Annotated in this window: 61 protein-coding genes; 27 read left to right on the forward strand and 34 right to left on the reverse strand. The window is 68.2% G+C overall.

Going from position 1 to position 80,999, the window contains the following annotated elements; genetic code table 11:
- The first annotated feature begins 193 nt into the window (after window positions 1–193).
- From VBO01S_RS05915 to VBO01S_RS05945, 7 genes are read left to right on the forward strand one after another with little or no spacing between them, the layout of a single operon-like run.
- Entirely contained in the window at window positions 194–1,000 is an 807-nt protein-coding gene (locus tag VBO01S_RS05915; RefSeq protein ID WP_062472023.1) for an ABC transporter ATP-binding protein, read from the forward strand.
- Window positions 997–1,710, forward strand: a complete 714-nt coding sequence (locus VBO01S_RS05920) for an ABC transporter ATP-binding protein (RefSeq protein ID WP_062471871.1) — start codon at window positions 997–999, stop codon at window positions 1,708–1,710. The genes VBO01S_RS05915 and VBO01S_RS05920 overlap by 4 nt, the downstream gene beginning before the upstream one ends.
- A gap of 2 nt (window positions 1,711–1,712) precedes the next feature.
- Complete coding sequence (locus VBO01S_RS05925) at window positions 1,713–2,591, forward strand: branched-chain amino acid ABC transporter permease (protein WP_062471874.1); 879 nt, start codon at window positions 1,713–1,715, stop codon at window positions 2,589–2,591.
- A 44-nt stretch (window positions 2,592–2,635) separates the two neighbouring features.
- Window positions 2,636–3,607, forward strand: coding sequence for a branched-chain amino acid ABC transporter permease (locus VBO01S_RS05930; RefSeq protein WP_255221053.1), 972 nt, complete (start codon window positions 2,636–2,638; stop codon window positions 3,605–3,607).
- The gene (locus VBO01S_RS05935; protein ID WP_082818000.1) at window positions 3,604–4,833 is read left to right on the forward strand and encodes an ABC transporter substrate-binding protein; all 1,230 of its coding nucleotides are present in this window, start codon (window positions 3,604–3,606) and stop codon (window positions 4,831–4,833) included. Before VBO01S_RS05930 ends, VBO01S_RS05935 begins: the two co-directional genes overlap by 4 nt.
- A 23-nt stretch (window positions 4,834–4,856) precedes the next feature.
- Window positions 4,857–6,329 (forward strand): aldehyde dehydrogenase, encoded by a 1,473-nt coding sequence (locus tag VBO01S_RS05940; protein WP_062471877.1) that lies wholly within the window; start codon window positions 4,857–4,859, stop codon window positions 6,327–6,329.
- Window positions 6,330–6,368: 39 nt separating this feature from the next.
- Complete coding sequence (locus VBO01S_RS05945) at window positions 6,369–7,982, forward strand: GMC family oxidoreductase (protein ID WP_062471880.1); 1,614 nt, start codon at window positions 6,369–6,371, stop codon at window positions 7,980–7,982.
- A 263-nt stretch (window positions 7,983–8,245) separates the two neighbouring features.
- On the opposite strand, the gene ggt is transcribed toward VBO01S_RS05945, so the two are convergent.
- Window positions 8,246–9,877, reverse strand: coding sequence for a gamma-glutamyltransferase (ggt, locus tag VBO01S_RS05950; RefSeq protein ID WP_062471883.1), 1,632 nt, complete (start codon window positions 9,875–9,877; stop codon window positions 8,246–8,248).
- A 90-nt stretch (window positions 9,878–9,967) separates the two neighbouring features.
- Window positions 9,968–10,954 (reverse strand): Bug family tripartite tricarboxylate transporter substrate binding protein, encoded by a 987-nt coding sequence (locus VBO01S_RS05955; protein WP_082818001.1) that lies wholly within the window; start codon window positions 10,952–10,954, stop codon window positions 9,968–9,970.
- A gap of 103 nt (window positions 10,955–11,057) precedes the next feature.
- On the opposite strand from VBO01S_RS05955, the gene VBO01S_RS05960 reads away from it, so the two are divergent.
- Window positions 11,058–12,026, forward strand: a complete 969-nt coding sequence (locus VBO01S_RS05960) for a LysR family transcriptional regulator (protein ID WP_062471886.1) — start codon at window positions 11,058–11,060, stop codon at window positions 12,024–12,026.
- Window positions 12,027–12,047: 21 nt separating this feature from the next.
- Here VBO01S_RS05960 and lhpI read toward each other — a convergent pair whose 3' ends face one another.
- Genes lhpI through VBO01S_RS05975 form a run of 3 tightly spaced genes read right to left on the reverse strand, consistent with a single transcriptional unit; the run spans window position 12,048 to window position 17,995 of the window.
- Complete coding sequence (lhpI, locus tag VBO01S_RS05965; protein WP_062471889.1) at window positions 12,048–12,992, reverse strand: bifunctional Delta(1)-pyrroline-2-carboxylate/Delta(1)-piperideine-2-carboxylate reductase; 945 nt, start codon at window positions 12,990–12,992, stop codon at window positions 12,048–12,050.
- Window positions 12,993–13,032: 40 nt separating this feature from the next.
- A complete protein-coding gene (locus VBO01S_RS05970; protein ID WP_062471892.1) occupies window positions 13,033–16,500 on the reverse strand; it encodes a molybdopterin-dependent oxidoreductase in 3,468 nt (1,155 codons plus the stop codon).
- A gap of 16 nt (window positions 16,501–16,516) precedes the next feature.
- Window positions 16,517–17,995, reverse strand: a complete 1,479-nt coding sequence (locus VBO01S_RS05975; RefSeq protein WP_082818002.1) for a short-chain fatty acid transporter — start codon at window positions 17,993–17,995, stop codon at window positions 16,517–16,519.
- Window positions 17,996–18,131: 136 nt separating this feature from the next.
- On the opposite strand from VBO01S_RS05975, the gene VBO01S_RS05980 reads away from it, so the two are divergent.
- Window positions 18,132–19,073, forward strand: a complete 942-nt coding sequence (locus VBO01S_RS05980; RefSeq protein WP_062471895.1) for a LysR family transcriptional regulator — start codon at window positions 18,132–18,134, stop codon at window positions 19,071–19,073.
- A 91-nt stretch (window positions 19,074–19,164) separates the two neighbouring features.
- Here VBO01S_RS05980 and VBO01S_RS05985 read toward each other — a convergent pair whose 3' ends face one another.
- From VBO01S_RS05985 to VBO01S_RS05995, 3 genes are read right to left on the reverse strand one after another with little or no spacing between them, the layout of a single operon-like run.
- Window positions 19,165–20,391, reverse strand: a complete 1,227-nt coding sequence (locus VBO01S_RS05985; protein WP_062471898.1) for an SAM-dependent methyltransferase — start codon at window positions 20,389–20,391, stop codon at window positions 19,165–19,167.
- Complete coding sequence (locus VBO01S_RS05990) at window positions 20,388–21,176, reverse strand: DUF1365 domain-containing protein (RefSeq protein WP_062471901.1); 789 nt, start codon at window positions 21,174–21,176, stop codon at window positions 20,388–20,390. The genes VBO01S_RS05985 and VBO01S_RS05990 overlap by 4 nt, the downstream gene beginning before the upstream one ends.
- Window positions 21,173–22,558: an NAD(P)/FAD-dependent oxidoreductase gene (locus VBO01S_RS05995; protein ID WP_255221054.1), complete on the reverse strand. Its 1,386-nt coding sequence runs from the start codon at window positions 22,556–22,558 to the stop codon at window positions 21,173–21,175. Before VBO01S_RS05995 ends, VBO01S_RS05990 begins: the two co-directional genes overlap by 4 nt.
- A gap of 186 nt (window positions 22,559–22,744) precedes the next feature.
- On the opposite strand from VBO01S_RS05995, the gene VBO01S_RS06000 reads away from it, so the two are divergent.
- Complete coding sequence (locus VBO01S_RS06000) at window positions 22,745–23,323, forward strand: sigma-70 family RNA polymerase sigma factor (RefSeq protein WP_255221059.1); 579 nt, start codon at window positions 22,745–22,747, stop codon at window positions 23,321–23,323.
- A 2-nt stretch (window positions 23,324–23,325) separates the two neighbouring features.
- Window positions 23,326–23,991: a ChrR family anti-sigma-E factor gene (locus tag VBO01S_RS06005; RefSeq protein ID WP_062471908.1), complete on the forward strand. Its 666-nt coding sequence runs from the start codon at window positions 23,326–23,328 to the stop codon at window positions 23,989–23,991.
- Here the strand turns inward: VBO01S_RS06005 and VBO01S_RS06010 are convergent.
- From VBO01S_RS06010 to VBO01S_RS06035, 6 genes are all read right to left on the reverse strand, one after another.
- Window positions 23,954–24,385 carry a DUF2177 family protein gene (locus tag VBO01S_RS06010; RefSeq protein WP_062471911.1) on the reverse strand — a complete coding sequence of 144 codons (432 nt, stop codon included), beginning with the start codon at window positions 24,383–24,385 and terminating at the stop codon, window positions 23,954–23,956. The genes VBO01S_RS06005 and VBO01S_RS06010 overlap by 38 nt on opposite strands.
- On the reverse strand, window positions 24,382–25,014 hold the full coding sequence (locus tag VBO01S_RS06015; protein WP_062471914.1) for a DUF6134 family protein: 633 nt from the start codon (window positions 25,012–25,014) through the stop codon (window positions 24,382–24,384). Before VBO01S_RS06015 ends, VBO01S_RS06010 begins: the two co-directional genes overlap by 4 nt.
- Window positions 25,011–25,802 carry a DUF1295 domain-containing protein gene (locus VBO01S_RS06020; RefSeq protein ID WP_062471917.1) on the reverse strand — a complete coding sequence of 264 codons (792 nt, stop codon included), beginning with the start codon at window positions 25,800–25,802 and terminating at the stop codon, window positions 25,011–25,013. Before VBO01S_RS06020 ends, VBO01S_RS06015 begins: the two co-directional genes overlap by 4 nt.
- Entirely contained in the window at window positions 25,802–26,851 is a 1,050-nt protein-coding gene (locus VBO01S_RS06025; RefSeq protein WP_062471920.1) for an SAM-dependent methyltransferase, read from the reverse strand. The genes VBO01S_RS06020 and VBO01S_RS06025 overlap by 1 nt, the downstream gene beginning before the upstream one ends.
- Before the next feature lie 365 nt (window positions 26,852–27,216).
- Entirely contained in the window at window positions 27,217–28,179 is a 963-nt protein-coding gene (locus VBO01S_RS06030; RefSeq protein WP_062471923.1) for a homocysteine S-methyltransferase family protein, read from the reverse strand.
- 331 nt (window positions 28,180–28,510) lie between these two features.
- Window positions 28,511–29,107, reverse strand: a complete 597-nt coding sequence (locus VBO01S_RS06035; RefSeq protein WP_062471926.1) for a TetR/AcrR family transcriptional regulator — start codon at window positions 29,105–29,107, stop codon at window positions 28,511–28,513.
- Window positions 29,108–29,243: 136 nt separating this feature from the next.
- Between VBO01S_RS06035 and VBO01S_RS06040 the strand changes: the two genes are divergently transcribed.
- Window positions 29,244–30,185, forward strand: a complete 942-nt coding sequence (locus VBO01S_RS06040; protein ID WP_082818003.1) for a DMT family transporter — start codon at window positions 29,244–29,246, stop codon at window positions 30,183–30,185.
- A 69-nt stretch (window positions 30,186–30,254) separates the two neighbouring features.
- Here the strand turns inward: VBO01S_RS06040 and VBO01S_RS06045 are convergent, their stop codons facing one another.
- The 4 genes from VBO01S_RS06045 to VBO01S_RS06060 are packed head-to-tail and all read right to left on the reverse strand — an operon-like array spanning window position 30,255 to window position 34,174.
- Window positions 30,255–31,388: a glycosyltransferase family protein gene (locus tag VBO01S_RS06045; RefSeq protein WP_062471930.1), complete on the reverse strand. Its 1,134-nt coding sequence runs from the start codon at window positions 31,386–31,388 to the stop codon at window positions 30,255–30,257.
- Between the two features lie 8 nt (window positions 31,389–31,396).
- Window positions 31,397–32,158, reverse strand: a complete 762-nt coding sequence (locus VBO01S_RS06050) for a hypothetical protein (protein WP_062471934.1) — start codon at window positions 32,156–32,158, stop codon at window positions 31,397–31,399.
- Window positions 32,148–33,146, reverse strand: a complete 999-nt coding sequence (locus VBO01S_RS06055) for a hypothetical protein (RefSeq protein WP_062471935.1) — start codon at window positions 33,144–33,146, stop codon at window positions 32,148–32,150. Before VBO01S_RS06055 ends, VBO01S_RS06050 begins: the two co-directional genes overlap by 11 nt.
- The gene (locus VBO01S_RS06060; protein WP_082818004.1) at window positions 33,143–34,174 is read right to left on the reverse strand and encodes a glycosyltransferase family 2 protein; all 1,032 of its coding nucleotides are present in this window, start codon (window positions 34,172–34,174) and stop codon (window positions 33,143–33,145) included. The genes VBO01S_RS06055 and VBO01S_RS06060 overlap by 4 nt, the downstream gene beginning before the upstream one ends.
- A gap of 96 nt (window positions 34,175–34,270) precedes the next feature.
- Between VBO01S_RS06060 and VBO01S_RS06065 the strand changes: the two genes are divergently transcribed.
- Both VBO01S_RS06065 and VBO01S_RS06070 read left to right on the forward strand, forming a co-directional pair.
- Entirely contained in the window at window positions 34,271–35,611 is a 1,341-nt protein-coding gene (locus VBO01S_RS06065) for a UDP-glucose dehydrogenase family protein (RefSeq protein WP_062472042.1), read from the forward strand.
- 61 nt (window positions 35,612–35,672) lie between these two features.
- Window positions 35,673–36,695 (forward strand): hypothetical protein, encoded by a 1,023-nt coding sequence (locus VBO01S_RS06070; protein WP_062471938.1) that lies wholly within the window; start codon window positions 35,673–35,675, stop codon window positions 36,693–36,695.
- Between the two features lie 134 nt (window positions 36,696–36,829).
- Here VBO01S_RS06070 and VBO01S_RS06075 read toward each other — a convergent pair whose 3' ends face one another.
- Window positions 36,830–37,480 (reverse strand): TetR/AcrR family transcriptional regulator, encoded by a 651-nt coding sequence (locus VBO01S_RS06075; protein WP_218005382.1) that lies wholly within the window; start codon window positions 37,478–37,480, stop codon window positions 36,830–36,832.
- 234 nt (window positions 37,481–37,714) lie between these two features.
- Between VBO01S_RS06075 and VBO01S_RS06080 the strand changes: the two genes are divergently transcribed.
- From VBO01S_RS06080 to VBO01S_RS06110, 7 genes are all read left to right on the forward strand, one after another.
- On the forward strand, window positions 37,715–39,478 hold the full coding sequence (locus tag VBO01S_RS06080) for an acyl-CoA dehydrogenase C-terminal domain-containing protein (RefSeq protein ID WP_062471941.1): 1,764 nt from the start codon (window positions 37,715–37,717) through the stop codon (window positions 39,476–39,478).
- A 101-nt stretch (window positions 39,479–39,579) separates the two neighbouring features.
- Window positions 39,580–41,142, forward strand: a complete 1,563-nt coding sequence (locus VBO01S_RS06085; protein ID WP_062471946.1) for a class I adenylate-forming enzyme family protein — start codon at window positions 39,580–39,582, stop codon at window positions 41,140–41,142.
- The gene (locus tag VBO01S_RS06090) at window positions 41,139–41,900 is read left to right on the forward strand and encodes an SDR family NAD(P)-dependent oxidoreductase (RefSeq protein ID WP_062471949.1); all 762 of its coding nucleotides are present in this window, start codon (window positions 41,139–41,141) and stop codon (window positions 41,898–41,900) included. The genes VBO01S_RS06085 and VBO01S_RS06090 overlap by 4 nt, the downstream gene beginning before the upstream one ends.
- A gap of 67 nt (window positions 41,901–41,967) precedes the next feature.
- Window positions 41,968–43,176, forward strand: a complete 1,209-nt coding sequence (locus VBO01S_RS06095; RefSeq protein WP_062472045.1) for a branched-chain amino acid ABC transporter substrate-binding protein — start codon at window positions 41,968–41,970, stop codon at window positions 43,174–43,176.
- A gap of 34 nt (window positions 43,177–43,210) precedes the next feature.
- Window positions 43,211–44,323 carry a DUF3800 domain-containing protein gene (locus VBO01S_RS06100; RefSeq protein ID WP_062471953.1) on the forward strand — a complete coding sequence of 371 codons (1,113 nt, stop codon included), beginning with the start codon at window positions 43,211–43,213 and terminating at the stop codon, window positions 44,321–44,323.
- A 96-nt stretch (window positions 44,324–44,419) separates the two neighbouring features.
- Complete coding sequence (gene mrdA, locus VBO01S_RS06105; protein WP_062471956.1) at window positions 44,420–46,396, forward strand: penicillin-binding protein 2; 1,977 nt, start codon at window positions 44,420–44,422, stop codon at window positions 46,394–46,396.
- 127 nt (window positions 46,397–46,523) lie between these two features.
- Window positions 46,524–48,911 (forward strand): DNA polymerase II, encoded by a 2,388-nt coding sequence (locus VBO01S_RS06110; protein ID WP_062471958.1) that lies wholly within the window; start codon window positions 46,524–46,526, stop codon window positions 48,909–48,911.
- A gap of 13 nt (window positions 48,912–48,924) precedes the next feature.
- Here the strand turns inward: VBO01S_RS06110 and VBO01S_RS06115 are convergent, their stop codons facing one another.
- The 6 genes from VBO01S_RS06115 to VBO01S_RS06140 all read right to left on the reverse strand — a co-directional run bounded on the left by VBO01S_RS06115 (window position 48,925) and on the right by VBO01S_RS06140 (window position 55,832).
- Window positions 48,925–49,488, reverse strand: a complete 564-nt coding sequence (locus VBO01S_RS06115) for a hypothetical protein (RefSeq protein WP_255221056.1) — start codon at window positions 49,486–49,488, stop codon at window positions 48,925–48,927.
- A gap of 73 nt (window positions 49,489–49,561) precedes the next feature.
- Window positions 49,562–51,622, reverse strand: a complete 2,061-nt coding sequence (gene fusA, locus VBO01S_RS06120) for an elongation factor G (RefSeq protein ID WP_062471964.1) — start codon at window positions 51,620–51,622, stop codon at window positions 49,562–49,564.
- A 134-nt stretch (window positions 51,623–51,756) separates the two neighbouring features.
- The gene (locus VBO01S_RS06125) at window positions 51,757–52,221 is read right to left on the reverse strand and encodes a hypothetical protein (protein ID WP_062471967.1); all 465 of its coding nucleotides are present in this window, start codon (window positions 52,219–52,221) and stop codon (window positions 51,757–51,759) included.
- Between the two features lie 292 nt (window positions 52,222–52,513).
- On the reverse strand, window positions 52,514–52,723 hold the full coding sequence (locus tag VBO01S_RS06130) for a hypothetical protein (protein WP_062471970.1): 210 nt from the start codon (window positions 52,721–52,723) through the stop codon (window positions 52,514–52,516).
- A gap of 168 nt (window positions 52,724–52,891) precedes the next feature.
- Window positions 52,892–54,097: a porin gene (locus tag VBO01S_RS06135; protein WP_062471973.1), complete on the reverse strand. Its 1,206-nt coding sequence runs from the start codon at window positions 54,095–54,097 to the stop codon at window positions 52,892–52,894.
- A gap of 157 nt (window positions 54,098–54,254) precedes the next feature.
- Window positions 54,255–55,832, reverse strand: a complete 1,578-nt coding sequence (locus VBO01S_RS06140) for an amidohydrolase family protein (RefSeq protein WP_235926464.1) — start codon at window positions 55,830–55,832, stop codon at window positions 54,255–54,257.
- A gap of 100 nt (window positions 55,833–55,932) precedes the next feature.
- Between VBO01S_RS06140 and VBO01S_RS06145 the strand changes: the two genes are divergently transcribed.
- The 3 genes from VBO01S_RS06145 (at window position 55,933) to VBO01S_RS06155 (ending at window position 59,396) form a co-directional block, all read left to right on the forward strand.
- Entirely contained in the window at window positions 55,933–56,862 is a 930-nt protein-coding gene (locus VBO01S_RS06145) for a LysR family transcriptional regulator (protein ID WP_062471976.1), read from the forward strand.
- A gap of 100 nt (window positions 56,863–56,962) precedes the next feature.
- Window positions 56,963–58,591 (forward strand): amidohydrolase family protein, encoded by a 1,629-nt coding sequence (locus VBO01S_RS06150; protein WP_255221057.1) that lies wholly within the window; start codon window positions 56,963–56,965, stop codon window positions 58,589–58,591.
- Window positions 58,515–59,396 carry a tripartite tricarboxylate transporter substrate binding protein gene (locus VBO01S_RS06155; RefSeq protein ID WP_255221058.1) on the forward strand — a complete coding sequence of 294 codons (882 nt, stop codon included), beginning with the start codon at window positions 58,515–58,517 and terminating at the stop codon, window positions 59,394–59,396. The genes VBO01S_RS06150 and VBO01S_RS06155 overlap by 77 nt, the downstream gene beginning before the upstream one ends.
- A gap of 34 nt (window positions 59,397–59,430) precedes the next feature.
- Here VBO01S_RS06155 and VBO01S_RS06160 read toward each other — a convergent pair whose 3' ends face one another.
- The 7 genes from VBO01S_RS06160 to VBO01S_RS06190 form a co-directional block, all read right to left on the reverse strand.
- On the reverse strand, window positions 59,431–61,206 hold the full coding sequence (locus VBO01S_RS06160; RefSeq protein ID WP_082818007.1) for an amidohydrolase: 1,776 nt from the start codon (window positions 61,204–61,206) through the stop codon (window positions 59,431–59,433).
- A 9-nt stretch (window positions 61,207–61,215) separates the two neighbouring features.
- Window positions 61,216–62,238 carry a porin gene (locus VBO01S_RS06165; protein ID WP_062471983.1) on the reverse strand — a complete coding sequence of 341 codons (1,023 nt, stop codon included), beginning with the start codon at window positions 62,236–62,238 and terminating at the stop codon, window positions 61,216–61,218.
- A 34-nt stretch (window positions 62,239–62,272) separates the two neighbouring features.
- A complete protein-coding gene (locus VBO01S_RS06170; protein ID WP_062471986.1) occupies window positions 62,273–63,259 on the reverse strand; it encodes a Bug family tripartite tricarboxylate transporter substrate binding protein in 987 nt (328 codons plus the stop codon).
- A gap of 85 nt (window positions 63,260–63,344) precedes the next feature.
- Window positions 63,345–64,334: a quinone oxidoreductase family protein gene (locus VBO01S_RS06175; protein WP_062471989.1), complete on the reverse strand. Its 990-nt coding sequence runs from the start codon at window positions 64,332–64,334 to the stop codon at window positions 63,345–63,347.
- A gap of 51 nt (window positions 64,335–64,385) precedes the next feature.
- A complete protein-coding gene (locus tag VBO01S_RS06180; protein WP_062472004.1) occupies window positions 64,386–65,306 on the reverse strand; it encodes a dioxygenase family protein in 921 nt (306 codons plus the stop codon).
- 93 nt (window positions 65,307–65,399) lie between these two features.
- Window positions 65,400–66,434, reverse strand: coding sequence for a tripartite tricarboxylate transporter substrate binding protein (locus tag VBO01S_RS06185; RefSeq protein ID WP_062472007.1), 1,035 nt, complete (start codon window positions 66,432–66,434; stop codon window positions 65,400–65,402).
- A 61-nt stretch (window positions 66,435–66,495) separates the two neighbouring features.
- Window positions 66,496–67,032: a cupin domain-containing protein gene (locus VBO01S_RS06190; protein WP_062472009.1), complete on the reverse strand. Its 537-nt coding sequence runs from the start codon at window positions 67,030–67,032 to the stop codon at window positions 66,496–66,498.
- A gap of 186 nt (window positions 67,033–67,218) precedes the next feature.
- Between VBO01S_RS06190 and VBO01S_RS06195 the strand changes: the two genes are divergently transcribed.
- Together VBO01S_RS06195 and VBO01S_RS06200 are read left to right on the forward strand one after the other, a co-directional pair.
- On the forward strand, window positions 67,219–68,148 hold the full coding sequence (locus tag VBO01S_RS06195; RefSeq protein WP_062472012.1) for a LysR family transcriptional regulator: 930 nt from the start codon (window positions 67,219–67,221) through the stop codon (window positions 68,146–68,148).
- 38 nt (window positions 68,149–68,186) lie between these two features.
- Window positions 68,187–68,591 (forward strand): OsmC family protein, encoded by a 405-nt coding sequence (locus VBO01S_RS06200; protein ID WP_062472014.1) that lies wholly within the window; start codon window positions 68,187–68,189, stop codon window positions 68,589–68,591.
- A gap of 24 nt (window positions 68,592–68,615) precedes the next feature.
- On the opposite strand, the gene VBO01S_RS06205 is transcribed toward VBO01S_RS06200, so the two are convergent.
- Together VBO01S_RS06205 and VBO01S_RS06210 are read right to left on the reverse strand one after the other, a co-directional pair.
- A complete protein-coding gene (locus VBO01S_RS06205; protein ID WP_062472016.1) occupies window positions 68,616–69,296 on the reverse strand; it encodes a GNAT family N-acetyltransferase in 681 nt (226 codons plus the stop codon).
- Between the two features lie 142 nt (window positions 69,297–69,438).
- A complete protein-coding gene (locus VBO01S_RS06210) occupies window positions 69,439–69,837 on the reverse strand; it encodes a hypothetical protein (protein WP_062472018.1) in 399 nt (132 codons plus the stop codon).
- Window positions 69,838–70,919: 1,082 nt separating this feature from the next.
- Here VBO01S_RS06210 and VBO01S_RS06215 point away from each other — a divergent pair.
- A partial coding sequence (locus VBO01S_RS06215; RefSeq protein WP_062472020.1) for a cadherin-like domain-containing protein occupies window positions 70,920–80,999 on the forward strand: 10,080 nt, incomplete at its 3' end.

An 80,999-nucleotide genomic window follows, 5' to 3' on the forward strand; every position in this document is an offset into this window, starting at 1 on the left:
AGGGTCGTTTCAATAGAACTAAAGACAAGGCAGATTATTTGTGCATTGTTCCGGCAGTGCGCGCGGCCTAAAGTTCCCGCACCAAACAACGAAGAGACAAGCTTTCTCTGCAAGGAGGAAGTCAACGCGAATGCAACCGGTGCATGTGGGCTTCCGCCTGCGAAGCCGTGCGCTGCGCGTGTGTGCGAATGCCATGAACCCTTCCCTGGAATCGATCACCCGGCCCGACCCGAACGCACCGCTGCTGCGTGTGCGTGACGTGGTCGTCAGGTTTGGCGGCATCGTCGCGCTTGATCAAGTGAGCTTCGATGTGCCCAAGCAGAAGATCGTTGGACTCATCGGGCCCAACGGCGCGGGAAAGACCACGCTGTTCAACTGCCTGAGCAGACTGTACGAGACCACTTCCGGCGGCATCGAACTCGACGGCCTTTCCATCCTGGACCTGCCGGCCCATGCGATGGCGGCTCGCGGCATCGGACGCACGTTCCAGAACCTCGCGCTGTTCCCGAGTGCGACCGTGTTCGAGAACATCCTCATCGGCTGCCATACGCGCAAACACGGCAATCTCCTGGCCGACATGCTCAGCCTGCGGCGCAGCCGGCAGGTCAACCGCGCGGCGGCTGCCGTGGCGAACGAACTGATCGCCTACTTGCGACTGGGCGACGTCGCGCACCGAAGGGTCGCGGAGTTGCCCTTCGGCACTCAGAAGCGCGTGGAGTTCGCGCGAGCGCTGGCGATGAAGCCCCGGCTGCTGCTGCTCGACGAGCCGGCTTGCGGCCTGAATCATGAAGAAGTCGAAGGGCTGGCCGAGCTCATCCGCGGGACGCAGCGTGACTTCGACCTGACGGTGTTGCTGGTGGAGCACCACATGGGCCTGGTGATGGGCATCTCGGACTGGATCGTTGCACTCAACTTCGGCCGCAGGATCGCCGCCGGGACGCCTGCCCAGGTGCAGGCGAGCCCGGAGGTCATCGCGGCATACCTGGGGGAATCCAAATGACGCCGCTGCTGCAGGTGAAGAAGCTGTCCGCCTCCTACGGGGCCATCACGGTGCTGCACGGCATTGACCTCGACGTGAAGCGCGGCAGCGTCACGGCGCTGCTTGGCGCCAACGGAGCGGGCAAGACGAGCGCGCTGAGAGCCATCTGCGGGCTGTTGACGCGCAAGGGATCCATGGAGCTGGACGGCAAGCCACTGACAGGCATGGGCACGGAGGACATCGCCCGCCTGGGCATCAGCCACGTGCCCGATGGGCGCGGCACCTTCACCCATCTGAGTGTCGAGGACAACCTGCGCCTGGGCGGGATCTTCCAGAAAGACAAGAGGCAACTGGCGTCCGACATCGAGCGGATGTACGAGTACTTCCCGATCCTCAAGGCGCGCCGCCTGCAGCAAGCCGGCCTGCTTTCGGGAGGGGAGCAACAGATGCTTGCCGTGGGCAGGGCCTTGATGTCGCACCCTCGCTTGCTGCTGCTCGACGAGCCGTCGTTTGGCCTGGCGCCCAAGGTTGTCGCGGAGATCTTCGCGATCTTCCGCCAGCTCAACGAGAAGGAGGGGCTGAGCATTCTGCTGGTCGAACAGAACGCAGCCCTGGCCCTCGACATTGCGCAGGAGGCCTACCTGATCGAGACCGGCCGCATCGTCTTCTCGGGTTGCGCCGCCAGCGTGCAGAACAACGAAGACATCCGTCGCGCATACCTGGGAGGCTGAACATGGAACTGCTCGTTCAACAGGTCACCGCCGGTCTTGCGACCGGTGCCATCTACGCCTGCGTCGCGCTGGCGATCGTCATGATCTACCGGGCCATCGGCCACGTGAATTTCGCGCAGGGCGAGATGGCCATGGTCTCGACCTATCTGGCCTGGCAGCTCATCGAGTTCGGACTGCCGTACTGGCTGGCCTTCGTGCTGACGCTGGTGCTGTCCTTCGTGCTGGGCGCCATGGTCCAGCACCTGCTCATCCGCCGGATCCGCAACGCATCGGACATCAACCAGATCATCGTCTTCATCGGCGTGCTGCTGGTGCTCAACAGTGTGGCCGGGTTCATCTGGAGCTACACCGTCAAGCCGTTCCCTTCGCCCTTCGGGACGGCACCTTTCATGGGCAGCCCCCTGGCCAGCGCGCACCAGGTGGGAATGATCGGCGTGATCCTCGTCGTGCTGCTGCTGCTGTTCCTTTTCTTCCGCTTCACCCGCACAGGTCTGGCGATGCGCGCGGCGGTGAGCAATCCGAACTCCGCCCGGCTGCTGGGCATCCGGGTCAAGGCGCTCGAAGCGCTGGGGTGGGGCATGGCCGCCAGCATCGGGGCCATCGCCGGCATCCTGGTGGCGCCCATCGTTTTTCTCGAACCGAACATGATGGCCGGCATCGTCATCTACGGCTTTGCAGGGGCCGTGCTCGGCGGCTTGAACAGCCTGCTCGGCGCGCTGATCGGCGGGCTGCTTCTGGGCGTGCTGGAAAACCTCATCAGCACCTTCGTTCCGGTCGTCGGCGGGGAGCTGAAGTCCACCATCGCACTGATCGCGATCGTGGTCGTGCTTCTGGTCCGTCCGCAGGGCCTCATCGGCAAGCCAACAACGCACAGGGTATGACCGCTTCATCCAATTCCCGCTCCCCAGCCGGCCGGTACGGCCCTGTGATCGCGATCCTCATTGCTGTTCTGGTGCCCGTGCTGGCGAAGGACTTCCTCGTCTTCCAGGCCACGCAACTGATGGTCTATGCCATTGCCATCATGGGCTTGAACATTCTGGTCGGCATCAACGGGCAGCTCTCGCTGGGGCATGGCGCTTTCTATGCATTGGGCGCCTACACCGTCGCCATCCTCATGGACGGCTACGGAATGCCCTATGGGTGGGCGCTACCCGTCGCGGCGTTGGTCACCTTCGCCGCGGGCTTTGCCTTCGGACTGCCGGCGCTTCGCCTGGAAGGCATCTACCTCGCGCTGGCCACTTTCACGCTCGCCATTGCGCTGCCTCAGATCCTGAAGCTGTCGGTGCTCGACCCGTGGACCGGCGGCGTGCAGGGCATCTCCATCGCGAAGCCGGAGGCGCCGGCTTTCCTGCCGCTCAATGCGGACCAGTGGCTGTATGTGCTGACCCTGGCCATCACGTGTCTCGTCTACTGGCTGGCCAGGAACCTGATCGGCAGCAGGACGGGCCGGGCGCTCACGGCCGTGAAGGACAACGCGCTGGCCGCGCGCACGATGGGCATCAACGTCGCGCTCTACAAGACGTTGGCGTTTTCCGTCAGCGCCTGCTTCACCGGCATCGCAGGGGCTCTCAGCGCGATCGTCGTCCAGTACGTCTCGCCGGACAGCTTCAGCTTCTATCTGTCGGTGGCCATCCTGGTCGGGCTGGTGGTCGGCGGCGTCGGCTGGCTGCCGGGCGCTTTTCTCGGTGCCGCCTTCATCCTCTTCGTGCCCAACATCGCCGAGGGCGTGTCCAAGGGCCTGTCGGGCGCCGTCTACGGCGTGCTGCTCATCGCACTCATCGTGCTGCGCCCCGGCGGCTCGGCAGGGTTCGGCGCCGCCTGGCGCGGACTGCTTTCACGCACCGGGCGCACGACGCGCCAGATATCGCTTTCACAAGAAAAGGAGACAGGATCTTGAACACGCACACGCGCTTTTCCAGAAGAACCGGGCTCACGGCCCTGGCCGCACTGCTGATAGGGGGGCCGCTGACCGGATGGGCTCAGAAACGATACGGCCCCGGCGTCACCGACACCGAGATCAAGATCGGCAACACCAGCCCTTACAGCGGCCCGGGGTCGGCCTACGGCGCGATCGCGAAGATGCATGCGGCGTACTTCAGGATGATCAACGAGAAGGGCGGGGTCAACGGCCGCCGGATCAACTACCTTTCCTACGACGATGCATTGAGCCCGCCCAAGACCGTCGAGCAGACGCGCAAGCTGGTCGAACAGGACCAGGTGCTCGCCGTGTTCAATTCGGTCGGCACCGCGGCCAACCTGGCGGTCCAAAAGTACCTGAACAACAAGAAGGTGCCGCAGCTCATGATCGGCGCCGGCTCGACGCGGCTGATCGATCCGAAGACCTTCCCCTGGACCATCGGCTGGCAGCCGACGTACCACAGCGAAGGCGCGATCTACGCGAAATACATCCTGGCCAACATTCCCGATGCGCGGGTCGCCATCCTGTCGCAGAACGACGATTTCGGTCGCGACTATCTCGGCGGCCTCAAGGCGGGATTCGGCGACAAGGCCAAGAACCTGATCGTCTCGGAGACCACCTACGAACCCACGGACGCCACCGTCGACTCGCAGATCCTCAAGATGAAGGCTTCGGGTGCCAACGTCCTGGTGAACATCACCACGCCGAAGTTCGCCGCCCAGACCATCAAGAAGGTGGCCGAGATCGGCTGGAAGCCGACGCACTTCCTGACCAGCATCTCGATCTCGATGGGCGCCGTGATGCGGCCCGCGGGCCTGGAGAACGGGCAGGGGATCATCAGCGCGGCCTACCTGATGGAGGCGACCGACGACCGCTGGAAGGACTACCCCGAGATGCGGGAGTGGAACGCCTTCATGGACAAGTACCTGCCCGACGCCAACAAGGCCGACTGGATGAACGTCTTCGGCTATGTGGCTGCGCAGGCATTGGTGCATGTGCTGCAGCAGTGCGGCGACGACCTCTCGCGCGAGAACCTGATGAAGCAGGCCGCCAGCATGAAGAACGTGCGCTTCAAGCTGATGCTGCCGGGCATCTTCGCCAACAGCAGCGACAAGAACTTTTTCCCGGTGCGGCAGCTGCAGATGGTGCGGCTGAATGGCCAGAAATGGGAGCCGTTCGGCTCCGTCATGGGCAGCGACGAATAGACCACGGAATCCAGGAAAGAACCATGCACGACTACAAGATGCTCATCGACGGCCAATGGCTGGGCGCTCGTTCCGGCCAGACGCTCGACACAGAGAATCCCTACACCGGAAAGCTCTGGGCCCGCATTCCCAAGGCGGCGCTCGAGGACGCGGACGCCGCTGTGCGCGCGGCCCACCGGGCCTTGAAGCAGGGCCCGTGGGGGGCGCTCACCGCCAGCGGACGCGGCGCGCTCCTGCGCCGGCTGGGCGACCTGATCGCCGGCGAGGCCGAGGCGCTGGCGCGCACCGAGGTCCGCGACAACGGCAAGCTCTTCGCCGAGATGCGCGCGCAGCTCAATGCCGTGGCACACATGGCGCACTACTATGCGGGCCTGGCGGACAAGGTGGAAGGCAGCGTGCCGCCGCCCGATCGCAGCGGCATGTTCACCTACACGCGCCGCGAGCCCGTGGGGGTCGTCGTCTGCATCGCGCCGTGGAATTCGCCACTGGCTCTGCTCGCGTCGAAGGCCTTTCCCGCGCTGGCCGCCGGCTGCACGGTCGTTGTCAAGCCGTCCGAGTACACCTCGGCCTCTTCGCTGGAGCTCGGTCGATTGTTCGAGCAGGCCGGCTTCCCGCCGGGTGTCGTGAACATCGTGACCGGCCTGGGTGCCGACCTGGGCGAAGCGCTGGTGACGCATGCAATGACGGCCAAGATCGCCTTCACCGGCGGCGAGGCGGCCGGTCAGCGCGTCAACGAATTGGCCGCGCGCGATTTCAAGAGCGTGACGATGGAGCTGGGTGGAAAGTCGCCCAACATCGTCTTCGACGATGCCAACCTGGATGATGCGGTGAACGGCGCAGTCGCGGGCATCTTCGGGGCCGCGGGCCAGACCTGCATCGCGGGCTCGCGCCTGCTCGTGCAGGAAAGCATCCACGACGCATTCGTCGAGCGGCTGGTGGCGGTCGCCAAGGTCGCGCGCCTGGGCGATCCGAACCTGCCTGACACCCAGATCGGTCCGATCGCGACCCGGCCTCAGTACGACAAGATCCTGAAGTACATCGAGATCGCGAGGAACGAAGGCGGCCACTGCGTGCTGGGCGGACGCCCGAGCGCAGAGCTCGGCGGCCTGTTCGTCGAGCCGACGATCTTCACCCGCATCCACAACGGCATGCGCATCGCGCGCGAGGAGGTCTTCGGGCCCGTGCTGTCGATCCTCACCTTCAAGGACGAGCGCGAGGCGCTGGAGATCGCCAACGACACCTTCTACGGCCTGGCTTCGGGTGTCTGGACCCAGAACATGGGCCGGGCGTTCCGGATGGCCAACGCACTGGAGGCTGGGACGGTCTGGATCAACACCTACCGGGCGCTGGGCGTGCACATGCCGTTTGGCGGCTTCAAGCGCAGCGGGCTGGGGCGCGAGAACGGCCTGGAGGCCATCGAAGGCTACCTGCAGACGAAGAGCGTGTGGCTCAACTACGACGCGCCGACCGCGAATCCGTTCGTGATGCGCATCTAGTGCCAGCCCAGCCCCAAGCCATCAGGAACAACGCCTCTCATGACACAGACAGAACAGTACGACTACATCATCGTCGGCGCGGGATCGGCGGGCTGCGTGCTCGCCAACCGGCTTTCCGAAGACGCTTCGAAAACGGTGCTGCTGCTCGAAGCCGGCCCCGAAGACCGCAGCATGTGGATGAAGATCCCCGCCGGGACGACCAAGGTCTTCCGGCCCAGCGCCGTCAACTGGGGCTACTTCACCGAGCCCGAACCGAACCTGCGCGGCCGGAAGATCTACTGGCCGCGCGGCAGGACACTGGGCGGATCGAGCTCGATCAACGGCATGGTCTATCTGCGCGGCCATCCGGAAGACTACGACCAGTGGGCGCGCCTGGGCAATCCGGGCTGGGGGTGGGATGACGTGGTGCCGTACTTTCGCAAGAGCGAAGATCAGCAGCACGGCGCCAGTGCACTGCATGGTGCCGGCGGCCCGCTGGCCGTGACCGACCCGGTCATCGACGACCCCGCTGGGCGGCTCTTCATCGAGTCGGCGATCAACACCGGCTCGCCCTTGCGCAAGGATTTCAACGACGGCGTGCAGGAAGGCGTTGGGCGGGCGCAGGTCACCGTGCGCGATGGCCGCAGAAGCTCGACCTCCGTCGCCTTCCTGCATCCGGTGCGCGGGCGTGCCAACTTGCACGTCGCCGTCGAAGCGCTCGCCGAAAAAGTGGTGCTCGAAGGCAAGCGCGCCACAGGCGTGAGCTATTCACAGCGCGGCGTCAGCAAGCTTGCCACCGCCCGGTGCGAGGTCATCCTGTGCGGCGGCGTGATCAATTCACCGCAGCTTCTCATGCTCTCGGGCATCGGCCCGGCGGCGCATCTGCGCGAGCACGGCATCGACGTTGCCCTGGACTTGCCGGGCGTGGGCGAGAACCTCCAGGACCACCTCTACGTGTACTACGTGGCGAAGTGCGAGAAGTCCATCTCCCTGAACCACAAGCTCTCGGGACCGAACCTGTACGTCGAGGCGATGAAGTACTTCGCGAACCGCAGCGGCTACCTGAACATCGGCGCGGTCCAGGCGACTGCATTTGCCCGCGTCGGGCCGCAGGCCACCCGACCCGACGTGGAGGTCAGCTTCCGGCCGATGAGCCTGAACATCAGCAAGAAGGGCGACATCGCACTGGACAGCTTCCCGGGCATCAACGCCTCGTGCAGTTTGCTGCGTCCCCGGGCCCGCGGGCGCATTCGCCTGGCCAGCGCCAATCCACGCGATTACCCGCGGATCCACGCCAACTACCTGGACAACGCAGAGGATCTGCAGGTGATGCGCGAGGGACTTCGATGGATACGCAAGACCTTCGAGACCGAGCCGCTCTCGCGTTTCATCCAGACCGAGCACGCGCCGGGAAATGCAGTCCAGTCGGACAGCGAGTGGGAGGATTTCATCCGCGACTCGGCTCAGTCCGTCTACCACCCGGTGGGCACCTGTGCGATGGGCAACGACGGCATGGCTGTACTGGATCACGAACTGCGAGTGCGCGGCATCGACGGCCTGCGCGTCGTGGATGCCTCCGTCATGCCTCGAATCACCTCTTCCAACACGAACGCGCCTGCGATCATGATCGGGGAAAAAGGCGCCGACATGATCCGCGCGACAGAGGGGCGTTGACGCCAGATCCCCAACTGCCGGGAACTGGGTTCTTTCTGGTCCGTCGGTGTCGTCGGTTGGCCGCCTGCACATCGGCGGCGCTGATGTGATCTTCGTCAGGGGGCGTTTGGACAAAGCAGGTGGTTGTACCTCCGAAACCGGCCACTGGATCGGCGAACGAGCCGCTGCAAAGCAGACAAGCGCGGCTGGCTACATGCAAAGAAGGCGGGATGGGAATGAGTTCCTCATAAGCCACACAGTCGATAGCTGAAAACGGTGGCCGATCAGTGCGCAGGTTCCATGCGCAGCCGGTACGCAACGCCATCGCGTCCAGGGTCGGCGCCGCCATGCAGGCCGTCGGCCTGTACCTGCACGCCGTGCACCCAGCCGATGGTGTAGTTGTACGGGTTGCGGCCAATGGCGTAGCCCTGTGCTTCCAGCGCGCGTGTGGTGGAACGCGGAATGCGGTTGCACACGTCGATGGAGTTGCTGGTGGACGAGAAGCGAGGTGCCGACACGGCTGCCTGCATCTCCATACCGTGGTCGATCACGTTGAGCAGCACCTGCAGCACGCCCATGGCGATCTGCGTGCCACCGGGCGCGCCGAGCACCACGTCGAGCTCGCCGTCCTTGAAGGTCATGGTGGGGCAGGACGAGGTGAAGCGGCTCTTGCCCGGCTGGATGCTGCCGGCGCGACCCGGACGCGGGTCGAACACGCCCATGCAGCCGTTGTACAGAAAACCCATGCCCGGGGTGATGATGCCCGAGGGCATGGCCAGCGAGTGGGTCAGGGACACGGCGTTGCCGTCGGCGTCCACCACGCTCAGGTGGGTGGTGTCGCGCGGCACGGGTGCGCCAGGGTTCACGCGCTCCACGTTGAAGCGATGGCCCGCCCGGATCTGCTCGGCCACTTCTCGGGCCATGTCCTTGGACAGCAGCTGATCCAGCGGCACATCGAAGAACTTCGGGTCGCCGATGCAGCGGTCCTTGTCGATCGTCGCCTTCTTCATGGCCTCGCACACCCTCTGCAGGTAGGCGGGGCTGTTGTGCTCCAGACTCGCCAGATCGAAGTGCTCGAGGATGTTGAGCATCTCCAGCAGCATGGCGCCGCCGCCCGGGGGCTGGTTGGTCGTGATGGTGCGGTCGCGGTAGTGGCCCACCAGCGGCGGGTTGCGCTGCACCTGGTACCGGGCCAGGTCGTCGAGCGTGATCAGCGCCCCCAGCGACTGCAGGTGCGTCACCATTTTTAACGCCAGGTCACCCTGGTAGAACGGGCGCGCACCTTCTTCAGCAATTTGGCGCAGCACGGCAGCCATGCCTTCGTTGCGCAGCGGCGCACCGATGGGCTTGGGGCGCCCGTCAGGGCGGCAGTACAGCTGGCGGCTTTCCTCGCAGTACTGCAGCCGCTCCAGGTTGCCGACGCGGCCCATGGTGGGCTCGTCGATCCAGAAGGCGTGCATGCCGGGGCGCACAAAGTAGCCGTCCGCGGCCCAGCGGATGGCGGGCTCCACCACCTGCTGCCACGGCAGGCGGCCGTGCGCCTGATGCATGGCCTCCAGGCCCTTGAGCGTGGCCGGTGTACCGATGGACTGGGGGCCGATGTCGTTGACGCGGCCTTTGAGGATGAAACCGAAGCCGTCCTTGGTCTCGCCCTCGAGCAGGTGCTCCCACATGTTTTCCCTGGCCGCCAGCGGCGCGGGCGAGTGGAAGTCGAAATATTCATGCACCTGGGCGCCCGGCAGGTACACGGCGGCGGTGCCGAAACCTGCGATGCCGCACATCAGCGGATCGACCACGGTCTGGGCCAGCGCGGTGGCCACGGCGGCATCCACCGCGTTACCGCCTGCGCGCAGGATGTCGATGCCGGACTCGGCGGCCTCCGGCTGCGGGCAGACCACCATTGCTTCTTTTTTCATGAGGTGTGATGACGAACCCCTTGCTGCATCGGCGATACGGCAAGGGGTGAAGATGGAAGAAAAGGGGGCGGTGCTTGTGCGGCCGCCGGCTTACTTGGCGCTGAGGTTCAGCGCTCCGAGCGTGGGCCCCCAGGCCTTGGCGTCACGCGCCGCCGTTTCCATGACCAGCGCGGAAGGGCCGGACATGGGGATCACGCCCATGCTTTTGAGCTTGGCCTGCACGTCGGGACTCTGGTGGAAGGCCGTCGTCGCCTTGTTGAGCTTTTCCACAATGTCGGCCGGCGTGCCGGCGCGCGCCACCACGGCACTCCAGCCCATGTTGTCAAAGCCCTTCACGCCCAGCTCGCCCAGGGTGGGCACATCGGGCAGCTCAGGGGTGCGTTGCGGCGACAACACGGCCAGTGGATTGAGCTTGTGGTTCTTGATGTGGGGCAGGGCGGTGCCATACACAGGTGCCATCACCTCGGTTTGCCCGCCAATGGTGGCCAGGATGCCGTCGGCCTCGCCCTTGTAAGGGATGTGGGTCATCGAAATGCCCAGGGCATTGGACACCAGCTCGACCGCCAGGTGGGTGGAGTTGCCCAGGCCGGCGGACGCGAAGTTCAGCTTGCCGGGCGCCGCCTTGGCTTTTTCCGTCAGATCCTTGAGCGTCTTGATGCCCGTGGCCGGGTTGGCCGACAGCACGAACGGCACCGTCGTCAGCATGGTCACGCCAACGAAATCCTTCTCGGGGTTGTAGGGCAGTGGCTTGTAGGTGAACTGATTGAGCACCATCAGCGACACGCTGCCCAGCAGCAGGGTGTAGCCATCGGCGGGCGCATTCAGCGCGTTCTGTGCGGCAATGAGGCCGCCCGCACCGGGCTTGTTCTCCACCACGATGGTGGCGCCAATGGCCTTGCCTGCGTGTTCAGCCCACATGCGCGCGATCGTGTCGCTGCTGCCGCCCGGGGCCTGCGACACGATCAGGCGCACGGGACGACTGGGGTAGGAGGCTTGCGCGAACACGGTGGTGGCCGTGGCGGCTGCGACCGCGACACCCATCAGGATCTTGTAGACGTTCGTGATTGCTTTGGGCACAGGGATTCCTCAGAAGGTCTGTCATGGAAGATGAAGTAATTTTCATGACAACCCCTGCCATCCACCTAGTGAAAATGCAAAATGGATGCATGAAGGTTTACTCATGATCGAGCGTTCGGAAGGCCTGTCCTGGGCACGAGGCATCAAGGTCCGGCATCTGGAATCCTTTCTGGTGCTGGACGAGGCGGGCACGCTGACCGAAGCGGCGGCGCGGCTGCACATGACGCAATCTGCCATGTCGCACTGGCTGGCGGAGCTCGAACGCGTGGCGGGCACGCCGCTGGTGGTGCGCGGGCGCAAGGTGCAGCTGACGCCTGCCGGGCATCTGCTCAAACGCCTGGCCATCACGGTGCTGGGCGATATCGCCCGCACCGGCCTCGAAATGCATGCGGTGGCTGCGGGACGCGTGCCGCGACTGAACGTGGGCAGCGTCTGGGCAGGCATCGCCGGCGGCCTGCCCGAAGCCGTGACCGCGTTCCAGCAGCGCCATGCCGATGTGGCTGTGTCCATCCACGACGGCCTGTTCGACGACCTGCTCAAAGGCCTGGACACGCGTGCCATGGATGCCGTGATCGGCGTTCTGGATGCGCGGGCGCACCAGCCGCAACTGGCGCACCACGTGCTCTTTGACGACCGGGTGAGCATCGTCATCGGCCAGGGCAGCAAGCACTGGGACAGCAACCAGCCGCTGGGCTTTGCCGACGTGCTGCGCGAGCATTGGGTGATGCCCCCCCTTGGCACGCTCACTCGCATCCAGATGGATGCCTATCTCATCGAGCAACAGGCATCGTGGCTGGTGCCCAAGGCAGAAACCGCCTCGTTGGCCATGATGCAGGCGCTGCTGCAAAAGGGTGACTATGTCGGCGTGTGTGCGGAATCCATGGCGGACTACATGGCCTCGCTGGGACTGTTCCGCAAGGTCGCCATCGATTCGAACATCCGCTTCGGCCCCATCACCGTGGTGTGGAACCGCGAGCACGTCTCGGCCACGCTCGTGGACTTCATTGCCTGCCTGAAGGCGCACGCGCGGGGCTTGCCTGCTGCACACGTGCAGGAGGCGCCCAGCGCTTAGCGGCCGGCCAAGGCACGTGTCTCAGATCGAATCGGAAGCTTCGTAGACCACCACTGCCGCGGCCAGGTCCTCCAAGGCGGTGCCCACGGCCTTGAAGACGGTCCGCCCGTCACCATCGGCGCGTCCCTGGATCCGGCCCGCGGCCAGATCGGCCAACTCCCCTGCCACATCGTCGGCGGCGAACACGCCGCGCGACATGGGCCCGAGCAATTCGCCACTCTTTTGCAGCGCTTCTTGCGTATCGACAAACAGACGCGCACCCGCAAAGCAGGCATCGTCGGCTTCGCGCATCTGCGGCGTGAAACTGCCGATCAGGTCAAGGTGGCTGCGAGGCCGCAGCCACGCGCCCTGTACCACCGGCTGCGTGGCGAGCGTGGCACAGCTCACGATGTCGACGTCGTTCACCGCCTTGGCGAGATCCGGCGCAACGGCCGCCTCGATGTTCTGCGCGCACAGCCGCGCAGCGAGCGCCTTCGCCGCAGCTTCGTCACGGTCCCACACCACCACGCGTTCGATGGGGCGCACGGCACGGTAGGCCTCGGGAATCAGACTGCCGACACGCCCGCAGCCGACGACCAGCAGGCTGCGCGCATCGGCAGGCGCGAGATAGGACGCGGCCAGGGCCGAGGCGGCCGCGGTGCGGCGCGACGTGATCTCGTTGCCGTCGATCTGCGCCAGCGGTTCGCCCGTGCTGGCGTCGTACAGCACATAGGTCGAGAACAGTCCGGGCAGGCCGCATTGCGCGTTGTTCGGGAAGATGGTCACGGTCTTGACGCCCAGGTAACGGTCGTGCTGCCACGCCGGCATGACCAGCACGGTGCGGGGCGGGTCGTTCGCCTCGGCCTGGAGCGAATGCGTGTGCCGCAAGGGCACCTCGCAGCCAGCGATGAACATCTCCCGAAGGGCCGGGATCAGGCGGTCGAAGGGCAATGCACGGCGGGTGCTTTCGGTATCGATGATCTTCATGAGGTCGCGAATGGAATCAGGTGAATGAAAGTGCCGGCCGTCATGCCTCGAGCACCACGTCTTCGAGCGGGATGGCCTGGCAGGCAAGGCACACGGCCGGGTCTTCCGGTTCGCTGCCGTGCAGATGGCGCACCTTGCCGCTCAGCACGCGCACCGCACAGCTCTCGCACTGGCCCACACGGCAGCCGCTGGCCATCTGCACGCCGAGCGATTCGCCAAAGGTCAGTAACGTGCCCTGCCGGGGCGTCCACGTTGCGGGGGCGCGGGCCGAGCGCGCGAAGCTGACGGTGAAGCGCTGGGCGCCGTCGGTGGGCGGCGTGGTGGGCGAACGGAAGACCTCGCTGAAGATGTCGAAGCGCGGAACGCCCCGCGCCACGAGGCCGGAGGTCACCGCGTCCATCATGGCCGGCGGTCCGCACAGGTAGAAGCGGGCGCGCTGCGCGATCAACGCGTCGTCCACCACGCTCGCGTCAATGAAACGGTCCGACTGGTAGTCGATGCCCTGACGCTCCTGCGGCTGTGGTGCGTTGTAGTGGTCGACAACCTGCAACTGCGGCAGCCGCGCGCGGTGCTGTGCAATGCGCTCGCGAAACGCGTGGGTCGTGCCGTTCTGGTTGGCGTAGTAGAGCCAGATGGCCGGACCCTGCGCGCCGTCGGGCAGCGATTCGAGCAAGCTGATGAAGGGCGTGATGCCGATGCCGCCCGCGAAAAAGACCAGCGGCTGCGGCGAGTGGCGCGGCAGCACGAAGCCGCCGGACGGCGCCCGCAGCGCGAGGGTGTCACCGACCTTCAACGCGCGGTGCAGATGGCTCGACACGCGCCCCTCGTGCGGCGTGCCGTCGGCCGAGCGGCCGCGCTGGTGGCGCACGGCCACGCTGTAACTGCGCCGGCCCGGCACCTCGGCCGCGCCCGTGAGCGAGTAGGCGCGCGTGACCTGCGTGCCATCGTCCAGATGCAATTGCATCTCGATGTGCTGACCGGGTCGGTAGTCGGGCAGTTCGCCGCCGTCGACCGGCTCGAAGTGGATGCCCAGCACGCCGTCGGCCTCGGGCCGCAGCGCGCTGATGCGGAAGGGGCGGTAGCCGGACCACTTGCGCTGCCGCATCTCTGTGGCCGGGTCGCGTTCGATGTCGCAGAGAAACGAGCGATGCGGCACCGAACCGCTCACCGGGTCGCAACTGTCGGCGGATATCAGCGCGTTGAAGTTGCTGCCCAACGCGCCTTCAATCAGCAGGCCGTCGCGATCGAGCTCGGGGCAGCTCTGCCACCAGCCGAACTCGGCCACGATGACGTCGTCCGCCAGTTGGGGCGTGACGCGGGCGACGAAGCGGGCCTCGCCCACGCGCGTGCGGATGCGCATCCAGTCGCCGTCGACGATGCCCTTGGCGGCCGCGAGCGCGGGGCTCAATTCGGCCACCGGATCGGGCGCGCGCTTGCGCAGCGAGGCCAGACTGCGGTGCTGGCTGTGGCAATAGAAGCCGTTCTTGGCCGAACTCAGCACATAGGGAAAGCGGCCCTGGCGCGTGGCCTTCGCATCGCGCGGCGTGTCTGCCGGTTCGACGAAGGTGGCGACCGGCGGCTGGCCGTGGCGCAGCAGGGTTTCCGAATAGAGCTCGACGCGTCGCGTCGGGGTGTCGAAGCCGCGCACGCCGGTGGGCGTGGCGCGGGCGTACTTCTGCTCGCTCGCGTCGATGGCGCAGACCATGCCTTCGGGCCGGGCACGCAACTGGTCGACCGCGAGGCCGAGCGGCTCGAGCATGTGGTTCCAGCCCGCGTCGAGACTGCCGCCGAAGAAGTCGTCGCCCATGCCCAGGCGAACGGCCAGATCGAACAGCACGTCGTTGTCGGCGCGCGATTCACCGCGCGGCGTGACCATGCGCTGGCGCAACTGCACCCAGCCGGCCGCACGGTCGTCGATCTCGAAGCCGATGCGCAGGCCCTCGCGTTCCCAGGGTGTATTGACCGGCAGCAGGATGTCGGCGTACCGGGCGGCGGGTGTTTCGAACAAGTCGCAGTGCACGTGGAATTCGAGCTGCGACAGCGCCTGGTGCGCGAGCGCGCTGTCGGCCTGCGACACGGGCAGGTTGGTGCCGAAGGCCATCATCGCGCGCACCCTGTAAGGCTCGCCTTCGAGAATCGCGCGGTAGGTGTCGCGCGCCGTCACCCAGCCGTGCGCGGGAGGGCCGATCGGGCGCTGCGCCAGACCGAGGGCCTTGGCGCGCTGCGCGTCGGGCAGCAGTGAGAGCGAGTTGACGGCGTTGACGCGCGGACCGACGCGAACGCGGTTCGCACCGATGCGGTCGAAGCTGCCGCACAGCGCATACAGCGTGGCGACTGCGCGCTCGGCTTGCGTCGCGTTGGTGTGCTGGCCGATGCCGGTCCAGGCGTGATAGGCCACGCGGCGGCACGTGCCGAAAAGATCAGCGACCGCGCGCAACGAAGCCTCGGCAACGCCGGTGATGCGTTCGACATTCGACGGCGGGTAGGCGGCACAGCCCTGGGCCAGCAGTTCGAAGGCTGGCGCACACGACAGGCGATGTGCGCCCACGTCGATCTCGACCGCGCCGCGCAGGCGGAAGTGGGCGGCGTCTTGGGTTTGCGCCGCCTGCTCGGTGTCATAAGGCACCGCGCGGTCCAGTGCGTCGTTCCACGCCATGAAGCGGTTGCCCTGGGCATCGGGCCACAGGTCCTGCTCGCGCAGGAAGTGCCCGTTGTCGCCGCGCACCAGCAACGGGGCATTGGTCCACGCGCGCACGAAACCTTCGTCGAAGCGCGCATCCGCGATCAGCAGGTGGATCAGCCCCAGCGCCAGTGCCGCATCGGTGCCGGGCCGCACGGGCAGCCAGGTGTCAGCCTGCCGCGAGAGCGCCGTGGGGCGCGGATCGATCACCACCATCTTCGCCCCGTTCGCGCGGCCTCGGCCGATCGCGTTGGCCTGTGCCAGCCAGGTGTTCGCGGGGTTGTGACCCCACAGCACGATCAGGTCGGCCTGCGCGTAGTCGGCCGCGGGCATGCCGCAGCCGAAGGTGAAGGCGTGCGCGAAGTCCTTGTGCCAGTTGCAGACCTCGGTCGCGTAGCAGATGTTGGGACTGCCAAAGAGGCGCACGAAGCGCTCGATCCAATCGATGCTGTCCGTCAATGGCGTGCCGCTGGGCGTGGTCACAGCGAACACCACCGACTCGGCACCGCTCTCGGCCTTGATGGCACTCAGGCGCTTGGCGGTCTCGGCCAGTGCCTCGTCCCAGCCGATGCGCACCCAGCCCGGATCCGCTTCGGTCTTGGGCCTCGTGCGACGCATCGGGTAGCGCAGCCGGTGCGGACTGTGCACCAGTTCGGGCGCGGCCTTGCCCTTCATGCACATCGCCTGGCCGGTGGGGTGCGAAGCGTCGGGCCGTACCGACACCAGCATGTCGTCACGCACCTCGTTGAGCGTGCCGCAGCGCGAACGGCAGAGCGTGCAGTAGCCCTGCTTGGTTTGCGTGGGCGCCGTCGTCGTCATCACTTGCATCCGGTATCTGCGTGACTCAAGGCATCACCGGCGCGACATAGCTCAGCGTGCGCCCGAAGGCCCAGAGCATGAAGAGCACCAGCGGCGCATGCACCAGCAATTGCAGGAAGGTAAAGCCCACGATGTCGCGTGCCTTCAGCGACAGCACGCCCAGCAGCGGCAGCATCCAGAACGGGTTGATCAGGTTGGGCAGCGCCTCGGCCGCGTTGTAGACCTGCACGGCCCAGCCCAGGTGGACCTTCAGGTCGTTGGCCGCTTGCATGACGTAGGGCGCTTCGATGATCCACTTGCCGCCACCCGAGGGAATGAAGAAGCCCAGCACGGCGGAATACGCGCCCATCACCACGGCGAAACTGTCGACGCTGGAGATGCTCACGAACAGATGCGCGATGCGGTCCGACAGCGTGATGCCTGCGTCGCCCTTGGCACCGGTCAGCATGGCCGCGATGGCGCCGTACAGCGGGAACTGGATGATCACGCCCGCCGTCGACGGCACCGAGCGCGACACCGCGTCGAGAAAGCTGCGCGGGCGCCAGTGCAGCAGCAGCCCGATCATGAGGAACAGCAGGTTGTAGGTGTTGAGGCCCGAGATCGCGATCAGCGGGCTCTTGGCCATGAACTCCTGCGCCAGCCAGCCGAAGCCCAGCGCGCACAGGAGCAGAGTGAGCAGCGGACTGCGCTCGAACCACTCGCCGGGGCGGCGCTCGGCGGACTCTGGGGAAGCGGGCTTGGCCTCCGTGAGGTCCACGCCCAGGTCCTGCGCCGTGACCGCGTGCTTCGCGTCGGGCGCCGACCACAGCGCGATGGCCACCGACACGACCATCAACACCAGCGCCATGGCGACCGACTGCCACAGGAAGATGGTCTGACTGAACGGGATCACGCCGGTGATGTCGAGAATGCTCTTGGGCAGGCTGCTGGCGTTGGCCTGCAACTGCGCCGCCGACGAACTGAGCCCCAACGCCCAGGTCGCGCCCATGCCGAGGTAGGCCGCCGCGCCGCCCGCGCGGTAGTCCATGCGCAGGTCGAGGCGGCCGGCCAGCGCGCGCACATAGAGCGCGCTGAAGATCAGCGAGATGCCCCAGTTGAAGAGCGACAGGATCATGCTGATCGCCGCCACGTACGCGATGGCCTGGCGCCCCGACACGGGCAGAGCGGCCAGCTTGCGGATGAGTCGCGCCGCCGGCGGCGAGGTCGCCACCACGTAGCCGCCGACGGCCACCAGCGCCATCTGCATCGTGAAGACAATGAGGCTCCAGAAGCCGTCGCCGAAAGACTTGGCCACCGCCTGCGGGCTCGATCCGTTCAGCAGCGCGGCGCCCGCGACCACCACCACGGCGATGGCCGCGAACACGAAGGCGTCGGGAAACCAGCGCTCGGCCCAGGCCGTGAAGCGCAGGCCCAGGCGGCTCAACAGCCCGGCATCGGTCGAAGCCTCCTGGGGTACAGAAGGGTGGGCGCCGTGTCCGGCGGAAGTGTGTGATGTCGATGGCATGGGGGTCTCCTGCTACTGCTGCTGGAACGGTGGGCGTCCTCGTCACACGCCTGACATGGCGTGCTGCCCGGATGTTAGGAATTGCCATCGACAATTCATAATCTCTATTTTCAATAGAGCGATATAGGATGCATCTATGTCGATAACGATCAAGCAGCTGCAGCACTTCGTGGCCGCAGCGCACACGGGGCAGGTGTCCCGCGCAGCCCAGCGCTGCTATGTGAGCCAGCCGTCGCTGACCACTTCGCTCAAGAACCTGGAGTCGACGCTGAAGGTGCAGCTCTTTACGCGGCACTCCGACGGGCTAAGGCTGACCGTGCAGGGCGAGGGCTTCCTTCGGCATGCGGAGCACATGCTGCATACGCTCGATGCGGCGGTAGAGGAGACGCGCAACTCGGTGTCCTCGGTCGAGGGGCGGGTGCAGATCGCCATCACCGACACCGTGTCCGAATACATGCTGCCCAAGATCATCGGCGCGATGCGCAGGCAACTGCCGTTGGTCGAATTCGAGCCCGTGGAGCGCAACCGGCTCGAGATCGAGAACGGCTTGCGCAGCGGCGAATTCGACCTGGCTGTGGTCCTGGTGTCGAACCTCTCGCGCGCGCCGGACATCCGGCGCGAGAACCTGCTGAAGTCGGAGCGTCGTCTGTGGACTTCGTTCGACCATCCGCTGGTGGCGCAGAAGTCGGTGTCGCTGCGCGAGATCGCGCAGATGCCCTTCGTGCTGCTGGACATGGACGAGCACGTGGACACCGTGGGCCGCTACTGGAGCGCGATGAAGCTCAAGCCCAAGGTCGTGTTCCGCACCAAATCGATCGAGGCCGTGCGCAGCCTCGTCGCACAGAACGTGGGTGTGACCATCCTGTCGGACCTGGTGTTTCGCCCCTGGTCGCACGATGGCGGGCGCATCCGCAGGACAGTGGTGTCGAGCGCGGTGCCCTCGATGGACCTGGGACTGGCTTACCGGCGCGGGGCCGTTCTTTCCGAAGCTACGGCAGCCTCTGCAAGCACCTTGCGGTTGCTGGCCAAGACGCTGACGAGAGAGTCACAGCCGCGGATGGATGACGAGCCGCTGTAGCTTTCGAGTGGGCCGCTTCCTGCGACACGCATGGCAGGCGTGGGGTGAGCGACAGCTACCGGCAGTTGTCGCCCAGTCGCCGAAGGCGGGCTTATCGCAAGCCAGATTCAGCCACGCGCAACCGGTAGAGGCCGACGTCGACGAGCCCCGCGTGGAAGCCGGCCTCGCAGTAGGAGAGGTAGTAGGTCCACAAGCGCTTGAACGCGGCATCGAAGCCGAGTGGCTCGATCTGCGGCCAGGCGGCGAGGAACCGGCGACGCCACTCTGCCAGGGTTCGCGCGTAGTCCTTGCCGAAGCAGCGGGAAGCCTCGATCACCAACCCTGCGCGTTGCGCCTGTTCCCGCAGCACGCGCGGGCTGGGCAGCATGCCACCGGGAAAGATGCAGTGCTGGATGAAATCGGTCCCCTGGCGGTAGCTGTCGAACTGCACATCGGCGATCGTGATCGCCTGCAGCACCACGACGCCACCGGGCTTGAGGCGCTCGCGCAAGGTGGCGAAGTAGGTGGGCCAGTAGGCCTCGCCGACGGCTTCGATCATCTCGATGGACACGATGCGGTCGAACCGGCCCTGCACGTCGCGGTAGTCCTGCAGCCGCAGGTCGACCCGGTCGGCCACGCCCCAGTCCTGCGCGCGTTCGCGGGCGAAGGCCAGTTGCTCGCTCGACAGCGTGACGCCGGTGACGCGCGCTTCGTGCCGGCGGGCCAGGCTCGCGGCCAGCGTTCCCCAGCCGCAGCCGATCTCGAGCACGTCGCCCCCTTGCGGGGTGTCGAGCATCTCGGCGATGGCAGCGAGGCGGCGCGCCTGGGCGGCTTCCAGCGTGTCGTCGTCGGCATCGCTGAACATCGCGCTCGAATACAGCATGCTGTCGTCCAGCCAGTGCCGATAGAACGCGTTGCCCAGGTCGTAGTGGAACGCGATGTTGTGCCGGCTTCCGCGCCGGCTGTTGCTGCGGGTCAGGTGCCGCAGCCGCGCCGCCCAGCGCGCCAGCCCGCGCCCCTTGAGCAGCGATCCCCAGGCCGACTCGTTGGCCAGGCCGAATTCGAACAAGGCCAGCAGGTCCGGACTGTCCCACTCGCCGTCGCGAAATGACAGGGCCAGGCCCAGATCGCCTTGCAGCGCCAGGCGCAGCAGCGGGCGCCAGCTCAGCAGGCGCAGGCTCGCGTGCGGCCCGGGTTCGCGGCCGGCCACCTCGATGCACCGGCCGCCCGGAAGGCTCAAGGACAGCCGGCCGAAACGCGTGCGGGCCAGCAGCCGGCGCAGCGGCGAGAAGACCGGTGCGGCATCGAGCGCGGGGGCGGAAGGTGTGGTCAGGCTCATTGGGTCTTGTTCGAAGGAACGATGGTGAGGTCGTGGTCGGGGGCAGCCGGTCGCGGATGCAGCGGCACGCGCTTGATCCACAGACGCAGGGCCTGCCAGTGGATGGCGGCCACCACCTTGAGGGTCAGCAACGGATGCGTGATGAACACGCGCAGCAGCGCCAGGTCGCTCAGGGGGGCGCGTTGGCCGTCGAGCCGCGCGTTGAGCACGGCGCCGGCCGCGTCGTGCACGCTGATGCCGACCGAGACCGCCTCGCCCGGCGGTGCGACGCGGAACCGGTAGTGCAGGTCCATGCCGTTGAAGGGGGAGACGTACATCTGCTTGTCGCAGTGCTGCTCGACGATGGGCGCGCCGTCATCAGCGACCGGGATCAGGTAGCTGTGCCGTTGCCCGAAGGTGTTGTTGACCTCGTACAGCAGCGCCTGCAGCGCGCCGCCGGGTGCATGGCAGAACCAGACGCTGAGCGGGTTGAACACATGGCCGAGCAGCCGCGGCATGGTCAGCAGCCGGATCGCGCCGCCGGTCGGAAGGCCGGCCTCGAGCAGCCGCGCCTCCACCTGGACCCGCAGGTCGCGGCCCGAGCCGTCGCCATGGTCGGCGGCATGAAAGCTGAACAGGTTGAACCGGTCCACCGAGAAGCAGCGCAACCGGGCGTGCAACTGCGGCAGTTCGTCGATGTCGATCAGCAGGTTGTAGACCCGGTAGCTCAGCCGATGCCGCTTCGGCCGCAGCCGCTGGTGCATGACGCGTCCGATGTAGAGCGCCGAGCCTTCGTGCGCGTTCATGAGGCGACGGTCTGCGCGAGGTGCGGCAGGTGGATGCGTCCGGACTCCTGCGCCACGCACCAGGGCCGGCGCACGCCGCCGAGCGCTTCGGCGACGGCCAGGCCGGCCTGCAATCCGTCCTCATGGAAGCCGGCGCCGAAGTAGGCGCCGCAGAACCAGGTGCGGCGCTGGCCCTGCAGCTGCCACAGCTGGCGCTGCGCGGCCATGGCCGCGGCATCGAACAGCGGGTGGTCGTAGACCTCGGTGCGGATCAGGTGCTCGGGCCGCGGGTCGATCGCCGGGTTCAGAGTCAGGAACAGCGGCTCGGCCGCCGCGCCCTGCGGCAGGTGGGGCTGCAGCCGGTTCATCCAGTAGGTCACCGTTGGAGCCGCGCCGCTGCCGCGCGTGCCGAGGTAGTTCCAGCTCGACCACACGGCGCGCCGCGCCGGCATCAGGGCAGGGTCGCGGTGCAGCACGGCCAGGTTGCGGCTGTAGGGAAGGGCACCGAGCAGGGCCCGCTCGGCACCGGTGGGCGCGTCGAGCAGCGCCAGCGAGCGGTCCGCATGGGTGGCCAGGACCACCTGGTCGAAGCGTTCGGGCCACCAGCCGGCGCTGGTGCGAAGCCGCACACCCGCCGGCTCGCGATGCAGTTCGAGCACGGCCCGGTCCAGCTGGATGCGGTCGGCGAAAGGCTGGCTGAGGCGCCGCACGTATTCGCGGCTGCCGCCCACCACCGTGCGCCAGACGGGGCGGCCGCTGATCTGCAGAAGCCCATGGTTCTCGCAGAACCGCACAAAGGCTGCCACCGGATGGCGACCGACCTGCGCCGCCGGCGTGGACCAGATGGCCGCAGCCATGGGGTAGAGGTGGTCGTCGCGAAACGCGCGGCCATAGCCGTGGGCATCCAGGTAGTCGTCGAGCGCCTGGTCGCCTGCGACCTGCGCATCGCGCGGAGCCTCGCGGTAGAACCGCAGCAGGTCGCGCAGCATGGCCCAGAAGCGGGGGCGCGCCAGGTTGCGCTTTTGCGCGAACAAGCCGCGCAGGTCGGTGCCGGCGTATTCGAGCCCGCCGGCGTCCAGGCTCACTGCGAACGACATGTCCGAGGCCGCGGTCGGCACGGCCAGGTGCTGGAACAACGCGGTGAGGTTCGGGTACGCGGGCTCGTTGTAGACGATGAAGCCGGTGTCCACCGGCACCGGGCCTTCCCGGCCTGGCGCGTCCACGGTATGGCTGTGGCCGCCCAGCCGGGGCTCGCTCTCGAACACCGTGACCTCGTGGCGCTGGGACAGCAGCCAGGCACAGGACAGGCCCGAGATGCCGGTGCCGACGACGGCGATGCGCTGGCCGGAGGGCACCGAGGCAGGCATCGGCACGGCGGCAGGCGGGGCGAGAAGAGGCAGCATGGGGAGCCTTTGGCGAGTCTTGCTGCCCTGTACGCAGAAAACGGTCATTTGGATTGCCCGCGTGTCGCTGCGATGATCCGAATGCCGCTCCCTTGCGTATGACAGGACATGGCCGTTGCTCCCGATCCGTCCAACCCCAGTGCGGGCACTCCGGTGCCCCGCAGTCGCCGAGCGTCCATCTTGACCGTGGTCTCCCCCGATTCCCAGCCATCTCCTCGCGCCGACGATCTCTGGGCCCAGGCGATGGTGGCCGTGGCGCAGCGACAGGACCGGGACGCGTTCGCGCAGCTGTTCTCGCATTTCGCGCCGCGCATCAAGCACTACCTGATGCACAGTGGCAGCCCGGCCATCCAGGCCGAAGAACTGGCCCAGGAAGCCCTGGTCACCGTCTGGCGCAAGGCCGCGCTGTTCGATCCGGCCCGGGCGGCTGCCACGACCTGGATCTTCGCCATCGCGCGGAACCTGCGTGTGGACGCGCTGCGGCGGCGCCAGGGTGTGCAGTCGTCTGAAGACGTGTTCGACTTCGACCTGCTCCAGTCGGATGACCCGACCGTCGAAGACCAGCTGCACGACGCGCGCCTGAACGAACGGCTGCGCGGCGCGCTGCGCCAGCTTCCGCCCGAGCAGCAGCAGGTGCTGCACCTTTCCTATTTTGAAGACGCGCCGCATGCCCGCATCGCGGCCCAGCTGTGCATTCCGTTGGGCACGGTGAAGTCGCGCGTGCGCCTGGCGGTCGCCCAACTGCGCCGCCTGCTGGAACATTGACGATGGACATCCGACACCACCCCGACGACGACCTGCTGCTGGCCGGGTCCTCCGGCCACTTGCCGGCTGGCATGCGACTGGTCCTGGCCAGCCACCTGGAACTGTGCCCGCTGTGCCGCGAGCGGGCGCGCGCACTCGATGCCGTGGGCGGCATCCTGCTCGACGGCCTGGAAGCGGTCCCGCTTGCCGATGACGCGCTGTCGCGCACCTGGGCCCGGATCGATGCGCACGAAGGCGCTGAACCCGCTGAACCCGCTCGCGTGCGGGTCAGCGCGCCCCCACCGCTGCCGCCCGGCGCGCGCTGGCCGCGTGCGCTCGCTCACTGCAGTGCCACGCCCTGGCGCTGGATCGGTCCCGGCATGCGCTGGAGCCGTGTGACCGTGCCCGAGGCCCCGGAGGCCAACGTCTTTCTTCTGCGCATCGCGGCTGGCAAGTACCTGCCGCAGCACACGCACCAGGGGCAGGAGTTCACCCAGGTGCTGCACGGCCGCTTCCACGATGGCCGGGCCTTGTTCGGCCCCGGCGATTTCGATGCGGCCGATGCCGAGATCAACCACCAGCCGGTGGTCCAGGACGGCAGCGAGTGCATCTGCCTGGCCTCGCTGGACGGCCGGCTGCACTTCGACGGGGCTATTGCGCGTTTCTTCGGCGCGCTGGTCGGGATGTGATGCGCGCCGCGACCCACGCCGACACGCCGCTCACGGCCGTGCCCCATGCCAGGTCGGCGGCCGTGACGGCCCAGGGCCAGTCGCGCAGCGTGGCTTGGTTCGTCAGGTCATAGGTCGCGTAGGCCACGAGCCCGAGCAGCGCGCCGCGACACAACGCGACGGCGGGCTCGCCGGCCTCCAGTGCCGGCGCGATCGCCAAGACGACCAGGCCGACCAGGTAGAGCGCATAGAACAGCGCCGCCGCCGTCCAGTCGACCTGCGGCGCCATCAGCGGACCGAGCGCAGGCTGGTACAGGCGCGGCCCCATGACCGACAGCCAGACGGCATCCAGCACAAGAAAACACACGAGCGCCCACAGGTAGGCAGCGAGCAAGGTACGCGGGGAGGGCTTCATGGGGTGCTCCGTGCAGGAGAGGTCAGTCGGTAGCTCAGTTGGCGATCGCCCTTGGTGTCAGCGTCGAGCCCGATCCAGCGTCCGCTGTCGGCGGCATACCAGATGCGGATGCGCTGCTGCGCCGCCTGCAGTCGCCAGCCGCGCGCCCGCACGGGCTGACCGCGGACCTCGAGGGTCGCATCGGGCAGCGGCTCGAAGCGGACCGGCTCGACCTTGCCCGTCTGGGGGGCGATCAGGCGCTGTTGTTTCACCAGCCGGGGATTCCAGTAGGCAAAGCTCATCGGGCAGTCGCCGTCGAAGCGCTGCGCGATCTGCTGGCGGGTGCCGTCGTCGTCGGTCTCGGCGCGCAGCTCACGCAGGCAGTCGCCGGCCCAGCGCTCCTCGGCCTGGTGCCGGTAGCGGTACACAGGGATGCCGAGCACGCGCACGGTGAACAGGGCACGACTGTCGACGCTGCGCGTCGCCGCCGTGCCGCCGACGACAAAGCGATGGGTCCCGATCGGCTTGCCATCGAGCATGGCGGTGAAGTGCCATTCGCCCGCTTCCTCGTCAGCTTCCTGTGCCACGGCCAGGCAGGTCGCCTGCGCCAGCATCAGCCCCAGCATCAGCCCCAGGGCGCTGTGCTTCATGGCCGGGCGCCGCGCCGCGGCGGCCAGGGAATGAAGGTGCTGGTGCGTGCCGCGTAGCTGCGGTAGGCGGGCCGGCGCTCGGCAATGTCGTGCTCCAGCAGCGCCACGCCCGACACCTTGAGCAGCAGGACGGTCATCAGCAGCGGAGACACAAGGCTCCACGCCACCGCCCATCCGCCCGCCGACAGCGCTGCCAACCCGAGGCCCCACCAGACGCAGGCCTCGCCGAAGTAGTTGGGGTGGCGCGACCAGGCCCAGAGGCCGCGGTCCATCACCGCATCCTCGCGGCGCGGGTTGCGCAGGAAGCGGGCGAGCTGGGCGTCGGCCACGGCCTCGAAGACCATACCGCCGCCGGCCAGCAGCAGGGCCAGCACGTCCAGCCAGGACAGGGGCGACGGGTGCGCGAACGCGGCCAGCAGCGGCCAACCGACGATCCATGCCAACACCGCCTGGAGCCCGAACACGAGGTAAAGGCTTTTCAGTCCGAAGTGTGGTTCGTTGCGCGCACGCATGGCCTGGTAGCGGCGGTCTTCGCCGTGGCCCCAGTTGCGACGCCCGATGTGCAGCGCCAGCCGGCAAGCCCATATCAGCAGCAGCCCGAGCATCCAGATGCTGCGGGCGTCGAGCGCGCGGGCATGGGCGCCGGCGTAGGCCAGGGCCGGCGCCGCGATCATCAGGGGCCAGATCCGGTCCGCCAAGCTGGCGTCGCGCACCACGACGCTGAACACCCAGACCGGCAACGCCAGGCCGAGCGTGATCGCCAGACCCAGGCAGGCGAGCGACAGCATCACCGTTTCTCGAACAGGTAGTGACCGACCCACCACTGGCCGCCCTCGGCGTAGCCGAACAGCTCTTCCACCGAAATGAAGAAGAGCCGCCAGCGGGTCCACCACACCGGCGCGTCGCGCTCTCCGTAGACGGCGGCCAGCAGGGGCATGAGGGTGACCCGCCGGGCGTCCATGCGCGCCAGCCAGGCGGCCGAGGTCCGCGCGTAGTGGCGGCCATCCCAGCGCCAGCGGTGCAGCAGGCGCAAGTCGTCCTGGCAGCGCAGGGCGAGATCGTCGCTCGGCATCATGCCGCCGGAGAAGAAGTGGCGGCTCATCCAGTCGCTGGCATCGCGCTCCTCGAACGGGTAGGGCGCTTCGCGGTGAACGAAGACGTGCATGAAGAACCGCCCCTGCGGTTTCAACCAGCGGGCCACGTGCGAAAAGGCGCGCGGCCAGTTGCGCAGGTGCTCGAACATCTCCACCGACACCACCCGATCGAAGCGATCGCCGGTCTCGAAATCATTGAAGTCGCAGGTGATCACCTCGAGGTTGCCCAGGCCGCGTGCCGCGGCTTCGGCCGTGATGAACAGCCGCTGCGAGTGCGAATTGGAGACCGCCGTGATGCGGGCGCGCGGGAAGTGTTCGGCCATCCACAGGCTCAGCGAACCCCAACCGCAGCCCAGCTCCAGGATGCGCAGCCCATCCGCCAAGCCGGCACGTGCGCAGGTCTCGGCCAAGGCCGCCGCCTCGGCCTGCTCGAGCGTCTGCACTCCTTCAGGCCACCAGCAGCAGCTGTACTTCCGGTGGGGGCCCAGCACGCCTGTGAAGAACTCGGCGGGCAACTCGTAGTGCTGTTCGTTGGCTTTTTCGGGCAGCAGGGCCAACGGTGCCTCCTGCAGTCCGTCGAAAAATGCCTCCGAACGCAGGGCGACGGCTTCCGGGTCGCCGCTGTCCAGCTCGACCAGGCGCTGGCGCAGCAGCCGCCGCACCCCCACCCGAACGGCGCCGTCGGGCACCAGGCCTTGTTCAACCCAATGGATGGCAGTGGAGGTGCTCGAGGCTTGGGGCATGGCGGTGGGTGCAGGAGGAGAGTCTCTTCTTCCTACGCCAGGCCGGCCGCAATGGATCACTGTTCGTCGGCTTCAGCGCATGGGGACTGAGGCGACGGTGCGAAGTACGGCGGTCGGACACTTGGCGGCGTCGCAGGCCAGGCCCACCATCTCTGGACAAACTGGACATGCACCGCGAGAGCTGCGAAGCGGACGTAGCTGTGCACACGGCTCCCGGCGTCAAGAGGGCTGAGCCCGCGCCTACGTTGATTTCACGAGGCTTGATGCATCGGCGCGTGGCGCGACCGGCCGACGATCCGGATCGCAGACGCAGGGGCCGTCTGAATCGCCGGATGGGCGGGCGGGTGCGAACCCTGGGTGAACGGCTAGACCACGCCCCGGAACAAGGGCAGGCAGGCCATTGCAAGCTGTTTGACGTGGCGGTCGTCGGTGCCGCAGCAACCGCCCATGACATTGAGGCGTTTCAACCGGTGCATCTTGAGCGCGGCATAGGCCTGCCCCAACTCCACCGGGTCGCCCGCATCCAATTCGGGCGCCTCGTTCAACTCGGCATGGCTCATCCTGGAGGCGTTCGCGCGCAGACCGCGAATCCGCCCAGCCCACGGCGCGTCGCCATGCACCACCTGCTGGAAGTGGCTGGGGTGGGCGCAGTTGATCATGAAGTAGGCCGGATAACCCGCGGTGGCGCCGTCCACCTGCTGGATGGCGTCAGCCAGGGACTGCCCCGTCGGCAGCCTGCCATCGGTCTCCACCGTGAAGGAAATGACGACGGGCATGTTCGCCTGCTTCGCGGCCAGCGCGATCCCCGACGCCTCTTCGACGTAGTTCATGGTGATGGCGGTCACCAGGTCGGCCGCGGTGCCGGCGAAGGTCTCGACCTGCGCACGATGGTAGTCCTGCGCTTCGCGCACCGACATGGCACGGTCCGGGACATAGCCGTCGCCGCGAGGTCCAAGGCATCCGCTGATGACGATCGGCGTCCGGCGAGTCTGGTAGGCATCGCGGATGTCCTCCAGCAGACCCACCAGCTGTCGGTTGACCGCCGCAAGCTCCTCGGGGCTGTAGCCCAGCCTGCTCCCCCAGTCTGGATTGGACCGCCAGGTTGCCGTTTCCAGAATCAGCCCGACGTCGAAGCTTCTGGCCAGCGCCGCGTAGGTCCGGAAGTACTTCCGCAGCACTCTTTCGCCTTCCGGCGTTCGGAGCAGGTGAAAGGCGGCAAAGTCGGGAAGTTCCTGCCCCTCCAGAAAGATCAGGGTGGTCTCGATGCCGCCGTCGGTCATGAAGAAATCATCACTGAGCTGCGGCAATGCGCTCCTGTAGGTTGCCATCGCTGACTCCTCTCATTCGGGTGTCCGAATGGCCGCAGCCGCCAAGGCGCCGGGCCCGCGAAGCGGATGATGACAGTGAGCGCCTCGCGGGCCAAGTGCTTGGCCGGCGGCGCGCCTTTTCCCCCTTCAGGCTTCGGCTGTCGTCGGCGGACACGCCGCAGGTGATTCTCGATGTTGCGTTCGGAAAGGCCCATGCTGGATGCAGGCTTCCGCCGGTCGCTTTCCGGCAGCCATCCAGCGCATGACCGTTTGTTCGCGCGGAGTCAGGCGATGCTCGAACCGCTGAGCCTTTCCGGTCGACGCCCGCACCCGGCGGCTCCGTGCAACGGCGTCAGGTCGTTCGGCGCTTCACATTCGGAACCAAGGCCTTGATCACCGCGTCGGCCATCCGATGAAGAGACGGCGCGTTCTGATAAACCCGCTCCATCACTGCCAGGCCTCGGGTGAATGTGATGACAACCTGCGCGGTTTCCTTGGGGGACAGCGACAGCTGTGTCGACATATCCCCCGTCGACATGGCGGCTGAGACGACGCCCTGGAGCTCGTCGAGCAACTGACGCAGCCGCTCCTGGATGCGCGGGCCTGCACCGTCGACCTCCGTTGCCGTCTTCGTGGTGAGACAGCCCCGAGGCGGTACGCCTTGCGTCATGTTGGTGATCGCGACCTTGAAGAAGGCGCGCAACGCCGTCTCTGCACGGGGTTTGTCGAGGGCTGTGCGCGCGTTGTCCAGAAACCTGGTGGCGTACGCCTCGAAGGCCAGCAAGAACAGTTCCTCCTTGCCGCCATAGGCGTGATAGAGCGAACCGCGCTGCACATCGGCGGCCTCTGCCAGATCGGCCATGGACGTGGCCCGCCAGCCTTTTTGCCAGAACACGTCCAGCACGGCGTCCAGCACCTTGGCCTCATCGAACTGCCTGACTCCTGCCATGAGAAATCCTCGCGCTTTCTATCTTTGACAACGACGTCAAACTTGACAATACTGTCAATGATAATCCGTCCGCCATGCAGGCGATGCCCGCGGCGCCAGGCAAGACACTGGCATCGTTCTGAAGGAACCCCACTCGATGACTCGGCTTTCTGCCTCACCGCCAATTTCCCAACTCGGCATCGATCGTCGATGGGTGGGTGTGCTGTTCGGACTCGCTTCGGCCCTGATCTGGGGCGCCTTTCCGGTCGTGACTCGCTTCGGGCTGACCCACACGGCATTGGACGTCTACGACATCACCTGCATCCGGTACACGGTCTCGGGCGTGATGCTGCTGCCGTTTCTCGTACGACGAGGTCTCATGGGGCTGCGCTGGACAGCCATCGCGCTCATGACCGCCGGCATTGGCGCGCCCTACATGCTGGTGGTCGCCTTCGGCCTGGGCATGGCGCCGGTGGAGCAGTTCGCCGTGGTCACGCCTGGCAGCATGATCCTGTTCTCGGCGCTCATCAGCGCCTGGGGACTCGGCGCCAGGCTCTCGCGCAGGGAGACGGCGGGCATTGCGCTGATCATCCTCGGGGTCGCGCTGGTCGGCTTCCACAATTTCAGCGCCGTCCGCTCCTCGCCGTGGGCCTACCTGATCTTCCTGCTGGGCGGGCTGCTGTGGGCCATTTACACAGTCTCGTCCAAGCAGTTCTCTGCATCGGCGCTGCACGCCACCGCCATCGTTTCGGTGTTCTCGATGATCATCTACCTGCCCGCCTACCTCGCGACGCGCGGGCTGCACCTGTTGCAAGCGCCGCTGGGTGACATCGGCGTGCAGGCGTTCTATCAGGGGGTGATGGTCTCCACGGTGGCCTTGTTCTTTTTCAGCAAGTCGGTACAGATTCTTGGCGCAGCCGTCGGTGCCACGTTCGCTGCACTCGTTCCCGGCGCAGCGACGCTGCTGGCCCTGCTGGTCCTTGACGAGCGGCCCAGCGCCACAGCCATTGCCGGGCTGGTCATCGTCACAGGCGGCATGACGGCGATGCTGATACAGCAACGTCGATCCTCGTCCCCCGTTGAATCCAGAGGACATTGAGTCCCTGAATCCGGCAATTTCCGTCGAGGCGTTTCTGCATTGAAGGGCGCAGCTTCCTCGGTGGTTCATTCATCGAACAGGCGGCGCAGCCGCGAGGCCGTGGAGCAGCACCGTCCAGTGCTGCAGTCGGGCCATGGCGGTCTCGCGGCCTTTCTGCGTCGCTTGTGGACCGCTGCCGTCGTCGGCCAGCGCGATCAGTTCATGGGCAGCCGTCGTCACGGCCCGCGCGAAGTCCTCGGTGCGGCCCTGCCACACCACGATGCGATGGTGCAGGCCCATTTGCGCGGCGCGCTGCGCATTGATCGCCTGCTCGGGCTGGTCGGTCAGCAGCAGCAAGATCGGCTTGCGGTACACCGCCGCGACCGACAGCGCCGCCATGCCGGGCGCGGAGACGATGAAGGCGCTGCGCGCAGCCCTCTCGATCCAGTGCTCGTCCTGCGCGTGCCAGCCCGCGCGCTGCGCATAGCCTTCGCCGACGAGGTGCGCCGGCGCGCGCGCCTCGGCCAGCCCGCGCTCCAGGCCGTCGGCCAGTGCGGCTTCCTTGAAATGCGGGTTGAGGTACACGGCGGCCTGCGGTGCGAGGTCGTCGTGCGCTTCCGTGTCGACGCCCACCACGGCCACCGGCGTGGCGAGCCGGTGGCCGCCGCGTCCGTCGGCCTGCGGCTCGCCGTAGGCGAAATCGTGCGCGATGCGCGCGCGGCTGCGGTCGATCTGCCACGCGACGATGCGGCCGAAGATGTTCGCCATCCACGCCGGCATGCGCCCGCTGAAGTTGGTCTGCAGCGCGTGCCGCAGGCTCGCGCCGTACACATGCACCACCTTGCGCCGCCAGACCGGCATCCAGCCCATGAACAGCAGCGCGGGGTGAAAGGAATCGTTCACCACCAGGTCCGCATCGCGAAACCACGCGCGCAGCCGAAGGATGTCGCGCAGCATGCGCTCCGGGCGGAACACGTAGTGCGCCACGTTGCGGTCGGTTTCGCGGCGCAGCATGTTCTGCTCGCGGTCGAACTGCACCGCGTAGTGGCGCGAGAGCACCGGCGCCTCGATGCCGAAGCCGGCAAGAAAACGCGCGCCTTCATCGGAGGTGGTGAGCACCTGCACGCTGGTGCCCGCGGCGCGCAGCGAATGGGTGAGCAACTGCGCGCGCATCAGGTGGCCGCGCGCGTCCGCAGTCGCGAGGTAGACGATGCGCGGCGGCATCGACGGACTCAGGCCGCCACCGGCCGCGCACGGCCGGGGCGCAGGCGCAAGGCCACGCCCGCGAGGTACATGCCCAGCGCGCCGGTGATGCCGAAGCCGCGCTCGGTGTCGCGCACCTCGCGCATCAGCTGTGCGAGCCGTGCCTCTTCGTGCGGCGCCACGCAGCGCTGCAGCGTGTGGCTGCACAGGCGGATGTGGCGGTCTTCGTCGGCCAGCACGCGCGTGAGCAACGGATGCAGCGCATGCCGCGGGCCGATCAGCGCGCAGTGGCGCTGCAGGATGCGCGAGGCCATCTGCTCGGCGGCGAGGCCGATCGCATAGGCCGGCACGAGGCCGCCGTGCGCGAAGTGCGGTGCATGGCGCTGGATCAGGCGCTGCCAGCGCGCGAGCTTGCGCTGGCTCAGCCAGTCGGGCTTCGGCGCTGCTTCCGGCGATGCAGCCGCCTGCGCCGTGCCGCCGCGCGCGACGATGGCGTCGGCAAAAAGCCGCGCATGCAGTTGCTCGTCGGCCAGGTGCTGGTCGAGCTGGCGTGTGAGCCACTCGGGCGCGCTGGTGCGCAGCTCGCGCTGCAGCGCCTGCTCGGACGATTCCTCGCCGATCAGATAAAGGCGCAGCAGCATCACTTCGCCGGCGCGGCTCGCATGCATCTGGCGCAATGCGGCGCGCTTGATGTGATGCACCAGCCGGGCCTGCAGCGCCGGCCAGCCACGCAGTTGCGGCGGCGAGAGGCAGTCGAATGCCGCGTTCGCCGGGGCGGTGTCAGCGTCCATCGGCTTTTTTTGCCACCGGGGTCTGTGGCTGCTGTTGCTGCCAACCGAGCACGAGGCCGATGAAGCTGCCTTGAAGAAAGGCGCGCGCCGATGCATCGGCACCGGCGAACTCGCGCTGCTGACCGTCGTAGCGCACGTAGCCCTTGCCGCCCGCGGCACCGAGCACCAGCTTCTCGTTTTTGTGGAAGCCGCGCTGCATCAGCGGCAGCAGCAGCGACTGCGATTCGAGGCCATAGAGGAACAGGTCGCGCTGCACCACCTGGCGCGGAATCTGTCCGCTCAGCGCCTGCAGCTCGAGCGACCAGTCGCCCTGACGCATCGCTTCGGACAGCTCGCTGCCCTTGGCCCCCGGCGCGTGGAAATGCGCGCGCGCCACCGACTTGGAGGCGCGGCCCAACCCCAGGCCGACGGTGATGTCCGCATCGGTGGCGCCGCCTTTGCGGTTGTCCCGCACCTGCACGAATTCGTTGGCGAGCCGCGCGGCGATCGAGGGCCTGGAGAGCGTCTCGGCGATTTGCGTCGGCGTGAACACCACGCGCTCGGCGCCGCCTTCGACCACCACGACCTGGTACGGGTCGATGCGGATGTCGCTGAACTCGCCGCCGACGGGCGAGTGCGCATGGCTGCTCACCGACCAGTCGTTGCCCGAGCGGCTCAGCAGCGCATGGAAGGTCAGCGGCACGCGCTGGCCACTGTGGCGCGACTGGCCGGAGCCTTGCAGCAGCACGTCGCCCACGACGGTCTTGCGGCCGTAGGTGCGCGGGTTCGCAAAGCGCAGGGTGTGCGCCGCGCTGTCGAGTGCGGCGCGCGTGTTGGCATCGTCGAGCGCGAGGCGGTTGCACTCGTTCGCAGGGCCTGCGAGCGCGGAGAAGGGGCAGCCGCTGTCGGACTTGAAGTTGAAGACGCCGCGCCCGGTGAAGTCGGCGGCGCCCGCCGCGGCGCATGCACCGGCCAGCACCAGAAGGCCGAGGATGTCTTTCTTGTTCATGTCGGGCGATGGTACGAAAGCGCCTGCGCGTCCGCGTTCGTGCGGCCCGTCGTGTGCAGGCCGATGCCGCGCGCGAAGGCGCCGAGCATGTCGATGGCCGAGAAACCCACGATCAGCGCCACGCCCGCGAGCCAGCGCAGGCCGCGCAGGGGCGGCAGGTCCTGGTGGTTGAGAGCGCGCACGCTGAAGCCCAGCCGCGTGAACAGCACGCACAGCGGCCCGATCGGCCCGCTCTTCGCAAGCCACTGCCAGCGCGCCGACACGTAGCTGCGCAGCAGATGCGGCGTGAGCGAATAGGTGTCCTGCCCGCGCATCCAGCGCAGCTTGAGCGCTTCGGCGCGCGTGTCGGGCAGGCGGTGCTCGGTGTGGGCCGCGGCCGCGTAGTGAATGGGGACGTTGGCCGCCTTCAGCCGCATGCCCAGCACCTGGCAGTGCGCGCGGTAGACGCCGTCGAGCGCCTGGTAGCTGTGCTGCTCGAACACGTCGCGGCGAAAGGCCACGTTGTTCGCGTAGAAGTTGCTCGTCGCGCCCGCGTGGTCGGCGTTGGGAAAATACATGAAGTCGATGGTCGTGAGCGCGGTGCCCACGATGCTGGCCGCGTAGCTCGTGCGGCCGGCGACCACCGCGGGCGCATCGGCGCCGCGCGTGAAGGGCGTGAGCATCTGCAGCAGCCAGTCGTCGTCGGGCAGGCAATCGGCATCGGCGAACACCACATGGTCGCAGCGCGCCGCATCGGTGGCCGCAAAGCCGACGTTCTTGGCGTCGTAGTAGCCGGTGGCGGCGTCGATGCGCACGAAATCGATGGGGCGGCCCGCCAGCGCCGTGACGGCTTCGCACGATGCGGCGCTCAGGCCGTCGTGCGTGATGACCACCTGGGCCAGGGCCGTGAGCGGCAGCTTCTGCTTGGCCAACAGGGCGACCAGGCGCTGCAGGCTGGTGCTTGCGGCGGCTTCGGCATCCGCTCCGCCGCGCAGGTTGTTGGTCTCCAGGACCAGCGCGCAACGCGCGGCAACGTGATCGGGCATCATCGAATTTTCCTGTCGGGACATTGTTTTGAAGGCTTGCATCCTGCTTTTATCTCACAACCGCCGCGGCTGCCAGTGCCTTGAGGGAGGGGCTTGCGCATGAGGCTCGCCATCTTCGGCGCCGGTTATGTGGGCCTCAGCTTCGCCGCCTGCATGGCCGAAGCGGGGCACGAGGTGCTGTGCGCGGATGCCGATGTCGGCCGCATCGAGGGGCTGCAGCAGGGCCGGATGCCGCTGCACGAGCCGGGGCTGGAGGCGCTGGTGTCCGCAGGCCTCTCGACGGGAAAGCTGCGCTTCACGGCCGACGAGCGCGCGGCGAGCCTGCATGGCGACGTGCTCTTCATCGTGGTCAACACGCCGGCAGACGCGCAAGGCGATGTCGACCTGCGGCATGTGATGGCCGTGGCTCGCAGCATCGGGCAGCACCGGGACCGCGATGCGGTGGTCGCCTGCAAGTCCACCGCGCCGGTCGGCACCGCGGAGCAGGTCGAGGCCGTGCTGCGCGCAGCGCTTTCGCAGCGCGGTGCGGCCCATCGGATCACGGTGGCCGTGAACCCCGAGTTCCTGCGCGAGGGCTCGGCCGTGCGCGATTGCCGCCAGCCTGACCGCGTGGTGATCGGTGCGACCGACCCCGCGGCCATCGACCTGCTGACACGGCTCTACGAACCCTTCGTGCGCGACCCGACGAAGCAGCTGCTGGTGATGGACCGGCGCTCCGCTGAGCTCACCAAGTACGCCGCCAACGCGATGCTCGCGACCCGCATCAGCTTCATGAACGAGATGGCGCGCGTGGCCGAGCATGCGGGCGCCGACATCGAGATGGTGCGCCGCGGCATCGGTTCGGACCGGCGCATCGGCCCCGACTTCCTGCAAGCGGGCGTGGGCTATGGTGGTTCGTGCCTGGCGAAGGATGTGCGGGCGCTGCGGCATGCGGCCGATCGCGAAGGGCAGCCGCTGCGCCTCCTCGCGGCCGTCGAGACCGCGAACCACGAGCAGAAGGGGCGCCTCTTCGACCTGATGACGCATCACTTCGAAGGCCGCATCGCGAACAAGACCATCGCGCTTTGGGGCCTGGCCTTCAAGCCCGACACCGACGACATGCGCGATGCGCCGAGCTTCGTGTTGCTGGAGCGCCTGTGGGCGGCGGGCGCGCATGTGCAGGTGCACGACCCGGCGGCGATGCCGAATGCGCGCGCCATCGTCGGCGAGCGCGGCGACGTGCGCTGGTGCGACACGCCCGAAGACGCATTGCAGGGTGCCGACGTGCTGGCGCTCGTGACCGAATGGCCCGTGTTCCGCCGCCCCGACCTGGCGCGCATCGCCCGCACATTGAAGGCGCCCGCGATCTTCGACGGCCGCAACCTCTACGACGCCGCCGAAGTCGAAGCCGCCGGCATCGCGTACTACGGCATCGGGCGCGGCCGGTCAGTGCGGCGCTGAATCGTCGTCAGCAGCATGCCGGTCATTCGCCGGCTTTTGATCCATTGAAAACGTCAACCCCATGTCGGAACGCATCGAACTGAAGCTTGATTGGACAAGAAAACAGGTCCGGCAACTGGCCGCAAACGGCGAGCTGTCCATCCTGCAATTTGCCGCCGCACAGGAGGTACCGCCTTCGCTGCTGGAAATCCTGAACGAAGATCTCTTCAGGCATCGGCCGGACATCACATGGCGGATGTATGGAAGCTACGCACGCGTGTGCGATCTTTCTTGTCTGAGGCTCATGCCCCATGTCGAAAGGTTGAGCCTTGACTGCCTCACCCGGGTCAGCAATGCGCATGCCGTAGAGGCCTTGCCGAAGCTGAAGGAGTTCGTCTTTGATGTGTACGAAGCAGATTCACTGAATGTGCTGAACGCAGTGCCCACGGACCTGCAAAGACTCAGAATCGGCAAGACGAAAACGAAGAAGACCGACCTTTTCGGGCTGGAGCGCTTTTCCCATCTGAGACAACTCGTTGTTGCTGGCCACACGCGAGGCCTCGAGGTGATTGGAAAGCTGTCGACCTTGAATGAGGTGTCCCTCATGGGGATGCCTCTGTCGAACCTGGTCTTTCTACGGCATCTGCCCCACCTGCATACGCTTCAACTGGGATTCGGAAGCGCGCAGAACCTGGACACGCTTGCGGGCCTGAACGCCCTGAGACACCTGGCACTGTTGCGGATCAAGGATTTGTCGGACCTGTCGGTCGTCAGCCAACTGGAGACGCTGCAAAGGTTGACCGCGCAAGATCAGTCACACCTTGCCAGCTTGCCCTCGTTGGCTGCGCTCAAGGGTCTGGCGCTGATCGTCCTCAACAACGTGGGGCTGAAGGACCTGAGGTGGGTGGCCTCTGCACCGGCGCTCGAAAGCCTGGCCATGTTTCAGATGCCAGCGCTGGCGCACGGTGACATCCAGAGTCTCCTGAGTCAGCCCGGCCCTCTGAGGCGCCTGATGGTGGGGTTGAAAAGCGCCCGCGAGCACAAGCTCGCGCGACAGGCGATCGAGGATTCAGGCCTGTGGGACGATGGCGGATGGTGGCGGTGACATCGCGACCCTTGGCGTCGTCGTCGCATTGAACTGCGAGGTGATGTCTGTACTCGTCAATTCGGAAATGACCTGCATGAGCAGGGCCGCACTGACCGGCTTGGGCATCCCCACTCGCATATTCGGGCCTGCGCTCATTCTCGGCGCGCGTTGCTTTGGCGCACGGCGTGCAGGTACCCGTCCAACGCCAGCAGCACCTCCTCCACCATGACATCCGCGCTCGGCAGGGCGGCACTCACCAGCAGCGTCTGCTTCACCAGCGCATCGACGACGGTGTAGGCGCCGAAGGCCACGCGGGCATCGTGCAGCCCTTCGGGCCAGTCCACCGCGCTCGTCAGCGCCTTGCCGAAGAGGTTGACGTTGTGCTGGTACAGGCGGTTGTAGACGAGCTGCGGCGAGACACGGCGCTCGATGGAGCTCAGCACCCGCCAGCGCCCGCCGCCCTCCAGCATCGTGTGCACCTGTGTCTGCGCCAGCAGACGCGTGATCTCGCGCAGCGTGCGTTGGCCTTCCGCCTGGACGACGTCGTCCACCGCGCTCGACAGCGCGGTCGAGAGCTTGCGCACCCAGGTGCGCACGGTCATGGCCGCGACCGCTTCCTTGCCGGGGAAGTACTGGTAGACGCTGCCGACGCTCACGCCGGCCACGTTGGCGATGTCGCGCATCGACGTCTTCTCGTAGCCCTTTTCCAGCAGCAGGAGCACGAAGGCGTCCTGGATGGCGATGGACGTCATCCATGCGCGTGACTGGGAGGGCTTGCGTCGGGGTTTGAGGGCGGTCGTCATGGCTGAAAAGCGAACACCGGGACGGCGCACGCAAGGAGGAGGGCCTCGTTGCAGAGGGAAATCAACGCCTCGGGGCGCGTCCCGAAAACTGAACATGCCTGCCCGGTCGATTTCCTAGACTTCTTCCAACCCAAGGCAGCCGGTGGCCGCGAGCCCCGAACCTCACTTCAACCCAAGGCCAACGCGCGCACTCGTCATTCTTGCATGTCACTTCCTGCGTCCTACAAAGCTCCATTGCGCGAACTGCGCTTCGTCCTGAACGATTTTCTCGGCATCGACGGAGAACTGAAGGCGCTTCACCTGTCCGGCGCCATCGCCCGCGAAGACATCGACGTGCTGATGACGGACGTGGCGGCCTTCGCCGAAGAGGTGCTCGCACCGCTCAACCAGAGCGCGGACCGCGAAGGCTGCACCTGGCGCGATGGCGAAGTGGCCACCCCCGGCGGCTTCAAGGCCGCTTACGACATGTTCCGGGGCAAGGGCTGGGCCGGCCTGGGCGCGGCGCTAGAACACGGCGGCCGCGCGTGGCCGACGGTGCTGACCCATCTGGTGACGGAGCTGATCGGCTCGGCCAACCATTCCTGGCTGATGTACCACAGCATCTCGCGCGGCGGCTACGAATGCATCCGGGCCAACGGCACGGCCGCGCAGCAGGCGGCGTACCTGCCCCACCTGGCCAGCGGCGCGTGGACCAGCAGCATGTGCATCACCGAGCGCGAGGCCGGCACCGACGTGGGCCTGCTGCGCACGGTGGCCGTTCCCCAGCCGGACGGCAGCTATCGCCTCACGGGCCTCAAGCGCATGGTCACGGCCGCCGAGCACGATCTGGCCGACAACATCGTCCACCTCGTGCTGGCCCGGATCGCGGGTGCGCCCGAGGGCGCGCGGGGGCTTTCGCTGTTCATCGTGCCGCGGCACCTGCCCGGCGCGGCCGAGCGCAACGGTGTGCGCTGCGAAGGGCTCGAGGACAAGATGGGCATCCGCGGCACGCCGACCTGCTGGTTGCGGCTCGACGGTGCGCGCGGCGAATTGCTGAACACCGCCGGCAACGGCCTGGCGGCCATGTTCGTGATGATGAACATCGCCCGCCTGGCCACGGGCATGCAGGGCGTGAACCAGGCCGAGGCGGCCTACCAGCTGGCGCGCGATCACGCCCGCACGCGGCTGCAGGGACGCGGCTTCGGCGGGGCGCGCAGGCCCGAGCCGCAGCCTGCCGCCGATCCGTTGATCGTGCATGCCGATGTGCGCCGCATGCTGCTGGTGCAGAAGGCCTGGACGGAAGGCGCGCGCGCGCTGGCCTACTGGTTGGCGTTGCAGGTCGATCGCTCGAAGCTCCACCCCGAGCCCTCGGTGCGCCGCGAGGCCGACGAGCTCGTCTCGCTGCTCACGCCGGTGCTCAAGGCCTTCGCGACGGACAACGGCTACGCCAGCACCACCCTGGCACAGCAGGTCATGGGCGGCTGGGGCTACCTGGACGACAGCGGCGTTCATCAGTACCTCCGCGACGTGCGCGTGGGGCAGATCTACGAAGGGGCCAACGGCATCCAGGGTCAGGACCTGCTCGGTCGCAAGATCCTCGGCGACGGGGGCGCCAGGCTGCGCCGGTTCCTGGACGTGGTGCACCAGGTGCTCGAGAAGCACGAGGCGCACCCGGTGCTGCAGCCCTGGGTGGCGCAGACGCGGACGCTGTGCGCGCGCCTCGAGGCGCTGGCCCGGCACCTGATCGCTCGGGCACCGTCGCACCCCGACCAGGTCGGCGCGTCCGGCCACAGCTGCCTGCGCATCGTCGGTGTGCTGGCCCTCGCGTGGCAGTGGATCGGCATGGCCTCGATCGCGCAGCGCAGGATCGACGCGCGGCAGTCCGATGGCTTCGACGTCGCCAAGGTGGCCACGGCCCGCTTCTATTTCGCGCACCTGTTTCCCGAGGTCGAGCAGCACTTGCTGGTGGCCGCGCAGGACGACGACGCCGTGATGGCGCTGGACGCCGACTTCTTCTGATCCCACCGCGCAGCCGCTCCCGGCTGCGCCCAGAGCAACACGGGATGCGAAGCCCGGCGGCATCGCGCTGCCCGGTCCTGCATCCAACCGGAAAAAAATCCATGAACCTGATCTCGATGTTCGACGAGAGCGCGTCGCGCTGGCCGACGAAGACGCTGCTGCACTACGGCGACGAAGCCTTCAGCTACGCGCAGATCCAGGCGCTCAGCCGCCGCGCCGCGCAGGTGCTGCGCGACCGGGGCGTGGGGCAGGGCGACCGTGTGGCCCTCATGTGCTTCAACACGCCGTACTTTCTCATCGGCGTGCTGGGCGCGCTGCGCCTGGGCGCGGTCATCGTGCCGGTCAACCACAAGCTGCAAAAGCCCGAGGTCGAGTTCATCCTGCGCCACAGCGACGCCAGGCTCTGCATCATCGACGTCGCCCTGGGCGTGGCGCAACGCATCGAGACCGAGGCCTGCCTGCTGGGCACCGGCGACATGGCCGGCGCGGTGGACGTCGGCTTCGATCACTTCGACACGCTGGTGCAGCGCACGGAAGCGGGCGAGCTGCCTGCGCTGGTCGATGACGATGCGCTGGCGCAGGTGCTCTACACCTCGGGCACCACCGGCCAGCCCAAGGGATGCCTGCACAGCCACCGCGCGGTCTTCACCACGGCGCTGGTCTGCGCGGCGGCCCTGTCGATGACGCACAACGACCGGATGCTCATCGCGATGCCGATCTGGCATGCGGCGCCGCTCAACAGCTGGACCTTCGGAACGCTGCTGATGGGCGGCACGCTGGTCTTCCTGCGCGAGTACGCGTCGCGCGGATTCCTGGAAGCGATCGCGCGGCACCGCGTCACGCTGACCTTCGGCGCGCCCATCGCCTTGCTCGCGCCGCTCGAACTCGCCGACTTCGACAGTCACGACCTGGGCTCGATGCGGCTGTGGATCTACGGCGGCGGTCCGCTGGGCGAGGACATGGCGAAGCGGCTCATGCAGCGCTATCGCACGACGCAGTTCATGCAGGTCTACGGCATGACCGAGATGGGCCCGCTGGGCACCGCGCTGTTCCCCGAGGACGCGCTGCGCAAGGCCGGGTCGATCGGCCGCTCCAGCCTGCCAGGCGTGCAGGTGCGCGTGGTTGCTGAGGACGGCAGCGCGACGCCCGCGGGCCAGGTCGGCGAGATCCAGCTGCGCAGCGAAGCCGCCATGCGCGGCTACCTGAACGATGCCGAGGCCACGCGCGCCGCCTACACGCCCGACGGCTGGTACCGAAGCGGCGACCTGGCCCGGGTCGACGAGGACGGCTACTACTACGTGGTGGACCGGCTCAAGGACCTGATCACCACCGGCGGCGAGAACGTGTACTCCAAGGAAGTGGAAGACGCGCTGTCGCCGCATCCCGATCTCGCCGACGTGGCCGTCATCGGCCGCCCGCACCCGGACTGGGGCGAAACCGTGGTGGCGGTCGTCGTGCCCCGGCCCGGCCGACAGCCGGACGCGGAGGCGCTCAAGGCCTTCCTGGCTGACAAGCTGGCCCGCTACAAGATCCCGCGCGACTACGTCGTCGCCGACACGCTGCCGCGCACGCCGTCGGGCAAGTTGCAAAAGCACCTGCTGCGACAAGACATCGGCGCACCGGCTTCCTCTCTTCTTTCCACTTTCAAGGATATCCACGCATGAACCTGTTCGACCTGAACGGAAAAGTCGCCGTCGTGACCGGTGCCAGCCGCGGCATCGGCCGCGCCACCGCCGAGCACCTGGCGCTGCTCGGGGCCAAAGTCTGTGTCTCCAGCCGGCGGCTCGAGGCCTGCGAGGAAGTGGCCGAGGGCATCCGGGCGCAAGGTGGGCAGGCCTTCGCCTGCCAGGCCAGCATCTCGCAGCCCGAGGAGCTGCGCGCGATGGTGGCGCAGGTGCGCGAGCGCTTCGGCGCCATCGACATCCTGGTCTGCAATGCGGCCACCAACCCGCACTACGGGCCGCTGGCCGAGATCGCGGACGAGATGTTCATGAAGATCGTGCGCAACAACGTGCTGAGCAATCTCTGGCTGGCCAACCTCGTTCGGCCCGACATGCAGGCCAGGGGCAGCGGCGCCATCGTGATCGTCTCGTCCATCGCGGGCCTGCAGGGCTCTTCGACGATCGGCGCCTACGGATTGTCCAAGGCCGGCGACATGCAACTGGCCCGCGACCTGGCGGTCGAGTGGGGCCCGCAGGGCATTCGCGTCAACTGCATCGCCCCGGGCCTGATCGACACCAAGATGGCCGGCATGCTGCTCGCGGACCCCGAGATCCAGTCGTTCACGCAGAAGAAATTGCCGTTGCGGCGCGTCGGGCAGCCGCAGGAGATCGCCGGCGCCATCGCCTTCCTGGCATCGCCCGCAGCCGCGTTCGTGACCGGCCAGACGCTCGTCGCCGACGGCGGCGCCGTCATCGTCTGAACACCCATCGATCGACATCCACACGAGGAGACTTACCGTGAGCCTGACAAAGACCATCGCCGCGCCGATGCTGTGCATCGCCCTGGCCGCCAGCGCCCAACCCGTGCAGACCGTGAAGATCGCCACGCTCGACATGCTGTCGGGCCCGATGGCCGGACTGGGACAGAACGTGTTGAAGAGCTTCCAGTACGCGGCGCGGGTCGCGAACGAGGAGAAGTGGGCGGGGCCCTACCAGTTCGAGATCGTTCCCTTCGACAACAAGCTGTCGCCGCAGGAGGCCGTGGCGCTGCTCGGCACGGTCGTGGCCAAGGACATCCGCTATGTGGTCCAGGGCGCGAGTTCGTCCAGCGTGGGCATCGCGCTGGGCGAGGCCATCGACAAGCACAACGCCCGCAATCCGGGCAAGGAGATCGTGTTCCTGAACTACGCGTCGCAGGCGCCGGTGCTCACGAACGAGAAGTGCAGCTACTGGCACTTCCGCACCGACGCCCACTCGGACATGAAGGTCGATGCGCTCACCACCTACCTGGCCGGCCGCAAGGACATCCGCAAGGTCCACCTGCTCAATCCCAACTACGCCTACGGGCAGGACACGGCGCGCGCATCGCGCGAGTCGCTCGCGCGCAAGCGCGCCGACATCGAGATCGTGGGCGACGACCTGCATCCGACCGCGCAGGTGAAGGACTTCGCGCCCTACATGGCCAAGATCCGCCAGTCCGGCGCCGACGCGGTGATCACGGCCAGCTCGGGCTCCGACCTGGCGCTCATCGTGCGCGCGGCCAACGACTTCGGGTTGAAGGTCGACTTCTACACCTTCAACGGCAGCAACTACGGCGTGCCCGGCACCATCGGTGCGACGGGCGAGGGCCGCGTCAAGCTGGTCTCGACCTTCAACCCCAACGACCCCGGTGCGAAGAGCTCGGCCGTGCTCGGCAACTTCAAGAAGCAGTTCGGCGAGGACTTCATCAACGGCATGGGCTACAACGCCGTCGTCGCGCTGTCCGGCGCCATCCGCGGCGCGAAGTCCGCCGAACCGGCGAAGGTGGCCGCCCAGCTCGAGGGCTTGCGCTTCGAGGGCATCAACGGCCCTGTGGTGCTGCGCAAGTCCGACCACCAGGCCCAGCAGGCGATGTTCGTCCAGAGCTGGGAGAAGGTCGATGGCTCGGCCGTCCGCTACGACCAGGAAGGCACCGGGTTCGGCTGGAAGCAGATCGCGAGCGTGGACGCCAAGGCGGCCGAGCAGCCCACGACCTGCCGCATGAAGAGGCCCCTGTGACCGCACGACGGCGCGAGGCGTTGGCCCCGGCACCATGACGACCATCTACATCGACGAAAGCGGCCACAGCGGCGACATGGTCGACAGCGGCACGGGCTACGACTTCAAGCGGCAACCCTACTTCGCATTGGCGGGCGTCGGGCTTCAGGACGAGGAGGAGTGGGACGAACGCCTCCAGGCGTTGCGCGATCGCCATCGCATTCCCTCGGGCGAACCCGGTGCCGGATCGCTGGCATCCAGGCCGGAGTTCTCCGCGGCCGTGATCCACGCCTTGCTCGACCGGCGGGCCCCGCTTTTTGTGGAGCTGGTCGACAAGCGCTACTTCATCTGCAGCTGCATCACGTCGTTCCAGCTGTTGCCGTCCTGCCTCGGCTACCCCGAGTCGATGCGGCTCGAATTCCTCAGGAACGCCGTCGCGGATTTCCTGCACGTCCATGCCGATGCGCAGGTGCTGGACAGCTTCGTCGCGTCCTGCCTGACGCCCGAGGCTGGAACACTTCACGCATCGTTTGCCAGCCTGCGCGACCTGGCCACGCACACCGCCGAGGAGGAGGAAGAGGCCGCGGCGCAGATCGCCAAGGGGTTCGGCCGCATCGTCGAAGCGGCGAACACCGAGTACCACGCGCTGAGCGAGGCCCAGCATCAGCCCTGGCTGGAGTTTCTTCCGCCGCCCGAGCTCAACACGTCGTCGACGCAGGCCTGGACGCTGCCGAACCTGACGTCGTTCATGCGCATCTACGCCCGGATCCACCTCTACTACCGGCACTGCCTGGCCGATGTCCGACTGGTGCACGACCAGAATTTCGAGGTGCAGCGCATCCTGGGGCAGGGAAAGTCCGCCGCCGAAGGGCCGGACCGTGCGATGGAACTGCTGTGCACGTCCCCCTCCGACCACCGCTTCGAAGAAGTGGCCGCCCTCGACTTCAGGCAGTCGCACGAAGCTGCCGGCGTGCAGATGGCCGAGGTGGTGGCGGGCGCCACGATGCGGTTCTTTCGTGACCTGCACGCAGGCACAGGCGTGTGTCCCGAACTGCGCGAGGCCATGATGCGGCTGATCTCCGAAGGCGACGAGCGCACGGGGTACGGCCTCAAGCAGGTGGTGCCGACCCGCCAGGTTCGCATCGGTGCCGAAGAGGCGTGGGCCTGAGCGGACGATCGTGTTTCGTCGACCGCCGACGCGGAACCTTCGGGCGGGCAGGGCCTCCTATCTGGCTTCTCCGCTTCTTTCCACCCGTTTCGCCCGATGAATGAAATCCGCAATGCCGCCGCCGAGCTCGCTCTTTTTCGCCGCCGTGTGGTGGTGGTCGGTTGCGCGGTGCTGTTCGGATTCGGACTGATCGGCGCGCGGCTGGTCTACCTGCAGGTGGTGCGCCATGAAACGCTGGCGGACCGGGCCGAGAGCAATCGCACCGCGATCGTCCCCGTGGTTCCCAACCGCGGGCAGATCCTGGACCGCAACGGCGTAGTGCTGGCGTCCAACTACGCCGCCTACACGCTGGAGATCACGCCGTCGAAGGTGGGCGACATCGCCACGGTCGTCGACGAGCTGGGCGAGCTGCTCGAAGTGACGCCCAGGGACCGCCGCCGCTTCCAGCGCCTGCGCGAGGATTCGCGCAGCTTCGACTCCCTGCCCATCCGCACCCGCCTGAGCGATGAAGAGGTGGCGCGCTTCGCGGCGCAGCGCTACCGCTTCCCCGGCGTGGAAATCAGGGCGCGGCTGTTTCGCACCTACCCGCACGGCGAGGTGGGCGCGCACGTGATCGGCTACATCGGGCGCATCAACCAGCGCGAGAAGACCGCGATGGACGACTGGGAGGAAGACGAGCGCGCCAACTACCGGGGCACCGACTACATCGGCAAGGTCGGCATCGAGCAGAGCTACGAAAAGGCGCTGCACGGCCAGACCGGCGTGGAGCAGATGGAAACCTCGGCCGGCGGGCACGCGGTGCGCCGCCTGTCGCGCCATCCCGCCAGGCCGGGGCAGACGGTGATGCTGTCGCTCGACATCAAGCTGCAGAAGCTCGTGGAAGACATGTTCGGCGAGCGCCGGGGCGCGCTGGTCGCCATCGACCCCAAGACCGGCGAGGTGCTGGCCTTCGTGAGCAAGCCCACGTTCGACCCCAACCTGTTCGTCGAGGGCATCGACACCGAGAACTGGAAGGCGCTGACCGAGTCGCCCGACAACCCGCTGCTGAACCGCGCGCTGCGCGGCACCTACCCGCCGGGCTCCACCTACAAGCCCTTCATGGCGATGGCGGCGCTGCAGACCGGCAAGCGCAGCGCCGACAAGGTGGAGAACGACCCGGGCTTCTACAACTTCGGCGGGCGCACCTTCCGCAGCCACCGGGGCGGGCTTGGCGGTGTCGACATGCACCGCGCCATCCAGTTTTCAAGCAACACGTATTTCTATTCGCTGGCCGCCGAGATGGGCGTGGACCTGATCCACGACTTCATGGCGCCCCTGGGCTTCGGGCAGTTCACCGGCATCGACCTGCAGGGCGAGTCGCGCGGCGTGCTGCCCAGCAGGGCGTGGAAGCGCGCGGCCTACCGGCGCGCCGACATGAAGACCTGGCACCCGGGCGAGACGATTTCGCTGGGCATCGGCCAGGGCTACAACAGCTTCACGATGCTACAGCTGGCCTCGGCCAACGCCACGCTGGCCAACGGCGGCGTGCGCTACCAGCCGCACCTGGTGCGGGCCATCCGCGACACGGCGACCGGCGAGGTGGTGCGGCAGGTCCAACCGCCGGCCCAGGACCTGGGCTATGCGCGCAAGCACGTCGAGGTGGTGCGCGACGCGATGGTGGCGGTCACCAAGGGCGGCACCGGCACGCGCGTGTTCGCGGGCGCCGCGTACACCTCGGCCGGCAAGACCGGCACCTCGCAGGCCGTGGGCCTGAGCGCGAAGGCGCGCGCGAGCGGCAAGGCCCTGGAGGCGCGCCAGCGCGACCACGCGCTGTACATGGCGTTCGCCCCGGCCGAAGACCCGACCATCGCGGTGGCCGCGATCGTCGAGAACGCGGGCTTCGGCGCGGCGCACGCGGCGCCGATCGTCCGGCGGGTGTTCGACTACTGGATTGCGGGGCAGTACCCGAACGACGCCGACATGGCGGCGGTCCAGGTGGGGAAGGCCGGCGCGCCCATCGGCCAACCGCTGGTGGCCAGCGAGGTGCCGGTGCTGGACGATGGTGCGCAGGGGGATGAGGCTGGGGTGCTTTGAGGGGGCGGGGCGGATGCGCCCCCTTGCGGATGGCAAGCCACCACGCCGGCTGCAGCTCGCACGCGGCCGGGCGAAAATCTCCTGATCCCAAGTCCGCCTTCTCCCTCGACCCGATCTTCGAACGCCCGTGACCTCCACCGACCTCCAGGGCTTCATCCTCACGCGCCACTGGCGTGATGCACCGACCGGCACGGAGATCGAGTACTGGCTGGCCACCGAGGCGGGGCCGAGGAAAGTGGTGCTGACTTCCCGCAGCAGCGTCGCTTTCGTCGCCTCCCGGCACAGGGCGGCTGTGGAAGCCCACCTCGCGGCCCTGCCGGGCGTGCAGTTGCGTGAGCTCGAGCTCCAGAGTTTCCAGCAGGAAGCCGTCCTCGGCGTCTATGCGACGCACTTCCGCCAGATCGGCCGGTTGGCGCGCGCCCTGCAGGCGCAGGGCATTCCCTTGCTCGAAGCCGACGTGCGCCCGCACGACCGCTACCTGATGGAGCGCTTCATCACCGCTGGCGTGCGGGTGGAAGGAGGGCGGGCGGAGCACGGCACGCTCGTCGACTGCAAGCTCAGCCCCGCGCCCGAATTCCGGCCGGTGCTCAAGGTCGTGTCGCTGGACATCGAGACGAGCCAGCATGAAGGGCTCTACTCCATTGCGCTGGACGGCACGGCGGAGCGCGTCGTCTTCATGCTCGGCGATCCGTCGCCTGAGCCGGGCGACCCCATGGATTTCTCGCTCGTCTACTGCCCGACCCGCAAGGCGATGATCGAGCAGCTCAACGACTGGTTCGAGCGCAACGATCCCGATGTCCTCATCGGCTGGAACGTGGTCCAGTTCGACCTGCGCGTGCTGCAGAAGACCGCCAACGACTGCGGTGTGCCGCTGCTGCTGGGGCGGGAGCGCCGGCCCATCGAGTGGCGCACGCACCCGGGCAAGCAGGGCTACCTGTTCGCGCCCACGCCGGGGCGGATCGTCCTCGATGGCATCGAGGCGCTCCGGGCCGCGGTGTGGAGCTTTCCGTCGTTCAGCCTCGAGAACGTCTCGCAGACGCTGCTGGGCGAAGGCAAGGCCATCGGCGACGAGTACGACAAGATGGCGGAGATCGAGCGGCGCTACCAGCACGACAAGCCCGCGCTCGCGCTGTACAACATCCGCGACTGCGAGCTGGTCCTGCGCATCTTCGACAAGGCGAAGCTGTTGCAGTTCATGATGGAGCGTGCCCAGGTCACCGGCCTGCAGGCCGACCACTTCGGCGGCTCCATTGCCGCGTTCAGCCACCACTACCTGCCGCGGATGCACCGCCTGGGCTACGTGGCGCCGAACGTGGGCGAGATCGCGAGCAAGGCCTATCCGGGCGGCTACGTGATGGACTCGAAGCCGGGCTTCTACGACTCCGTCGTGGTGCTGGACTACAAGAGCCTCTACCCCTCGATCATCCGCACCTTCCTGGTCGATCCGGTGGGCCTCGTCGAAGGTTTGAACGCCGCCGATGCGACCGGGCTCATCCACGGACCGCAGGAGACCGTCTTCTCGCGCGACAGGCACTGCCTGCCGCAGATCGTGACCACGCTGTGGCACGCGCGGGACGAAGCCAAGCGGGCGAAGAACGAGCCGCTGTCGCAGGCGCTGAAGCTGCTCATGAACTCATTCGCCGGCGTGCTGGGCGCGTCCGAGTGCCGCTTCTTCAACCCGAAGCTGGTGTCCGCCGTGACCCTGCGCGGGCACGAGATGATGAAGCTCACGCGCGAGTTCGTGGAGCAGCGGGGCTACGAGGCGATCTATGGCGACACCGACTCGATCTTCATCTGGCTCCGGCGCACCCATACCAACGAGGAGGCGCATGCCGTCGCGGCTCGCTTGGCGGGCGACATCAACGACTGGTGGGCGCGCACGCTGCGCGAGGAACAGGGCCTGCAGAGCTTTCTCGAGATCGAGGTCGACACGCACTACAAGAAGTTCTTCATGCCCACCATCCGCGGCTCGGAGGTGGGCAGCAAGAAGCGCTACGCCGGACTCAGCGTGGATACCGCGGGCAACGAGGAGATGGTGTATCGCGGCCTCGAGATGGCGCGCAGCGACTGGACCCCGCTGGCGCGCCAGTTCCAGGAGGGCCTGCTGTCACGCATCTTCCAGGGTGAGCCCTACAAGGCCTTCGTGACCGACTATGCGAAGGCGACGCTGGCGGGCGCCAAGGACGACCTGCTCATCTACCGCAAGCGCCTGCGCCACCGGCTCGACGACTACCTGGTCAACGTGCCGCCGCAGGTGCGGGCCGCGCGCATCGCCGACGAGCACAACGTCCGGGTCGGCCGGACCCAGCAGTACCAGAAGGGCGGCTGGATCCAGTACGTCATGACCCGCAACGGGCCGGAGCCGCTGGAAACCCGCCATTCGCGCATCGACTACGAGCACTACCTCACCCGGCAACTGCAGCCGATCGCCGACGCCATTCTTCAGCCCATGGGAGACAGCTTCGCGGCCTTGACGACGTCGCAGCGCGAGCTCTTCGAGCCAGGATCGCCGTGAAGCGACCGCAGGATCAGGTGCCGGGTCGCGGGTCCTTGTCCGTGATGGACAGGTCGACCGGCACCCGCGTCTCGTGCCGGAGGTTCCCGGGCATCTCGAACACCACCGTGAGGTGCCCTTTGACGCGCTCGAAGGGCTTGTCCAGCTTCACGTAGAAGCCCCGCTGGCTGCTCAGGGCGTTGTCGTAGGTCCAGAGCGAAAAGTCCTGCAGCGACGGCGCACCGCCGTCGTCCTTCAGGCGCAGCTTTTCGTTCTTCTCGTTCGTCAGCACGTAGTCCTTGATCCGGTAGGTGGCGACGTCGGCGATGTCGTTGTTCGTGTTGACGATGTGGCCGTTGCGCTTGTATTCGTCGACCTTGGCCTTGGGCAGTGGGTAGTAAGTCAGCACGTCGAACGCGCTCGCCGGCTTTTTCCGGATCAGCGTCTGGTCGGAATTGATGACCATCACGTGCGCACCGAGTTGCGCGAGCAGCGCCCGCGCCTGGTTCGGGGTGTACGGCTGGCGCGGTGCGGCGTGGGCCTGGGAAGCGGGCAGGGCGAACAGGGTGGACAGGACCAGTGGCAGCAGTTTCTTCATCGGGGAGCCCGTGCGGGACGAATGACGGATGCCGACCATTAGGCCATGGCAGCGTCATGCTCCCGGTGGGCTTCTAGTCGTCGTCGCGCACCCGGTACTGCCCCATCAGCGTGCGCTGCACGGTCGGCGGCACGGCCTCGTAATGCGACAGCGCGATGGTGTAGCGCCCCTGGCCGCTGGTCATCGCATTGAGGCGCGACTGGTAGTTGGCCAGCTCGACCTCGGGCACCTGTCCGCCGATGGCCACCGTGCCGGCCCCCAGGCCCGACGTGCCGGTGACCAGGCCGCGCCGCGACGACAGGTCGCTCGTGACGTCGCCGACCGAATGTTCGGGCACGGCGATCTCGATCTGCACGATCGGCTCGAGCACGGCCGGTTGCGCCTCGCGGATCGCCGCCATGAAGGCCTTGCGGCCGGCGGTCGCGAAGGCGATGTCCTTGCTGTCCACGCTGTGGTGCTTGCCGTCGTAGACCACCACGCGCACGTCGACCACGGGGTAGCCGGCGATCGCGCCGTAGGCCAGCACCTCGCGCACGCCTTTCTCGACCGCGGGGATGAACTGGTTCGGAATGGCGCCGCCCCGGACTTCGTCCGCGAACTCGAAACCCGCGCCGCGCGCCAGCGGTTCGATGCGCAGGAAGACTTCGGCGAACTGGCCGGCGCCGCCGGTCTGCTTCTTGTGGCGGTGGTGGCCCTCGGCCGGCGCGGTCACGGTCTCGCGGTAGGCGATGCGTGGCGGCCGCGTCTGGACCTCGAAGCGGTACACCTCGCGCAGGCGCTCGAGCACGAGGCGCAGGTGCAGCTCGCCGAGGCCGTAGAGCACCGTCTCGTTGGTCGCGGCCACATGTTCGATGCGCAGGCACGGGTCTTCGGCCGCGAGCTTGCCGAGGATTTCCCAGGCGCGCTGCTCGTCGCCGTGGCGCTTGGGCTCCACGGCCAGGCCGTACACCGGCACCGGGAACGGCAGCGGCGCGAGATGCACATGGCTGTCTTCGGCCGCGTCGTGCAGCACGGCATCGAAATGGATCTCGTCGACCTTGGCCACCGCCACGATGTCGCCCGGCACCGCGTGCGACACCTCGACATGGTCCTTGCCCTGGAGCATGAACAGGTGCCCGACCTTGAACGGCTTGCGGCCGTCGCCGATGTAGAGAAGGCTGTCGCGCGTGACCGTGCCCTGGTGCACGCGGAAGATGCCCATCTTGCCGACATAGGGGTCGATCGTGACCTTGAACACATGCGCCAGCACGTGCAGCGACGGGTCGGGCCGGGGCTGCATGGGCTGGGCCTGCGCGCCCTCGCCGACGAGGAACTCCGGCGGGTTGGCCTCGGTCGGGTCGGGCAGGAGCTTGACGATCACGTCCAGCAGCTCGGCCACGCCGGCGCCGCTGCGCGACGAGGTGAAGCACACCGGAATCAGATGACCTTCGCGCAGCGCCTGCTCCAGCGGCGCGTGCAGCTCCGACGGGTCCACGTCGCCTTCTTCGAGGTAGCGATCGACGAAGGCCGCGTCGACCTCGACCACCTGTTCCACCAGCGCACGGTGCGCTGCTTCGACGGGGCCGAAGTCGGAGCGTCCGAAGCGGTTGAAGAAGCAGTCGATCACCTGCCGGTTGACCCCGTCGGGCACGTTCAGCGGCAGGCATTCGCGGCCGAAGGTGGCCTGGATGTCGGCCAGCAGGCCCGCCAGCGAGACGCCCTGCGAGTCGATCTTGTTGACGATGATCATGCGGGCCAGGTGGCGCGAGGCCGCGTAGTCCATCATGCGCACCGCCATCGGCTCGATGCCGGTGGCGGCATTGATGACCACCGCCACCGTTTCGACCGCCTCCAGCGCCGGCAGGCTCTGGCCGAGAAAGTCGGGGCCGCCGGGCGTGTCGATGAGGTGGATGCGCGTGGCGGCGTGCGTGAGGTGCATCACCGAGGCGTTGAGCGAATGCAGCATGCGGCGCTCGAGCGGGTCGTGGTCGCTGACGGTGCTGCCGCGCTCGACGCTGCCGCACGCGCCGACGGCGCCCGCCTTGAACAACAGGGCCTCGGCCAGGGAGGTCTTGCCAGCGGCCGCCGCGCCCACCAGCGCCAGCGTTCGCACTGCTTCCATTTCGGCCGCGAGGCCGTTCGATCGGCTTGGCATGGCGGGACTCCTTTGCGCGTCCGCAAGGCCGGCCCGGCGGCCCGCAAGGGCTCGGGTGCTGCGCATCGACGCCGGGGCAGCGTACGGGATTGACCGTGCCGATGCAAGCCGGGGAGGGCGCGCCGGTCAGCCGCTCAGGGCTCCTGCGGCGCGGTGCCTTCGGATGGCGGCCGGTCGGCGGGCAACCTGCCCAGCCGCGACGAGGTCGCGCGCTCCGTGCGGATCTTTCGCAGCGTGTTCGTCAACGCCTGCGGGCTCGTGTTGAGCTGCCTCGCCGCCTTGGCCGGGCGCATGCCCTCGACCAGCACCAGCCGCGCGGCGGCGAGGGACGGGGTGGCCTGCAGGTGCAGCAGCTCGGCCACCTGCCAGAACTCGGCCGAGGTGAAGGTACCGAGGTCCGGCGGCAACGAGCGCGAAGGAACGGCCTGGCGTTTCTCGAAAACGCAGTGAGGCGCCGGGTCCATCTGCCCGACCCGCGCGACCAGGGCCTCGAGGTAGGCCTGCGTGGCGGGGGTGTTGGAAACCCAGTTCGAATGGATGACCAGCTTCGTCCCGTCGTCGGGGAACGTGTGCTCCCAGCTGACCCTCAACTCCGTCATGGCTGGCTGCGGAACGAGCGCATCGTGGGGCGGCTCGTTTCCATGTGATTTTTTTGCATTCGTGCAGTATGTCGCGACAACTCGCGCATTCTTTTGTCGATGTCGCCAGTGTGACCGATGAAGGTGGGTTTTATCCCGGGTTTTCGGTGTAGGCGAATGGAAAGGTGGGCTGCCTCGCGACGATGTGGCACGCGATGCCCAGCGTCACCGGAGGCGAGCCAAGAAGGGCGCACGACCACGCGCCGCGCGCGGCCGGCGCGGCGGGGGCTGTCTTTCTTGCGGTCTGCCCGCCCTAGGCCGATGTGGCCGATGGCTGGGCGGATGCGGCCTGCGGTTGTTCCTGCGAGGTGTGGACCGGCGCGGGGGGGCCGCAGTCGTCCGGCATCTTGCGCGAGGTGCCTCTCACGAGGTGGCGGGGCACGTGGTGTGTCTTGATGAAAAGCGCCAGCGCCTCGCTGCGCGCGGGCTCGGAGACCGGTAGAAACATGTGCAAAGCGCTCATGGTGTCGTTCCGTCGATGCCAGGCAGGAAGGCGGCGCACCCGCTTGTGCCGGGTGGCTGGCGACCCCTGGCATGGCCGCCCGGCAGGCATTATGGGCGCTTGAATCAACCCCGTTAACACCGATGTTTTCGGGCGCCCGCGGTGCCGATGCCCAGACGCCCCGGCCTGCTAGAACGCGTGGCGGATGCCGAAGTCGTAGCCCGTGGAGGTCTTCGGCGTGAGCCCCGCGCTCTGCACGAAGGCCGGGCCGCCCGTGGTGAGCGCCGCGCCGTTCTTGTTGCGCACGTGGCCCACGGTCGCGTACAGCGCGGTGCGCTTGGACAGGTTGTGCACGTAGCCCAGCGCCAGCTTGCCGGCCTTCGGGTTCTTCGCTGCGCCGAACGGTGCGCCGGTGTTGTCCTGGTCGTAGGTGACGTGCGAGTACGCGGCGCGGATCAGCCCGGCGCCGACGGGCACGGTGACGCCGACGACGTAGCCCTCGAGGTCCACCTTGCGCAGGCCGCCGCCGAGCGCGGGCTGCGCCAGGTCGCGCGCGTGCCGCGAGCGCGACCACTCGCCGAAGAGCTTGACGCTGCCGAAGTGGTACGAGGCGCCGAGGTTCATCGTCTTCACCGAGTCGGTGCTGCCTGCGTAGTAGTTGTCGGCGACCGTGCTGTCACCGTAGGCCACGGCCAGCTGCAGCGGTCCGCTCGCGTAGCCCAGTCGCCCGCCGATGTAGCGGCCTGCGCGAGAAGGCGCGACCGCGCCGGGGTTGCGCGCGCCGGTGACGGGATGCACGCCCGGTGGCGTCGCGGTGCCGGGGTCGTAGCTGTCGCGCTCGTGCAGCGCGTACTGCAGTTGCCCGTGAAAGCCGCCGAGGTTCGGCGGCAGGAAGTAGCCGATGGAGTTGCTCGCCCGCACGTAGTTCGCGTTGCCCGCGAAGGCCGTGTTGGCCGCGAGGATCAGGTTGCCGCCGGCGCCGTTGGTGTTGATCGGGTCGAACAGCGTGTCGTTCCAGAAGGTCGGCGTGAAGTCGCGGCCCAGGCGGATCTCGCCGAAGCCGCCCGAGAGGCTCACGGTCGAGCGGCGCGAGAAGTTCGCGATGCCCATGGCACCGTCGTCGTTGGTGATCGGGGCTTCGAGCCAGAAGCTGGCGGCCAGGCCGCCGCCGAGGTCTTCGGTGCCACGAAAGCCCAGGCGGCTGGTGCTGTAGCCGGAGTGGCCGAGGGCGGTGCGGCGCACGGTCACGGCAGGCGTGAGGCCGCGCGGGTCTTCGGATCGGTTCGAATAGCTGCTGACCATCGCATCGATCACGCCGAAGACGGTGACCGAGGATTGGGCGGATGCGGCACCGGCCAGGGAGACGGTGGCCAGGGCGATCAGGGATTTGTTCATCGCGTGGATTCCAGAAAGTGGGAGGGCGCAGGACGAGCGGCGCCACGACAGCCCGGGAACGGGCTGCACGGAGGTGTTCAGTGAGCAGGGGTGGAGAGGGCGTGCGCGACGAGAACGTTGCGCAGCGCCTGCAGGCCGGGGCGGCCTGCGCGACGCGCTAGGTCGTGAAGGTGATGCTGGCCTGCTGCGGCCCGATGCGCTGCTGCGCCGCCACCTGCTGGGCCTTGAGCTTCGCCCAGTCGACGCCGAGCATCTTCCCGTGCCGCTTGCGCGCGGTGCCGGCGACCCACACGCTGTCGATGTCGGCCTGCGATGCGAAGTTCATCACCCGGTCGGCCAGGCTGCCCAGCATGGCGAAGCCGATGCGGTCGGTGCGCAGCAGCACCAGGTCGGCGCGCTTGCCGACCGTGAGGCTGCCCGTGACGTTGCCCAGCCGCACGGCTTTGGCACCGAGTGCGGTGGCGAAGTCGAGCGTGTCTTCCGATTTGTAGTCGCGCACGATCTCGCGCCCCTCGGGCTCGAGAAAGAGGCTGAGGAACGCGCAGCGCACGTGCTCGAAGTAGTCCTGCTGCAGCACCGAGTTCACGTCGATGCCGATGCCGGTGGCCACGCCGGCGTGGCGCGCGCGGCCGTGCGCGGAGGCCATGAGGTGCGGCGTCATCATGTAGGGGAACTCGCCGACCACCGTGGCGCAGAGCATGCCGCCGGTGTCGCGCAGCATCTTGAGCTCATCGTCGGTGAGACGGTTGCCGTGCGACGCGTGGTAGTCGGGCCCGAGCAGCCCCGCCTCATGCAGGTCGACGATGCCGGAGCCGCGGTGCCCGATGGTGCCGGCGGGCTGCGGCTGCGCCGTCTTGTGCACGTGCGCGGCAATCATCTTCACGCCAGTGGCGCGGGCGCGTTCCCATTCCTTGCGCACCTCGGCCACGGGGCGGCCGGTGGCGTTCGAGGGCGCCAGGCCCAGCTGCAGCAGGCCGTTGCTGTCGGAGAACAACTCCTTCTGCAGGCGCTCGACGGTCTTCCAGTTGGTTTCGGTGGTCGTGTTGAGGTCGGCATGCACGCGGGCCGTCGAGATCGTCGAGCCCGGTCCGAAGGCGGTTGCGCGCCCGAGCTGGAAGGTGAACCAGCCGGCCACGCCCGAGTCCTTGACGCCGCGCGCGGCGGCCAGCGCTTTTTCTTCGGTGGGCTGGCCGTGCGCGTAGTCGAGCACGGTGGTCACGCCCGCGTCGATGGCCTGCAGGCCGCCGATCAGTTCCGCAAGGTAGTTGTCCTCGGGCGTCATGCAGGCCATGGTGCGCCGCTGCCAGCCGATGTAGCCCTTGGCGTAGGCATTGGGTTCGGCCTTGACGATGCGCCCTGCATCCAGGCCATGCCACATGTGGCGGTGGCCGTCGATCATGCCGGGCATCAGGATCATGCCGCGCGCCTCGATCACCTCGGCATCGCCGGCGGGCAGGCGCTTGCCGATGGCGGCGATCTTGCCGTTCTCGACCAGCACGTCGGTCGCCTGCAGCTCCTTGTTCAGCGGGTCCATCGTGAGCAGGTCGGCGCCGCGAATCAGCGTACGTCGCGCGGGGCCGCGTGGCGACGCAGCGGGCTTCGGCGTTTGCGCCATCGCCTGCGGCGCAAAGGCCGCTGCGGCGGCAGCGCCGGCCGACAGTCCGAGGAAAGCCTTGCGGGTCAATCCGGCCGGTGGCGCCGAGCCCGAGGGCGGGGCGATCTTGGGTGGGGTCATGTCTCGTTCCGTGGTTGTAAGAGTCCGAGGATGTTGACATTTTCATTTTTGACAATAAACATCGCCCGAAGAAAAAACTGTTTTCCTGAGAGGAAAGAATATGGACCGCCTCACGGCCATGTGTGTGTTCCGCAAGGTGGTCGAGCGCGGCAGTTTCACGGTCGCCGCCGAGCAGATGCGCATGTCCAACGCCTCGGTGAGCAAGTACGTGGCGGCGCTCGAAAACCACATCGGCACGCCGCTGCTGGCGCGCACCACGCGGCGCATCAACCTCACCGACGCCGGGCGCAGCTACTACGACAAGTGCGTGCGCATCCTCGATGACGTGGAGGAGGCCGAGAAGTCCGCCGGCCAGCTGCAGACCACGCCGCGCGGCCTGCTGAAAGTGCGCGCGCCGGTGTCGCTCGGCACGGCGCACCTGGGCCGCACGGTGGCGGATTTCCTGGCCGGCTTCCCCGAGGTGACGATCGACATGACGCTCAACGACCGCTTCGTCGACCCGGCGGAAGAGGGCGTCGACGTGGCGCTGTTCATCGCCGACCATGTGAAGGACGCGACCGGTGCCACCCGCGCCATCGCGAAGATGCCGCGCATGCTGGTCGCTGCGCCGGCCTACCTTGCAGCGCGCGGCGCGCCTGATGTGCCGGCGGATCTCGTGCGCCACAACTGCCTGATCTACACGCGCGGCCAGACGCCCGACGAGTGGCGCTTCAGCGAAGGCGGGAGCGAGCGCGTGGTGCGCGTCGGCGGCAACTGCCGCTGCAACAACAGCCTGGTGCTGCGCGAGGCGCTGCTGGCCGGCGCAGGGATCGGCTTGCTGCCGGCGTTCCTCGTGACGGCCCACCTCGCCGACGGCAACCTGCACACCGTGCTGCCCGGCGTGGTGCCCGAGCCGCGCACGCTGTTCGCCGTGTTCCCGCAGCCGCGCCGCCCGTCGCCGAAGGTGCGCGAATTCGTGAACTTCGTGGCGCGCAGCTTTGCCGCGGACAGCCAGTGGCAGCTCGAAGCCGACGACGCGGCCGTGGCATAGATTTTTTCCTCCCAAGAAATCATTTCTTTCTTTGGACGCCGTTTATTGATCGAAACGAAAACGTCAGCATCCTCGGACCCTTTGAAACCCCGAGTGAGACATGACGCATACCCTGATCAAGAACGCCAGCATCCTGACGCGAGACCCTAAGCTCGGAGACCTGCACGGCAGTGACCTGCTGATCGACGGCGACCGCATTGCCGCCGTCGGCCCGAACCTGCAGGCGCCACCCGACGCCGAGGTCATCGATGCGAAAGGCATGGTGCTCATGCCGGGCCTGATCGACGGCCACCGCCACGTCTGGGAAATCATCGACATGGGCCGCCTGGTCAAGACGCGCCCGGCCGAGTACGCGCCGTACTACCAACAGTGGAAGATGCGCACCATCGTCTCGATGACGCCCGAGGACAACTACCTCGCCGAACTGATCGGCGGCCTGCAGGCCATCGACTCCGGCGTGACCACCGTGCTCGACTACGCGCACGGCCAGCCCAGCGAAGACCGCGCCATGGCCGCCGCGCAGGGTCTGCGCGACTCCGGCATTGCCGGCTGGTTCGCGTTCCAGCTCGGCGTGTCGTCTTCGTACAAGCCGGGCGATACCGTGTCGCTGGCCAAGGCCGACGGCGAGCGCATCGCCATGACCAACGAGTCGCACTGGAAGACCGCCGAACGGCTGCAGAAGGAACTGTTCTCCGACAGCACGGCCCTGTTGCAGCTCGGCCTGGCACCGAGCGGCAACAACGGCAGCCGCATTGAGGACATCCGCAAGGAATGGACGCGTGCGCGCGGCATGGGCGTGAAGATGCTCGCGGCCCACATCCACAAGCCCGAGCAACCGCACGCCCCGGGCGTGATGGGCCACCGCGATTCGGGCATGCCCGACCTGTACGAAGCCGGCCTGCTCGGCCCCGACTACCAGGCCACCCACGCCAACCGGCTCACGTCGGACGAGCTGAAGATGCTGCGCGACACCGGCGGCATGATCTGCGCGACCGCGATGGGCGAGTTCCCGTACGTGATGTCGCCGAGCAAGGGCCCGTCGGTGCACGGGCGCGCACGCGCGGCCGGCGTGCCCACGGGCATGGGCATCGACATCTCGCTGGCGCTCACGGGTGATTACTTCGAGCACATCCGCGCCACGTTCTGGAGTCTGTACCTCGACCCCGAGTGCCGCGGGTACGTCGGCCGGTACACGTCGGAAGACATCCTGGACTTCGCCACCTCGATGGGCGCGCAGGCCGTGCGACTGGGCGGCGTGACGGGCACCATCACCGTCGGCAAGCGCGCCGACCTCGTGCTGCTGAGCACCACCGCATCGGCTTCGGCATGGCCGGCAGCCTCGCGGACCGCGTCGTCACCTTCGCCGGCACGCCCGACGTCGACAGCGTGTGGATCGCCGGCAAGGCACGCAAGCGGCACGGCAAGATGCTCGGTGTCGATTGGGCGAACCTCAAGGCCCGGCTGGTGGAAGCGCAAGAGCGCGTGGGGGCACGGGCCGCCAGCATCAAGTTCGTCTGAGGCGCTGAGGCCGCACGCCCGATCCTCTGAACTCCATCATGAAAAAAATACTGAGACTCTTCGCGTTCGCCGCGCTGCAATTGGGCGCCGTGGCATCGCACGCGCAAGCCGCCGACAGCTGGCCGAACCGGCCGGTGCGCATCGTGCACGGCTTTGCGCCGGGCGGTCCCATCGACCACCTGGCGCGCCTGCTGGCTGCGCAGTTCCATGAGCACTTCAAGCAGTCGGCCATCGTCGAGGCCAAGCCGGGCGCGGGCGGCACCATGGCCGCGCGCTACGTGGCGCGCAGTGCACCCGACGGCTACACGCTCTTTCTCATGGCCTCCGGCCATGCGGCGGCGCCCAGCCTGTACGGCGCGTTGCCCTACGACGCGGTGAACGACTTCACCATGATCTCGATGGTGGCGCAGAGCCCGTTCGCGATCATCGCCAACCCCAACGCGAAGTTCGCCACCGTGCAGGAGCTGATGAAGAAGGCCAAGGCCGCGCCCGGCACCATCGACTACGGCTCGGGTGGCAACGGCAGCGGCATGCACCTGGCCGCGGCGCTGCTGCAGTCGCGGGCGGGCGTGCGCTTCAACCACGTGCCCTACCGCGGCGGCAGCGCCACCGCGCTGGCGGTGGTGAGCGGCGAGGTGCCGATCATCGTCACGTCGATGGCCGGCATGAGCGCCTACATCGACAGCGGCAAGGTCAAGCCGCTGGCCGTGACCTCGCGCCAGCGCTTCGCGCTGTACCCCGACGTGCCGACCATTGCAGAAACCGTGTTGCCCGACTTCGACGTGACCGCCTGGTATGCCCTGGGTGGGCCGAAGAACCTGCCGCCGGCCATCGTCGCGAAGCTCGCCGAGATGGTGCGCGTCACGCTCAAGCGCCCCGAGGTGGCTGAAGGCCTGCGGCTGCAGGCGGCCGATGCGTGGTCCACCACGCCGGCCGAGGCGCAAGCCTTCGTCGCGAAGGAAGTGACGCGCTGGACCCAGGTGGTCCGCGACGAGAAGATCTCGGCGCAGAACTGAGACGCGGCCGGCCATGCGCTCCGAGGGCAACCGATCAATGGCGAGCTGGCACGCCTTCGGCTTCGTCGCCGTGGTCGTGCAGGTGGCCGACGGCCTTCAGCACGCGCGCATCGGTGCGCGGCGGCAACGCAGTGCCGTGGTGCTGCGCCACGTGCACGGGCTTGCCGTCGACGAAGGTCAGCACGGAGCGGATCTGGTGGATGTCGTCGGGCGCCACGGTGAGGAAGGGCGCGTCGAGCACCGCGAAGTCCGCGAGCTTGCCGGCCGTCAGCGAACCGCGATGCGGCTCGCTGAAGGTGAGCCACGCGGCGTTGGCCGTGTACAGGCGCAAGGCTTCCTCGCGCGTGAGCAGGAGGTCGGCGCGGCGCTGCACGGCGCCTCCGACGGCGCGGCCCGTCACGTGGTACTCGATGGCGCGCCACACGTTGATCACACCGACGCGCGTGGAATCGGTGCCGCCGGCCACCCTCAGGCCCTTTTGCAGCGCCAGCCGCGTGGGCGGCGAGGCCTGCGCGGCCTCGGCACCATGGGCCTTCTGGATCGCCGGCGCCTCGAAGTACGGACCCATCTGCACCGTGTACGCCATGCCCAGCTTGCGCATGCGTTCGAAGGTCTGTTCGGAGCCCGTGTTGATGTGCGTGATGGCCCATCGCAGGTCCTTGAAGGGACGCGTCTGCGCGACCTTCTCGAGCACATCGAGGATGGCTTTCGCGCCGTCTTCGGTGTAGGCGTGGATCTCCAGCGGATAGCGGCGCTCGGCCGCGAACAGCGCGGCCCGGGCCAGCTCGTCGCGTGCGGAGGGCGGCGGGTTGAAGCCCGCGCTCATGCGCACGCCATCGTTCATGTCGAAGGCCAGCACTTCGCCCACGCCGAGAAAGCGCAGCATGTCGTCGCCGAACAGCGGCGGCAGGTAGGCCAGGCTGGTCTGGAACCAGGCGGTCTCGTTGCCGGGCGCGAGGGCCGATGCGCGGTAGGCGACGCGCACAGTCAGCGCCTTGTCGCGCCACAGCGAGAACAGCGGGCTGTAGATCGCGTGGTCGCCCGCGGCCGGGTCGACGACGCCGGTCACGCCCAGGCGGTTGAGCTCGCGGAAGAAGGCCTGCAGGCTGGCGCGGTTCTCGGTTTCGGGGCGCGCGCTGATGCGAGCGAACAGCGCAGAGAAGGGGCCGATGCCGCCGAGCAGCTTGCCGGTGGCTCGGCCTTGCGCATCGCGTTCGACCGTGATGCCGGGCGGCAGGTCGGCGCCGGTGTCCAGCCCCAGCACGTCGATCGCCTGGCGGTTGACGACGGCGTAGTCGTACAGGTACTGCACGTAGGCCGGGTTGTGGGGCAGTGCGGTGCTCAGGTCCTGCGGCGTCGGCGCGCGCTGCTCGGCGAACTGCGCCGGATGCCACGCGCCCATCACCGCGATCCATCGGCCGGGCCCGCGCTTCGTCGCCTCTTGCGCGAGCTGGTCGAGCGCGCCGGACAGCGTGGTCTGTTCGTACCAGTAGCTCTCGAAGGTGAAACCCTGGCCGCCGCGGATGGCGTGGATGTGCGCATCGATGAGGCCAGGGACCACCGTCTTGCCGCCCAGGTCGATGACGCGGGTGTGCGCGGTGCGCAGTTTGCGGATGGCGGTGTTCGAGCCCACCGCGATGATGCGGTTGCCGCGCACCGCGAGCGCCTGCGCGCGGGGCTTCGCCGGGTCCATCGTGAGGAGCTCGCCGTTGAGCAGCAGGGTGTCGGCAGCCTGCGCCACAGGCAGCCACAGCAGCGCGAGCGTCGCAGCGGCGGCCGCGACGAGCCGTGGTCGTATCGGTCGTTTCATGGGCTGCGTTCAGAAGGCGTGGTTCACGCCGAGCTGAATGCCCGACGAGCGCTGGCCCGGCACACCGGCCGGCGACGAATCGGCCACCACATAGACAGCATTGCCGCGGTTGCTGATGCGCGAGTAGGCGCTGTACAGCGTGGTGCGCTTGCTCAGGTGGTGCGCGTAGCCGATGGCGAACTGGCGCGCGGTGCCGTCGGTCTCGAGGCCGGGGCCGGAGCGCTCGGAGCGCGCGAACGACACGCGGATCTGCCCCGCGCCGACGGGAACCGACGCGCCGATCAGCGCGTTCGTCTGCCGCTCGCGTCCCAGCCGATGGCGCAGGTAGTTGGCATAGGCCTTGACGACGCCGAAGTCGTAGCTGCCGCCGACGGTCGCCGTGCGGTAGTCGTCGACGCCGATGGCGGTCTGGCCGTAAGCGGCGGCCACGTTGAGCGGGCCCGACTCGTAGCCCAGCCGCCCGCCGCGGTAGCCGGCGCCCTGCGTGCCTTCAGCCGCTGCGAACATGAACTGCCCGTACAGGCCGCCGAGGCCGCGCGGCAGAAAGTAGCCGGCCGAGTTGCTGGCGCGAGCCTGCGTGCGGGCGCGGCCCAGGCCGAGCGGCCAGCCTTCAACGATGTTGCTGCTGCCTCCCACGCCGACCGTGCCGAAGGGCGAGAAGCTCGACACGTTCCAGAACGTGGGCGTGTAGTCGCGGCCCAGGCGCAGCTCGCCGAGGTCCTTGCTCATCAGGCTCACGGTGGAGCGCCGGCCGAAGCCGCCCTGCGTCTCGCCGGTGTCGGGCAGCACGGCGGTCTCGAGCCAGAAGCCGGCCGCGAGTCCGCCGCCCAGGTCTTCCACGCCGCGAAAGCCCAGGCGGCTGGGCAGCAGGTAGCCGCCCTGGTCCATAGCTTTGGCCGAGGCGTTGCCTGCCTTCGAGTAGGTGAAGTTCAGGTCGATGCTGCCGAACACCGTCACGGACGATTGGCCGTGCGCGGCGCTGAGCGCCCCCGCGGCCGCGAGGGCAAGCAGAAGTTTGTGTGGTTGTCTCATGTTTTTCTTTCGGAGCGGAGCGGTCGAGGGGTGATCAGCTGTCGATGCGGATGCCGGCGCGGCGGATGAGCGCGGTGGTCGACACGATCTCTTCGCGCACCTGCTGCGCGAAGGCCTGCTGCGGCATCGGTGCGGCGTCGGCGCCGAGCTTGTCCAGGCGCGCGCGCACCTCGCTGGTCTTCAGGGCGCGCACGGTCTCGGCATGCAGGTGCGCTACGGTGCGCTCCGGTGTCCTGGCGGCCACGAACATGCCGACCCAGAACAGGTGGTCCGCATCGCCGAAGCCGCTTTCGGCGGTGGTCGGCACCTGCGGCAGCAGCGGTGAACGCTTCGGTGCGCCGATGGCCAGCGCGGCGAGCTTGCCGCCTTGCACCAGCGGGGCGGCCAGCGCCAGCGGCGCCAGGAACCAGTCGAGCCGCCCGCCCATGAGGTCGGTGAGCGCCTGCGGCGTGCCGCGGTACGGGATGTGCGCGACCTCGATGCCGGTCGCGATGCGAAATTTCTCGCCTGCGATGTGCGAGGCGCTGCCACTGCCCGAAGAGCCATACACGAACTTCTGCGGGCCGGCCTTCACCTTGCGCACGAGGTCCTGCAGCGAGGTGAAGCCGCGGTCCGGCGGAACGACCAGCACATTGGGCATCGACGCCAGCATGGTGACCGGCGTGAAGTCGTTCAGAGTGTCGTACTTGAGCCCGGGGTAGAGCGCGGCGTTGGCCACGTGGCCGGTCGAGTGGATGAGCACCGTGTGGCCGTCGGCCGCGGCATTGACCACCGCGCTGGCGCCCAGCGTGCCGCCCGCGCCGGGGCGGTTGTCGACCACGCAGGGCTGGCCGAGGGACTGCTGCAGCCGTTCGCCGACGATGCGGCCGACCACGTCGGTGGTCGATCCGGCGGTGAAGGGAATGACCAGCTTCACGGGCTGGCTCGGGTAGGCGGGCTGCGCGAAGAGCGTGGCGGGAAGGGTGGCGATGCCGCCTGCGGCTGCCGTGAGGCGAAGCAATGTCCTGCGATGGATGTCCATCGTTGTCTCCTTGTTGTGCGTGGGGAAGGGCCTGCCTGTGGGCAGGCCCCGAAGTGATGCGCGGGGCAGGGCGCCCCGGGGGCGCTCAGGGCGCCAGGACCAGCCGCTCCATCGAGCCTTCGAGCACCTGCAGGTAGGCCTGGCGCGCGCGGTCCAGCGGCAGCACCGAGCCGTCGTTCACGCCGAAGCCCTGCAGGCTGCCGTCCTCGAAACCGGGCAGCAGCGTGCGAAACACATCCGCGCACTGGCTGGCCGTGAGCTTCAGGCTGTCGACGCCGAGCATGTGCAGGTCGCGGCGGTAGAACGCCATGATGTCGAAGGGCACGTTGCGGTCGGGCGTGGAGATCAGGATCTGCGTGCCCCCCACCTTGAGTGCGCCGAGCGCCGCCGCGAAGTAGGGCGAGCCGACGGTGTTGTAGGCGATGTCCACGCCTTTGCCATCCGTCATCGACAGCACGGTCTGCGCGATGTCGTCGCGCGTGCCGTCGATCACCTCGACCGGCGCGCTCGCGTGGCCCGTGTACCGCGTGGCGCCGCGTTCGACGCCGATCACGCGCGCGCCGGCACGCGTGGCCAATTGCACGGTGGCCTGGCCGACCTTGCCGTTCGAGCCCAGCACCAGCACGGTCTGGCCGGGGCCTGCGAGGTGGGCGCGGCGCAGCCCTTCGTACGCCGTCACGAAAGGCACGCCCACCGTGGCCGCCGAGGCCATCGCGATGCGTTCGGGCTTGGCGACGAGCGCCGCCACGGGCAGCACGAGGTAGCGCGCATGCGTGCCGTCGCGCGTGATGCCGAGGTCGCCGCCGGTGCCCCAGACGGCGCGGCCGATCCATTCCGACGGGCCGGCGACGACACGCCCGGCGTAGTCGCGGCCCGGCGTGCGGGGCCAGATGGCGTACGGCATCATGCCCAGCGCCGCTTTGACGTCGCTCGGGTTGATCGCCGCGGCGAGGACTTCGACGATGGCGCAGCCGGCCGGTGTCTCGGGCTGTGCGATGTCGACCAGGTCGGGGTTCAGTGCCTCGGGGCTCGGGGCCTTGGCGCTGAGGCGAAGGGCGCGCGGTGGTGTGCTCATGGTGCGATGTCTCGTGGTGCGAAGTGAAGAGAAGGGAGTGCGTGTGTGTGTTCAGGGCAGCGGCGGCGTGGGCAGGCGCGTTTCGCCGGGCTCCAGCCGCAGCTCGAAGTCGAGGTGGAAGTGGCCCGCGCTGTCGGGTTCGAAATCGCGCAGCAGCGAGCCGACCGCGCCGAAGGCCGCGTCGCTGTAGGCGTACGGATCGCGCGCATCGAAGATCTGCGTCGTCAGCACCTTGTGCCCCGGCGCGATGGCAATGAAGTGCAGGTGCGCCGGTCGCATGTGGCTGCGGTTCTGCAGCGCGAGCAGTTCGCCGCAGGGGCCGTCGGTGGGCACGCCGTAGCCCGAGGGCTGCACGCTCTCGAACCAGAAGCGGCCGTCGGCGTCGGTCTCGAAGACGGCGCGCAGGTTCATGTCTTCCTGCTCGGGGTCCTGGTTCTCATACAAGCCACTGGGCGCCGCCTGCCAGGTCTCGATACGGGCACCGGCAATGGGCGTGCCGTCCAGCGACAGCACGCGGCCTTTCACGTGCAGCGTCTCGCCTGCGGTGTCGTCGGTCGCAATGCGCACGCCGTTGGGCCGCACCGGCTGGTTCGCGCGCCAGAAGGGGCCGATGAGCGCCGGCTCGGTGCCGCCCGCGGCGAGCACGGCCTTGGCGTCCATCAGCAGCACCAGCGTGGCCAGGCCGAGGATGTCGGCGAGCAGGATGCCTTCGTGCTTGCGCGGGCCCGTGGCCTGGCCTATGCGCACCATGAAGTCCAGGCCCTTGAAGAGCTCTTCATAGGTCAGCGTCACTTCCGAGGCGAAGGCGTGCAGGTGACGGATCATCGCGTCGAGCACGGTGCGGGTGCGCGCGTCGTGCGTGCCCTGGTTGGCGTCCAGCACGGCCTGCAGCAGCGCCTGGGCGTTGGCGGGAATCGAGCGCTGGGCGGTCGGTGCCTCGGTGTCCGTGGGGGTCTCGGCGACAGAAATCATGGGAAGTCCTGGAGAGTGAAGAAAACGAAATCGGCACGGCGCCGCCCGGCACGCATCGACGCACCGCGGGGGCTGAAGGGGGCGTGGGGCCGGTTAGTCGGCGCGGATGCGCGCGCGGGTGGCGACGGCGGTCCAGCGCGGCACGTCTTCGGCGACGCGCGCGGCGAGGTCGGCAGGCAGGCTCGCGACCGTCTCGAAGCCGAGCTCGCGCGTCTGGCGCTGCACCTCATCGAGCGCCAGGATGCGCCGCACCTCGGTGTGCAGGCGCTCGATGGCGGCGATAGGCGTGCCCGCCGGCGCGAACAGCGCCTGCATGGTCTCGGAGCGGTAGCCGGCAAAGCCCGACTCCGCCACCGTCGGCACCTGCGGCAGTTCGGCCCAGCGCGCGCGGCTGCCGACGGCCAGCACCCGCAACGTGCCCGCCGCGATGTGGGCCTTGGCGGCCGGCAGTGCGGTCAGTGCGCAATCGACCTGTCCGCCGAGCACCGCCTGCACGGCCGGGGCTGCGCCGTTGTAGGGCACGTGCAGCAGCTCGATGCCGGCGCGCTGCCAGAGCAGCTCGCCACCCAGGTGCACGCTGTTGCCCTTGCCGGGTGTCGAGTAGGTGAGCGCGCCCGGCCGGCGCTTGGCGGCGTCGATCAGCGCCGACAGGCTGGTGAGCGGGCTCGCGGCCGGCACCACGATCACGTCGGGTGAACTGACGGCGAGCGACACCGGCGCGAACTGGCGCAGCGGGTCGTAAGGGGGCTTGTCGGCGAACAGGGCCGGGTTGGTCACAAAGGCGGACGACACCAGCAGCAGCGTCTGGCCGTCGGGCGCGGCGCGCGCTACCGAGGCGATGCCGATGTTGCCGCCGGCGCCCACGCGGTTGTCGACGAGCACGGGCTGGCCCAGCGCTTGTGCGAGCCGCACGCCCACGATGCGCGCGATGATGTCCGAGGTGCCGCCGGCGGCGAAGGGAACGACGATGCGCACGGGGCCCTTGGGGCTCCAGGCCGGCTGGGCGCGGACAAGGCCGGCGCCCAGCGCCGCGAGCGTCGCGGCGAGGGCGTGTCGCCGGTTCATGCCGTGCGCCACGCCGCATGTCGGTATGCGGCGTGACGCCTGGATGTCGTGGGGGATTGTCATTTTTTTGTCTCCTCGGGTGGTGCCTATGAGCCTTGCCCAGTTCGCGCGGTCGGCGCGGCGACTACTTGCTTTCTGGCGCCGTCTCCTTGATGTAGCCGTCGGTTCCGTAGACCAGGCCGGTGGCCTCTGCAGCCCTGACGACATCCTCGTGCCAGGCGATGCGCCCGCATTCTTCGTCGGTTCCACCGACGACCGAATACACCACCAGCGCGTGATCGTTCGGATTGCGGAAACCGCGCATCACGCCGATGGGGCACGAGATCACGTCCCACTGGTTGAGCATCACGGAGTACTGGCCCTTCTCGCCCCAGATGACCTCCATCTGCCCGTTCAGCGGACAGAAGACTTCCTCGGTCTTGTGTGCGTGAAGGCTGGCGCCCTGGCCAACCGGGATTTCGATGAAGGTCACGCCGAAGCGGTGGTTGCCTGGAATTGCCGGCTGAACGCCTTTGTTCTCCAGGACGCCGCGGTTCATGATCTTGTAGATGTTTTTCTTCATCCCCGGCAGCCGACTCTCGATGAAGGTCTCGCCGTAGGGCGCGACCTTGCCCCAGCGGGCGATGCGGGTGGATTCCATTTCCTGGAGGGTGGGGTCCATGTCTATTCCTTGATGCGATGAGGTTCGGATTCGTCGAAAAAGCAGCGGTTTACGTTCTGCGAGGCCCACTGTAGGCAACGGTCTTTCATGCGTCCATTACCATTTTTCTAGCGATTCGATAACATTTCGGTATGAGGCGCCCGGTGACCATCGGCCGCTCTTGCGGCAACGATCTGGAACCCCTGCATGGACCTCAGACAGCTTCGGTATTTCGTGGTGCTCGCCACGCAGCAGCACTACGGCCGCGCCTCCGCCGTGCTGCATGTGGCGCAGCCGGCGCTGAGCCGGCAGATCCGCCTGCTCGAGGAAGAGCTGGGCGTGCGCCTGTTCGAGCGCCACGCGCGCGGCGCGACTCCGACCGAGGAGGCCGTGTTCCTCATGGAGCGCGCGTCGTTCCTGCTGCGCTATGCCGAGCAGATGAAGCAGGACATGACGGCCCGCCAGCGCGACCCGCGCGGGCCCGTGGCCATCGGCCTGTCGCCCGCGCTCGCGCTGCTGCTTGCGGTGCCGCTGGCGCGCGCGGTGCGCGAGCAGTTCCCCGATGTGCGGCTGCGCATCGTCGAAGGCTTCTCGCAATCGCTGCTGGGCATGCTGGAGCAGGGGGCGGTCGATGTCGCGATCCTCAACGGCCCGATGCAGCTGGCCAACGTGCTGGCCACGCCGCTCATGACCGAATCGCTGTGCCTCATCGGCCGCACCGACGACACGCGGCTGATGCGCATGACGAAGATCAAGCTGCCCCGGCTGGCAGGCCTGCCGCTGGTGATGACGGGCGTGTCCAAGTCGGGTGTGCGGCTCGAGCTGGAGGCCGCGGCGGCACGCGCGGGCGTGGTGTTGAACCCGGTGGTCGAGGTCGAGACCCTGAGCGTGGCGGCCCGCCTGGTGGAAGAGGGCCTGGGTCTCACGGTCCACTTCGCAGCGGTCGTGCAGGACGAGATCGAGGCCGGCCGGCTGGTCGCGATTCCCATCGAGGGGCTGCGGCTGCGCCGCGTGCTGGCCCGCGCTTCCGACCGGCCGCCGTCACGCGCGACCGAAGTGCTCATCGACATCCTGCGCGCCGTGGTGCAGGAGCGCGTGGACGCGGGACGCTGGCCGCACGCGGTGCTCGATCGCTGAGCGCGCCAGAATGCTTCATCGCCAACAGGAGCACACCCATGAGCCACACCGCAACGATCGTCTCCACCGACGTCAATTTCAACCACCGCATCCAAGTCGGCAAGTTCCAGCTCGTGGCGGACGAGCCGGCGTCGCTGGGCGGGCAGGGCGCGGGGCCGGCGCCCTACGACTACTACCTGGCCGCGCTGTCCGCCTGCACCGCGATCACGCTGCGGATGTACGCCCAGCGCAAGGGCTGGGAGCTGGGCGAGTTCAAGGCCGAACTGAGCTTCACGAAAGACGCGGACGGCAAGGCGCACATCCACCGCGTGCTGCACGCCAGCGCACCGCTCACCGATGCGCAGTGGAGCCGGCTGCTCGAGGTGGTGGCCAACACGCCGGTCACGAAGACCATGCGAGAAGGTGCCGAGATCACGAGCGAGCGTGGGGTGGCGGCGGCCTGATCCAGGCCGCAGGCGCGGCGCTGTTCAGCGCCGCGAGATCACGCGAACGACCGGTTCGCTGTGCACGCGGAAGCCCATGCGCTCATAGATGCGTCGCGCGCCCGCGTTGCCCTGCATCACATGCAGCACCGGCACTTCGCCACGCTGCATCTGCTGCGCCACCAAGCGCGTGACGAGCCGCTTCGCATAGCCCTTGCCCTGCGCATCGGGGTGCGTGCAGACACCGCTGATCTCGCGCAGCGTGCTGGCGGCCATGCGTTCGCCGGCCATCGCCACGAGACGGCCGTCGGCGTCGAAGCAGCCGACGTACTCGCCGAGTTCGATGGTGCGCGTGGAGAAGGGGCCGGGGCGGGTGAGGTCGGCCAGGGCCAGCACTTGTTCTACATCTGTCGCACCCAGCCGAACGACATCAGGAAGCGTGTCGGCCACGGGCGCAGGCGCGTCCCAGATCATCTTCACGATGACTGACTCCATGTCGACCTGCCAGGTGGACGGCGCGGGGCCCGACCAGCCGATGGCATAGAAGTGCTCGTCCGGCGTGCAGTAGGGCAGCAGCGCGTCGAGGTCGGGGTGCAATGCGTCGGCAAAGCCGACGATGGGGGAGAAGCCTGTGGCGTAGCGGCGTGCGGTCGATGTGCCGGCGGCAAAAGACGCATGCGGGCCCGAAAGGGCGTGCCAGGTGAGGTTGGTGAGGAGGTCTGTCATGGGACTGGATTCTTTCGGCCTGACAGGGACCGTTTTGCGCCGACCGTTGTGGTGGGGGCGGCGCCTCCTCGTCGGGGGACGAGGAGGTGTGTGTCGCGTCGCACGGCGAGGGCAACCTCGCCGGCGTCAGCGACTCAGTGCATCAGCACTTCATGGCCGTGGCTTGTGCGGCGAAGGCGTCGGAAGCGGCCTTGCAGGCAGCGCCGAGTTGGGCGGCGTTGGCGCCGTAGCTGGCCCAGGTGGCCTTGGTCTGCTCGAGGCTGCCCTTGAGCGCGTCGGCGGCGGCGCCGCTTTGCTTGCCCACGCAGGCGCTCACCTTGTCCAGGTACTCCTGGCATTCCTTGGGCACGTCGGCCGATGCCGTCGTGGTGGCTGCAGGCGCGGCAGCAGCCGGTGCGCTGGCGGCCGGTGCGGGTGCCGGCGTGGCCGGTGCGGTGGCAGCAGGTGCTGCGGGAGCGGCCGGCGCTGCGGGCGTGGACTCTTGCTTCGAGCAAGCGGTGATGGCGGCAGCCACGAAGATGAGTGCGAGCAGTTTGTTCATTTTTTCTTACATGAGCGAGTTGGATGATGTGCCACGCCTCGTGTCCTCCGGCGCGCAGTGCGCACACCAGGAACGCAAGATTCGGGGCCGGAACAGTATCACCGCGCCCTGTGCAACAGACCCCCGCGAAGGCAGGAATCGGGGGGCTGCAGATGCTCCAAAAACGTAACAATTATCTTGAATCGTTAAATATTGCCGGGTTAAGCAGTCGAAGCTGCGCGGGCGTACGCAGGGGGCGTGATGGCCCGCCGAACCGGGTGCTCGACCGGCCTCGCATCTGCAAGCGGATGTTGTTGATTCTTTCGAATTACATCGAAGCGACGAGGCCGCGTGAAGTTTCCTGAAGGCGCGCTGCGGTCCATTTCCGGCGTCGACCGAGCGGCCTGCGGTGCCTCTTCAGCGGTCACGCACATGGTTACAACCCCGTGCCGCAGACCCGCTCCTCGCAGCGCGCGGCAGCCGGCAGGACATGGCCGGACGGGGCTCGGTTCCCGGTCGATCGAATTGCCGCCGGACCCTTGGCTTGTGCATTGCATCAATTAATTTTTATGGCAAAAGTTCTCATTGCCGGATGGCATGCACATCCTCTTTCAGTTGTGAATCGGTTGCGATGAATTGAGGCGTTGGCGCGCCATTCATGACCAGTGAGTTCTTTGCCATCAAGGAATAGGGAATTCCCGCCCCGATTTTCTACGGAATCCCGTAGTTGAAAATTTGAAATAGATCGGGTAATTCGAATGAACGAAATTCGCAAAGGCTTCGATCGCCTGGCTGTCGAAGGAAGAACGCCTTGCGCGGAGAGGAATACGGCGATGGATATGCCTCACATATGAGCCGGCGAATGGATCACTATGAGCGGGTAACAATTAATTTCAAATTGAGGGAAAAAGCAAAGGAAGCCGTTGTTTTTGCGATTTTTTGACGGTATTGGCTCGAAAAGATAGAACGTTAATGGTGGACACATTTGCATATTTGTCGTCACACTTTGAGCCATGCCAAGGTCTCAATCGCCCCAATTCCTTCGCCCACGCGCGCATCGATTTGCGCTGGAAAGCCGGCAGCTATTTGATGGCGCCGCTTTTGTGGAGGCCGCCGCGGCGGCACCGGCGGACGCACCGCAGGGCCCGCACGGGGATGCGTCGCATGCCGCCGACGCGGCAGCGCCCGTTGCCGTGCCGCACGGGCGCGAAAGCACGCCCGAAGCGGACGCGCGATCAGGGCCCGGCCCGGCTCCGGCCTCGTCCAGCGAGGTCTACGTCGTCGACAAGAATGTTGCCAATTGGCAGCAGCTCGCCGCCTCGGTGCCGCAGGGCGCCGACCTGATCCTGCTGGACACCGGCTCGTCCGGCGTCGAACAGTTGCGCCAGGCGCTCGAAGGGCGCAGCGGCCTCACGGCGCTGCACATCCTCAGCCACGGCAGCGCGGGCGAGATCACGCTGGGCAACGAAACCCTCGACGTCGCCGGCCTGGCGCGCTCGGCCGGCGCCTGGCAGGCGATCGGCGCGAGCCTGGGCGCGGACGGCGACATCCTGCTCTACGGGTGCGACGTGGGCGCCGACGGGCAACGCTTCGTGCAGGCCCTGGGCCGCGCCACGGGCGCCGATGTGGCGGCGTCGAGCGACGCCACCGGCGCGGCGTCGCGCCAGGGCGACTGGTCGCTTGAAGTCGCGACGGGTCTCATCGAGTCGCGCGCCTTCGCCGCCGCCGACTACGACGGCCTGCTGGCCGCGCCCACCGTGTCGACGACCACGCCGCGCATCACGGTCAGCGAACCCAGCTCGCTCAACGCGCCGGGCGCCGACCGCGCCACGCTCAGCGGCTGGACGCTCACCGACGACGGCGCGGGCAACGTCACGGTCGACGTGACCGTCGAGAACCCCGCGCTGGGCGCGCTGTCCAGCGCCAGCATGAGCGGCGTCACCACCGTGCCCGGCGGCTACCGCTTCGTCGGCAGCGTGGCAGATGCCAACGCCTGGATCAACCAGCTGGTGTTCACCGCCGCCGACACCGAGCTGGGCAACGCCACGGCCACCACGCGCATCCTGGTGTCGATCACCGATTCGGAAACGCCGGCGCTCACCGCCAACCGCGCGCTCGACGTGACGATCACGCCGTCGAACGACCCGACCACGGTGGCCGACGCGGCGCAGACGGTCTCCGAGGGCGGCACCACGCTGCTGACCGGCACCACGCTCAACGCCATCGACCCCGAGGTGACGATCGGCTCGCAGAACACCGGCCAGATCGTCTACGGCATCGCGACCAACACCGCGCGCGGCTACCTCACGCTCAACGGCGAACGCATCGGCGTGGGCTCGGTCTTCACGCAGGCCGACGTGCTCGCGGGCCGCGTCGCCTACGTGCACACGGCCACCGGCGCGGACCAGAACCTGGACGACAGCTTCGTCATCGTCGTCAACGACGGCGCCACGCCGCTGGCCGGCTCCGACCACGCCACCATCACGCTGAACGTCACGCCGCTGAACCAGCCGCCGGTGGTCTCGGGCGGGGGCAGCGTGTTCGAAGGGCAGCCGCCCAACGCCATCGACACCAGCGGCAACCCGGCCTCGGTCGTGGGCAATTTCATCGTCGCCGACGGGGGCGGCGACGACGCCAGCGGCGACCTCACGGTGCGGCTGACCAGCCTGCCCACCGACGGCACGCTGTACTTCACCGGGACCGTGCTGATCGGCGGCGTGCCCCAGAACGTCACCAACCGCGCCATCACCCAGGCCGACATCGATGCCGGCTTCGTGTTCGGCTACGACGACCGCGGCGGCCTCACTTACGGCAACAACGGCCAGCGCGACAACAACGGGCAGAGCTACCCGTTCACCGACGGCTTCGGCGTCACGGTGAGCGACGCCGGCGGCGGCACGGGCACGCCGTCGTCCACCTCGGGCACCATCGCCATCAACGTGCGCCCGGCCAACGACGACCCGGTGCTCGACCCCGGCAGCACGCTCGAGGCGACCGTGGACCCGGCGGGCGGCGGCTACACCGTGACGCTCACGCCCGGCATGCTCGGCGCGACCGACGTCGACTCGAGCGACGACAACCTGACCTTCGCCGTCACCTCGATGAACGGCCTGAACCAGGGCTACCTGCTGCTCGACGGCAAGATCCTGCCGCCGGGCGGCACCTTCACCATGGAAGACGTGCGCTCGGGCCGCGTGCAGTACGTGCAGACGCAGGGCGCGGCGGCGGGCGACACCGACACCTTCAGCTTCCAGGTGGTCGACAACACGCTCGGGCCCACCTGGGACGCGAACGGCAACACCGTGATCCGCGAGGGCGCCGACCGCAACCCCGACGGCACGCTGAAGACCTACGAGTTCACGATCAACCTCGTCGAAACCCCGGCGGGCAACGGCGATCCGCTGCAGACCATCGACGGCACCGTCACCACCTCGGGCTCCAACCACGCGGGCACCGACCAGAACGGCGCCACGCGCGGCACGCTCAGCGAAGGCGGCTCGGTGGTGCTGGGTGGCACCGGCTCCGACTTCAACACCGTGCCGGGCCTGAGCTACGTGGTCGAAGGCGTGCCGCCGTCGCAGGTGATCTACACGGTCACCGACTACACCGGCACCACGGGGCCCGTGCGCAACGGCGTGCTGCAGCGCTTCGACGGTGCGACGTGGGTCGACATCGACACCTACGAGACCTTCACGCAGGAAGACCTGAACGCCGGTCGCATCCGCTTCCAGCACGACGGCGACGTGGAAGACTTCGAGTCGGCCGTGTCGCTCTCGGTGACGGCCGGTGTCGCCGTCGGCGGCGTGCGCAACGTCTGGAACGCCAGCTTCTCGTTCTTCATCACGCCGGTCAACGACGTGCCCGTGGCCACCGGTTCGTCGAACACGGTCATCCGCGAAGGCGAGACGGCCTACCTCACGACCGGGCAGATCCGCGTGGTCGATGCGGACGACGCCGCGAGCGAAAGCTACCTCGAAGGCTCGGCGACGCTACTGAACGGCGACCCGAACTACGCCTTCAACAACGCCGGCAGCGGGCCGGGCGCGATGCAGTTCGAGTTCGACAGCCTGCCCACCGGCGGCCAGCTGCAGTACTGGAACGGCGCCGCCTGGGTGGCCGTGGCCGTGGGGCAGCGCATCGATGCCTCGCTCATCACGGGCAGCGCCGGCACCACGGGCCTGCGCTTCGTGAGCGACGGTTCCGAGGTGCGCACGACCCAGTTCAACGTGCATGCCGTGGACCGCTGGGGCGCCGCGTCGAACCCCGTCACCGTCGGCATCCAGATCACCAACGTCAACGACGCGCCGGTGATCGCGCCCGACCCGACGCAGCCCGACCCGCCCGGCACCGCCAACCAGCCGCTGACCGTGGCCGAGGGCGGGCGCGGCCAGATCACGCCGGGCATGCTCAGGGCCTTCGACCCTGACAGCACGCTCACGCAGCTGCAGTACACGATCACCTCCGTCACCACGCACGGGCGCGTCATGTACTCGACCGACGGCGTCAACTTCGTGGCGCTGGGCGTGGGCTCCTCGTTCACGCAGGCCGACGTGAACGCCGGGCGCATCTACTATTTCAATTCGGGCGACGAATCCGACGGCCACACCGAAGCCAACGGCGATCCGCCGAGCGACCGCTTCACCTTCACGCTGAGCGACGGCGACAAGGAACAGACCGGCGGCCAGTTCTGGATCTACGTCACGCCGCTGAACGACGCGCCCACGGTGACCGCGCCGGCCGGGCCCATCGACATCGACAGCAGCAACCCGGCGCACAACCCCGTGCCCGGCTTCCATGTCGGCGACACCGACCTGGACGCGGTGATCCAGGGCGAGACCGACTTCGTCCAGGTGACGGTGCGGCTGCTGGACGCCAACGGCAACCCGCTGAATGCCGCGGCCTACGCGGGCGCCACCATCGGCTCGACCTCGATGGGCGGCGTGACCGTCGACGCCGACAAGAACGGCAGCGGCGACTTCCTCACGCTGCGCGGCACGCGCGCGCAGGTGAACGCCGCGCTGGCGGGCCTCACGCTCACCTTCGACACCGACCGCGACCAGGCCTACCGGCTGCAGGTGATCGTCGACGACCGCCTGCGCGACACCGCCACCGGCGTGCTGCAGCCCGGCGCCAACGGCGGTCCGCAGAACGAGCCGAGCGTGCCGGGCGGGCCGAACATCACGATCCCGACCACCGAGTACGACTGGTACGCCGACACGGTGCCCACCACCGGCGACATCACGGGCAACCTCGCGGCCGCCTCGGTGCTGGTGCGCGCGTCGAGCGAGAACGACCCGGGCGTGCTGGTCGTGCCGCCCGTGCACACGGTCTATGAAGACCAGCCGACCTACATCGGCACGGGCTTCGTGGTGTCCGACCCCGAATCGGCCGCCTTCGGCACGCCGATCACGCTGCGGCTGACCGTGCCCAACGGCACGCTGGGCATCGGCGGCACCGGCGGGCAGACGAGCTTCACGCTGCCCAGCGGGCGCGTCGTGACCATCGCCGGCGACAACACCGGCGCGCTCACGCTCACCGGGCGCGCCAGCGACATCCAGGAGCTGATCACCAGCGGCGCCGTCACGGGCCTGACCTACCGCAGCGCGACCCACGTCAACCACGACCTCAACGGCGCCGACGCCGGCGACGTGACGCTCACCGTCTCCTTCGACGACACCGGCTCGCAGATCGGCGGCGACACCGGCGGCGGCAGCGTGTCGAACAACCCGCCCGACATGACGATGGCGCTGACCATCGTGGCGGTCAACGACGCGCCGACGGCCGGGCTCACGCCGGGCACCAACCCGAACACGCCGCTGTACCTGACGGGCGGCAGCACGCCGTCGGCCGTGCCGGGCTTCGTCGTGCGCGACCTGGACATCGACGGCGACGGCGGCGGCATCGCGCCCGGCGAAGCCGATTTCCTGCAGGTCACCGTGCGCATCACCAACGGCACGGGCGCGCCGCTGGGCGCGGCGCAGTACACGGACGGCGGCAGCGACGCCATCACCATCACCTCGAGCAATGCAGCCGGCTCGGGCGTGACCATCGACAGCACCTACGACGGCACCGGCAGCGCGCTCGTCATCCGCGGCACGCGCGCGCAGGTGCAGGCCTACCTCGACGGCCTGCAGGTGGCGCTGGGCGGCAGCCTCGCCAACACCGACCAGACCTACCGCGTGCAGGTCATCGTGGACGACCGCCTGCGCGAGAACAGCAGCGGCGCGCTGGCGGGCGGCGCCAACGGCGGCGAGAACAACAACGCGAACGGCGGCACGGTGGCGGTGCCCACCACCAACGTCAACCCCTACGCGCTGATCCCCGCGGGGCTGACGGCCAACGTGGCCTCGGCCTACCGCACGCTGTTCCCGTCGTCGATCAACGACCCGGCCCACATCGCGGCCGGCAACCCGACGGTGGACGAGGGCAACGGCAGCGTCACGCTGACCGGCCTCACGGTCACCGACCAGGACGCGGCCGCCACCGACGTGCTGACGGCCACGGTGTCGGTGCCCCCGGGCTTCGTCATCAACGGCGTGGGCGGCAGCGGCGGCACGGTCGGCCCCTTGGGCGGCGCCAGCATCACCATCACCGGCACGCTGGCGCAGATCAACAGCCGCATCAACGCCATCTCGATCGCGCTGCCCGACGCCCCCGGCGCCGCGCTGCCGGCCGACTGGAACGGCGCTTTCACCGTGACCGTGGTGGTCAACGACGAGGGCCACACCGGCGGGCGTCCGGGCGTCCTGGCGCCCGGCGACAACAGCACGACCGGCACCTTCGACTACGCGGACGGGGTCGGCAACCGCCTGGTCACCACGCGCACCTTCGTCTTCACGGTGGCGCCGGTCAACGACGCGCCGGTGGTGGTGGGCGGCACCACCCAGACGCTGCCGAACGTCACCGAAGACGTGGGCAACAACGCGGCCGGCACCCCCGTGGGCACCCTGTTCGGCTCGCACTTCGACGACGGCGCCGACCTGATCGACAACAGCGGCAACGGGGGCACCGGCGGCAGTTCGTCCGACACCTTCTTCGGCGTCGCGATCACGGGCCACGTCCCGGACCCCGCGCAGGGGGCCTGGCAGTACTCGCTGGACAACGGCACCACCTGGCTTCCCGTCGGCGCACGCACCGACGGCACCGCCCTGGTGCTGGCCGCCGACGCGCAGCTGCGCTTCGTGCCGGCCGCCAACTTCCACGGCACGCCCACGACGCTGACCGTGCGGCTGGTCGAGACCGACACCAACAACGACAGCGCCACCGCCGATCCCACCTCGGGCAGCCAGGTCGACGTGTCCGGTGCCCGCAACGGCGGCACCACCGTCTACAGCGCCGGCACCATCGTGCTCAGCACCACGGTGATCAACGTGAACGACCGGCCGACGGCGACCGATGCGACCGTGCCCGCCGGCGTCGAGGACGTGACGGGTGCCGGCGTGCGCGTCGACACGCTGCTGGGCGGCGGCTACGGCGACGCGATCGACAACCAGACGGCCATCAGCGGCGGCGGCGATGCATCGACCTCGTTCGGCGGCATCGCCATCGTGGGCAACAACGCCAACGCCGCGCAGGGCGCGTGGGAGTACAGCCTGAACGGCACCGACTGGCTCGCCGTGCCGACGGGTGCCTCCGACACCAGCGCCTTGCTGCTGCCCACCAGCGCGCAGCTGCGCTTCGTGCCTGCGGCCGATTTCAACGGCACGCCCGGCGGGCTGGTCGTGCGCGTGTCCGATGCGCCGGTGGCGGCGGGCAGCGGCGACATCAGCGCCACCGTCAACGACGCCACCAGCCAGTGGTCGGTGCTGCGCAACGTGTCGATCACCATCGCGCCGCGCAACGACGCGCCCGTGATCGGCGGCACCACCGGCGCGACCGCGGTGGAGAACAACCAGACCGGCACCGGCGTCAGCATTCCGCCCGTGGCGCTGGTCAGCGGCGGCACGGTCGGCGACCTCGACCTGGCGACCACGCCCGGCCTGGCCGCCGGCGTGTTCGGCGCGGGCTCGCTCACCGTGAGCCTGGACGGCTACCAGCCGGGCGACCAGCTGTTCGTCAACGGCGCGCTGCCTCCGGGCGTCAGCGTCTCGGGCGGCAACGGCGCGCCGCTGGTGGTGCAGTTCGATGCCGACACCACCGTGGCCGAGGTGCGGGCGGTGCTCGACCAGCTGTCCTACCGCAGCAGCAGCGACAACCCGACCGCGTTCGGCACCGACAACGAGCGCGTCTACACCATCGTGCTCAACGACGGCAACAACGTGCAGCCCGGTGGCAACGCGGGCGGCCCGCAGCCGCTGAACAGCAACGTGCTCGCCGGCACGCTCACGATCACGGCCGTGAACGACCCGCCGACCGCGGTCGACGACACGCACAGCATCGACGAAGACACGCCCTCGGTGGGCAGCAACGTCATCAGCGGGCGCATTCCCGGCGAGGCCGACCACGACCCCGACAGCACCACGCTCACGGTCACCGGCATCCGCACCGGCCCCGAGGCCGGCGCCGGCACGGCCGGCACGCTGGGCAGCGCGCTCACCGGCACCCACGGCAGCATCGTGCTGAACGCCGACGGCAGCTATACCTACACGCTGGACAACAGCGACCCGCGCGTGCAGGCGCTGATTGCCGGCGAGACGCTCACCGACCTGTTCACGTACACCATCTCCGACGGCGCCAGCGGCACCGACACCGCGCAGATCACCATCACGATTCGCGGCGCCAGCAACGACGTGCCGGGCATCACGGTGACCGACGCCAACGGCAACGCGACCGGCCAGGTGACGGTGCACGAGTCGGGCCTGACGAGCGTGGGCGACACCAGCGAGACGGCAGGCGCGGGCTTCAATATCACGGCGGCCGACGGCGTGGCGAGCATCAACGTCGGCGGCACGGTGGTGACGCTGGCGCAGCTGCAGGCACTCACGCCGGGCGCGCCGATCACGATCACCACGCCCGACGGCCAGATCCGCCTCACGGGCTTCAGCGGCACCACGCTGTCCAACGGCGTCGTGACCGGCGGCACGGTCAGCTACACCTACACGCTGACCTCGGCGCAGAACCACAGCGCGGGCGAAGTGACCGAAGCGGTGGCGCTGAGCGTGACCGACCGCGACGGCGACGTGGCCAGCGGCACGCTCACGGTGCTGATCGTGAACGACGTGCCCACCGCGAACCCCGACACGAACAGCGTCACGGAAGACGCCGCGCCGAACCCCGTGAGCGGCAACGTGAAGACCAACGACCGCGAGGGCGCGGACACCGCCGTGCCGGTGACGGGCGTGAGCTTCGGCGGCACGGCAGGCACGGTCGGCAGCGCGCTGGACACGGAATACGGTGCCATCGTGCTGAACGCCGACGGCAGCTACAGCTACACGCTGGACAACACCGACCCGCGCGTCAACGCGCTGAAGGACGGCGAGACGCTCACGGACACGGTGAGCTACACCCTCACCGACGCGGACGGCGACACCTCGACCACCACGCTGACGATCACCATCCACGGCCGCACCGACGCCAGCCCCGAGATCGTGCCGGTGGACGGCAACGGCGCGGCCACGGGCCAGACCGAGGTCCACGAGCGCGGCCTGGTCGACGGCCCGGCCGGCCCCGATGCGCGCGAGAACGGCAGCGGCGTCGTCACGGTGTCGGCGGCCGACGGCCTGCGGACCGTCACCGTGGGCGGCCGCACGCTGACGCTGGCCGAGCTGGCCAACCTGGGCACCACGCCGGTCGTCATCACGACGCCGCTGGGCACGATCACGCTGACGGGCTTCACGGCCACCACCTCGGTGGGTGGCGTGCCCACGGCGGGCAACCTGGCCTACACCTACACGCTGCGCGCGCAGGTGGCGCAGCCGGGCGCGACCGAGAGCACCGAGGCCATCGCCCTGCAGGTGACCGACGCCGGCGGCGCCACGGCCACGGGCACGCTCACCGTGCGCATCGTGGACGACGTGCCGCAGGCCACCGACGACACGGCCGCCATCACCGAAGACGCCGCGCCGAACACGATGTCGGGCAACGTGGCGACCAACGACACCATCGGCGCGGACGATTTCAACGTGGCGCCGGTCACGGGCGTGAGCTTCGGCGGCGCGGCCGGCACGGTGGGCGCGTCGATCACCACGACCTACGGTTCGATCGTGCTGAACGCCGACGGCAGCTACACCTACACGCTGAACAACGCCGACCCGCGCGTGCAGGCGCTGTCGGTCGGCGAGACGCTGACTGAGCAGGTGCGCTACACGATCACCGATGCCGACGGCGACACCAGCACCGCCACGCTCACGATCACCATCCGCGGCGCCAACGACCTGCCGGGCATCGCCGTCACCGACGCCAACGGCGCGGCGACCGGGCAGGTCACGGTGTTCGAGTCGGGCCTGGTGAGCATCACCGACACGGGCGAGCGCGCCGCCAGCAGCTTCAACATCACCGCGGCGGACGGCGTGGCTAGCATCAACGTCGGCGGCACGGTGGTGACGCTGGCGCAGCTGCAGGCGCTCACGCCGGGCGCGCCGATCACGATCACCACGCCCGACGGCCAGATCCAGCTGACGGGCTTCAGCGGCACCACGCTGCCCAACGGCGTCGTGACCGGCGGCGCGGTCAGCTACACCTACACGCTGGGCGCTGCGCAGAGCCATCGCTCCGGCGGCGTGCTGACCGAAGTGACCGAGCAGATCGCGCTGTCGGTGACCGACCGCGACGGCGACGTGGCCAACGGCACGCTCACCGTGCTCATCATCAACGACACGCCGCAGGCCACCGACGACACGGCCGCCATCACCGAGGATGCGGTGCCCGACACGGTGAGCGGCAACGTGAAGGCCAACGACCGCGACGGCGCGGACAACGGCAACGGCGTGCCGGTGACGGGCGTGAGCTTCGGCGGCGCGGCCGGCACGGTGGGCGTGTCGCTCACGACCACCTATGGCGCCATCGTGCTGAACGCCGACGGCAGCTACACCTACACGCTGGACAACGACAACGCCGCCGTCAATGCGCTCAAGACCAACGAGCAGCTGACCGAGACGGTGCGCTACACGATCACCGATGCCGACGGCGACACCAGCACCGCCACGCTGACGATCACCATCCACGGCCGCCTGGACGGCGACCCGGCCATCGGCGCCGTGGACGGCAACGGCGCGGCCACGGGGCAGGCCGAGGTGCACGAGCGC

It is taken from the genome of Variovorax boronicumulans NBRC 103145, assembly GCF_001591345.1.
Lineage (GTDB): Bacteria > Pseudomonadota > Gammaproteobacteria > Burkholderiales > Burkholderiaceae_C > Variovorax > Variovorax boronicumulans.

Coding starts and splice junctions, on each gene's coding strand:
- VBO01S_RS05980 (WP_062471895.1), top strand. CDS start 18,132: ATGTCGATAACGATCAAGCAGCTGCAGCACTTCGTGGCCGCAGCGCAC.
- VBO01S_RS06045 (WP_062471930.1), bottom strand. CDS start 31,388: ATGCCGCCGCGCATCGTCTACCTCGCGACTGCGGACGCGCGCGGCCAC.
- VBO01S_RS05970 (WP_062471892.1), bottom strand. CDS start 16,500: ATGCAAGTGATGACGACGACGGCGCCCACGCAAACCAAGCAGGGCTAC.
- VBO01S_RS06115 (WP_255221056.1), bottom strand. CDS start 49,488: ATGAAGAAACTGCTGCCACTGGTCCTGTCCACCCTGTTCGCCCTGCCC.
- VBO01S_RS06210 (WP_062472018.1), bottom strand. CDS start 69,837: ATGAACAAACTGCTCGCACTCATCTTCGTGGCTGCCGCCATCACCGCT.
- VBO01S_RS06190 (WP_062472009.1), bottom strand. CDS start 67,032: ATGGACCCCACCCTCCAGGAAATGGAATCCACCCGCATCGCCCGCTGG.
- VBO01S_RS06090 (WP_062471949.1), top strand. CDS start 41,139: ATGAACCTGTTCGACCTGAACGGAAAAGTCGCCGTCGTGACCGGTGCC.
- VBO01S_RS06140 (WP_235926464.1), bottom strand. CDS start 55,832: ATGACCCCACCCAAGATCGCCCCGCCCTCGGGCTCGGCGCCACCGGCC.
- VBO01S_RS06085 (WP_062471946.1), top strand. CDS start 39,580: ATGAACCTGATCTCGATGTTCGACGAGAGCGCGTCGCGCTGGCCGACG.
- VBO01S_RS06130 (WP_062471970.1), bottom strand. CDS start 52,723: ATGAGCGCTTTGCACATGTTTCTACCGGTCTCCGAGCCCGCGCGCAGC.
- VBO01S_RS06150 (WP_255221057.1), top strand. CDS start 56,963: ATGACGCATACCCTGATCAAGAACGCCAGCATCCTGACGCGAGACCCT.
- VBO01S_RS06195 (WP_062472012.1), top strand. CDS start 67,219: ATGGACCTCAGACAGCTTCGGTATTTCGTGGTGCTCGCCACGCAGCAG.
- VBO01S_RS06040 (WP_082818003.1), top strand. CDS start 29,244: ATGACTCGGCTTTCTGCCTCACCGCCAATTTCCCAACTCGGCATCGAT.
- VBO01S_RS06125 (WP_062471967.1), bottom strand. CDS start 52,221: ATGACGGAGTTGAGGGTCAGCTGGGAGCACACGTTCCCCGACGACGGG.
- VBO01S_RS06200 (WP_062472014.1), top strand. CDS start 68,187: ATGAGCCACACCGCAACGATCGTCTCCACCGACGTCAATTTCAACCAC.
- VBO01S_RS06175 (WP_062471989.1), bottom strand. CDS start 64,334: ATGAGCACACCACCGCGCGCCCTTCGCCTCAGCGCCAAGGCCCCGAGC.
- VBO01S_RS06020 (WP_062471917.1), bottom strand. CDS start 25,802: ATGCTGTCGCTCGCCTGCCTGGGTCTGGCGATCACGCTCGGCCTGGCG.
- lhpI (WP_062471889.1), bottom strand. CDS start 12,992: ATGAAGATCATCGATACCGAAAGCACCCGCCGTGCATTGCCCTTCGAC.
- VBO01S_RS06145 (WP_062471976.1), top strand. CDS start 55,933: ATGGACCGCCTCACGGCCATGTGTGTGTTCCGCAAGGTGGTCGAGCGC.
- fusA (WP_062471964.1), bottom strand. CDS start 51,622: ATGCCAAGCCGATCGAACGGCCTCGCGGCCGAAATGGAAGCAGTGCGA.
- VBO01S_RS06170 (WP_062471986.1), bottom strand. CDS start 63,259: ATGGACATCCATCGCAGGACATTGCTTCGCCTCACGGCAGCCGCAGGC.
- VBO01S_RS05975 (WP_082818002.1), bottom strand. CDS start 17,995: ATGCCATCGACATCACACACTTCCGCCGGACACGGCGCCCACCCTTCT.
- VBO01S_RS05920 (WP_062471871.1), top strand. CDS start 997: ATGACGCCGCTGCTGCAGGTGAAGAAGCTGTCCGCCTCCTACGGGGCC.
- VBO01S_RS05995 (WP_255221054.1), bottom strand. CDS start 22,558: ATGCTGCCTCTTCTCGCCCCGCCTGCCGCCGTGCCGATGCCTGCCTCG.
- VBO01S_RS06065 (WP_062472042.1), top strand. CDS start 34,271: ATGAGGCTCGCCATCTTCGGCGCCGGTTATGTGGGCCTCAGCTTCGCC.
- ggt (WP_062471883.1), bottom strand. CDS start 9,877: ATGAAAAAAGAAGCAATGGTGGTCTGCCCGCAGCCGGAGGCCGCCGAG.
- VBO01S_RS06060 (WP_082818004.1), bottom strand. CDS start 34,174: ATGATGCCCGATCACGTTGCCGCGCGTTGCGCGCTGGTCCTGGAGACC.
- VBO01S_RS06010 (WP_062471911.1), bottom strand. CDS start 24,385: ATGAAGCCCTCCCCGCGTACCTTGCTCGCTGCCTACCTGTGGGCGCTC.
- VBO01S_RS06180 (WP_062472004.1), bottom strand. CDS start 65,306: ATGATTTCTGTCGCCGAGACCCCCACGGACACCGAGGCACCGACCGCC.
- VBO01S_RS05990 (WP_062471901.1), bottom strand. CDS start 21,176: ATGAACGCGCACGAAGGCTCGGCGCTCTACATCGGACGCGTCATGCAC.
- mrdA (WP_062471956.1), top strand. CDS start 44,420: ATGAATGAAATCCGCAATGCCGCCGCCGAGCTCGCTCTTTTTCGCCGC.
- VBO01S_RS06015 (WP_062471914.1), bottom strand. CDS start 25,014: ATGAAGCACAGCGCCCTGGGGCTGATGCTGGGGCTGATGCTGGCGCAG.
- VBO01S_RS06030 (WP_062471923.1), bottom strand. CDS start 28,179: ATGGCAACCTACAGGAGCGCATTGCCGCAGCTCAGTGATGATTTCTTC.
- VBO01S_RS06035 (WP_062471926.1), bottom strand. CDS start 29,107: ATGGCAGGAGTCAGGCAGTTCGATGAGGCCAAGGTGCTGGACGCCGTG.
- VBO01S_RS06205 (WP_062472016.1), bottom strand. CDS start 69,296: ATGACAGACCTCCTCACCAACCTCACCTGGCACGCCCTTTCGGGCCCG.
- VBO01S_RS06095 (WP_062472045.1), top strand. CDS start 41,968: ATGCTGTGCATCGCCCTGGCCGCCAGCGCCCAACCCGTGCAGACCGTG.
- VBO01S_RS06050 (WP_062471934.1), bottom strand. CDS start 32,158: ATGGACGCTGACACCGCCCCGGCGAACGCGGCATTCGACTGCCTCTCG.
- VBO01S_RS05985 (WP_062471898.1), bottom strand. CDS start 20,391: ATGAGCCTGACCACACCTTCCGCCCCCGCGCTCGATGCCGCACCGGTC.
- VBO01S_RS05940 (WP_062471877.1), top strand. CDS start 4,857: ATGCACGACTACAAGATGCTCATCGACGGCCAATGGCTGGGCGCTCGT.
- VBO01S_RS05925 (WP_062471874.1), top strand. CDS start 1,713: ATGGAACTGCTCGTTCAACAGGTCACCGCCGGTCTTGCGACCGGTGCC.
- VBO01S_RS05960 (WP_062471886.1), top strand. CDS start 11,058: ATGATCGAGCGTTCGGAAGGCCTGTCCTGGGCACGAGGCATCAAGGTC.
- VBO01S_RS06160 (WP_082818007.1), bottom strand. CDS start 61,206: ATGAAACGACCGATACGACCACGGCTCGTCGCGGCCGCCGCTGCGACG.
- VBO01S_RS06100 (WP_062471953.1), top strand. CDS start 43,211: ATGACGACCATCTACATCGACGAAAGCGGCCACAGCGGCGACATGGTC.
- VBO01S_RS06165 (WP_062471983.1), bottom strand. CDS start 62,238: ATGAGACAACCACACAAACTTCTGCTTGCCCTCGCGGCCGCGGGGGCG.
- VBO01S_RS05915 (WP_062472023.1), top strand. CDS start 194: ATGAACCCTTCCCTGGAATCGATCACCCGGCCCGACCCGAACGCACCG.
- VBO01S_RS06070 (WP_062471938.1), top strand. CDS start 35,673: ATGTCGGAACGCATCGAACTGAAGCTTGATTGGACAAGAAAACAGGTC.
- VBO01S_RS05945 (WP_062471880.1), top strand. CDS start 6,369: ATGACACAGACAGAACAGTACGACTACATCATCGTCGGCGCGGGATCG.
- VBO01S_RS06005 (WP_062471908.1), top strand. CDS start 23,326: ATGGACATCCGACACCACCCCGACGACGACCTGCTGCTGGCCGGGTCC.
- VBO01S_RS06185 (WP_062472007.1), bottom strand. CDS start 66,434: ATGACAATCCCCCACGACATCCAGGCGTCACGCCGCATACCGACATGC.
- VBO01S_RS06135 (WP_062471973.1), bottom strand. CDS start 54,097: ATGAACAAATCCCTGATCGCCCTGGCCACCGTCTCCCTGGCCGGTGCC.
- VBO01S_RS06025 (WP_062471920.1), bottom strand. CDS start 26,851: ATGCCCCAAGCCTCGAGCACCTCCACTGCCATCCATTGGGTTGAACAA.
- VBO01S_RS06075 (WP_218005382.1), bottom strand. CDS start 37,480: ATGACGACCGCCCTCAAACCCCGACGCAAGCCCTCCCAGTCACGCGCA.
- VBO01S_RS06055 (WP_062471935.1), bottom strand. CDS start 33,146: ATGAACAAGAAAGACATCCTCGGCCTTCTGGTGCTGGCCGGTGCATGC.